Origin of the sequence: Microbacterium dauci (assembly GCF_030065535.1) — a bacterium.
Classification (GTDB): Bacteria; Actinomycetota; Actinomycetes; order Actinomycetales; family Microbacteriaceae; genus Microbacterium; species Microbacterium dauci.
On record NZ_JASJND010000008.1, the window covers coordinates 1 to 102,108 of the forward strand.

At 70.0% G+C, this 102,108-nt stretch carries 88 protein-coding genes and 3 pseudogenes; 48 read left to right on the forward strand and 43 right to left on the reverse strand.

Annotated features, from left to right (window positions below):
- Nucleotides 1-133: 133 nt before the first annotated feature.
- Nucleotides 134-592, forward strand: coding sequence for a GNAT family N-acetyltransferase (locus tag QNI14_RS13425; RefSeq protein ID WP_283717134.1), 459 nt, complete (start codon nt 134-136; stop codon nt 590-592).
- Between the two features lie 4 nt (nt 593-596).
- Here the strand turns inward: QNI14_RS13425 and QNI14_RS13430 are convergent, their stop codons facing one another.
- The 3 genes from QNI14_RS13430 to QNI14_RS13440 are packed head-to-tail and all read right to left on the reverse strand — an operon-like array spanning nt 597 to nt 3,430.
- Nucleotides 597-2,828 carry a heavy metal translocating P-type ATPase gene (locus tag QNI14_RS13430; protein ID WP_283717135.1) on the reverse strand — a complete coding sequence of 744 codons (2,232 nt, stop codon included), beginning with the start codon at nt 2,826-2,828 and terminating at the stop codon, nt 597-599.
- A 1-nt stretch (nt 2,829) separates the two neighbouring features.
- Nucleotides 2,830-3,117: a heavy-metal-associated domain-containing protein gene (locus QNI14_RS13435; protein ID WP_283717136.1), complete on the reverse strand. Its 288-nt coding sequence runs from the start codon at nt 3,115-3,117 to the stop codon at nt 2,830-2,832.
- Nucleotides 3,118-3,148: 31 nt separating this feature from the next.
- Entirely contained in the window at nt 3,149-3,430 is a 282-nt protein-coding gene (locus tag QNI14_RS13440) for a metal-sensitive transcriptional regulator (RefSeq protein WP_283717137.1), read from the reverse strand.
- Nucleotides 3,431-3,625: 195 nt separating this feature from the next.
- On the opposite strand from QNI14_RS13440, the gene QNI14_RS13445 reads away from it, so the two are divergent.
- Both QNI14_RS13445 and QNI14_RS13450 read left to right on the forward strand, forming a co-directional pair.
- A complete protein-coding gene (locus tag QNI14_RS13445) occupies nt 3,626-3,928 on the forward strand; it encodes a DUF1540 domain-containing protein (RefSeq protein ID WP_283717138.1) in 303 nt (100 codons plus the stop codon).
- Between the two features lie 114 nt (nt 3,929-4,042).
- Nucleotides 4,043-5,209: a MalY/PatB family protein gene (locus tag QNI14_RS13450; protein WP_283717139.1), complete on the forward strand. Its 1,167-nt coding sequence runs from the start codon at nt 4,043-4,045 to the stop codon at nt 5,207-5,209.
- A gap of 21 nt (nt 5,210-5,230) precedes the next feature.
- Here the strand turns inward: QNI14_RS13450 and QNI14_RS13455 are convergent, their stop codons facing one another.
- On the reverse strand, nt 5,231-5,929 hold the full coding sequence (locus tag QNI14_RS13455) for a response regulator (protein ID WP_283717140.1): 699 nt from the start codon (nt 5,927-5,929) through the stop codon (nt 5,231-5,233).
- On the reverse strand, nt 5,926-7,173 hold the full coding sequence (locus QNI14_RS13460) for a sensor histidine kinase (protein WP_283717141.1): 1,248 nt from the start codon (nt 7,171-7,173) through the stop codon (nt 5,926-5,928). The genes QNI14_RS13455 and QNI14_RS13460 overlap by 4 nt, the downstream gene beginning before the upstream one ends.
- A 188-nt stretch (nt 7,174-7,361) precedes the next feature.
- On the opposite strand from QNI14_RS13460, the gene QNI14_RS13465 reads away from it, so the two are divergent.
- Genes QNI14_RS13465 through QNI14_RS13475 form a run of 3 tightly spaced genes read left to right on the forward strand, consistent with a single transcriptional unit; the run spans nt 7,362 to nt 10,509 of the window.
- Nucleotides 7,362-8,366 (forward strand): Bug family tripartite tricarboxylate transporter substrate binding protein, encoded by a 1,005-nt coding sequence (locus QNI14_RS13465; RefSeq protein WP_283717142.1) that lies wholly within the window; start codon nt 7,362-7,364, stop codon nt 8,364-8,366.
- Nucleotides 8,363-9,013, forward strand: coding sequence for a tripartite tricarboxylate transporter TctB family protein (locus QNI14_RS13470; RefSeq protein ID WP_283717143.1), 651 nt, complete (start codon nt 8,363-8,365; stop codon nt 9,011-9,013). Before QNI14_RS13465 ends, QNI14_RS13470 begins: the two co-directional genes overlap by 4 nt.
- Nucleotides 9,001-10,509: a tripartite tricarboxylate transporter permease gene (locus tag QNI14_RS13475; RefSeq protein ID WP_283717144.1), complete on the forward strand. Its 1,509-nt coding sequence runs from the start codon at nt 9,001-9,003 to the stop codon at nt 10,507-10,509. Before QNI14_RS13470 ends, QNI14_RS13475 begins: the two co-directional genes overlap by 13 nt.
- 20 nt (nt 10,510-10,529) lie before the next feature.
- Here the strand turns inward: QNI14_RS13475 and QNI14_RS13480 are convergent, their stop codons facing one another.
- The 3 genes from QNI14_RS13480 to QNI14_RS13490 form a co-directional block, all read right to left on the reverse strand.
- Nucleotides 10,530-11,330: a hypothetical protein gene (locus tag QNI14_RS13480; protein WP_283717145.1), complete on the reverse strand. Its 801-nt coding sequence runs from the start codon at nt 11,328-11,330 to the stop codon at nt 10,530-10,532.
- 34 nt (nt 11,331-11,364) lie between these two features.
- Entirely contained in the window at nt 11,365-11,724 is a 360-nt protein-coding gene (locus tag QNI14_RS13485) for a hypothetical protein (RefSeq protein ID WP_283717146.1), read from the reverse strand.
- 123 nt (nt 11,725-11,847) lie between these two features.
- Nucleotides 11,848-12,591 carry a GntR family transcriptional regulator gene (locus tag QNI14_RS13490; protein ID WP_283717147.1) on the reverse strand — a complete coding sequence of 248 codons (744 nt, stop codon included), beginning with the start codon at nt 12,589-12,591 and terminating at the stop codon, nt 11,848-11,850.
- A 74-nt stretch (nt 12,592-12,665) separates the two neighbouring features.
- On the opposite strand from QNI14_RS13490, the gene QNI14_RS13495 reads away from it, so the two are divergent.
- Both QNI14_RS13495 and QNI14_RS13500 read left to right on the forward strand, forming a co-directional pair.
- On the forward strand, nt 12,666-13,205 hold the full coding sequence (locus QNI14_RS13495) for a YaeQ family protein (protein WP_283717148.1): 540 nt from the start codon (nt 12,666-12,668) through the stop codon (nt 13,203-13,205).
- Between the two features lie 135 nt (nt 13,206-13,340).
- On the forward strand, nt 13,341-14,465 hold the full coding sequence (locus tag QNI14_RS13500; protein WP_347177838.1) for a fatty acid desaturase family protein: 1,125 nt from the start codon (nt 13,341-13,343) through the stop codon (nt 14,463-14,465).
- Nucleotides 14,466-14,478: 13 nt separating this feature from the next.
- Here the strand turns inward: QNI14_RS13500 and QNI14_RS13505 are convergent, their stop codons facing one another.
- Complete coding sequence (locus tag QNI14_RS13505) at nt 14,479-15,054, reverse strand: nitroreductase family protein (protein ID WP_283717150.1); 576 nt, start codon at nt 15,052-15,054, stop codon at nt 14,479-14,481.
- 81 nt (nt 15,055-15,135) lie between these two features.
- On the opposite strand from QNI14_RS13505, the gene QNI14_RS13510 reads away from it, so the two are divergent.
- From QNI14_RS13510 to QNI14_RS13550, 9 genes are all read left to right on the forward strand, one after another.
- Entirely contained in the window at nt 15,136-15,642 is a 507-nt protein-coding gene (locus QNI14_RS13510) for a gluconokinase (RefSeq protein ID WP_283717151.1), read from the forward strand.
- Nucleotides 15,639-16,694: a LacI family DNA-binding transcriptional regulator gene (locus QNI14_RS13515; RefSeq protein WP_283717152.1), complete on the forward strand. Its 1,056-nt coding sequence runs from the start codon at nt 15,639-15,641 to the stop codon at nt 16,692-16,694. The genes QNI14_RS13510 and QNI14_RS13515 overlap by 4 nt, the downstream gene beginning before the upstream one ends.
- Before the next feature lie 40 nt (nt 16,695-16,734).
- Complete coding sequence (gene gndA, locus QNI14_RS13520; RefSeq protein WP_430539287.1) at nt 16,735-18,204, forward strand: NADP-dependent phosphogluconate dehydrogenase; 1,470 nt, start codon at nt 16,735-16,737, stop codon at nt 18,202-18,204.
- A 159-nt stretch (nt 18,205-18,363) separates the two neighbouring features.
- A complete protein-coding gene (locus QNI14_RS13525; RefSeq protein ID WP_283717154.1) occupies nt 18,364-19,923 on the forward strand; it encodes a carboxyl transferase domain-containing protein in 1,560 nt (519 codons plus the stop codon).
- A 6-nt stretch (nt 19,924-19,929) separates the two neighbouring features.
- Entirely contained in the window at nt 19,930-21,903 is a 1,974-nt protein-coding gene (locus QNI14_RS13530) for an ATP-binding protein (RefSeq protein ID WP_283717155.1), read from the forward strand.
- A complete protein-coding gene (locus QNI14_RS13535; protein ID WP_283717156.1) occupies nt 21,900-22,382 on the forward strand; it encodes a MaoC family dehydratase in 483 nt (160 codons plus the stop codon). The genes QNI14_RS13530 and QNI14_RS13535 overlap by 4 nt, the downstream gene beginning before the upstream one ends.
- Nucleotides 22,382-23,182: an HpcH/HpaI aldolase/citrate lyase family protein gene (locus QNI14_RS13540; protein ID WP_283717157.1), complete on the forward strand. Its 801-nt coding sequence runs from the start codon at nt 22,382-22,384 to the stop codon at nt 23,180-23,182. Before QNI14_RS13535 ends, QNI14_RS13540 begins: the two co-directional genes overlap by 1 nt.
- A gap of 52 nt (nt 23,183-23,234) precedes the next feature.
- The gene (locus QNI14_RS13545; protein WP_430539291.1) at nt 23,235-23,759 is read left to right on the forward strand and encodes a TetR/AcrR family transcriptional regulator; all 525 of its coding nucleotides are present in this window, start codon (nt 23,235-23,237) and stop codon (nt 23,757-23,759) included.
- A 37-nt stretch (nt 23,760-23,796) separates the two neighbouring features.
- On the forward strand, nt 23,797-24,492 hold the full coding sequence (locus QNI14_RS13550; RefSeq protein ID WP_283717159.1) for an SDR family oxidoreductase: 696 nt from the start codon (nt 23,797-23,799) through the stop codon (nt 24,490-24,492).
- Nucleotides 24,493-24,508: 16 nt separating this feature from the next.
- Here the strand turns inward: QNI14_RS13550 and QNI14_RS13555 are convergent, their stop codons facing one another.
- From QNI14_RS13555 to QNI14_RS13565, 3 genes are all read right to left on the reverse strand, one after another.
- A complete protein-coding gene (locus QNI14_RS13555; protein WP_283717160.1) occupies nt 24,509-25,678 on the reverse strand; it encodes an ROK family transcriptional regulator in 1,170 nt (389 codons plus the stop codon).
- 108 nt (nt 25,679-25,786) lie between these two features.
- Nucleotides 25,787-30,097 carry an endo-1,4-beta-xylanase gene (locus QNI14_RS13560; RefSeq protein WP_283717161.1) on the reverse strand — a complete coding sequence of 1,437 codons (4,311 nt, stop codon included), beginning with the start codon at nt 30,095-30,097 and terminating at the stop codon, nt 25,787-25,789.
- Between the two features lie 132 nt (nt 30,098-30,229).
- Nucleotides 30,230-31,237, reverse strand: a complete 1,008-nt coding sequence (locus QNI14_RS13565) for a LacI family DNA-binding transcriptional regulator (protein WP_283717162.1) — start codon at nt 31,235-31,237, stop codon at nt 30,230-30,232.
- Between the two features lie 133 nt (nt 31,238-31,370).
- Between QNI14_RS13565 and xylA the strand changes: the two genes are divergently transcribed.
- The 4 genes and pseudogenes from xylA (at nt 31,371) to arfA (ending at nt 35,618) form a co-directional block, all read left to right on the forward strand.
- Nucleotides 31,371-32,558, forward strand: coding sequence for a xylose isomerase (gene xylA / locus QNI14_RS13570; RefSeq protein WP_283717163.1), 1,188 nt, complete (start codon nt 31,371-31,373; stop codon nt 32,556-32,558).
- A 29-nt stretch (nt 32,559-32,587) separates the two neighbouring features.
- Nucleotides 32,588-33,988 carry a xylulokinase gene (locus QNI14_RS13575; RefSeq protein WP_283717164.1) on the forward strand — a complete coding sequence of 467 codons (1,401 nt, stop codon included), beginning with the start codon at nt 32,588-32,590 and terminating at the stop codon, nt 33,986-33,988.
- Nucleotides 33,985-34,077: pseudogene (locus QNI14_RS14135) on the forward strand (ThuA domain-containing protein); the annotation flags it as partial. The gene QNI14_RS13575 and the pseudogene QNI14_RS14135, both read left to right, overlap by 4 nt.
- Before the next feature lie 29 nt (nt 34,078-34,106).
- Nucleotides 34,107-35,618 (forward strand): arabinosylfuranosidase ArfA, encoded by a 1,512-nt coding sequence (gene arfA / locus QNI14_RS13580; RefSeq protein ID WP_283717165.1) that lies wholly within the window; start codon nt 34,107-34,109, stop codon nt 35,616-35,618.
- A 67-nt stretch (nt 35,619-35,685) separates the two neighbouring features.
- Here arfA and QNI14_RS13585 read toward each other — a convergent pair whose 3' ends face one another.
- From QNI14_RS13585 to QNI14_RS13600, 4 genes are read right to left on the reverse strand one after another with little or no spacing between them, the layout of a single operon-like run.
- The gene (locus QNI14_RS13585) at nt 35,686-37,986 is read right to left on the reverse strand and encodes a beta-xylosidase/alpha-l-arabinosidase (RefSeq protein ID WP_283717166.1); all 2,301 of its coding nucleotides are present in this window, start codon (nt 37,984-37,986) and stop codon (nt 35,686-35,688) included.
- A gap of 1 nt (nt 37,987) precedes the next feature.
- Nucleotides 37,988-38,863: a carbohydrate ABC transporter permease gene (locus QNI14_RS13590; RefSeq protein ID WP_283717167.1), complete on the reverse strand. Its 876-nt coding sequence runs from the start codon at nt 38,861-38,863 to the stop codon at nt 37,988-37,990.
- 8 nt (nt 38,864-38,871) lie between these two features.
- Nucleotides 38,872-39,888 carry a carbohydrate ABC transporter permease gene (locus QNI14_RS13595; protein ID WP_430539288.1) on the reverse strand — a complete coding sequence of 339 codons (1,017 nt, stop codon included), beginning with the start codon at nt 39,886-39,888 and terminating at the stop codon, nt 38,872-38,874.
- 2 nt (nt 39,889-39,890) lie between these two features.
- Nucleotides 39,891-41,177: an ABC transporter substrate-binding protein gene (locus QNI14_RS13600; RefSeq protein ID WP_283717168.1), complete on the reverse strand. Its 1,287-nt coding sequence runs from the start codon at nt 41,175-41,177 to the stop codon at nt 39,891-39,893.
- Nucleotides 41,178-41,329: 152 nt separating this feature from the next.
- Between QNI14_RS13600 and QNI14_RS13605 the strand changes: the two genes are divergently transcribed.
- The 7 genes from QNI14_RS13605 to QNI14_RS13635 all read left to right on the forward strand — a co-directional run bounded on the left by QNI14_RS13605 (nt 41,330) and on the right by QNI14_RS13635 (nt 50,758).
- Nucleotides 41,330-42,343, forward strand: coding sequence for a LacI family DNA-binding transcriptional regulator (locus QNI14_RS13605; protein ID WP_283717169.1), 1,014 nt, complete (start codon nt 41,330-41,332; stop codon nt 42,341-42,343).
- 23 nt (nt 42,344-42,366) lie between these two features.
- The gene (locus QNI14_RS13610) at nt 42,367-43,071 is read left to right on the forward strand and encodes a GTP pyrophosphokinase (RefSeq protein ID WP_283717170.1); all 705 of its coding nucleotides are present in this window, start codon (nt 42,367-42,369) and stop codon (nt 43,069-43,071) included.
- Entirely contained in the window at nt 43,068-43,577 is a 510-nt protein-coding gene (locus QNI14_RS13615; protein WP_430539289.1) for a glutaminase, read from the forward strand. The genes QNI14_RS13610 and QNI14_RS13615 overlap by 4 nt, the downstream gene beginning before the upstream one ends.
- Before the next feature lie 95 nt (nt 43,578-43,672).
- The gene (glgX, locus tag QNI14_RS13620; protein ID WP_283717171.1) at nt 43,673-45,883 is read left to right on the forward strand and encodes a glycogen debranching protein GlgX; all 2,211 of its coding nucleotides are present in this window, start codon (nt 43,673-43,675) and stop codon (nt 45,881-45,883) included.
- A gap of 17 nt (nt 45,884-45,900) precedes the next feature.
- Nucleotides 45,901-48,249: a malto-oligosyltrehalose synthase gene (gene treY, locus QNI14_RS13625; protein ID WP_283717172.1), complete on the forward strand. Its 2,349-nt coding sequence runs from the start codon at nt 45,901-45,903 to the stop codon at nt 48,247-48,249.
- Entirely contained in the window at nt 48,246-49,958 is a 1,713-nt protein-coding gene (treZ, locus tag QNI14_RS13630; protein WP_283717173.1) for a malto-oligosyltrehalose trehalohydrolase, read from the forward strand. The genes treY and treZ overlap by 4 nt, the downstream gene beginning before the upstream one ends.
- Nucleotides 49,955-50,758 (forward strand): tryptophan-rich sensory protein, encoded by an 804-nt coding sequence (locus QNI14_RS13635; RefSeq protein ID WP_283717174.1) that lies wholly within the window; start codon nt 49,955-49,957, stop codon nt 50,756-50,758. Before treZ ends, QNI14_RS13635 begins: the two co-directional genes overlap by 4 nt.
- 4 nt (nt 50,759-50,762) lie before the next feature.
- On the opposite strand, the gene QNI14_RS13640 is transcribed toward QNI14_RS13635, so the two are convergent.
- Genes QNI14_RS13640 through QNI14_RS13655 form a run of 4 tightly spaced genes read right to left on the reverse strand, consistent with a single transcriptional unit; the run spans nt 50,763 to nt 53,272 of the window.
- Nucleotides 50,763-51,488 (reverse strand): glutamine amidotransferase-related protein, encoded by a 726-nt coding sequence (locus QNI14_RS13640; RefSeq protein ID WP_283717175.1) that lies wholly within the window; start codon nt 51,486-51,488, stop codon nt 50,763-50,765.
- 55 nt (nt 51,489-51,543) lie between these two features.
- Nucleotides 51,544-52,284 (reverse strand): LysR family substrate-binding domain-containing protein, encoded by a 741-nt coding sequence (locus QNI14_RS13645; protein ID WP_283717176.1) that lies wholly within the window; start codon nt 52,282-52,284, stop codon nt 51,544-51,546.
- 20 nt (nt 52,285-52,304) lie between these two features.
- Entirely contained in the window at nt 52,305-52,835 is a 531-nt protein-coding gene (locus tag QNI14_RS13650; protein ID WP_283717177.1) for a thermonuclease family protein, read from the reverse strand.
- Between the two features lie 29 nt (nt 52,836-52,864).
- On the reverse strand, nt 52,865-53,272 hold the full coding sequence (locus tag QNI14_RS13655; RefSeq protein WP_283717178.1) for a transferase: 408 nt from the start codon (nt 53,270-53,272) through the stop codon (nt 52,865-52,867).
- Between the two features lie 100 nt (nt 53,273-53,372).
- Between QNI14_RS13655 and QNI14_RS13660 the strand changes: the two genes are divergently transcribed.
- Both QNI14_RS13660 and QNI14_RS13665 read left to right on the forward strand, forming a co-directional pair.
- Nucleotides 53,373-53,984, forward strand: a complete 612-nt coding sequence (locus QNI14_RS13660; protein ID WP_283717179.1) for a YitT family protein — start codon at nt 53,373-53,375, stop codon at nt 53,982-53,984.
- Nucleotides 53,984-54,280, forward strand: a complete 297-nt coding sequence (locus QNI14_RS13665; RefSeq protein ID WP_283717180.1) for a putative quinol monooxygenase — start codon at nt 53,984-53,986, stop codon at nt 54,278-54,280. Before QNI14_RS13660 ends, QNI14_RS13665 begins: the two co-directional genes overlap by 1 nt.
- A gap of 7 nt (nt 54,281-54,287) precedes the next feature.
- Here QNI14_RS13665 and QNI14_RS13670 read toward each other — a convergent pair whose 3' ends face one another.
- Together QNI14_RS13670 and QNI14_RS13675 are read right to left on the reverse strand one after the other, a co-directional pair.
- A complete protein-coding gene (locus QNI14_RS13670; RefSeq protein ID WP_283717181.1) occupies nt 54,288-55,061 on the reverse strand; it encodes a DNA-formamidopyrimidine glycosylase family protein in 774 nt (257 codons plus the stop codon).
- 59 nt (nt 55,062-55,120) lie between these two features.
- Nucleotides 55,121-59,824, reverse strand: coding sequence for an ATP-dependent helicase (locus tag QNI14_RS13675; RefSeq protein ID WP_283717182.1), 4,704 nt, complete (start codon nt 59,822-59,824; stop codon nt 55,121-55,123).
- A 143-nt stretch (nt 59,825-59,967) separates the two neighbouring features.
- On the opposite strand from QNI14_RS13675, the gene QNI14_RS13680 reads away from it, so the two are divergent.
- A complete protein-coding gene (locus tag QNI14_RS13680) occupies nt 59,968-61,467 on the forward strand; it encodes a hypothetical protein (RefSeq protein WP_283717183.1) in 1,500 nt (499 codons plus the stop codon).
- 66 nt (nt 61,468-61,533) lie between these two features.
- On the opposite strand, the gene QNI14_RS13685 is transcribed toward QNI14_RS13680, so the two are convergent.
- From QNI14_RS13685 to QNI14_RS13695, 3 genes are all read right to left on the reverse strand, one after another.
- Complete coding sequence (locus QNI14_RS13685; protein WP_283717184.1) at nt 61,534-62,004, reverse strand: hypothetical protein; 471 nt, start codon at nt 62,002-62,004, stop codon at nt 61,534-61,536.
- Between the two features lie 32 nt (nt 62,005-62,036).
- A complete protein-coding gene (locus QNI14_RS13690) occupies nt 62,037-63,722 on the reverse strand; it encodes an ABC-F family ATP-binding cassette domain-containing protein (RefSeq protein WP_283717185.1) in 1,686 nt (561 codons plus the stop codon).
- Between the two features lie 313 nt (nt 63,723-64,035).
- The gene (locus tag QNI14_RS13695) at nt 64,036-64,677 is read right to left on the reverse strand and encodes an alpha/beta hydrolase (RefSeq protein ID WP_283717186.1); all 642 of its coding nucleotides are present in this window, start codon (nt 64,675-64,677) and stop codon (nt 64,036-64,038) included.
- 77 nt (nt 64,678-64,754) lie between these two features.
- Between QNI14_RS13695 and QNI14_RS13700 the strand changes: the two genes are divergently transcribed.
- A complete protein-coding gene (locus QNI14_RS13700; protein WP_283717187.1) occupies nt 64,755-65,381 on the forward strand; it encodes an NUDIX hydrolase family protein in 627 nt (208 codons plus the stop codon).
- 10 nt (nt 65,382-65,391) lie between these two features.
- Here QNI14_RS13700 and QNI14_RS13705 read toward each other — a convergent pair whose 3' ends face one another.
- Entirely contained in the window at nt 65,392-66,459 is a 1,068-nt protein-coding gene (locus QNI14_RS13705; RefSeq protein WP_283717188.1) for a threonine aldolase family protein, read from the reverse strand.
- A gap of 177 nt (nt 66,460-66,636) precedes the next feature.
- On the opposite strand from QNI14_RS13705, the gene QNI14_RS13710 reads away from it, so the two are divergent.
- Complete coding sequence (locus QNI14_RS13710; protein ID WP_283717217.1) at nt 66,637-68,097, forward strand: MFS transporter; 1,461 nt, start codon at nt 66,637-66,639, stop codon at nt 68,095-68,097.
- Between the two features lie 3 nt (nt 68,098-68,100).
- Here QNI14_RS13710 and QNI14_RS13715 read toward each other — a convergent pair whose 3' ends face one another.
- Complete coding sequence (locus QNI14_RS13715; protein WP_283717189.1) at nt 68,101-69,498, reverse strand: DUF6421 family protein; 1,398 nt, start codon at nt 69,496-69,498, stop codon at nt 68,101-68,103.
- Between the two features lie 117 nt (nt 69,499-69,615).
- Here QNI14_RS13715 and QNI14_RS13720 point away from each other — a divergent pair, with 117 nt between their 5' ends.
- The 5 genes from QNI14_RS13720 to QNI14_RS13740 all read left to right on the forward strand — a co-directional run bounded on the left by QNI14_RS13720 (nt 69,616) and on the right by QNI14_RS13740 (nt 74,285).
- A complete protein-coding gene (locus tag QNI14_RS13720; RefSeq protein ID WP_283717190.1) occupies nt 69,616-70,095 on the forward strand; it encodes an Lrp/AsnC family transcriptional regulator in 480 nt (159 codons plus the stop codon).
- A 56-nt stretch (nt 70,096-70,151) separates the two neighbouring features.
- Nucleotides 70,152-71,342: a sensor histidine kinase gene (locus QNI14_RS13725; RefSeq protein WP_283717191.1), complete on the forward strand. Its 1,191-nt coding sequence runs from the start codon at nt 70,152-70,154 to the stop codon at nt 71,340-71,342.
- A complete protein-coding gene (locus tag QNI14_RS13730; RefSeq protein WP_283717192.1) occupies nt 71,339-71,974 on the forward strand; it encodes a response regulator in 636 nt (211 codons plus the stop codon). Before QNI14_RS13725 ends, QNI14_RS13730 begins: the two co-directional genes overlap by 4 nt.
- A 92-nt stretch (nt 71,975-72,066) precedes the next feature.
- On the forward strand, nt 72,067-72,828 hold the full coding sequence (locus QNI14_RS13735; RefSeq protein ID WP_283717193.1) for an ABC transporter ATP-binding protein: 762 nt from the start codon (nt 72,067-72,069) through the stop codon (nt 72,826-72,828).
- Entirely contained in the window at nt 72,825-74,285 is a 1,461-nt protein-coding gene (locus QNI14_RS13740) for an ABC transporter permease (protein WP_283717194.1), read from the forward strand. The genes QNI14_RS13735 and QNI14_RS13740 overlap by 4 nt, the downstream gene beginning before the upstream one ends.
- A 79-nt stretch (nt 74,286-74,364) precedes the next feature.
- Here the strand turns inward: QNI14_RS13740 and QNI14_RS13745 are convergent, their stop codons facing one another.
- On the reverse strand, nt 74,365-74,859 hold the full coding sequence (locus QNI14_RS13745) for a hypothetical protein (RefSeq protein WP_283717195.1): 495 nt from the start codon (nt 74,857-74,859) through the stop codon (nt 74,365-74,367).
- 37 nt (nt 74,860-74,896) lie between these two features.
- Here QNI14_RS13745 and QNI14_RS13750 point away from each other — a divergent pair, with 37 nt between their 5' ends.
- The gene (locus QNI14_RS13750; RefSeq protein WP_283717196.1) at nt 74,897-75,526 is read left to right on the forward strand and encodes a 2-phosphosulfolactate phosphatase; all 630 of its coding nucleotides are present in this window, start codon (nt 74,897-74,899) and stop codon (nt 75,524-75,526) included.
- A gap of 3 nt (nt 75,527-75,529) precedes the next feature.
- Here the strand turns inward: QNI14_RS13750 and QNI14_RS13755 are convergent, their stop codons facing one another.
- From QNI14_RS13755 to QNI14_RS13765, 3 genes are all read right to left on the reverse strand, one after another.
- Nucleotides 75,530-76,018, reverse strand: coding sequence for a SprT-like domain-containing protein (locus QNI14_RS13755; protein WP_283717197.1), 489 nt, complete (start codon nt 76,016-76,018; stop codon nt 75,530-75,532).
- A 29-nt stretch (nt 76,019-76,047) separates the two neighbouring features.
- The gene (locus tag QNI14_RS13760) at nt 76,048-76,575 is read right to left on the reverse strand and encodes a hypothetical protein (protein WP_283717198.1); all 528 of its coding nucleotides are present in this window, start codon (nt 76,573-76,575) and stop codon (nt 76,048-76,050) included.
- A gap of 84 nt (nt 76,576-76,659) precedes the next feature.
- On the reverse strand, nt 76,660-77,523 hold the full coding sequence (locus QNI14_RS13765; protein WP_283717199.1) for a spermidine synthase: 864 nt from the start codon (nt 77,521-77,523) through the stop codon (nt 76,660-76,662).
- 216 nt (nt 77,524-77,739) lie between these two features.
- On the opposite strand from QNI14_RS13765, the gene QNI14_RS13770 reads away from it, so the two are divergent.
- From QNI14_RS13770 to QNI14_RS13780, 3 genes are all read left to right on the forward strand, one after another.
- Nucleotides 77,740-79,413: an ABC transporter substrate-binding protein gene (locus QNI14_RS13770; protein ID WP_283717200.1), complete on the forward strand. Its 1,674-nt coding sequence runs from the start codon at nt 77,740-77,742 to the stop codon at nt 79,411-79,413.
- An 83-nt stretch (nt 79,414-79,496) separates the two neighbouring features.
- Complete coding sequence (locus QNI14_RS13775; RefSeq protein WP_283717201.1) at nt 79,497-80,501, forward strand: ABC transporter permease; 1,005 nt, start codon at nt 79,497-79,499, stop codon at nt 80,499-80,501.
- Entirely contained in the window at nt 80,498-81,451 is a 954-nt protein-coding gene (locus tag QNI14_RS13780; RefSeq protein WP_283717202.1) for an ABC transporter permease, read from the forward strand. The genes QNI14_RS13775 and QNI14_RS13780 overlap by 4 nt, the downstream gene beginning before the upstream one ends.
- A gap of 172 nt (nt 81,452-81,623) precedes the next feature.
- On the opposite strand, the gene QNI14_RS13785 is transcribed toward QNI14_RS13780, so the two are convergent.
- The 4 genes from QNI14_RS13785 to galT all read right to left on the reverse strand — a co-directional run bounded on the left by QNI14_RS13785 (nt 81,624) and on the right by galT (nt 86,968).
- Nucleotides 81,624-82,694, reverse strand: coding sequence for an FUSC family protein (locus QNI14_RS13785; protein ID WP_283717203.1), 1,071 nt, complete (start codon nt 82,692-82,694; stop codon nt 81,624-81,626).
- Nucleotides 82,695-82,761: 67 nt separating this feature from the next.
- Entirely contained in the window at nt 82,762-84,450 is a 1,689-nt protein-coding gene (locus QNI14_RS13790) for an ABC transporter ATP-binding protein (RefSeq protein ID WP_283717204.1), read from the reverse strand.
- Between the two features lie 158 nt (nt 84,451-84,608).
- The gene (galK, locus tag QNI14_RS13795) at nt 84,609-85,787 is read right to left on the reverse strand and encodes a galactokinase (RefSeq protein WP_283717209.1); all 1,179 of its coding nucleotides are present in this window, start codon (nt 85,785-85,787) and stop codon (nt 84,609-84,611) included.
- On the reverse strand, nt 85,784-86,968 hold the full coding sequence (gene galT / locus QNI14_RS13800) for a galactose-1-phosphate uridylyltransferase (RefSeq protein ID WP_283717210.1): 1,185 nt from the start codon (nt 86,966-86,968) through the stop codon (nt 85,784-85,786). Before galT ends, galK begins: the two co-directional genes overlap by 4 nt.
- Nucleotides 86,969-87,090: 122 nt before the next feature.
- Here galT and QNI14_RS13805 point away from each other — a divergent pair, with 122 nt between their 5' ends.
- Nucleotides 87,091-88,023, forward strand: coding sequence for a LacI family DNA-binding transcriptional regulator (locus QNI14_RS13805; RefSeq protein ID WP_283717218.1), 933 nt, complete (start codon nt 87,091-87,093; stop codon nt 88,021-88,023).
- 7 nt (nt 88,024-88,030) lie between these two features.
- Here QNI14_RS13805 and galE read toward each other — a convergent pair whose 3' ends face one another.
- From galE to QNI14_RS13820, 3 genes are all read right to left on the reverse strand, one after another.
- Nucleotides 88,031-89,008 carry a UDP-glucose 4-epimerase GalE gene (gene galE / locus QNI14_RS13810; protein ID WP_283717211.1) on the reverse strand — a complete coding sequence of 326 codons (978 nt, stop codon included), beginning with the start codon at nt 89,006-89,008 and terminating at the stop codon, nt 88,031-88,033.
- Nucleotides 89,009-89,096: 88 nt separating this feature from the next.
- The gene (gene pgm, locus QNI14_RS13815) at nt 89,097-90,737 is read right to left on the reverse strand and encodes a phosphoglucomutase (alpha-D-glucose-1,6-bisphosphate-dependent) (RefSeq protein ID WP_283717212.1); all 1,641 of its coding nucleotides are present in this window, start codon (nt 90,735-90,737) and stop codon (nt 89,097-89,099) included.
- A gap of 74 nt (nt 90,738-90,811) precedes the next feature.
- Nucleotides 90,812-91,729 (reverse strand): LysR family transcriptional regulator, encoded by a 918-nt coding sequence (locus tag QNI14_RS13820; RefSeq protein ID WP_283717213.1) that lies wholly within the window; start codon nt 91,727-91,729, stop codon nt 90,812-90,814.
- A 149-nt stretch (nt 91,730-91,878) separates the two neighbouring features.
- Here QNI14_RS13820 and QNI14_RS13825 point away from each other — a divergent pair, with 149 nt between their 5' ends.
- Nucleotides 91,879-92,814: an aminoglycoside phosphotransferase family protein gene (locus QNI14_RS13825; protein ID WP_179559142.1), complete on the forward strand. Its 936-nt coding sequence runs from the start codon at nt 91,879-91,881 to the stop codon at nt 92,812-92,814.
- 26 nt (nt 92,815-92,840) lie between these two features.
- Nucleotides 92,841-93,735, forward strand: a protein-coding gene (locus QNI14_RS13830) for an IS5 family transposase (protein ID WP_179559560.1) whose coding sequence is annotated in 2 segments (ribosomal slippage) — nt 92,841-93,191 and nt 93,193-93,735 — 894 coding nt in all. Because the reading frame shifts where the segments join, the coding sequence is not laid out codon by codon here.
- On the opposite strand, the pseudogene QNI14_RS13835 reads toward QNI14_RS13830, so the two are convergent.
- A pseudogene (locus QNI14_RS13835) lies at nt 93,724-94,062 on the reverse strand (helix-turn-helix domain-containing protein); the annotation flags it as partial. The gene QNI14_RS13830 and the pseudogene QNI14_RS13835 overlap by 12 nt on opposite strands.
- Nucleotides 94,059-95,234: a Cmx/CmrA family chloramphenicol efflux MFS transporter gene (locus QNI14_RS13840; protein ID WP_005882743.1), complete on the reverse strand. Its 1,176-nt coding sequence runs from the start codon at nt 95,232-95,234 to the stop codon at nt 94,059-94,061. The pseudogene QNI14_RS13835 and the gene QNI14_RS13840, both read right to left, overlap by 4 nt.
- Before the next feature lie 567 nt (nt 95,235-95,801).
- Here QNI14_RS13840 and QNI14_RS13845 point away from each other — a divergent pair.
- Together QNI14_RS13845 and QNI14_RS13850 are read left to right on the forward strand one after the other, a co-directional pair.
- Nucleotides 95,802-97,442, forward strand: coding sequence for an ABC-F family ATP-binding cassette domain-containing protein (locus QNI14_RS13845; RefSeq protein WP_184219691.1), 1,641 nt, complete (start codon nt 95,802-95,804; stop codon nt 97,440-97,442).
- Complete coding sequence (locus QNI14_RS13850; RefSeq protein ID WP_071329986.1) at nt 97,439-98,704, forward strand: MFS transporter; 1,266 nt, start codon at nt 97,439-97,441, stop codon at nt 98,702-98,704. Before QNI14_RS13845 ends, QNI14_RS13850 begins: the two co-directional genes overlap by 4 nt.
- Before the next feature lie 101 nt (nt 98,705-98,805).
- Here the strand turns inward: QNI14_RS13850 and QNI14_RS13855 are convergent, their stop codons facing one another.
- The 3 genes from QNI14_RS13855 to QNI14_RS13865 all read right to left on the reverse strand — a co-directional run bounded on the left by QNI14_RS13855 (nt 98,806) and on the right by QNI14_RS13865 (nt 102,007).
- Nucleotides 98,806-99,888: a hypothetical protein gene (locus tag QNI14_RS13855; protein WP_143049337.1), complete on the reverse strand. Its 1,083-nt coding sequence runs from the start codon at nt 99,886-99,888 to the stop codon at nt 98,806-98,808.
- 755 nt (nt 99,889-100,643) lie between these two features.
- Nucleotides 100,644-100,964 carry a helix-turn-helix domain-containing protein gene (locus tag QNI14_RS13860; RefSeq protein ID WP_071330018.1) on the reverse strand — a complete coding sequence of 107 codons (321 nt, stop codon included), beginning with the start codon at nt 100,962-100,964 and terminating at the stop codon, nt 100,644-100,646.
- A gap of 5 nt (nt 100,965-100,969) precedes the next feature.
- Nucleotides 100,970-102,007 carry a tyrosine-type recombinase/integrase gene (locus tag QNI14_RS13865; RefSeq protein WP_430539290.1) on the reverse strand — a complete coding sequence of 346 codons (1,038 nt, stop codon included), beginning with the start codon at nt 102,005-102,007 and terminating at the stop codon, nt 100,970-100,972.
- A gap of 24 nt (nt 102,008-102,031) precedes the next feature.
- On the opposite strand from QNI14_RS13865, the pseudogene QNI14_RS14140 reads away from it, so the two are divergent.
- Nucleotides 102,032-102,108, forward strand: a pseudogene (locus tag QNI14_RS14140) (transposase); the annotation flags it as partial.

Genomic DNA, 102,108 nt, shown 5'->3' on the forward strand with positions numbered 1-102,108 from the left:
CCTGTGGGAGAGTAGGACACCGCCGGACTTCTTTCAGGAAATGGCCACCCAACGCAGGGTGGCCATTTCCAGTTAACGCGACGATTCTCCACGTCGGGTTGCGTGACATTCCTATCCCGGAGCTGGAGGAACGATGACCGAGACATCTCGAGACGTCATGTTCCACCAGGCCGCGGTCGCGGACATCGCTCCGGCCGACCTGTACCGGATCCTCTGGCTCCGCGTACAGGTCTTCGTCGTCGAGCAGGCGGCTGCCTACGAGGAGCTGGACGGTCGCGACATCGAGACCGGTGCCGTGTTGCTCTGGTGCACCGACGGCGACGACGTGCTGGCCACGCTGCGTCTCCTCGACGACGGTGACGCGTGGCGCATCGGTCGGGTGGCCACTGCGGCATCCGCTCGGGGACGAGGGCTCGCCGCGCAGTTGATGGATGCCGCCATCGCGACGGCGGCCGCGAAGGACGCGGGACGCCCGTTCGTCCTCGACGCGCAACTGCACCTCGCCGACTGGTACGGCCGATTCGGATTCGTCGTCGATGGCCCGGAGTTCGTCGAGGACAACATTCCGCACGTCCCGATGCGACGAGGCTGACGCTTCAGTCGGTCGGGAGCGCCTTGAAGCCGCGCAGTCGCAGGCTGTTGGTGACCACGAAGATCGAAGAGAGCGCCATCGCGGCTGCGGCGACTACCGGGTTGAGCAGGCCTGCCATCGCGACGGGGATCGCTGCGACGTTGTAGGCGAAGGCCCAGAAGAGGTTCGCCTTGATGATGCCGAGCGTGCGGCGGGCGAGGCGAACGGCGTCCGCGACGACGAGGAGATCTCCGGAGACCACCGTGATGTCGCTCGCCGCGATCGCGGCATCCGTTCCACCGCCCATCGCGAGGCCGAGGTCGGCAGCGGCGAGTGCGGCTGCGTCGTTGACGCCGTCGCCGACGACGGCGACCACACGTCCCTCGCCGCGAAGGCGCTGGACGAGCGCGAGCTTGTCGGCCGGCGTGACCTCGGCGTGCACGGTCGTGATGCCGACCTCGTTCGCGACGCGCTCTGCGGTGCGTGCATTGTCACCGGTGAGGAGCATCGGCTCGAGTCCCAGTTCGCGGAACCGCGCCACGGCGCGGGCGCTCGTCGGCTTGACCGTGTCGGCGACACCGATCGCGCCGAGGTAGACGCCGTCACGCGCGACCGCGATGACCGTGGCGGATGCCTCGAGTTCTGCGACGCGAGTGCGGTCGTCCTCGGGAACCGCGATGCTCCACTGGTCCCGTACCCAGCTGAGACGTCCAGCGACGACGGCGGAACCCCCGACGACGCCCTCGACGCCGTAACCCGCGTGTGCCCGGAACGACTCGACCGTCGCGACCGATGGCGCGGCTTCGACGACCGCGCGTGCGACCGGGTGCTCCGAGGCGGCTTCGACTGCCGCCGCGGCGCGCAGGAGGTCGTCCGCGTCGACGCCCGAGCCAGGCAGGACGGCCGTGACGGCCATCGTTCCGGTCGTGACGGTGCCGGTCTTGTCGAGGACGATCGTGTCGACGCGTCGGGTCTGCTCGAGCACCTGCGGGCCGCGGATGAGGATGCCGAGCTGCGAACCGCGCCCGGTGCCCACGAGCAGCGCCGTCGGCGTCGCAAGGCCGAGCGCGCAGGGGCACGCGATGATGAGGGTCGCGACGGCGGCGGTGAACGCGATCTCGATGCCATTCCCCGAGAGCATCCAGCCCACGAACGCGGCCACCGCGAGGGCGATGACGATCGGGACGAAGACGGCGGACACGCGGTCGGCGAGTCGTTGCACCTGCGCCTTCCCGGTCTGCGCCTCTTCCATGAGGCGGCCCATCCGGGCGAGTTCGGTGTCCGCGCCGACGCGGGTCAGTTCGACGATGAGTCGGCCACTCGCGTTGACCGTGGCCCCGACGACGCGCGAGCCCACCGTCACTTCGACGGGCGAGGACTCACCCGTCAGCATGCTTTCGTCGACCGCCGAGGCGCCATCGAGGACGATGCCGTCCGACGGGATCTTCTCTCCGGGGCGGACGACGACCGTGTCGCCGACGGCGAGCGAGTCGACGGGCACCGAGCGCTCGACGCCGTCGACGAGCGTGGTCGCCGAGGTTGCGCCCATCTCCAACAGGGCACGCAGCGCTTCGGCCGACGAACGCTTGGCACGCGCCTCGGCGTAGCGTCCCGCGAGCAGGAAGACGGTGACCAGCGCGGCGACCTCGAGGTAGACCTCGTGCGCGCCGGCTTCGGGTGTGCCGAACAGCTGGAAGGTCATGGTCATACCGGGCATGCCGGCCCCGCCGAAGAAGAGCGCGTACAGCGACCATCCGAACGCGGCGATGACGCCGAGGCTGATGAGCGTGTCCATCGTCGCGGCGCCGTGCCGTGCGTTGATGGCCGCCGCGCGGTGGAACGGCCATGCGCCCCATACCGCGATCGGTGCGGTCAGGGTGAGTGCGAGCCACTGCCAGTACTCGAACTGCAGGGCCGGGATCATCGACAGCACCGCGACCGGCAGTGCGAGTGCCGCGCTGACGAGCAGGCGGCGACGGATGCCGGCGACGTCGTCCTCCATCGCCATGTGGTCGTGCGCGCCGTGCTCGGTGTGCGTCACGCGCGGCGCCGGCACCGAGGCCTTGTAGCCCGCGGCCTCGACGGCGGCGATCAGGTCGGCGGGGTCGACGTCGGAGCCCTGCACGCGCGCCTTCTCGGTGGCGTAGTTCACCGTGGCCGCCACACCGGGCAGCTTGTTCAGCTTGCGTTCGATCCGGGTGGCGCACGAGGCGCACGTCATCCCGGTGATCTCGAGCTCGACGTCGGTGGTGCGCATGTCAGGCGTTCGCCACCTGGTATCCGGCCTCGGCGACGGCGGCTTCGACGGCCGACTGGTCGAGGGGGGCGGCGCTGTGGACGGTGACACGCGACGTGCCGCCGGGGGTCAGGTCGATCGCGACGGATGCCACGCCGTCCAGAGCGGACAGCTCTTCGCGCACGCTCGAGGCGCAGTGGCCGCAGGTCATGCCGGTCACAAGGACCTCTTGCGAGACGGCACCCTCGGGGGCGGTGGTCGGCTGGGGTGCGGCATCCGGACGGCGGCCGAACGGGATGTGCTGGGTCATGACGATGCTCCTCATATCAGTGGGTGTGTGCTCAAGAACGGACGAGACGGGCGATCGCGTCGTTCGCCTCGCGGATCTTCTCGGCGGCGACGGGGCCGCCCTGCGCGCTCGCTTCAGCGACGCAGTGGCTGAGATGGTCGCCGAGCAGCGAGAGCGCGACGGTCTCGAGTGCCTTCGTCGCCGCGGAGACCTGGGTCAGGATGTCGATGCAGTACTTGTCCTCGTCGACCATGCGCGCGATGCCGCGCACCTGACCCTCGATGCGACGCAGCCGCTTCTGCAGGTCGTCTTTGTGTCCGTCGTATCCGTGCATATCTCGATGATACCCCCTGGGGGTATGCAACGGGCCGGGCCGCGCGGTATTCCCGCGCAGCCCGATCGCGCTCAGGTGAGGCTATCCTTCCTCGGAAAAGGCCACTGATCTGGCAGAAAGTTCGCGACTTAGGCTGTCCAACCTGTGGGGGTCGGTGTTTACAGTCAAGATACGACCACTCCAAGGAGGCCCCCCATGAGCATGACGCTCGACGATCTGCCCCGTGTCACCGAGTGCTCGGCACTCGGCTGCTCCTACAACGACCACTCGCACTGCCATGCCGCAGCCGTCACCATCGGTGGTGCCGTCGGCGATGCCGAGTGCGCGACGTTCATCCCGCTCGGCACGAAGGGCGGGCTCGACAAGATCGTGAGCCACGTCGGCGCATGCAAGCGCGCCGAGTGCGTCTTCAATGAGTCCCTCGAGTGCACCGCCGCAGCCGTGCGGATCGGCCCCGGCGCCGAATCCGCGGACTGCCTCACCTACGAGGCCGCCTGACCCGAACACCACGAAGGCCGTCGAGCATCGCGCTCGGCGGCCTTCGTCGTGTCGGCCTTCGTCATGCCCTGGCCGCGTAGGCTCGCGACGGATGCCACGAGAGGAAGCGCGACCATGACGCACATCGACTTCGACGCGATCACCGAAGCAGACCTGCGCGCGGGCGGCAGCATGAAGTGGTCGATGTTCCCCGACACCATCGGGGCGTTCGTCGCCGAGATGGATTTCGGACTCGCGTCCGCCGTGAGCGGCGCGATCAAGGACGCGGTCGACCAGGGAGTCACCGGGTACCTCCCGACGGCGCTCGTGACCGAGCTGTCGGCGGCAACGGCCTCCTGGTACGCCCGTCAGTACGGCTGGGATGTTCCCGCCGAGCGGGTGCAGCACGTCCCCGATGTGATCGCCGCTTTCGAGCTCGCGATCGAGAAGTTCACCGCTCCGGGGAGCGCGGTCATCGTGCCGACGCCGGCGTACATGCCGTTCCTCCTGGTCCCGCCGATGCTCGGGCGCGAAGTCATCGAAGTGCCGAGCATCGAGATCGACGGGCGCATGACGATGGACCTCGAAGCCGTCGGTCGCGCGTTCGACGACGGCGCCGGGATGGTCGTGCTCTGCAACCCCCACAATCCGCTCGGCACCGTGTCGACCCGCGACGAGCTCGTCGCCCTGTCGGAGGTCGTTGCCGCGAAGGGCGGCCGGGTGTTCTCGGACGAGATCCACGCGCCGATCGTCTACGGGCCCGCGCGCCACGTGCCGTACGCCTCGGTGAACGAGGCCGCCGCGTCGCACACCATCACCGCGGCATCCGCGTCGAAAGCCTGGAACCTCGCCGGTCTCAAGTGTGCGCAGGTGATCCTCTCGAACGACGCGGATGCCGCGGTGTGGGAGTCGTTCGGTTTCTGGGCGGGCCACGGCACGGCCACCCTCGGCGTCATCGCGAACACCGCCGCGTACACCGCCGGCGGCCAGTGGCTGGACTCCGTCGTCGACTACCTGGACGGCAACCGTCGGACGCTCGCCGACCTCGTCGCAACGCACCTGCCGCGCGCGAGGATGACCCTGCCGGAGGGCAGCTACATCGCACTGATCGACTTCCGCGAGTACGGGCTCGACGGTGACCTCGCGGCATGGTTCCGGGAGCACGCCGGTGTCGCCATGACCGACGGCGCCGCGTGCGGTGAGGCCGGCATCGGGCACACGCGGTTCGTGTTCGCGATGCCGCGGCACCTGATCATCACCGCGATCGAGCGGATGGGGGCAGCGCTCGCCGCGCTGAACTGATTCCTCAGCCGGCGAGGCTCCTCAGCCGACAGCGCGACGGTACAACACGACTGGGCGCCCGCGTGCGCCGAAGCGGTGCGAGACCGTCGCATCGCCGGTGCGGGCGAGGTGGTCGAGGTATCGCCGCACGGTCGGCAGCGATGCGCCGCAGCGGGCCGCGATGTCGGTCGCGCTCTGCGCGGTCGTCGGGTCGAGGCTGCCGGCGACGAGCGCCAGCGTCGACTCGGACAGCCCCTTCGGGAGCGGCAGCGGATCGTGTCGTGGCCCCGCGGTGTCGCGACCGCGACTGAGCGCGTCGATCTCGCCCTGTGCGAGTGAGACGTGCGACTCCGCGGCCCGCTCGCTCCGCGTGCCGCGGTACTCCTCGAGACGCGCGCGCAGCGCCGCCTCGGTGAACGGCTTCACGAGGTACCCCACGATGTGCGCCGAGAGCGCCTGCCGCACGGTCGTGGCATCCCGAGCGGAACTCACCACGAGCACGTCGACATCCCAGTCCCGGACGATGCGCAGCCGGTGGAGGACCTCGATGCCGCTGAAGTCCGGCAGCTGCATGTCCAGCAGGACGAAATCGACATCGTCGTGCAGTGCGAGGGCAGTCGCGGCCGCACCGGACCGCGCGGTACCCACGACCTCGAAGCCCGGTGCGGCGGCGACGTACCCCGAATGGAGCCGGACGGCGGCCGGGTCGTCGTCGACGATGAGGGTGCGGATGCCGCTCATCGTCGGGCCGCCCAGCTCTCAGCAGGCATCTCGACGCTGAAGAGCGCACCGCCGTCGGTGGAGGTGCCGACCTCGATCGTGCCGCCGCGTGCACCGACGGCTCGGCGTACGAGGTCGAGGCCGATGCCGCGGCCGTCGCCCTTCTCGGAGTACCCGCGGTCGAAGACGCGGACGGCCTGGTCGGGGCTGAGCCCGGGGCCGTCGTCGCCGACGTCGATCGCCACGTGCGTCGCATCGGCGTGGATCGCGACGTGCACGCGTCGGGTCGCCGCGTCGACGGCATTCCGGACGAGGTTGGAGAGGACGAGCACGTCGGCTTCGGTGAGCGCATCTTCGGCGGCGGCGCTCGTGGGGGCGACGACCAGCGCGCCGCCGCGGGCGTCGAGCGCGGACGCGGCCGAATCGAGCACGGCGCGCGCCCCGACGTGGGCGATGGTCGGCGGGGTGTCGCTCGCGTGCGTCACCGGCGCGAGAGTCTCGATGTAGTCGAGCGCGGCCACCTGGTCACCGGCATCCACGAGTCCGCGAACGACGTGCAGTCGCGTGTGGAACTCGTGCGCCTGATCGCGGAGGGCCTGCGTCACGACGCGCTCCGCCTCCGCCTCGCGGTTCGCGGCCTCGAGGCGCGTGACACGTCGGCGGATCAGGCCGGTGAGTGCGGCGCTCACGCCGCACGCCGCGATGACCGACGCGATGACCCAGGGGAGCAGCCCCCACATGCCGGCCTCGGTGTCGCCGGCGATGCGGTCTTCGAGAATGCCGACCGACACCGCCCCGATGACGACGTCACCATCTCGCACCGGCACTTTCGCCCGGAGCGTCGGGCCGAGCGTGCCGTCCTCGGTGCCGAGATACTCCTCGCCGGCGAGCACCCCGGTCGGGTCGGTCGACACCCGTTCGCCGCGCGCATCGGGATCGGGATGCGTGACGCGGATGCCGCTCGTGTCCATGACCACGACGTAGTCGACGCCGGACGCCCGCTGCACGATGTCGGCGAGCGGCTGCAGCCGTGCGGTCGCCGCCTCCCGATCCTCGGCCAGTGCGTTCCGCACCTCGTCGAGGGCGGCGAGGCTCTCGGCGACGTCGGTCACGCGGACGATCGTCGCCTCGCGGATGCCGCGCTGCTGCACGCCGATCGCGACCACGGTCGCCACCGTGACGACGGCGAGGATGACGACGCACTGCAGCGCGAGCAGCAGGAGCACGCGCCCGCCGAGGCTGGGCGCCGAGCGGGTGGCATCCATCGGCGCTCCTTTCGTGACGCTCCTCCATGACGCTGCATTCACGGCGAGGCCGTCGTCGTGATCAACAAAGAGCGAAAGTGCGGCTGCGACGTCTTCGTGCGCCGGCGCCCTGTCATTCTACTGAGCGCGTCTGCGGCGCTGCCGACGGGAACCTCCCGCGACCCCGCACGTACAGGGAGGTGCTCAGGATGAGCCGTTCGGAAACTCGTCGACCCGGTCGCCGGGTCGCGGGAACCATCGTCGGTATCGTCGCCGTCGGACTGTTCGCGGTCGCCGCGGTGAACGCGGCGTCGTCCGGCAGCGGGGCGAGCCCTCGCACCAACCTCAGCATCATCGCGCCCGCGGCACCCGGCGGCGGGTGGGACGGCTTCGGTCGTGAGGCCCAGCGTGTCATGCGCGACGACGACATCGCCGGCGGCATCCAGGTCAAGAACATCCCGGGCGCCTCCGGCACCATCGGTCTCGGAGCGCTCGCCGAGATGGGCGACCGCCACGACGTGATGATGGTGACCGGCGGCGTGATGGTCGGCGGCATCCTCATCAACAGTTCCGCCGTCGATCTCGAGGACGTGACGCCGATCGCGCGACTGGCCGATGACTTCAACGTGCTCGTCGTGCCCGGCGACTCCCCGTACGACACCCTCGAGGAGTTCGCCGACGCGCTCGCCGCCGACCCGGGTGGCACCGCGATCGCCGGTGGTTCGCTCGGCGGCATCGATCACCTGCTCGCCGGCATGCTCGCGCAGGAGGTCGACATCGACCCGAGCACCGTCAACTACCTGGCATACCCGGGCGGCGGCGAGGTGGTCACGTCGATGTTGTCGCACACCGCCGAGGCCGGACTCTCGGGGTACAACGAGTTCCGCGACCAGATCGAGTCGGGAAACCTCAAGGCGCTCGCCGTCAGCGCGCCCGAGCCGATCGACGGCATCGACGTACCGACGTTCGTCGAGCAGGGGTACGACGTCGCCATGTCGAACTGGCGCGGGTTCGTCGCGCCGCCGGACATCTCGGACGAGGTGCGCAACGAGCTCACCGCGATGGTGACCGAGATGCACGACTCGAGCGGGTGGACCGACGCGCTCGAACGCAACGACTGGGTCGACAGCTTCATGGTCGGCGACGAGTTCGCCGCATTCATCCGCGAAGAGACCGAGCGCACCGAAGCGATCGTGAAGGAGCTGGGACTGTGAGCCTCATCGACAACGCCGACGACACGGCGGCGATCCGTGTCCAGCGGATGCCGCGATGGACGACCGGCCGCAGCGAACTCATCGTCGCCGCGGGCGTGATCGGCCTCGCCGTCGCGCTGACCATCGGCATCGTCACGATGGAGATCCCGGAGGGCACCGCGCCTCCCGGCCCGCAGTTCTTCCCGATCATCGTCGCGGTCTTCCTCTACGCCGTCGGTACGGCGCTTGCGATCACCGTCATCGTCTCGCCGGCACGTGCGCACGTCGTCGGCGACCCGACCGAGCTCTCGACGCAGATGCTCGGCGATCTCGGCGCGCTGGACCGCACCTCGGAGATCCGCGTCGTCGCGCCCGAGGCGATCGCGGTGAAGACGGTGTCGACGAGGCCCGGCGTCGATTGGCGCACCGTCGGGATCACGGTGGCCGCGATCGCGGTGTTCATCGTCATCCTCCCGATCGTCGGGTGGCTGCTGTCGGCCGCGGCACTGTTCTGGGTCCTCTCGTGGAACTTCGGGAGCAAGCGGCCGCTGCTCGACATCGGCACCGCCGTCATCATCTCGTCCCTCATCCAGCTCGCATTCGGTGCCGGCCTCGGGCTCATCCTGCCCGCCGGCATCCTGGAAGGAGCACTGTCGTGGATCAGCTGACCCTCCTGCTCGAGGGGTTCGCCGTCGCGTTCACCCCGCAGAACCTCCTCTTCCTCGTCATCGGCGCGATCCTCGGCACCGCCGTCGGCGTGCTCCCCGGCCTCGGGTCGGCCATGGCCGTGGCGCTGCTGCTGCCAGTGACGTTCAGCCTCGACCCGACCGGCGCGTTCATCATGTTCGCGAGCATCTACTTCGGCGGGCTGTTCGGCGACTCGACCACCGGCATCCTGCTGAACACCCCCGGCAACTCCTCGGCGATCGCGACGACGTTCGAGGGCCATCGCATGGCGAAGGACGGCCGGGCGGCGAAGGCCCTCGGTACCGCGGCCATCGGTGCGTTCATCGGCGGCATGATCGCCTGCTCGCTCGTCGTGTTCTTCGCGCCCTACATTGTGGAGCTCGCGAAACTGTTCGGCCCGGCGGAGTACTTCGCGCTCGCCGTGTTCGCGTTCGTCGCGATCTCGGCCGTCGTCGCCGATTCGGTCGTCCGCGGCCTCGTCGCTCTCGGGATCGGCTTCGCGCTCGCCCTCGTCGGTATCGACGGGATGAGCGGTGCGGAGCGGTTCACGTTCGGCAGCCCCGTACTCTTCGACGGCATCTCGATCGTCGTCATCACCGTGGGGCTCCTCGCGATCGGCGAGGTGCTGCACGTGGCATCCCACATCCGCTCCGGTGGGCGGGAGTCGTTCCTCGCACCGCACGGGACACCGTTCCTCTCGAAGTCCGAGTGGCGACAGGTGCTCCCGGCATATCTGCGCGGCACGGCGTTCGGTGTGCCGTTCGGGGCGATCCCGGTCGGCGGGTCGGAAGTGCCGACCTTCCTCGCCTACGGCACCGAGAAGCGCCTCGCCGCGCGTCGCCGTGACGCCGAGTTCGGCACGGTCGGATCGATCCGCGGTGTCGCGGCGCCCGAGGCCGCCGGCAACGCCACGGCGGGCTCGGCGATGGGGGCGCTGCTCGGCCTCGGACTGCCGACGTCGGCGACCGCGGCGATGATGATCGCGGCATTCCAGCAGTACGGCATGCAGCCGGGGCCGCTGCTGTTCGAGCGCAGCGGCGACCTGGTGTGGCCGCTGCTGGCGAGCCTCTTCCTCGGGCTCGTGATCCTGCTGATCATCAACCTGCCGTTCGCGGCGATCTGGGCGAAACTGCTGCTCATCCCGCGGCACTACCTCTACGCGACGATCACCGTGCTCGCCGTCCTCGGCGTCTACGCACTCGGCTCGCGTACCGCCGACCTCTGGATGGCGCTCGGCATCGGCGTCGTCGGGTTCGCGATGCGGTACTACTCGATCCCCCTCGCGCCCGTGCTCATCGCGGCGATCCTCGGTCCGATGGCGGAGACCCAGCTGCGCCGTGCGCTCGCCGTCTCGGAGGGCGACGTCGGCACGCTGGTCGCGTCACCGCTGACGATCACGCTGTATCTGCTGCTCGCGGTCGTCGTGGTGTTCAGCCTCGTGCAGCACCTCCGCGGCCGGTCGCGAGCGCACCGCTGACCGGTCGTGCGCGTCGGCCGTCAGGCGACGGTCGGCGCGGGGTCTGCGGCGAACACCTCGACCTCGCCGCCGTGGTGGACGAACTGGAGCGATGAGCCGACCGCGAAGCGTTCCCGGAGCGCGGCGGGCGCCTGATCGGTGACGACCATCGACGCGGCGGCCGGGAACGCGCCGGCCGAGCAGCTCTGCGTGAGCGGGCCGAAGATCTGGCCGGAATCGTCGTCGGAGGACGGTTGTCTCGGTGCGTTCACATCGCGCTCCGGAACGACCGCGATGCAGAGCGACTCGGCCTCGCCGCCCGGGTACTCGTAAGTGAAGGTGAATGCGGTCACGCCAGCGAAGGACTCGTGCACCGTCGCGTCGATATCGCCCCCAAAGTACTGCGACGTGACGGTCGAGTCGGGGTCGACAGCGAGGCTCGCGACGCGGGTCACGCCGGCATCGGCGTATCCGGTCGCGGGCCACGCGAACTGGGCGGATGCCGCGGCCGTGACGGCGACGGCGACGGTGGCGACGGCGGCCAGCGAACCCGCCCACGTCGCTGCCCAGAGTCGCTTCCTCGCGGGCATGGGCTGCGCGGCGGTGCTCGTCGGCGTCACGGCGATGGTCGACGCGGTGGTGGTCGTCGGGGTGGCCGGTGCCGGGAGCGGCGGAGCCGGACGGGGCGCCACTGTGGGCGCCGGAGGTCGACGCGCTGCCCGCGCGTTCGCCTCGAGTGCCTCGAGTCGTGCCCGCGCGGCCGGGTCGCCGTCGATGTCCGCGTCGGGGCCGTACGCCCGCGCTCGCAACGCGGTCAGTTCGTTCGCGCCGTCGTCGTCCACCTCTGCATCGTGGCACACGGTCGGTGCGGGGCGGTCAGACGTGAAGGATGTCGGGGTCGGCGGCATCCACCATCGCCTGCGACTTGGTCTGCAGGAACGTGCACAGTGCGGAGACCATCGCGAGCTCCGCGGAAAGCTCGAGGGCGCGACCCGCGCTCATCTTGATGTCGTACTCGCGCGCCTCGAAGGTGATGCCCCAGTGCACGGACCCGAGCGGTTCCGGCTGGATGTAGGTGAGCGTGAGCGCATCGAGCAGGTTCATGGCGATGAGGCCGGTGTCGGCACCGTCGGTCCCGTCCTGGGGGACCACCTTCACTCGCGAGCTGATCGAGTAGCCGAGGTCGGCGAACTCGTCGAGCCAGCTCTCCAGCATCTCTTTGCTGTGGAACGGCATCTCGCGATCACCCCGTCTCGGTCGTCGGGGGCACGCGCCCCCGACGACCATTATGTGGCCGGGTGGTCGAGATGCCCTCGTCCGACCGGAAATCTTGAGGTTCAAGTCGCGCCGTGCCTACGCTCATCGGGTCGCTGAGACGGTCACCTCGAGCGGGGTGACGTCGGTGAGGACCCACGTCTCTGTGTAGTCGAAGCGCAGATCCGCGGCATCCCACGAGAGCGATCGCACCCGGAGCACGGGCTGGTCCGGTCCGATCTGCAGGTGCGCGGCGGTCGCCTCGGGGGCGCGGAGCGCGCGCATGATCCGGTGGGCGCCGCTCGTGATGTACCCCGCGCCGCGGAGGGCGGCGTTCACCGAGCCGGTGCCGTCGAGCACTTCGGGCGTCGCGATCGAGGTGGCCACCGCGCTGGGGAACCAGCTCGTGCTGAACATCGCGACGCGGCCGTCGAGCGAGCGGACGCGCTCGATCGCGAAGACCTCTCCACCCTCCGCGATGCGCAGCGCTTCGGCAGCGTGCTGCGGCGGGACCACCGAGGAGGCGTCGACGACCGTCGTGACGATGCCGGTGCGGCCGTGGCGGATCTGTGACTCGAGGAAGCCCTCCTCGACGGTCCACCCGGTCGGTTCATCGGGGGAGGAGGCGAAGACGCCACGTCGGGCGACGCGGCGTGCGAAGCCTTCGCTCTCGAGCTTCGAAAGCGTCTGGCGGACCGTCGCGCGCGACAGGCCGAACTCGCGGCACAGCTCGAGCTCGCTGGGAAGGCGCTCCTCGGGCGAGATCTCGCCGCTGAGGATGCGGTCGCGCAAGATGCCGAACAACTGCTCGTAGTAGGGGACGGGCGAGACCCGTTCGATCGTCTGCACTTCGTTCAGCCTCCTTTGCGGCGCAATGGTATCGCCCGGCCGATTCGGTCCCGCCCGCGCCGTAAGCTCGAGGGATGGCGATCGGCGCGGTGATGCACACCTTCACGGTGCAGCTCGCCGACGTCGACCGCGGCGTCTACGACGAGCTCTCGCTGCGGATCGCGCAGCATCCGTCCGAGACCTCCGCCTACCTCCTCACGCGCGTGCTCGCGTACGCGCTCGAATACGAGGAGGGCATCGCCTTCAGCGAGGGCATCTCGGCGACCGACGAACCCGCCGTCGTGGTGCGCGACCTCACCGGGCGCATGACCGCCTGGATCGAAGTTGGGGCACCGGATGCCGCGCGCCTGCACACCGGCAGCAAGCTCGCCGGCCGCGTCGCCGTCTACACGCACCGCGACCCCGCGCGGCTCGCGCCGACGTGGGTGGGGAAGACGATCCACCGCGCCGCGGAGATCCCGCTCTACAGCTTCGACCGGGGCTTCGTAGAGGCGGCATCCGCCGTCATCGAGCGCCGGAACAGTGTCACGATCTCGGTGACCGAGCGCCAGCTCTACCTCGAGGTGAACGGCCACACGTTCAGCTCGGCGATCACCGAACAGCCCGTCGCCTGACCGCCGGCTGGCAAGGTCATCTGCATCGTCCACGCATACCGTCGTGGCCATGCGAAGCGGCGTAACGTGGCGCACAGTTGACGGCACCCGCCTTTGGCTTTCCGATCCGCCGGGCGTCGTCGTCTCCGGGTCCCGATCCGGAGCAGGTGCCTCATCGCTTCCACCGCACTCGAGTCAAGGCTCGGCCCCGTCCGACAGACCTACGCCGGGACCACCGAGTTCCCGCCGATGGCACGCGCCTATTCCGAGGTCTCGAGTGTCGTGAAGGAGACCGGGCTCCTCCGTCGGACGCCCTGGTTCTACACTCTGGTGGGGCTCGTCCTGTTGCTCGGGTTCGGCGGCGCGGTAGCTGGGTTCATCCTCCTGGGGGACAGCTGGTTCCAGCTCTTGATCGCCGCTGCGCTCGGAGTGATCTTCACGCAGGTCGCCTTCCTCGGGCACGAGGCCGCGCACCGGCAGATCCTCTCGTCGGGGCCGGGGAACGACCGGCTCGCGCGGGCCCTGGCGAGCGGCGTCGTCGGCATCAGTTACGCCTGGTGGACCGGGAAGCACACGCGTCACCACGCGAACCCGAACCGGGTCGGCAAGGACCCGGACATCGAGATCGACACCATTTCATTCCTCAACGCGGATGCCGCATCGGCACGCGGCCTCCGACGATGGATCACGAAGCGCCAGGGGTGGGCGTTCTTCCCGCTCCTCACCTTGGAAGGCATCAACCTGCACTACCTCGGAATCAAGCACCTGATGACGGAGAAGGACGTCAAGGCGCGGTGGCTCGAGCTCAGCCTCATCCTGGTCCGACTCGCCGCAATCGCGGTGCCGGTGTTCCTCGTCCTTCCGCTCGGGATGGCGTTCGCCTTCGTCGGGGTGCAGCTCGCCGTGTTCGGCGTCTACATGGGCGCCGCGTTCGCGCCGAACCACAAGGGCATGCCGATCATCGCGCCCGACGCGAAGCTCGACTTCTTCAGCAAGCAGGTCCGCACGTCTCGCAACATCCGCGGCGGCTGGTGGGCGACGTGGCTGATGGGCGGGCTGAACTACCAGGTCGAGCACCACCTCTTCCCGAACATGCCCCGCCCGCACCTGTCGCGTGCGCGGGACATCGTGCGCGAGCAGTGCCGCACGCTCGGCGTGCCATACACCGAGACGAGCCTCGCGCGGTCGTACGCGATCGTGGTCGAGTACCTCAATCGCGTCGGCCTCGCCGCACGCGACCCGTTCGACTGCCCGGTCGTCGCGACCTACCGCCGAGGCTGAGCCCGGGCGGCCGTCAGGCCGGGAGCCCGCCGAGGAACGGCGTCGGGTCGAGGACCGGGCGCGGCGACTCCTCGATGCGCGCGCGGAGGTCGGCGTCGATGCTGCCCACGTAGAGCCATCCCATGAGCAGCTCGTGGTCTGCGAGGCCGTGCAGCGCGCGCACCTCGGGTGCATTCACCTGCAGCCCGGTGCGCCACATGACGCCCCAGCCGGCGCGCCAGAGCGCGAGCTCGAGCAAGTGGCCGGCACCGGCCGCCGTTGCGTGCTGCTCCCACACAGGTGCGCCGGGGTGCTCACGCGGGCTCGCCACGACGGCGATGAGGAGGTCGGCGCGGAACGGCTTCGGGTTCACTTCGCCGGGCTCGCGGTGCGTGCCGGCCGCGGCGTCGAGCGCTTCGCCGAGTCGGGCACGATCGTCGCCGCGGAGGGTGAGGAGTCGCCACGGCCGCAGCGCCTTGTGATCGGCGACCGGGGTGACCGCGGCGAGCAGGTCGCGGAGTTCATCGTCGGTGGGGGCACCGGGTCCGACCTTGGCGAGGGAGCGGCGGGTCGCCATGGCATCCAGCACGGGATCGGTGAAACGCGGCATCCCGCCATTCTGACACCGCGCGGCAATCGGTTGACCGTAGGGTGAGACTGACTCCTCTCAACCTCCTCGACGGGACCGTGCATGACTGGTGACCCCACGCGCCCACCACGGGTCGTCGTCATGGGCGTCTCCGCTTCGGGGAAGTCGTCGGTGGGCCGTGCGCTCGCCGACCGCCTCGGGGTGGCGTTTGCAGATGCCGACGACCTGCACCCTGCCGCGAACATCGAGAAGATGTCGGCCGGCATTCCGCTGAACGACGACGACCGGTGGCCGTGGCTCGACCTCACGGTGGCGCGCCTCGGGTCGGAGCCCGGCGGGATGGTGATCGCCTGCTCGGCGCTGCGACGCGCATATCGCGACCGCATCGTGGCGTCGGCGCCGGACGTAGTCTTCGTGCATCTCACGGGCTCGGTCGAGCTGCTCGCGCAACGTGCGAAAGAGCGACTCGACCATTTCATGCCCGCGGCGTTGCTGACGTCCCAGCTCGAGACGCTCGAGGACCTCGAAGACGACGAGCCGGGCTTCGCCCTGGACTTCTCACGTCCCGTGGCAGAGTTGGTCGAGGAGGCGGCAGGAAGGATCCCATGAGCGAGGGGGCGGTGACTCCGGCGCCGGCATCGGATCGCGCCGACGAGATCCGTGCCCGGATCCGCGCCCGTGGCGGCGCGGCGACGATCTACGACATCGCCGAACTGGCAGGCGTCAATCCGTCGACCGTGTCACGTGCCCTCGGCAAACCCGGCCGCATCAGCGTGGCGACCGCGGAACGGGTGCAGGCTGCGGCATCCGAGCTGGATTTCCGCATCAATCCCGCCGCCCGCGCCCTCCAGACCGGCAAGACGGGGATGCTCGGGCTCGTCGTCGCTGACATCACGAACCCCGTCGTCTTCGACGTGGTCCGTGGCGCCGAGCACGAAGCTGCGGACGCCGGGTACACCCTCGTCATCGCGGAGTCGCAGGAGTCGGGTGAGAACGAGTCCGAGGTGATCGAGCGGTTGCTGCCCAGCGTCGACGCCCTCGTGCTTGCCACGACCCGTCTCGCGCCGGAGCGGCTCCTCGACATCGCCGGCCGCAAGCCCGTCGTGCTGATCAACGAGGCGGTCGACGAGGTGCCGAGCGTCGTCGCCGACGTCGAGACCGGCGTGAACGAGGTCATCGACCATCTGGTCGCGCTCGGGCACACCTCGCTCGTCTACCTCGCCGGGCCATCCACGTCGTGGATCAGTCGTCGCCGGTGGGAGGCGATCTTCGCCGCTGCCGAGCGCGCCGACGTCGCGATCGTCGAAGCGGGTCCGAATGTGCCGACCATCGACGGTGGCCGTGATGCGGCGAGGCGCGTGCTCGCCTTGCGCGCAACCGCGGTCATCGCCTACAACGACCTCATGGCGATCGGTCTCATGCAGGCGCTCGCCGCCGAGGGCATCGCGGTGCCCTCGCAGCTGAGCATCACCGGCTTCGACGACATCTTCGGCAGCGATCTGATCGTCCCGGCGCTCACGACGGTGCGGACCGACCTCGAGGCCGCCGGCCGTCGGGCGGTCGCCATGACGTTGCAGGATCAGTCGCAGCCCCAGACGCCCGTCGCCCCACTGCTCACCGGTCTGATCGTCCGCGGTTCGACCGGCCCTGCTCCGCGCTGAGCGCGGCGCCTGTTTCCGCCGCCTCTCGCGGCACCCCTGAATGAAGCTCGAGGAGTCGTGCGTGTCCGCTGAAGCGAATATCGGTGTTGTTGGTCTTGCGGTGATGGGGTCGAACCTGGCCCGGAATCTCGCGTCTCGTGAGGGGAACACGGTTGCCGTGTTCAACCGGTCGCGTTCGAAGACCGATGAGCTCGTCGCTGCGCATCCGGAGGCGGAGTTCGTTCCCGCGTTCTCCTACGAGGAGTTCGCGGCGTCGCTGACGGTCCCGCGGACGGCGATCATCATGGTCAAGGCCGGGAAGCCCACCGACGCGGTCATCGAGTCCCTCATGGCCGTGTTCGAGTCGGGTGACATCATCATCGATGGTGGCAACGCGTTGTTCACCGACACGATCCGCCGTGAGAACGCCGTCTCGGATGCGGGCTTCAACTTCGTCGGGATGGGTGTCTCGGGCGGTGAGGAAGGCGCCCTGCTGGGTCCGTCGCTGATGCCGGGTGGGCCGGATGCCGCGTGGGTCACGCTCGGCCCGATCCTGAAGGGCATCGCCGCGGTCGCCGAAGGCGAACCCTGCGTCACGCACGTCGGCCACGACGGTGCCGGTCACTTCGTGAAGATGGTCCACAACGGCATCGAGTACGCCGACATGCAGCTCATCGCCGAGGCCTACGACCTGATCCGCCGCGGCACCGGCAAGTCGCCGGCTGAGATCGCGGACATCTTCGCGGAATGGAACCGCGGCGAACTCGAGTCGTACCTGATCGAGATCACCGCGGAGGTGCTCCGCCAGGTCGACGCGACGACGGGCAAGCCGCTCGTCGACGTGATCGTGGATGAGGCCGGGGCGAAGGGTACGGGGGCGTGGACGGTGCAGACCGCCCTCGACCTCGGCGTCCCCGTCTCCGGGATCGCAGAAGCCACCTTCGCCCGCTCCCTCTCCAGCCACCGGGAACAGCGCGACGTTTCCGGGTCCCTTCCCGGCCCGTCCCCGGAAGCGTTCACGGTTGCGGACGCGGACGCGTTCATCGAACAGGTCCGTCTCGCTCTGTACGCGTCGAAGATCGTCGCGTACTCGCAGGGGTTCGATGAGATCCGTGCCGGTGCCGCGCAGTACGGGTGGAACATCGACCTCGGCGCCGTGTCGAAGATCTGGCGCGGCGGGTGCATCATCCGCGCCCAGTTCCTCAACCGCATCGCCGACGCCTACGACGCCGACGCAGAACTCCCCGTCCTGCTGACCGCGCCGTACTTCGTCGAAGCCCTCGGCCGCGCACAGGACGCGTGGCGCGAGGTCGTCCGCATCAGCGCGGCATCCGGGATCCCGGCCCCCGCGTTCTCGTCGTCGCTCGCGTACTACGACGGGCTCCGCGCCGACCGGCTGCCCGCCGCCCTCATCCAAGGCCAGCGCGACTTCTTCGGTGCGCACACCTACCGCCGCACCGACAAGCCCGGCACCTTCCACACGCTGTGGTCGGCGGATCGCACCGAGATCGAAGCAGAAGACACCCACTGACCGCGCGCATCACCGCCGACCTCGAAGAGCTCGACGCGATTCTGACGCGCTGACGGCGGGCCCTACCGGCGCCGCGGGCGCAATGTTATCGTGCTTTCAGTTATCGACTGATAACCGGAACGAGCCACGAGCTCACGCACCACGGAGGTGCCGTCGACGATGACAGCCCCCACCTATACCGATCTGGTCGACGACCTGCACGAACGACGCCGGGTCGCCGCGCTCGGCGGCCCCGAACGCGCGCGCGAGCGTCACATCGCCCGCGGCAAGCTGCTCCCGCGGGACCGCATCGACGCGCTGCTCGACGTCGGCAGCCCGTTCCTCGAGGTCGGTGCGCTCGCGGGGACGGGGCTCTACGACGAGGACTGGCCTGCTGCCGGCGTCGTCGCGGGGATCGGTCTCGTCGAGGGGCGCCACGTGATGGTTGTCGCGAACGACGCGACCGTCAAGGGCGGCACGTACGCGCCGATCACCGTGAAGAAGCACCTGCGGGCGCAGGAGATCGCCGCCGAGAACCGGCTCCCGTGCGTGTACCTCGTCGATTCGGGCGGCGCGTTCCTGCCGATGCAGGACGAGGTGTTCCCCGACCGCGATCACTTCGGCCGCATCTTCTACAACCAGGCGCGGATGTCGCGGGACGGCATCCCGCAGATCGCCGCCGTGCTCGGGTCGTCGACCGCAGGCGGGGCGTACGTACCGGCGATGAGCGACGAGACCGTCATCGTCCGGAACCAGGGCACGATCTTCCTCGGCGGTCCACCGCTCGTGAAGGCAGCGACCGGGGAGGTCGTCTCGGCAGAGGACCTCGGCGGCGGCGAGGTTCACACCCGCGTCTCTGGGGTCGTCGACCACCTCGCCGAGTCCGACGAGCACGCGCTCGAGATCGTCCGGCGGATCGTCGCGACCCTGCCCCAGCCGACGCCGTTGCCCGAGCCGCCCGAACCCGTCCGTGCGCCCGACCACGACCCGACCACCCTCGCCGACGTCGTCCCGGTCGAGCTCACCACGCCCTACGACGCCCGTGACGTCATCGCGCGTGTCGTCGACGGCGGCTCGTTCGCCGAGTTCAAGCGCGAGTACGGCGACACCCTCATCACCGGGTTCGCGCGCCTCCACGGTCATCGGGTCGGCGTCATCGCGAACAACGGCGTGCTGTTCGGCGAGTCGGCACTCAAGGGCGCCCACTTCATCGAGCTCTGCGACCAGCGCGGCATCCCGCTCCTGTTCCTGCAGAACATCACCGGCTTCATGGTCGGTCGCGAGTACGAGGCGGGTGGCATCGCGAAGCACGGCGCGAAGATGGTGAACGCCGTCGCGTGCGCGCGGGTGCCGAAGCTCACCGTCGTCGTGGGCGGCTCGTTCGGCGCCGGCACCTACTCGATGTGCGGGCGCGCGTACTCGCCGCGGTTCTTGTGGCTCTGGCCGGGCGCACGCGTCTCGGTGATGGGCGGTCCGCAGGCGGCATCCGTCCTCTCGACCGTCCGCCGCGACCAGATCGAGTCGGGCGGCGGCGAGTGGTCTGCCGACGACGAGGCGGCGTTCCAGGCACCCATCCGCGACCAGTATGAGCGCCAGGGGAGCCCGTATTACTCGTCGGCGCGGCTCTGGGACGACGGCGTCCTCGACCCCGCCGAGACCCGGGACGTGCTGGGCCTCGCCCTCGACGTCTGCCTCCGTGCCCCCTTCGACGCGCCGGGCTACGGCGTCTTCCGGATGTGAGCTGGGATGTTCACGACAGTTCTCATCGCCAATCGTGGCGAGATCGCGTGCCGCATCATCGGCACGCTCCGATCGCTCGGCATCCGCTCGGTCGCCGTCTACAGCGACGCGGATGCCGGTGCCCGGCACGTCGCGCTCGCCGATACGGCCGTGCGACTCGGCCCCGCTCCCGCGGCGCAGAGTTACCTCGATATCGACGCCGTCATCGGCGCGGCACGGGCGACCGGCGCCGAGGCGATCCACCCCGGGTACGGGTTCCTGTCCGAGAACACCGCGTTCGCGGCCGCCTGCGAGGCGGCGGGCATCGTCTTCATCGGGCCGTCCGCCGCCGCGATCCGCACGATGGGCGACAAGATCACCGCGAAGCACGCCGTCGAGGCGCGCGGTGTGCCGACCGTACCGGGTGTCGCGCGTGGCGGGCTGACCGACGACGAGTTGATCGCCGCCGCGCCCGAGGTGGGGTATCCGCTGCTCATCAAGCCGTCTGCGGGCGGCGGCGGCAAAGGGATGCACGTGGTGACGGATGCCGCGGACCTGCCCGCCGCGCTGGCCGCGGCGCGCCGCGAGGCGGCGGCGAGCTTCGGCGATGACACGCTCTTCCTCGAGCGCTACCTGCAACGCCCGCGCCACATCGAGGTGCAGGTCCTCGCCGACGCGCACGGCGCCGTCGTGCACCTCGGGGAGCGGGAGTGCTCGCTGCAGCGTCGGCACCAGAAGGTGATCGAAGAGGCGCCCTCGCCGCTGCTCGACCCGGCGACGCGGGCTCGGATCGGCGAGGCGGCGTGCGAGACGGCGCGGAGCGTCGACTACCGGGGTGCCGGAACGGTGGAGTTCATCGTCGCGGCCGATCGGCCGGACGAGTTCTTCTTCATGGAGATGAACACGCGGCTGCAGGTCGAGCACCCGGTCACCGAAGAGGTCACCGGCGTCGATCTCGTCGCCGAGCAGCTGCGGATTGCGGCGGGCGAGCCGCTCGGATTCACCCAGGAGGACGTCGTCCTGCGGGGGCACAGCATCGAGGCGCGTGTGTACGCCGAAGATCCGGCCGCAGGGTTCCTCCCGACGGGCGGGCATGTCGTGCACGTGCGGCATCCGAGCGGCGACGGCATCCGCGTCGACTCGGCGCTCGCCGACGGGCTCCACGTGTCGGTCGACTACGACCCGATGCTCGCCAAGCTCATCGCGACCGCGCCGACGCGCGACGAGGCGCGGCGCCGGCTCGTCGCCGCGCTCGGCGACACCGCGGTGCTCGGCTTCGAGACGAACGTCGGCTTCCTGCGTGCACTGCTCGAGCTTCCTGCCGTCGCCCGAGGCGACCTCGACACCGGCCTCATCGCCCGCGAGCTCGACGACCTGGTCGCGGGTCGAGCCGACGAGCAGGTGTTCGCGCACGCCGCGTTGCTCCTCGATGCTGCAGTGCCTCGTGGATCCGACCCGTGGCACCGGCGCGACGGCTGGCGGCTCGGACCCGCCGCACCCCGCCGGTACGACCTCGAGGCCGGCGGCGAGCGGCGCCTCGTCGAGGTGCGCGGTGCCGGCGATGACCTGCGTGTGGACGACGAGGTCGCAGGCGTCGATGCGCAGGGCGATGGCCGGTTCGCGGTGCGCGTCGGCGCGGCGTCCGTCGTGCTGACGGCGGCCGTCGAGCCCGACCGCGTCTGGCTCGTCCGCGACGGGATCGCACACGAGGTGCGGCGGGTGCGCGTCGATCGCTCGTCGACCGGCGCCGCGGCCGCTGCGCCCGAACTGGTGTCGCCGATGCCCGGCATCGTCGTGCTCGTCCACGCCGCAGCGGGTGATGTCGTCGCACCCGGTGACCCGATCGCGGTCGTCGAGGCCATGAAGATGGAACACGTGGTGCGGGCCGAGGCCGCCGGCACCGTCTCGCTGCGAGTCGCCGTGGGCGACGCCGTCACCCGCGGACAAACGCTCGCGGTGATCGCCGCGGCATCCGCCACCGAAGAGGAGAAGCGCACATGACCGACCGCCGCATCGTGCAGCGGGGGCTGTACTTCGATGAGCTCGAGGAGGGTGCCGTGTACGTGCACAGCCCCGGGCGCACCGTCACCGAGGCCGACAACGTGCTGTTCACGACCCTCACCATGAACACGCAGGCGCTGCACCTGGATGCCGCGTGGTCGGCCGACACCGAGTTCGGCGAGCGACTCGTGAACAGCATGTTCACGCTCTCGACTCTGGTGGGGCTCTCGGTCGCGCAGCTCACGCAAGGCACGATCGTCGCGAACCTCGGGTTCGGGGAGGTCACGTTCCCGGCACCGGTGCGCCACGGTGACACCCTGTCGGCCGAGACCCTCGTCGCCTCGAAGCGGCCGTCGTCGTCCAGGCCCGGTCAGGGGATCGTCGAGTTCGCGCACACCATGCGCAATCAGGACGGTGTCGTCGTCGCGACCGCACGCCGATCCACGCTCATGCGGATGTCCCCGGAGGTGAACCTGTGATGCTCGGTCCTGCGCTGCTGTTCTGCCCGGCGGACCGCCCGGAGCGGTACGCGAAGGCGCTCGCCGCGGCGGACGCCGTGATCCTCGACCTGGAGGACGCGGTCGCGCCGGCCAACAAAGTGGCCGCGCGGGCACACCTCGCCGCAGCCGACGTCGATCCCGAGCGGGTCATCGTGCGGGTGAACCCGATCGGCACCGCCGACTTCGCCCTCGACCTCGACGCTCTCGTCCCCACGCCGTTCCGCCGTGTGATGGTCGCGAAGGCCGAGGGCCCGGCGAGCCTCGACGCGCTCGACGGGTACCGCGTGATCGCGCTGTGCGAGACGCCGCTCGGCGTCGAGCAGGCGGGCGCGCTTGCCCGGCATCCGTCGGTCGACGCGCTCATGTGGGGAGCCGAAGACCTCGTCGCGGGCATCGGCGGACGGTCCAGCCGGTCCGGCGACGGGCGCTACCGTGACGTCGCCCGGTACGCGCGGTCGCGGGTGCTCATCGCGGCCGCGGCGGCGGGGAAGGACGCGATCGACGCGGTGCACCTCGACATCGCCGACGTGGCCGGGCTCGCCGAGGAGGCGACGGATGCCGCGGCATCCGGGTTCGCCGCGACAGCGTGCATCCACCCGACCCAGGTCGCGGTGATCCGCGAGGCGTACGCGCCCGACCCCGCGGACGTCGCGTGGGCCGAGGCCGTGCTCGCCGAAGCTGCGTCGCAGCCCGGGGTGTTCCGGTTCCAGGGGCGGATGATCGATGAGCCGGTGCTCCGGCAGGCGCGGCGGACGCTCGACTGGGGGAGCGGTGGCTGACGAGCCGACCACGTGGCGCGCCACCCAGAAGGCGAACCGGCGTGCGGAGCTGATGACCGCGGCCGCACGGCTGTTCGCCGAGCGCGGCTTCGGCGCCGTGTCGACGGCCGATCTCGGTGAGGCCGTCGGCATGACGGGGCCGGCGCTGTACCGCCACTTCGCGAGCAAGGACGCGCTCCTGGCGGCGCTGCTCGTCGACGCCAGCGAGCGGCTGCTCGAGGGTGGTCGGGCGCTCGTGGGCGCGGCATCCGATCCGGCGGTCGCGCTCGAGGCGCTCATCGGCTTCCACGTCGACTTCGCGACGAGTGACGCAGACGTCATCCGTGTGCAGGACCGCGAGCTCGCGAACCTTCCGGGCGACGCCGGGCGACAGGTGCGCCGCCTGCAGCGCGCGTACGTCCAGGAGTGGGACGCGCTCCTCGCGGCGCTTCGACCGGAGCTCTCCGACGCGGAGCGGCAGGTGCGGCTGCTCGGCGTCTTCGGACTGTTGAACTCCACCCCGCATTCCGCGCCGCCCGGCGTCGCCGGGGTGGGCGACGTCCTCGGCGCGATGGCCAGGCGCGCGCTCCTCGGCTGAGCCCTTGCCGTTCACCCGGGAATGGGAGGATGGGCGGATGCCGCACACCATCGTCCTCACCGGTGCCGGATCGGGCATCGGGCAGCTCCTCGCCCAGCGCCTCCACGAGCGGGGCGACCGCCTCGTGCTGGTGGCCCGTGATGCACCGCGCGCCGAGGACTTCACGGCGGCGTTCCCCGGTTCGACGGCCATCGTCGCCGACCTCGCGCACCCCGAGACGCTCGCGGACGCCGTCGCCGCGGCGGATCTTCCGGTGCAGGTGGATGCCCTCGTGCACGCGGCCGGCATCGTCGACCTCGGTCACGTCGCCGACCTGCCGGTCACCTCGTGGAACGAGCAGCTCGCCGTCAACCTCGTCGCGCCCGCCGAGCTCACCCGGATCCTGCTGCCCCGCGTCCGTGCTGCGCGCGGACAGGTGCTGTTCGTGAACTCCGGCGCCGGGCTCACCGCGCATCCCGAGTGGGCGGCGTACGCGGCATCCAAGCACGGGTTGAAGGCGCTCGCCGACGCGCTTCGCGGCGAAGAGGCGCCGCACGGCGTGCGCGTCACGACGATCTACCCGGGCCGCACCGCCACCCCGATGCAGGCGAAGGTGCACGAGCAGGAAGGCGCCGCCTACGACGCGAGCGCCTGGATCGACCCGGCATCCGTCGTCACGGCCACCCTCACCGCCCTCGACCTGCCGCGTGACGCGGTGATCAGCGATCTCACCGTCCGCCCCGGCCCGCGTTGATCCGAGCGAGACTCCGTCAGGCCGGCGCGGGGTTCGCGAGCACCTCGGCGAAGACCGACTCGGCGGCACCGATGAGCAGTCGGTGCTCGGCGAGCGCCGCAGGGAGAATGCGCAGGTCCTCGCCGCACGCGGGCATCGCCTGAGCTCGCACGGCCTGAACCAGCGCGTCGTTGTCGAGCTCGGCGAGCACCGACAGGAATCCGCCCAGCACGATGGCGGACGGGTTGAGCACGTTCACCGCGTTCGACAGCGCGGTCGCGATGATCCGCCGTTGCCGATCGATCTCGCCGGCGACCGACGGTGTGTCCGCCGCTGATGTCAGAGCGGATGCCAGTTCTCGGTCGTCCGCACGGGTGAGCCCGACGACGGCGAGGAGTCGGGCGCGGCTCACCTCGTCCTCGAGGACGCCGTCGCGGGCACGCCGATCGGTGAGGGTGGCGATGCCGGGACGGTTCTGGCCGAACTCGCCGGCGTAGCCGCCGGCGCCGAGCACCGGCATCCCGTTCACGATGATGCCGCCGCCGATACCGCTCGCGCCGCCGTTGAGGTAGACGACCTGGTCGATGCCGCGCGCGGCGCCGAACAGGTGCTCGGCGAACGTGCCGAGGGTCGCGTCATTGCCGACGACGACAGGGAGCCCGGTCGCCTCGGCGACGATGTCGCGGAGCGGCGTGTCAACCCAGCCGAGGTGCGGAGCGTCGCGGACGAGTCCGTCGTCGCTGCGGACCAGGCCCGGCACGGCGAGTCCGATGCCGAGGATGCGGGCGTCGGCCAGTTCGCCCGCACGCCAGGTGTCGACCTGCTCGGCGACGAGGCGAGCGGTGTCATCCGGGCTCAGCACGGCGTCCTGCGGCAGGACGACGACAGCGCGGATCTCGCGGTCGAGGCCGACGGCGGCGATCTCGAGGGCGTCCACTTCGGGGTTCACCGCGATCGCGACGACCCGCGGATGCACGGCGACCATGGGGGAGGGGCGGCCGACGCGGTGCGACGGATCCGGCGCGCGCTCCTCGACGAGGCCGAAGGTCACGAGCGTGCCCACCAGGTCGGCGATCGTCGACCGGTTGAGGCCGGTCGCTTCGGTCAGCGCAGCACGCGACTGAGGACCCTCGCGGTGCACGATGCCGAGGATGCCGCCCAGGTTCGCTCGCCGCACGGACTCGATCGTTCGACCCTGCTCGCTCACGTGATCACCATAGCCAAGCGCTCCGCCCGCACCGCGGTTTGTTGCCCTCCGCGGCAAAATCGCGGAGGGAGCCCCGGCGTCCGGGACCCCCTCCGCGACGATCCGCGGTCAGGCGACGCGGCGCTTACGGACCACCGCCAGCAGACCGCCCGACGCCACGAGAAGCGCGCCCAGCAGCGCGACACCCCAGGGCAGCTGACTGCCGGTGGCGCCGAGCGCCCGCCCCGCCACCACCGTGATCGGAACGCTGATGTCCGCCAGCCCCGCGGAGGTCACGACGAGCGTGTGCGCGCCGAGCTCGAAGTCAGCCGGAATGGCCACCGTGAAGGCGATCTCGCCGTCCTCGTCTGCGGCGGGGATGCCGCGAACGACGATCGGGTCGCTGAACAGGGTCGCGCCGATCCGCTGCCCGGGCTCCAGGCCGCTCACGCGGACCTCGAGCTCGTCGCCGCGGGAGACCCGACCCGAGCCGACGTCGATCTGCGCCCACTCCTCGTCGACCCCTGGTTCCTCCGGCTGACCGGGTTCGCTCGGCTCACCGGGCTCGCCAGGTTCGCCGGGCTCGCCAGGTTCGCCGGGTTCGCCGGGTTCGCCGGGCTCATCGGACGCCGTCACGAGGTGCGCGACGCCCCAGCGGGCCGTGGTCTGGTAGCCCGTTCCGGTCGGCTCCGCCCAGGTGTGCACGGCGAAGCGGGAGCCGCCGCGTCCGTCGTTGACCTGGAAGTCGATGCCGTGGAACGTGTCTTCGCCACCGAGCGGCACGTCGCTCTGACCGCCGGACTGCCCGACGAGCGCGACCGCCGCCTCCACCACGTAGCCGTCGGCCGACCGGGCCGTCGCGCTGTCGAGCAGGCGCGCCTGCTGCAGCGCGGCATCACCCGTGCCGAAAGAGACATCGTTGTCGGCTGTGATGCGGATCTGCGTGTCGTTCGGCCCGTAGGGGCCGTTCTTCGCGTTGCCGAGATCGAGGAAGAGCTCCACGCCGTCGCGGTTCCACGGGTCGCTGTTGGACCCGTCGATCTCCGCGTCCGTCACCTCGAACAGGGCGTACAGCGTGTTGCCCCGCCACATCGTGCGCACGTCCGCCTGGGCGCCGTCGGCGCTGCCCTCGACGCGCGTCGCGGTGCGAGCGGTCGCGGCGTCCGCCCACGCGGCATCCACCTCGCCGTCGAACTCGACCTCGCCGCCCTGGGGAATCTCCAGGAACGACAGCGGCTCCAGGTAAGTGAGTCGGCCGGTCGCGCCCGCCTCGTTCCACGAGCCGACGACGTCGCCGCCGGCCACGATCCGCAGATCGAAGGCGGCCGTGGCACCGACCGTCGGTGCGGTGTGCGGCAGGTGGATGACCGAAAGGAACTCCCCGTCGATCTCGGTCGTGCGTCCCTCGAGCGTGCCGTTCCCGCCGTAGCGGACCTCCTCATTGCCGTACGTGAAGTCGATGCGGTCGGGCTCGACCTCGCTCCGCAACAACACCGTGAGGTGATCGTCGTTCCAGCGGGTCTGGAAGCCGCCGCCGGCCGCGCCGATCAGCGTCTTCTCGGGCAGGTTCCGCCACGCGATCGACTCGGTGAAGTCGTCGTCGAGCGGGACGTCGCCGCCGAACACGTCCGCCGTCGTGACGAGGGCGGGGATGCCGTCGCCGTCATCGATGGCGCCGTAGTACGCCGGCTTCGCCGCGAGGTCGCCCGTGAACAGCAGGGGCGCCTGCTCTGCGCGCCACGACCGAGTGTCCGTGAGGCCCCAGACGGTGATGGCGAACAGCTTCTCGGCGGCGGGGGCCGCAGCGTGGTAACTGCGGAAAAGCCGGAACGCGTCGCGGTAGTAATAGCCCTGCCGGATGATGTTCGGTTCGGTCGCCGGGTTGACGGTGACGTCGAGTTCGGTGACCTCCTGCGCGAGGCCCAGGCCCGCGAAGCGGTCGAGCGCACCCGCGAGTGCCGAGACGGGCGTGTTCACGGAGACATGGAACTGGTGCCCCACGCCGTCGATCGGCACGCCGTCATCCACCAGCCGGTTCACGAGCGCCGCGTACTGCGTGCCCTTTCGGTCCTGCTCGGTGTTGTAGTCGTTGATGAACAGCTTCACCGGACGGTCCGCGCCGGGCGCGGCGTACCGACCGTTGAACGCCTCGTCGGCGATCCGGAAGGCCAGACCGATGTACTCCTCGCCGAGCACATCGTGCCAGCGACTCGTGCGCAGGCCGTCCGGGGTCGCCTGGTCGGAGATGACCTCGTTCACGACGTCCCACGCCACAAGCGGGTTCGTCGGCGAGCCGAACAGTCCGTAGTCGTCCGCGATGGAAGCGGCGACATCATCGATGTGCGTCGCGAGACGGTCCCGCAGCAGCTCCTTGTCGGCGGCGGATGCCGTCAGCTCGCGCCCGTCGACATCCTGGAAGAACCAGGCCGGAGTCTGCGAGTGCCACAGCAGGACGTGCCCGTACAGCCGGAGGTCGTTCTGCTGTGCGTAGTCGAGCAGCGCGGTGGCCTGCGAGTGCCGCGTGAAGCGGCGATCCTCGTCGTACCAGGCCTCCACCTTCATGTGGTTCTCGGGGCTGATCTGGTCGAAGTGGTGCTCCAGGAGGTCAGCCGCCGCCCCGGTCGTCTCGCGCTCGTCGATCGCGACGCCCACCGGGAAGTCGACGGTGTCCTTCAGAGGGATGAGGCTGAGGTCGACGTCGTTCTCCTCGGGCACCGCGACCGTGATCTGGTCGACGAGGAAGGTCGACGTGTTGCCGGAGTTGTAGCGCGCTTCGACGTACAGCTCGGCCGCGCTGTCGTATCCGGGGATCGTGATGTCACCGCTTACGGTGGTCCATTCACCGGCGGAGGCGCTGTCGGCCTGCAGCAGGTTCGTGAACGACACGGACCCGCCGTCGACGGTGCGCATCGAGACGGTGAGGCCCTGTCCGCGGTCGGCACCCGGCGCGAAGCGCACCTGAGCGGAGAAGCGGTAGGTCTGGCCGGGGAGCAGCGTGTCGACGACGTCGAGCTGCATGCCGTCGCCCTCGTGCGTGCGGTCGGAGACCTGTGCCGCGTAGGCCGTGCCCGCGGCGCCGCCCGCCACCGCCGAGACCTTCGGGTTCGAGTCGCCCGAGCCCGCGCGTGCGGTCCAGGCGCCGACGGTGCCGTCGTCGAAGTCGTCGTCCACGAGGACGGTGCCGGGCGCCGGCGTGCCGGGCTCGGTCGGGTCCGTGGGGTCGGTCGGGTCGGTGGGGGCGTCCGCACCGGGGGTCCCGGTGGGGAGCGTGAACTGCCATTCGGCGGCGAGACGCTCGTCGACGACGGTCCGGACGGCCTGCAGCGACGGCTCGCGGTCGCCGCCGCCGTCGTGGACGAGGACGACCTGTCCCGACTTCATCGCGGTCCGCAGGTTGGCGGTGAGGACGTCCGCGTCGGTCTCCTCCCAGTCCGAGATCGTGTTCACGACGGCGAGGGGCTGCATGCCGAGCGAGACGGCGACGCCGGGCGTCGCGCCCCAGCTGCCGTTGGGAGCGCGGAAGAACGGCACGGCTGCGGTGGGGTCGCCCAGCGCGTCGCGGATGATGCGCAGGTTCTCGATGAGATCGGCGCGGATGCGGTCCGCAGACCAGGAGCCCATGTCGGCGTATCCGGTCGTGTGGTTGCAGAGCGTGTGCCCCTCGGCGACCATGCGCTTCAGCAGAGCGGCGCCTCCCTCGGCCTGGATGTTCTGGCCGATGACGCAGAAGACGGCCGAGATGTCCTTCTCGCCGAGATAGTCGAGCAGGGCCGCGGTCGTCGCGCCGTTCGGGCCGTCGTCGAAGGTGAGCGCGGCGACGTCTCCGGTGCCGAGAGCCGTCGTGACGGGAGTGGTGGTGGGATTCACCGCGCCGCCGGGGACGACGTCGGGATCGGGCCCGGGTTCGGAGGCAGCGGGGCCGGTGATCAGCACGTCGTCCACGAGAAAGGTATAGCCGCTCGTCCCGGCGATGTCGCCCGTGCCGAGGTAGATCTTCGTCTCGTCGGCGGCTGCCGCAGGGCTGGTCCAGGTGCCCGCGATCGTCGTCCAGGCATCCGCCGTCACGGCGCTGTTGCCAATCCAGCTGTAGCCGGGAAAGCCGACCCAGCGGGCGGACGTCGCCGGCGTGCCCGGCGCGAGCCGGACCTTCGCGCTGACGGTGTACTGCGTCTCCGGCTCGAGGACGCCGGGAGCGGTCTGGATGCCGACGTAGTCAGCTGTCCGATCGTTGACGACGAGCGCACCGTCGGCGAACGTGAGTGTCCCGGCGCCTCCGCCGCTCTGGGCGAGGCCGGCGCCGAGGGTGCCGTCGTCGAACGAGGCGGACACGATCGGTGGGGGTGGCTCGGCGGCCGCCGCGGCCGGGGCCAGGGGGGCGGCGACGAGGGCTGCCGCCGCGAGGACGGCGGAAACGGTCAGGCGTCGGGGGCGGGGGTTCACGAGCGCTCCTTTGCGCGGGTTATTTGTCGGCGTCGCAAACATATGCAGGTCCGCCGCCCGCAGGACCTGCCGAGACGGAACCGTTACGAAACCTGAGCCCCGAGTTTCGGACGGCTCGCGCGATCCGGTGCGTCAGGCGGCCGCGGGCGCCGAACTGCCTCGGACGACCAGACGCGCGGGCAGCTCGATGCGCCGGGAATCGGCGACCCCGCCTTCTGCGAGATGGAGCACGATGCGCGTCGCCTCGGCCCCCATGCGAGCGAGTGGCTGGTGCACGGTGGTGAGCTGCGGGCTCATCCACCGCGACAGCGCGATGTCGTCGTAGCCCACCACGGAGAGATCCGTCGGCACGGCCAGCCCTGTCGCGGTGGCGGCGGCGATCACCCCCAGCGCTTGCAGGTCGCTGCCGGCGAAGACGGCGGTGGGTCGGTCCCGCCGCGCCAGGAGCTCGCGCGCGTGCACCTCGCCGCCTGCCGGGAGGAAGGTGCCGAAACGCACCCACTCCGGGTCCACGGGAAGACGGGCGGCGGCCATCGCCTCCCGGTAGCCCTCGAGACGGGCGATGGAGCACATCATGTCGCGCGGACCGGTGATCGCGGCGATCCGACGATGCCCCAGCTCGATGAGGTGACGTGTCGCCGCGAACGCGCCGTCGCGATTCGCTGAGCCTACCGAGGGGACCCCGGGCGAGGGATCGCCTGACGGGGCGACGATGACGAATGGCATCCCCCGTGCCCGCAGCTTCTCTCGCTGCTCCCGCGGAAGGTCGGCGAACATGAGCACGACGCCCGCCGGGCGGCGCAGCAGCGCGCCGTCGAGCCATCCGTCCGCGGGGGCATGACGATCTCCGCTCACGGTGAGGATTACGGAGAAACCCGCCTTGTGCGCGGTGCGCTCGATCCCGCCGATGACCTCGAGCGACCAGCCCGCATCGAGATCGGACAGGACCACTTCGATCGTGCGGGAGGGGGATGCCGCGGGGCGGCGCCGGTAGCCGTGGGTCTGCAGCAGCCTCTCGAGGCGCGATCGCGTGCCTGCCGAGACATCGGTGCGGCCGTTGAGGACCTTCGACACGGTGGCTTTCGAGACGCCTGCTTCGGCGGCGATCATCGCGAGCGTGACGCGGGGGTGATCGGACATCGGCTTCCTCACGTCGACGGGAGATGGCGGACCCGATCTTGCCACCTCGTGCCGGAGGAATGGAGGGTTGGCGCGCCGCCAGGGATGGGATACGTTGTTATCAGCAACATTTACCGGCTCGCGAAGGAGCGTCATGCCCACCCCCACCCCCGCCGACAAGTTCAGCTTCGGTCTGTGGACCGTCGGTTACAACGGCGCCGACCCGTTCGGTGGCCCGACCCGCGCAGCTCTCGACGTCGTGCACGCGGTCGAGAAGCTCGCCGAGCTCGGCGCGTACGGCCTGACCTTCCACGACGACGACCTGTTCGCCTTCGGGTCCACCGACGCCGAACGTCAGACGCAGATCGACCGCCTCAAGGGTGCGCTCGAAGCGACCGGCCTCATCGTGCCGATGGTCACGACCAACCTGTTCAGCGCCCCCGTCTTCAAGGACGGCGGTTTCACCGCGAACGACCGCGACGTGCGCCGGTACGCCCTTCGCAAGGTGTTCCGTCAGCTCGACCTCGGTGCCGAGCTGGGCGCCAAGACGTTCGTGATGTGGGGTGGCCGCGAGGGCGCCGAGTACGACTCCGCGAAGGACATCCGGCAGGCGCTCGAGCGCTACCGTGAGGCCGTGAACCTGCTCGGCGATTACGTCACCGACAAGGGTTACGACATCAAGTTCGCCATCGAGCCGAAGCCGAACGAGCCGCGCGGCGACATCCTGCTGCCCACGCTCGGTCACGCCATCGCCTTCATCGACTCGCTCGAGCGTCCCGAGCTCGTCGGCCTCAACCCTGAGGTCGGCCACGAACAGATGGCGGGCCTGAACTTCGCCGCCGGCATCGCGCAGGCGCTCTACCACGGCAAGCTCTTCCACATCGACCTCAACGGTCAGCGCGGCATCAAGTACGACCAGGACCTCGTGTTCGGTCACGGCGACCTGCACAATGCGTTCGCGCTCGTCGATCTGCTCGAGAACGGCGGCCCCGGCGGCATCCCCGCGTACGAGGGCCCCCGCCACTTCGATTACAAGCCGAGCCGCACCGAGGACGAGAACGGCGTCTGGGAGTCTGCGGCTGCGAACATGCGCACCTATCTGCTGCTCAAGGAGCGGGCGGCGGCGTTCCGCGCCGACCTCGAGGTGCAGGAGGCGCTCGCCGCGGCCAAGGTGGACGAGCTGTCGACACCGACCCTGAACCCGGGCGAGAGCTACGACGACTTCCTCGCCGACCGTTCGGCTTACGAGGACTTCGACCCGGCCGCCTACTTCGGCGGCAAGGGCGGCGGGTTCGTCCGACTGCAGCAGCTCGCGACCGAGCACCTGCTCGGCGCTCGCTGACCCGCCCCGCCCCGTCGGAGCGTGAACTGATGGTCCTGGTGATGGGCGTCGATTCGTCGACGCAGTCGTGCAAGGTCGTGATCGCGGATGCCGCGACGGGCGCCATTCTCCGGACGGGGCGGGCCACACACCCGGACGGCACGTCTGTCGATCCCGAGGCGTGGTGGATCGCGCTTCAGGCGGCGATCGCGGACGCCGGCGGAATGGCGGACGTCGCCGCCTGGTCGATCGGCGGCCAGCAGCACGGCATGGTCGCGCTCGACAACGCGGGCCGCGTCGTGCGCGACGCGCTGCTGTGGAACGACACCCGTTCGGCGGGCGCGGCATCCGACCTCACGACCGAGCTCGGCGCCGAGCAGCTCGCGCAACGCAGCGGGCTCGTGCCCGTGGCATCCTTCACGATCACGAAGCTGCGCTGGCTGCGGGATGCCGAACCGGACAATGCCGCGCGGGTGGCGGCCGTCGCGCTCCCGCACGATTGGCTCACATGGCGGCTGCGGGGCTTCGGGCCCGACCGCCCTGACCTCGCCGAGCTGATCACCGACCGCTCGGACGCGTCGGGGACGGGGTATTGGGATCCGTCCAGCGGCGACTACGACCGGGATCTGCTCGTCGCCGCCCTCGGTCATGACGTGATCCTGCCGCGGGTGCTGCCGGCCCTCGGCCACGTGTCCGAGCCCGACGGTCGCCGGGTCGCGCCCGGCGCCGGCGACAACGCTGGTGCGGCGCTCGGCGTGGGCGCCCGCGCCGGCGACGTGGTCGTCTCGATCGGCACGTCGGGGACCGTCTTCGCCGTCAGCGAGACGCGCACCGTCGACCCGACCGGAACGGTCGCCGGCTTCGCGGACGCGTCGGGTCGCTTCCTGCCGCTGGTCGCGACCCTCAACGCGGCGCGGGTCCTCGATGCGACCGCGCGTCTGCTGGGGGTCGATCACGACGGCCTCACCGACCTGGCCGCCGCCGCCGAGCCCGGCGCCGGGGGCGTCGTCCTCGTGCCGTGGTTCGAGGGCGAGCGGACGCCGAACCTGCCGCAGGCGCGCGCGTCACTGTCGGGCCTCTCGCTGGAGAACACGACCCGCGAGAACCTGGCCCGCGCCGCCGTCGAGGGCATGCTCGCCGGCCTCGCAACCGGCCTCGACGCGATCCGATCGCTCGGCGTCACCGCAGAGCGCGTCCTCCTCGTCGGCGGCGCCGCGCGCAATCCCGCCGTCGCGGCCGCGGCCGCGCAGGTCTTCGACGTCCCCGTTGCCGTCCCCGCCCCCGGCGAGTACGTCGCCCGCGGTGCCGCGCTGCAGGCCGCGGCCGTCCTCGCCGGCGCCTGGCCGGAATGGTCTGTCGAGATGGATCGGGATGCCGCATCCGACCCTCGCCCGCTCGTGCGCGAGCAATACGATCGCGTCGCGCTGCGCCGCGCGGAGGAGGCCCGCTGACCGGGCGGCACGCGCTCGTCGTCCGCGGCGGGTGGGACGGGCACCACCCCGTCGAGGCGACCGAGCTGTTCCTGCCGTTCCTGCGGGAGCCCCGATCCCGTCCGAACGGAAGACCGGAATGACCACTGCACGCGTGACCCTCGACCCTCGCCTGTCCGTAGGGGAGGTGGACCGCCGACTCTTCGGCTCCTTCGTGGAGCACCTGGGACGCTGCGTGTACGACGGGCTGTACGAGCCCTCGAATCCCTCCGCCGACGAGGACGGCTTCCGCACCGACGTCATGGCCCTCGTGCGCGAGCTCGGCGTCACCACCGTGCGGTACCCGGGCGGCAACTTTGTCTCGGGCTACCGCTGGGAGGACGGTGTCGGTCCCCGAGAGAAGCGTCCCCGTCGCCTCGACCTCGCCTGGCACTCCACCGAGACGAACGAGATCGGCCTCGATGAGTTCGCTCGCTGGGCGCGCAAGACCGACACCGAGCTCATGTACGCCGTGAACCTCGGGACGCGTGGCGTGCTCGAGGCGCTCGACGTGCTCGAATACGCGAACGTCCCCGGCGGTTCGTTCTGGTCGGACCGCCGCGCCGCGAACGGCACGCCCCAGCCGCACGGTATCCGGATGTGGTGTCTCGGAAACGAGATGGACGGCCCCTGGCAGCTCGGTGCGAGCACACCGGCCGAGTACGCCGAGATCGCATCGAAGACGGCGAAGGCGATGCGACAGGTCGACCCCGGCGTCGAGCTCGTGGTCTGCGGCAGCTCGGGCGCGCAGATGCCCACGTTCGGCGAGTGGGAGCGTGTCGTCCTCGAGCGCACGTACGAGGACGTCGACTTCATCTCGTGCCACGCGTACTACGAGCCGAAAGACGGCGATGACGGCAGCTTCCTGGCATCCGCGACCGACATGGACCGCTTCATCGAGAGCGTCGTCGCGACCGCCGACGCCGTGGGGGCGGCCCGCGGCAGCGACAAGAAGATCAACATCTCGTTCGACGAATGGAACGTCTGGTATCAGTCGCGGTTCACCGAGGTCGACAAGATCACCGAGATCGACCAGTGGCCCGTTGCACCGCGCCTGCTGGAGGACAGCTATCGGGTGATGGATGCCGTCGTTGTGGGCAACCTGCTGATCTCCCTCCTGCGTCACGCCGACCGGGTCAAGGCGGCGAGCCTCGCCCAGCTCGTGAATGTGATCGCGCCGATCATGACCGAGCCCGGCGGTCCCGCCTGGCGTCAGACCACGTTCTTCCCCTTCGCGGAGTCCGCCCGTCTCGCGCGCGGCCGCGCACTCGACGTCCGGCTCGACTCGCCCGAGTACGACACGGCGCAGTACGGCAGCGTGCCGACCGTCGATGCGGTCGCCACGCACGACCCCGCCACGGGGTCGACGGCACTGTTCGCCGTCAACCGCAGTCTCGAGGAAGAGGTGACGCTCGAGATCGACCTCACGCTGCTCGGTGACGTGGCCACGGTGACGGCACAGGTGCTCGCCGACCACGACATGCACGCGCGGAACACGCTCGAGGATCCGGAGCGCGTCGCGCTCCGCGACCTTCCCCTCGACCGGAGCGCCGACGGCGTCATGAGGGCTGTGCTGCCGCCCGTGTCGTGGGTCGTGGTCACGCTGCGGTGATCTGGTCCCCAGAAGCCAGGAGGGCCCCCGCCGTGCGAACGGCGGGGGCCCTTGTGGTTCTCGAGGACTATGCGGACGTCGCGCCCACGAGCGTCACCACGTCGGCCGTCGCGATGCGGGGCTCGTCCCGATCGATGACATGCACGGGGCCGGTGAACTCCACCGACGCGACCGTCTCGCGGTCCGCGCTGGACGGCCCGACCCACAGGTCGACGCGTCCCGGCTCGACGGCGCGGCGGGCGTCGCGCCCGGCGTAGGCGAATCGGGATGCCGGGACCTCGAACCGCACACGCGCGGATTCGCCGGCGCCGAGCGTGATGCGGTGGTACGCGAGGAGCTGCGCGACGGGCCGCGTCGTGCTGCCGACCACGTCGTGGCCGTAGAGCTGCACGACGTCGGCGCCGGCCACGCGGCCGGTGTTGCGCACCGTGACCGACACGGTGAGAGCGTCGGTCGTGGCGGACTGCTCTGCCACCTCGATGTCTTCGTGCGAGAACGTCGTGTAGCTGAGACCGAAGCCGAACGAACGGACCGGGGTCGGGTCGGCGCTCGTGATGTCGCTGCGACCGCCCAGCTTCGGGTGGAGGTAGGTGAAGGGCTGGGCGCCGGCGGACCGCGGGAGGGATACCGGGAGGCGGCCTGAGGGGACGGTCCGGCCGGACACGATGCCGGCGATGGCGTCGGCGCCCTCTTCGCCGGGGAAGAAGGCCTGGAGCACGGCGGCCGGGCGCTCCACGCCGTCGAGAGCCCACCCGATGGCGTACGGGCGACCGGAGAGGACGACCATAACGACAGGCGTACCCGTTGCGATGACCTCCTGGACGAGCTGTCGCTGCACGCCGGGCAGCTCGAGGTCGTCGACGTCGTTGCCCTCGCCGACCGTGCCTCGGCCGAACAGGCCTGCGCGGTCGCCGACGACGACGACGGTCAGCTCAGCGCCCCGGGCAGCGGCGACGGCCTCGGCGATGCCGGATGGGTCATCGCCTTCGACGTCGCAGCCGGCGACGGTCTCGACAGCGGCATCCGGGTACTCCGCGCGCAGCGCGTCCTTCAGGGTCGGGATCTCGATGCCCGCGGGCGTGCCGGGGTGATGGGCGAGCACGTGGTTCACGAAGGAATAGCAGCCCATGAGCGCGTCCGACGAGTCGGCGTTCGGCCCGATGAGCGCGATGCGGCGGACGGGCGCAGCGGGCAGGACCCCGTCGTTCGACAGCAGCACGACCGACTCCGCCGCGAGCCGCCGGGCGAGGTCGCGGTGGCGCGGCGCGTCGAGGTCGATCTCCGTCGGCGCCGTGTCGAAGGTCTCATCCAGCAACCCGAGCCGCTCCTTCTGCTCCAGGACGCGCAGCACTGCGAGGTCCAGAACGGACTCGTCGAGGATGCCGTCGCGGACGCGCTGCAGCAGCGGCGCGGCGTAGGCGTCTCCCGTGGGCAGCTCGACGTCGATGCCGGCGCGCAGCGCCAGCTCCGCCGCCTCGCCGAGATCTGCGGCGACACCGTGGGTGGACTGCAGGAATGCGACGGAGAAGTAGTCCGAGACGACGGGGCCGGCGAACCCGAGCGAGCCCCGCAGGACGTCACCGAGGTAGTGGCCGCTCGCGGCGACTGGCTCGCCGTCGATCTCGGCGTAGGAGTTCATGACCGAGCGGGCTCCGCCGTCACGCAGCGCCATCTCGAACGGCGGCAGGAAGACGTCGGCGAGCTCGCGCGGACCGGCGTGGATGGGCGCGTGGTTGCGCGCCGCCTGCGACGCCGAATACCCGACGAAGTGCTTCAGCGTGGCATCCACCCCGCTCGACTGCAGGCCGCGGACATAGGCCGTGCCGACGGTGCCGACGAGGTACGGGTCCTCACCGATGCACTCGTCGACGCGTCCCCACCGTGGATCGCGGATGACGTCGAGCACGGGGGCGAGGCCCTGGTGCACACCGAGCTCGCGCATGGACGCGCCGATCGCCTCGGCCATCTCGGCGACCAGTTCGGGGTCGAATGACGCCCCCCATGCGAGTGGGGTGGGGAAAGTCGCCGCCTTCCACGCGGCGAGTCCGGTCAGGCACTCCTCGTGCACGATTGCGGGGATGCCGAGACGGGTCTCCGCCTTGAGGCGACGCTGCTCCTGCCAGAGCCAGCCGGCGCGCTCGACGGGGTCCACCGCGCGGGTGCCGTAGACGCGGGTGAGGTGCCCCAACCCGTGGGCGGTGGCATCGGCGTAACGGGTGGTCGTGACCATCTCATCGGCGAGTGGGGCGACGACCTCGCCGCCCTGGTCGACCCAGTAGCCGACGAGCTGCGCGGCCTTCTCGTCGAGCGTCATCTGTGCGAGCAGGTCGCGCACGCGCGCGGAGCCCTGCGTCAGGGAATCGGTCATGTCAGCCCTTCACTGCGCCGGTGAGACCGCCGACGATGCGCCGCTCGAACAGGCTGAAGAAGACCAGAGCGGGGAGCATGGACAGCGACGTGAACGCCAACACGCGAGCGGTGTCGACGGAGTATTGCGAGGAGAACGCCTGCACACCCAGGGGGAGGGTGAACTGCGCCTCGTTGTTGAGGATGAACAGCGGCAGGAGGTAGGCGTTCCAGCTGCCGATGAAGGCGAGGATGCCCACCGTGATGACACCCGGGACGGCCAACGGCAGCACCATGCGCCAGAAGAACGACAGGCGTCCGCAGCCGTCGAGATACGCGGCCTCCTGGATCTCGTCGGGGATTGCGCGCAGGAACGGCACCAAAATGATGATCGTCGTCGGCAGTGCGAACGCGATCTGCGGCAGGATGACACCCGGAAGGGTGTTCATGAGTCCGAGCGAGCGCACCACGATGTACAGCGGCGTGATCGCGACGGTGATGGGGAACATCAGGCCGGCGGCGAAGAGCGCGTAGAGGACGCCCCGGCCTCGGAAGCTGTACCGCGCGATGACGTAGCTGGCGGCCAGTCCAAGCGCCACGGCGCCGACGGTCGTCGCGAGGGCGACGAGCGTCGAGTTGCCGACCTGGCCCCAGAACTGTCCGCTGGTGATGACGCCGACGTAGTTGTCGATGTTCCACGGGTCGGGGAACCCGGCCGGGTCCACAGTGATCGCGGAGTTCGAGCGGAAGCCGCCGATGATGATGTAGATCACCGGTCCGAGCATGAGCGCGATGACGACGAGCGCGACGAAGTAGACGGCGGGGGAGCCCCACGGCAGCTTCTGCCGCGGTGCGCGGCGCGGGGCGGCGCCTGCCGGTGGGGCCGTGGTCAAGGTCATGGTGGCGCTCACTGAACGCCCCTCTCTGTGATGGCACCGGCGGTGTCGCGGCGGAGGACGGAGCGCTGGTAGATCAGCGCGACGATGAGGGAGATCACGAAGATCACGACGGCGACGGCGTTTCCGTAGCCGAAGTTGCCGGCATTGCGGCCGGTCACGACCATGTAGATCGCCATCGTGTTGGTGCCGGCGACGGAGGAGACGTACTGCCCCCAGATGATGTAGACGAGGTCGAACAGCTGGAGTGCGCCGATGATCGACAGGAACGCCCAGATCCGCAGGGTCGGGGCGAGCAGCGGCAACGCGATGCGGCGCTGGATCTGCCAGTAGGAGGCGCCGTCGATGGCGGCCGCCTCGTAGAGCTCCTCGGGGATGCCCTGGAGCCCGGCGAGGAAGAGGATGACGGCGAACCCGACGTACTTCCACGTCAGGATCGCCATGAGGGTCCAGATAGCGATCGACGGGTCGGCGAGCCAGTCCTGCGCGAGGCCGCCCAGGCCCAGCTTGTCGAGCATCCCGTTGGCGGCGCCGTTGGTCGACAGCAGGAGGCTGAACCCGGTGCCGACGACGACCTCGGCGATGACGTAGGGGACGAAGATCAGGACGCGGATGACCGACTGGCCACGCATCTTTCGGTTCAGCAGCAGCGCCAGGAGGATGGCGATCGGTCCCTGCAGGACGATCGACATCAGGACGATGAAGCCGTTGTGGGCGAGCGCGCTCTGGAAGTTCGGGTCGCTGAAGATCGTGATGTAGTTCTGCAGACCGACGAATTCCGTCGCCGGGCCGAACCCGGACCAGCGGAAGAACCCGTAGTAGGCCGCCATGGCGACCGGCAGGATGACGAAGCCCAGGAAGAACACCACGGCGGGTCCGGCCAGCAGCAGCACCTCGAGGCGCCCCGCCCAGCCGAGACCGCGCGGCTTGCGGCGTACTCGCGGCACGGACGGGGGCGGCGTGATGCCGCCCCCGTCGTGCTGCGCGAGATGGGATGCGTCCGTGTCGGACATCTCGCGGGTGTCCATACTCAGCCTTGCGCGCCTGCCGCGGTCACGGCTTCGATGAACTTGCCCGAGTCGCTGTTGCCTGCGAGCAGGTCGACGACCGCGACGTTGAGCGCGTTGCCCACGTTCTGGCCGAGGACCGTGTCGAGCCACTGCGACACGAATGGAGCGTTGTTGTACGCCTCGAGGATCTGCTGCAGGTAGGGCTCGGTGACGTCCTCCTGTGCAACGGAGTTGACCGGCGGCGACTGGAAGGCCTGGTAGTACGCCTTCTGCTGCTCGGAGCTCGCGATGAAGTTGAGGAAGTCGGCGCACTCCTTCGGCGCCTGCGCGGCGCAGGAGTAGCCGTCGACGCCACCCATGATCGAGCCGGGCTCGCCGTCACCGCCGTCGATCTCGGGGAACGGGAACCAGGCGAGGTCCGGGAGCGGCTTCTCGTCCGGGGTCAGCGATGCGATCACACCGGGGTTCCAGGCGCCCATGAGCTCCATCGCGGCTTTGCGGTTGGCGATGAGGCCGGCCGAGCTGCCGGCTCCCTGCTGGGCGGCGGTGGTGAGGAAGCCCTCGTTGAAGGGCTCCGTCTCCGCGAAGTCGATGAGGTCGTCCGCGGCACGCGTCCAGCACTCGTCGCTGAAGTCCTTCGAGTCGCCGGTCTCCTCGATCACCGCGGGGCTGCACTCGCGGATGGCGAAGAAGTAGTACCAGTGCGCCGCCGGCCATGCGTCCTTCGCGCCGAGGGCGATGGGTGCGATGCCGCTGCCCTTCAGTTCACCGACCGCGTCCTTGAGGTCGTCGATCGTGGCGGGGTTCTCGGTGATGCCCGCCGCGTCGAAGGCGTCCTGGCTGTAGAAGAAGCCGCCGGGCAGAACCGACAGGGGCATCGCCCACACCTTGTCCTGATACGTCTCTGCGGCGAACGAACCCTCGGAGATCTCGCCCCGGATGTCATCCGAAATGAGGTCCGTGAGGTCCATCAGCTGGCCGGCGTTGACCATCGCGGTCATCTTGCCGCCGCCGCGCTGCAGGAAGATGTCGGGCGGATCGCCCGCGTTGAGCGCCGTCTGGAGCTTGCCGTCCATGTCTTCGTTCTGGACGGACTGCATCTTGATCGTGACGCCGTCGTTCTCCTCTTCGAACGCTGCGATGGCGTCCTTCCAGAACTGCTGGCCGGGCCCGGTCGTCGAGTTCTGCCACAGCGTCATCTCCACGTCGCCGCCGGCCGTGCTCTCTCCGCCCGGGGCGCACCCGCTCAGCACGAGTGCTGCGGCTGCGAAGGCGGCTGCCCCCGCTGCGAACCGTTTGGTCCTCATGTGATCACCAATCTCCTCATTGAGTGCACGGCTCCTCCGTTGAGCGTGCGATGGTCCCGACAGTGCGCGTCGGGTCGGTCCCAGTGTCGGAATTGTTGCCGCCGACGTCAAACGTTTTCGAAAAGGTTTTCCATCGCGCTACGCTTCACGCCATGCGACAGCGCGCGACCATCCACGACGTCGCCGCCGCGGCGGGCGTCTCGGTGGCGACGGTCTCCAAGGCGGTCAACGGTCGATACGGCGTGGCGCCCGCGACGGTGCAGCGCGTCCTGGCCGCCGTCGAGGAGCTCGGCTACGAGTCCAGCCTCGTCGCCAGCAGCATGCGCGCGCGACAGACAGGCGTCGTCGGTGTGCTCGTGGCCGATTTCGAGCCCTTCTCGGCGGAGGTCCTCAAAGGCGTCGGCGCCGCCCTCCGCGACTCGCGCCTCGATCTGCTCGCCTACAGCGGGTCGCGACAGGTCTCCAGCGAGGGGTGGGAACGCCGCTCGCTCAGCCGCCTGAGCGGCACGCTCGTGGACGGGGTCATCATGGTCACTCCCACGGTGGTGAACGTGTCCGCCGATGTGCCGGTCGTCGCGATCGACCCGCACACCGGGCCGGCCGATCTGCCGACGGTCGAGTCCGATAGCTTCGCCGGAGCGCGGCACGCGGTCGCCTACCTGATCTCGCTCGGCCACCGCCGCATCGGGTTCGTCGCCGGCCGTCCCGACCTGCGGTCGTCGATGCTTCGCGAAGGCGGGTATCGCCGTGCCCTCGACGACGCCCGCATCCCGTTCGACAGCACCCTGGTGGGCGTCGGGAGCTACGACCAAGACATCTCCCGCGAAGCGGCGACACGGCTGCTGCGTCGCCACGACCGCCCCACTGCGGTGTTCGCCGCAAACGACGTGTCGGCCCTCACCGTCGTCCGCGTCGCGCACGAACACGGGCTGTCCGTCCCTCGCGACCTCTCCGTGGTCGGCTTCGACGATGTCCCCGACGCGTCGCAGGCGACCCCGGCCCTCACCACGGTGCGCCAGCCGATGCAGCGTCTCGGCGCCGAGGCCGTCACTCTGCTCCTCGAACTGATGGGCGGCGGCACGCCGGAGCAGACCCACTTCCGCCTGCCCACGGCGCTCGTTCCGCGCGCCACGACCGCCCCACCGCTGCTCACAGCACCCTCGTAGGCCGCCCCCGTACCGTCGGAGCCATGCCCACCCCGCTCGACGAGCAGCAGATCACCGTGTCGGCGGCATCCCTCCGGGCGATGCGCGACGAGTTCCAGCGTTTCCTCATGGAGTACCGCTTCGGGCTTCAGGAGGTGGAGACCAAGATCTCGATCCTCCGCGAAGAGTTCCACGAGATGCACGACTACAACCCGATCGAGCACGTCTCGAGTCGGGTGAAGACTCCCGACAGCCTCGTCGAGAAGATCCAGCGCAAGGGCATCGACCCCGACTTCGAGTCGATCCGCTCCGGCATCACCGACATCGCGGGCATCCGCATCACCTGCAGCTTCGTGACCGACGCCTACCGGCTGTTCGACCTCCTCACCGCGCAGGACGACATCCGTGTGCGCGAGGTCAAGGACTACATCGCGGTGCCGAAGGAGAACGGCTACAAGAGTCTGCACGTCATCGTCGAGGTGCCGGTGTTCCTCTCGACCGGTCGAGTGGACGTTCCGGTCGAGGTGCAGTTCCGCACGATCGCGATGGATTTCTGGGCGAGCCTCGAGCACAAGATCTACTACAAGTACGAACGGCAGGTCCCGGCCGATCTTCTGGCGGGGTTGAAGGATGCCGCGGACACCGCCGCCGAGCTGGATGCGCGGATGGAGCGGCTCCACCGTGAGATCCGCGGCGGGCAGCCCCCGCAGCACGATGGCGAGGGTGCGGGCGCGACGATCCTCGTATGACGCTGCGGCTCACACGGGTCGACAATGGAACGATGACGGATGCCACGACCGACGCGATCCTGAGCGTTGCACGCGAGCGGCTGGTCGGATCGCCACGGGAGCGACTGGGCGACTGGGCGGCATCCCGGCGCCTGCTCGGACTGGGTCGGGCCCCGCGCATCGTGCCAGTCACCGACGCCTGGCATGTGGGCGTGCTGCTCATCGGCGATGACCGGGTGTTCGCGACGGGGGAGATCCTGCGCGCACGGCACGACGCGGTACGCGGGTACACCGCCGAATCGCAGCGTGCCCGCTCCGACCGCGCGGCTGCAGCCCACCGGGGTGGTTTCGCGGAAGGGGAGGTCGTCCATCTGGGGTGGGAGGAGCTGGACCCCGCGGCCGTCGACCGTGGTGAGCGTTCCGGCATCCTGTCCCTCGTCGCGGGCGTCCCGCACGTCCGCTGGAGCGCGGCGGGCGCGACGCGTCCGCTCGCGGACTACCTCGACGATCTGCTGTCGTTGCGCTGAGCCGATCCCCTGCCGCGCGAGGACGCCGTGTCAAGGGCCCCGGCCCGGAAACGCGGCCTGGATAGTGTGGCTATTCACCGAACTGGGGAGCACGTATGCAGGTATGGCCCGGATCCGCGTATCCGCTGGGCGCAACGTTCGACGGCAACGGCACGAACTTCGCCCTGTTCAGCGAAGGGGCCGAGCGCGTCGAGCTGTGCCTCTTCGACGCCGACGGCACCGAGACGCGCGTCGAGCTGATCGACGTCGACGCGTTCGTCTGGCACGCCTTCCTCCCCTCGGTCCAGCCGGGGCAGCGCTACGGCTACCGCGTCCACGGTCCATACGACCCCGAGAACGGTCAGCGGTTCAACCCGAACAAGCTCCTCCTCGACCCGTACGCGAAGGCCGTCGACGGCCAGATCGAGTGGGATCAGTCGGTGTTCAGCTACACCTTCGGCGACCCCGACTCGACGAACGACGACGACTCCGCCGCAGCGATGATGAAGGGCGTCGTCATCAACCCGTACTTCGACTGGGCGGGCGACCGGCAGCCGAAGACCCCGTACGCCGAGACCGTCATCTACGAAGCCCACGTCAAGGGCCTCACGATGACGCACCCCGACATCCCCGAGGACATCCGCGGCACGTACAGTGCGATCGCCCACCCCGTGGTCATCGACCACCTCAAGAAGATCGGCGTCACCGCGCTCGAACTCATGCCGGTGCACCAGTTCGTCAACGACTCGACCCTGCAGGACAAGGGCCTCTCGAACTACTGGGGCTACAACACAATCGCATTCTTCGCACCGCAGAACACCTACTCGTCCGCGGGCGGCGTCGGCCAGCAGGTGCAGGAGTTCAAGGCGATGGTGCGCGCCCTGCACGCTGCCGGCATCGAGGTCATCCTCGACGTGGTCTACAACCACACCGCAGAGGGCAATCACCTCGGCCCGACGCTCTCGATGCGCGGCATCGACAACACGGCCTACTACCGGCTCGAAGACGACGACAAGCGGTACTACACCGACTACACCGGCACCGGCAACAGCATGAACGTCGGCAACCCGCACACGCTGCAGCTGATCATGGACTCGCTGCGGTACTGGGTGCTCGAGATGCACGTCGACGGCTTCCGGTTCGACCTGGCCTCGACGCTCGCCCGTGAGTTCTACGACGTCGACCGGCTGTCGGCGTTCTTCGAGCTCGTGCAACAGGATCCGGTGGTCAGCCAGGTGAAGCTCATCGCCGAGCCGTGGGACATCGGCCCCGGCGGCTACCAGGTCGGCAACTTCCCGCCCCAGTGGACGGAGTGGAACGGCAAGTACCGCGACACCGTCCGCGACTTCTGGCGCGGTGAGCCGTCGACCCTCGGCGAGTTCGCGCTCCGCCTCACCGGCTCGGCCGATCTCTACGAGCAGGACGGACGGTGGCCGGTGGCATCCATCAACTTCGTCACCGCGCACGACGGCTTCACGCTCCGCGACCTCGTCTCGTACAACGAGAAGCACAACGACGCCAACGGCGAAGACGGCAATGACGGGGAGTCGCACAACCGGTCGTACAACCACGGCGTGGAGGGCCCGACCGACGATCCCGACATCCTCCGGGTGCGGGCGCGCCAGCAGCGGAACTTCCTCGCGACGATGCTGCTCAGCCAGGGTGTGCCGATGATCTCGCACGGCGACGAACTCGGCCGCACACAGCACGGCAACAACAACGGCTACGCGCAGGACAACAAGCTCACCTGGATCGACTGGTCGGCGATCGATCAGCCGCTCATCGAGTTCACCTCGGTGCTCGCGCGTCTGCGTCGCGACCACCCGACGTTCCGGCGGCGGCGCTTCTTCGACGGTCGCCCGGTGCGGCGCGAAGAGGGCTCGCCGCTCCCCGACATCGCGTGGATCCGGCCCGACGGCTCGGAGATGCAGCCCGAGGACTGGGACTCGGGCTTCGGGCGCGCCGTCGGCGTGTTCCTCAACGGCGACGGCATCCGCGAGCGCGACCGCCGCGGCGAGGAGATACACGACCGCCACTTCTTCGTGTTCTTCAACGCGGGCGACGACGCGGTCGACTTCACGATCCCGAAGGCGACCGCGAGCCCCCGCTGGGAGCTCATCGTCGACACGGCGGGCCGCGCCGCGGACGCGCCGGTCATCGACCCGGGCGGAACCGTGACGGTCGGCGGCAAGGCGCTCGTCGTGCTGCGCGACCACGAAGAGGAAGTGGTCGAGGCCGACCCGTCGGTCGCCGCCTCGCTCGCGGCGCTCACCGGAGCCATCGACGTCCCGCCCGCGCAGGCACCGCCGGCTGAGCTGCCGCACTGACCATCGAGGGAGATCGCGTGACCGAACCGAAGGCTGCCCCGCGCTCGACTTACCGGCTGCAGATCCGTCCGTCGTTCGACCTCGACGACGCTGCCGCGCTCGTCGACTACCTGCGCGACCTCGGCGTCGACTGGGCGTACCTGTCGCCGCTGCTGCAGGCGACGAGCGGGTCGGACCACGGCTACGACGTCGTCGACCCGACGCGAGTCGACCCCGCGCGCGGCGGGGCAGCGGGCCTCGACCGGTTCGTCGCCGCGGCGCGGGCCGAAGGGCTCGGCATCCTCGTCGACATCGTCCCGAATCATCAGGGCGTCGCCGTGCCGCGTGAGAACCCATGGTGGTGGGACGTGCTTCGGCAGGGGCAGGCGTCGCCGCACGCTGCCGCCTTCGACATCAACTGGGCGCTCGGGGGCCGAGTGCGACTGCCGATCCTCGGCGCCGAGCTCGACGAGGTGCTCGCCGCCGGCGAGATCACGATCGACGCGGATGCCGGTGTCGTGAGGTACTACGACCACGAACTCCCGCTCGCCGACGGCACGGGCGACGGCTCCGTCGCCGACGTGCTCGCGCGCCAGCACTACGAGTTGCTGCACTGGCGCCGCGGCGATGCGGAACTCAACTACCGGCGCTTCTTCGCGGTGACGACCCTCGCCGGCGTCCGCGTGGAAGACCCGGCCGTGTTCGACGCCTCGCACGTCGAGATCCTCCGCTGGATCCGCGAGGGCTTTATCGACGGACTGCGCATCGACCACCCGGACGGCCTCGCCGATCCCGGCGGATACCTCGAACGGCTCGCGGATGCCTCGGGCGACGCATACGTGCTCGTCGAGAAGATCCTCGAACACGGCGAGGAGCTGCCCGCGTGGTGGGCGACCGACGGCACGACCGGGTACGACGCGATGGCGGCGCTCGACTGGGTGCTGCACGACGAGCGCGGCGAAGATGCGCTCGCACGGCTCGACGTCGAGCTGCGCGGCGGCGAGGAGCCGGACTACGACGACATCGTCGAGACGGCGAAGCGCAGCTGGGCGCGGGGCGGACTCCGAGCCGAACTGCTGCGACTGCTGCCGCTCGTTCCGGTCGCCGACCGCGACGGCACGCCGGAGGTGGAGTTGGAAGAGGCCCTCGCCGAGCTGCTCACTGCGTTCCCGGTGTACCGTGCGTACCTCCCGGCTGGTGTGGATCACGTCGACGAGGCGGTACTCGAGGCGTCCGAACGTCGCCCCGACCTCGCGCCGGTCTTCCGCACGATCGCCGCCCGTCTCACGGGCGATCCGGCCGGCGAATTTACCCGCCGCTTCATGCAGCTCACCGGTCCGGTGATGGCGAAGGGCGTGGAGGACACCACGTTCTACCGCTGGACCCGCCTCACCTCGCTCACCGAGGTCGGCGGCGACCCGCAGCACTGGACCGCAGGGGTCGACGCGTTCCACGTGGCATCCGCTCATCGGCAGGCGGCATGGCCGCAGGCGATGACCGCACTGTCGACGCACGACACGAAGCGCAGCGAAGACGTGCGCGCCCGGCTCGCGGTGCTCTCGGAGCTGCCCGAGCGTTGGGCCGAGACGCTCCGCGAGCTGCGGGCGGTCGCCTCGACCGACGACGGCCCGCTCGACACCCTGCTGTGGCAGGCGATCGTCGGTGCGTGGCCGGCGAGCCCCGAGCGGCTGCACGCGTACGCCGAGAAGGCTGCGCGCGAAGCCGGACTCAGCACGTCGTGGACATCGCCCGACGAGGCGTTCGAGGCGCAGATGCACGCGATGGTGGATGCCGCCTTCGGCGACGCCCGCGACATCGTCGAGCGCTTCGTGGCCGAGATCGCCCCCGCGGGACGGTCGAACTCGCTGGCGCTCAAGCTGCTGCAGCTCGCCGGTCCCGGCGTTCCGGACGTGTACCAGGGCACCGAGCTCTGGGACCACTCGCTCGTCGACCCCGACAACCGTCGGCCGGTCGACTTCGCCGAGCGCCGGTCGCTCCTCACGCGGATCGACGGGGGCTGGGTGCCGCCGATCGACGACAGCGGCGCCGCGAAGCTGCTCGTCACGTTGCGCGCGCTGCGCCTGCGCCGTGACCGTCCCGAGCTGTTCACGCGGTACACGCCGATGACGATCGTGGGCGAAGCCGCCAACCACGCGGTCGCGTTCGACCGGGGCGGGGTCGTCGCCGTCGCGACGCGCCTGCCCGTGGGCCTCGTAGCCCGCGGCGGCTGGGGCGACACGGCGTTGCTGCGTCACCACGGCGAGACGGTCGACCTGCTCACGGGGCGACGCTTCACCGGTGACGCGGTGCCGCTGACGGAACTGTTGGCCGACTACCCGGTGGCGCTGCTCGCGCCGGTCGATGCACTCGGAGGAGACGCAGCATGATCGAGGTCTGGGCACCGAACGTCGAGCGGGTGCGGCTGCGCCGCCCCGGCCACGACGACGTCGAACTGACGGCGACGGACGGCTGGTGGCGATCCGACCTCGAGCTCGCGGACGGTGACGAGTACGGCTTCGTCCTCGGCGACAGCGACGACCTGCGACCCGACCCGCGCTCGCGACGCCAACCGCGCGGCGTGCACGAGGCGTCGGCCTGGTACGACCCGGCATCCTTCGCCTGGACCGACGACGAGTGGACCGGGCGCCAGCTCGCCGGCGGCCTCATCTACGAGCTCCACGTCGGCACGTTCACCCCCGAGGGCACCTTGGATGCCGCGATCGCGAAGTTCCCACACCTGCTCGACGTCGGCGTCACCCACATCGAGCTGCTGCCGGTCAACGGCTTCAACGGCACCCACAACTGGGGCTACGACGGCGTGCTCTGGTACACCGTCCACGAGGCCTACGGCGGTCCCGAGGCGTATCAGCGCTTCGTGGATGCCGCGCACGCGGCGGGCCTCGCCGTCATTCAGGACGTCGTCTACAACCACCTCGGCCCGAGCGGCAACTACCTGCCCGAGTTCGGTCCGTACCTGCGGACCGGGTCGCGGAACACGTGGGGTGACAGCCTCAACCTCGACGAGCAGCCGGTGCGCGACTACATCGTCGAGAACGCGCTCATGTGGTTGCGTGACCACCACGTCGACGGGCTGCGGCTCGACGCCGTGCACGCGTTGCACGAGTCGGGGTCGCACCCGACGCACATCCTGCAGGAGCTCGCCGAACGCGCCGACGCGCTCAGCGCGCACGTCGGCCGGCCGCTGACGCTCATCGCCGAGAGCGACATGAACGACCCGGTCATGTTCCTGCCGCGTGAAGCAGGCGGGTACGGCCTCGCCGCGCAGTGGTCCGATGACTGGCACCACGCGGTCCACGTGGCACTCACGGACGAGACGGTCGGCTACTACGAGGACTTCGCCGACCCGCAGGCGCTACCGAAGGTCTGGACGCACGGCTTCTTCCACGACGGCACCTACTCGTCGTTCCGCGAGCGGGACCACGGCAAGCCGGTACCGGATGCCGCGGCATCATGGCGCCTCGTGACCTACGCGCAGGATCACGATCAAATCGGCAACCGCGCCGCCGGCGACCGGCTCACCGCGACGCTGTCGCCGGAGCGGCTCGCGATCGCCGCGGTGCTGACGCTGACCGCGCCGGGCACGCCGATGCTGTTCATGGGGGAGGAGTGGGGTGCGAGCACGCCGTGGCAGTTCTTCACGTCGCACCCCGAGCCCGAGCTCGCCGAGGCGACCGCGAAAGGTCGCAAGGCAGAGTTCGTGAAGATGGGCTGGGACGAGTCGATCGTGCCGCACCCGAACGACCCCGAGACGTTCCTGCGCTCGAAGCTCGACTGGTCGGAGCCGACGGCCGGCGACCACGCGACGCTGCTCGATCTCTACCGGCGACTCGCGCAACTGCGCCGCGAGCGGCCCGAGCTGACCGATCCCGGCCCCGGCGGTCGCGACGCCGAGGTCGTCGACGGTCCGGGTCGGAGGTACGTGCTGCACCGCGGTGACGCCCGCGTGTTCGTCAACCTGTCGGCCGAGCCGTGGACGGTGCCCGGCGGCGACGTCTGGATCGCGACGACCGAGCCGACCGTCGACGGCACCTCACTGGTGCTCGCCCCCGAGTCCGCCGCGGTGGTGGGGCCATGAGCGCGGCCCGATCCGACATCCTTCGCCAGAGCCTTGTGATCTCGGCGGTCGTCTTCATGGTGATCGCCGCGATGTTCGGCGCTGGCGTGTTCGGTGGCACCCCGGTGCAGGACCTGCAGAACGGCGCCCTCGCTGCGGATGCCACGATCCTCGCGCCCGCCAGTCGGGCGTTCTCGATCTGGAGCCTCATCTACCTCTTCATGCTCGCGTACACCGTGTGGCAGGCGTTGCCCGCGCAGCGTGCGAGCGACCGCCAGCGCCGGATCGGCTACCCGATCGCCGTGACAGCGGTGCTCAATGGTGCGTGGCTGCTCGCGGCGCAGTTCACGACGCTGCCGCTCACAGTGCTGACGATCGTGCTGCTCCTCGTGGCGCTCGGCGCGACCATGCGCCTGCTGGTGCGGCATCCGCCCCGTACTGCCACGGAGTCGATCTTCACCGACGTGACGGTCGGCCTGCATCTCGGCTGGGTGACGCTCGCGACCGTCGCGAACATCACGGCATGGCTCACCGCCGAGGTCGCGCCGGAGTCGTGGTCGGTCGTCGCCGATGTGTGGGGCATCGCCGTGCTGGTCGCGGTCGTGCTCATCGCCGCCGCGACGGCGATCGGCACCCGCGGCCGACTCGCCCCGGCGCTCGCGTCAGCGTGGGGCCTGATCTGGATCGGCGTCGGCCGCTTCAGCGGCGAGCCCGAGTCGACGCCGGTCGCGATCACCGCGTGGATCGCCGCCGCGATCGTCGTCGCAGTCCCCCTCGCGCTGTGGGCGACCGGGCGACGCGGCGAGCTGCCCCGCCGCTGACCTTTCAGAAGCGCTGCGCGAAGGTGTGCAGCAGCCGCTGCGGTTCATCGAGGTCGGCCGCGAGCACGCGGGCGGCGACCGCGTCGTACTCGCTCGCCTCGAAGTAGCCGTGGTTACGGTAGATCGTCATCCGCTCGGTGAATGCCGCGCCGGTCGGCTCGGGGTGGAACTGGGTCGCGTACAGGCGGTCACCCACGCGGTAGGCCTGCACCGGGCAGTCGTCGTTCGTCGCGAGCAGCACCGCACCGTCGGGCAGGTGAGCGGTGCCCTCCTTGTGCGCGGTGAGCGCCGTGAACCCCTCGGTGAGCGCGCCGAAGAGACGGTCGGTGCGGCCGGCATCGGTCAGACGGATGCCGGTGGGCCCGGTGTCCTCCGGGAAATCGCGCGTCACCTCGCCGCCGAGCGTGCGGGTCGCGACGCCGATGCCGAAGCAGGTGAACAGCGCGGTCGTCTCGCCCGCGGCGGCGGCACGCGCGACCTCGCCGAGCCCGCGCTCGATGCGGTGCTGCGCGTCGGGCTTCGCGGCATCCGCTTCGGTGGTGTTGAACGGGCTGCCGCCGACGACGAAACCGCGCCAGCGGGTGAACGCATCGGCGGGGAGGTCGTCGTCGACGAGGTTCCAGCGCTCGAGTCCGGTCTCGTCGAGCTGCATGGCCGCGAGGAACGACGCGTACTCGCCGTCCGCTGCGTCGATCTGCGGGCGCACGCAGAGGTAGACGAGCGGAGCCATGCCGAGATTCTAGGTCGGGGCACGCACCGCGGCCGAGTCCGTGTGACGCCCCGCGTCAGGCGCGTGAGGAGTTCGCGGTGCGACCTCGGACAATGCCGATGAACGCGTCGACGAGCGGCGTCTGTCCGTCGACCGGCCAGGCCAGCGCCACGGCGGATGCCGGTGCCCCGACCAGCGGGCGGTACTCGACGTCCTTGCGGTGGTGCAGGCGCGCGAGCGACATCGGGACGACGACGATGCCGACACCGGATGCCACGGTCGCGACCGCGTCGGCGGTCGTCGCGGGCGCCGCGAAGCGGGGCGCCTCGGTGCCGGCGATCTCGAGGTCGAGGACGTCGTCGAGCGGGACGATGCGCACTTCGCCGGCAAGGTCGGCGTCGGTCAACTCGTCAGCGGCGGTGAGGTGCGAGTCGACGGAGCAGATGACCACGGTCACCTCTTCGTAGAGGGGGATCGCGTGCAGGCCGTCGCGGTCGAGCGGCAACCGCACGATCGCGGCATCCACCTCGCCTGCGACAAGCGCATCGCGCTGGGTCGCCATCTCGAGGGGGACGAGATCGAGCGGGGCGAGCGGCATCCGCTGCTTCCACGTGTCGATCCACTTGCCGGGCGTCGCTCCGGGGATCGCGCCGAGCCGGAACGTGCCTGTCAGCGCGGGCTCCGGTGCAGGCGCGGGCTTCGCCGGGCGCTTCGGCGCGGGCTTGCTCGCGGGCTTTCGCGCGGCGCCGCCCTTCGCGGGGCGCGGCTTGCCGCCCCGCTGTGCCTTGCCGCCCGCTGCCATGCCACCAGCTGCCATTCCACCAGCCTAGGGCCGCGTCAGCACGCGCCCCATTGCCCGACGCCCGCGGCACGGGCTTCGGCCTCGAGTCGGTCGAACTCGCCGGCGTGCGCGACGTTCGGCTCGACGCGGAGCGCTTCGGCGTGCCCCTCGGCGACGAGCGTCGCGTTCACGAACGCGCCGTCGGCGTCCCACAGGTAGAGCAACAGACGGTCGTATCGGTCGCGAGGTTCCCGATCGGATGCCGCGCTCACGCGGCTCCCCTCCGGGAGCAACTCCACCAGGCGCTCGCGTGCGGCATCTGCTCCGCACTCGGGTTCGGGTGTGCCCTCGGGGGTGTCGATGCCGATGAGGCGGATGCGGACCGGATCTTCCGTGCCGGCGAGGGCTCGCGCCGCGGCATCCGCTGGTTCGGCCTCGATGGTGTCGCCGTCGAAGACGTACGTCACGGTGAATGCCGCCCGGTCAGCGGGAGCATCGCGCGGCGCGTTCGCTGCGACCGCGCCGATCCAGAGGAGCGCGATCAGCAGCGCGCCGGCCGCGCCGAACAGGAGCCGTCTCGTGCGCACGCCCCGATGCTAGCGAGGGGTGCGGACGGTCAGGCCGCGAGGCGCAGGCCGCGGCGGTCGGTCGCGATGGATTCGCCGTCGCCGACGTTCACGTCGTCGCCGATGAGCGACTCCGCTGCGACACGGGCACCCGCGCCGATGAAGGTGCGGACGCCGATCTTGGCGCCTGCGCCGATCGCGGCGCCGGGGCCGATGTGCGCGTGCGGCGCGATCTCGGCGTTCATGGCGATGACCGCGTCCGGTTCGATCCACACGCCGCGCCCGATGCGCGCGCCGGGGCCGATCTGGACGCCGGGTTCGATGTAGGCGCCCGCCTCGACCAGCGCGCTCGGGTGCACCTTGGCGCCGTTCGCGATCAAGCCTCGCCCGTTTGCGTGCTTGCGGTAGCGCAGCGTCTCGCCTCGGTCGTTCTCGATGTCGATGTAGTTCTTACCCACGGAACCTCCTCGATGACTACAACGCCTGGTATTCGGATCCATTCCCCTCAATGGATGGCATTCCCGCCGACCGGTGCCGAACATCGACGAAGATGGTTCGGTGACCGACGAACAGCCCGCAGCGCCGCATTCGCTGCTCGACGATGTCACCGGCCTGGTGACCGGTACCTTCACGGTGTCGCTGGGCCTGTTCCTGCTCGACACCAGCGTTGCCGTCACCGGCGGCACCGCGGGACTGTCGCTTTTGCTCGGCCACGCGGTCGGGTGGCCGTTCTGGGTGCTCTTCCTCGTCGTGAACGCGCCGTTCGGGATTCTGGCGGTCTGGAAGAAAGGGTGGAACTTCACCCTGCGGACGCTCGCGTGCATCGTCCTCGTCTCGGGCTTCTCGATCGTGATCGAGCAGTTGCTCGTCATCGACCGACTCGAGCCCATCTTCGGCACCCTGGCCGGCAACCTGTTGGCGGGCATCGGTCTGCTGATCCTCTTCCGGCACCGTGCGAGCCTCGGCGGGATCAACATCATCGCCCTGGTGATCCAGGATGCGACCGGGTTCCGCGCGGGCTGGACCCAGATGGCCTTCGACGTCGTCATCGTGCTCTGCGCACTGCTGGTCGTGCCGTGGCCGAACGTCGTCATGAGCGCCGCAGGAGCCGTGATCCTCAACCTCGTTCTCGCCCTCAATCACCGACCCGGTCGGTACATCGGTCACTGATGATCGACATCGGAGGAGTCCGCCTCAGCGGCCGCATGATCTGTCGGAACGACGACGAGGCCGCGGCGATCCGCGCGCACCTCGACGGCCACATCGCGGCGACCCGCGCCGAACCCGGCTGTCTGCTCTTCGAGGTCACACCCATCGGTGGCGGCCGCATCTGGTCGGTGGAGGAGATCTTCGTCGATGCGGACTCGTTCCGAGCGCACCAGGCGCGCACCGCCGCGAGCGAGTGGGGCCGCGCGACCGTCGGCATCGAGCGCGCCTATCGCATCGAGGGGATGCCGCGGGACTGAGCGTTCGTCACGGTTGGCAGACGGGACACCAGAAGATGATCCGTTCGCTCGTCGCGCGGGCGCCGAGATCGTCCTTCCGGATGAGTGCGCCGCACCGGCGACACGGCTTGCCTTCGCGGCGGTAGACCCATGTCTGCTGCCCGGGTCGGGCGTCACCGGTGAAGGTGCGCCCCTGCCGGTCGCGGTTCGCCTGAATCATGCGCGCGCCGGTCTCGATCAGCCCGACGGTGTCGACATCTGCGGCGAGGGCAGTGGGACGGATGCCGCGCACGAACAGCAACTCGTTCGCGTACTCGTTGCCGAACCCGGCGACGTTGCGCTGGTCGAGGAGCGCGACGTGGATCGCGCGGTCGTCGGCTGCGACGCGGCGTGCGGCTTCGGCGGCATCCCATTCGGCCGACAGCGGGTCGGGCCCGAGATGGCCGACGACCCGCGCCTCGTCGGCGGTGGGGAGCACCTCGACCATCGCGAGCTCGAACCCGACCGCGAGCGCGGGGGCCGTCCCGACGATCGCACGGGCCTGGAACGCGGGCGCGCGCCACTTCTGGCCGGGGCGGTAGACGTGCCAGCGACCCTCCATCTTGAGGTGGGAGTGCAGTGTGTGTTCGCCGATGCGCATGAGGAGGTGTTTGCCGGCGGGGACGACCTCGCGGACCGTCTCACCGCGCAGGTCGGCGACGGCACTGCGCGGCACCCGCACCTCGAATCGCGTCACCTCGCGCCCCGCGAGGCCCTCATGCAGGCGTCGCGCGGCCCGGAAGACGGTGTCGCCCTCAGGCATCTGTCACCGCCTGATCGACGCGCTCCGCGAGCATGTCCGTCGCCCGGGCACGCGCGTGCTCAGGCACGCTGCGGCTCCCGAGACCCGCGCCGCAGCGTGAGGCCGCGCGGCGACTCGACGAACCCGGCATCGCGCAGCGCCCGCCCCGCCGGCGTCGTGTAGACGAAGGCGCCGCTCACCTGCTCGATCGTGAGGGTGTCGAGGCGTCGCGCTCGGGCCGTGTCGACGAGGTCCTTCGCGGCGGCCGACAGCACGTCCTCGTCGTCGGTGAACGCGAGCGCGGTGCGGCCGCCGCGCTCGAGATACAGCACGAGTGCGCCGTCTACGAGCACGACGAGTCCGCCCGCTTTGCGGCCCGGGCGGTGGTTCACGCCCTCGAGCGCCGGCCAGTTCAGCGCGGCGCCGTACGGATTGGCGGGATCGGTGGCCGCGAGGGTGCGTGCGTGCCGCGGCGCAGGCTCGGGCACCGACGCGAACTCGCGGATGCGGTCCACGGTCGCCGACGTCGCGAACTGCGCGGCGCCGAGCTTCTCGATGAAGTAGCCGCGGCGGCAGTGCCCGGCATCCTCGAACCCGGCGAGCACGCGGTAGGTCTGCGCGAAGCCGCCGGGGACGCCCTCGGCCTGCACCGAGCCGCGGGTGACGACGCCGTACCGCTCCAGCAGCAGGCTCGCTGTGGCGGTCGCGCGGAGCGCGGCGTCCGCTTCGGGTTCGGGGAGAAGCGACCAGCGGCCCCCCACGAGCGGCGGACGCTGCGGTGCCGTGCGGCCGGCGGCGGCGAGCGGGGTGCCGCGGAACATGCGGGTGCGCGGTGTGCGGCGGGTGACGCGGTGCGCCTGCGATCCGCCGCCGAGGAGGCTCCGGATCGGGGCGAAGGTGTCGTTGGTGACGCGACCCGACCAGGCGAGATTCCACAGGGCCTCGACGACGGACTGCTCGTTCTCGGCACCCGAGAGACCGACGAGCTGCCCCGCGAAGTAGGCGCCGCCGGCGGCGAGGGCGTCGAGGAGGGACTGTTCGAACGCGGTCGGCTCGACGTCGGACACCTGCAGGGTGAGCGACGCCGTGTCGGCGGGGTGCAGCGCGACCCATCCGTCGCGACCCGGGAGCGAGCCGTGCCCCGACCAGAGCACCTCGCCGGTCGCCGTCAGTTCGTCGAGGAACGCGGGGGAGTAGTCGCGCACGCGCGCCGGCAGGATGAGTGACTCCCAGGCGCTCGCGGGCAGCGGCACGCCCGCGAGCTGCTCGATCACGGCGAGGACGCCGTCGATGCCCTCGAGTGGCCGCGTCAGGTGCTGCCATGCGGGGAGGAAGCGTGCGAGCGCCGTGGGTTCGACGGGCTCGACGCTGCCGCGGATCGCTGCGAGCGAGCGCATCCGAAGGCGCCGGAGCACCTCGCTATCGCACCACTCCAGGTCATCGGAGCGGGAGCCGTCCGAGGGGAGGAAGAAGCCGCTCGACAGGCGCCCCTGCGATTCGAGTCGCTGGAGCGTCTGGCGAGCGACCGCCGTGCCGACGCCGAGGCGCGTCGCGACGTCGGAGGTGCGGAACGGCCCGTGGCTGCGGGCGTGCCGTGCGACGAGGTCGGCGAGCGGATCGGCGACGGGCTCGAGAAACGCCGTCGGGATGCCGACGGGCAGTGCCGCGCCGAGTGCGTCGCGCAGGCGCCCTGCGTCCTCGATGGCAGCGACGCGCGAGACACCGCCGACGGTGACGCGGATCGCGCGTCGCGCGTCGATCAGCGCCTCGAGGTGTCCTGCGGCGGTGGCTTCGGTCGCAGGCGGCGCCGGGGTCGCGGTGCCTTCCTCAGCTGATGCCGCGTTGTCATCGACCTCACCCTCGAGCCGTTCGGCGACCTCGGCGGCATCCAATGGTCCGAGCAGGCGGAGCAGGTCGGCGACGCCTTCGAGGCCGCGCACCCGCCGCGACGGATCGAGTCGCTGCACCTCGCGTTCGTACTGCGCGATGACCTCGGGGTCGAGGAGTTCGCGCATCTCGACCTTGCCGAGGAGTTCACTCAGCAGGGCCGGGTCGACCGAGAGCGCGGCGGCGCGGCGTTCGGCGAGCGGCGAGTCGCCCTCGTACATGAACGCGCCGACGTACCCGAAGAGCAGATCGCGCGCGTACGGTGACGGCGAGGTCGTCGTGGTCTCGACGAGGCGGACGCGGCGGTCGCCGATCGAGCGGGTGAGACGTAGGAGCGCGGGCAGGTCGTAGACGTCTTGGAGCACCTCGCGGAGCGTCTCGAGGATGATCGGGAAGGTCGGGTGCTCTTTCGCGACCTCGAGCAGCTGCGCCGACTTCTGCCGTTGCTGCCACAGCGGCGACCGCTTGTTCGGGTTGAGTCTCGGCAGCAGGAGCGCGCGGGCCGCGCACTCGCGGAAGCGCGAGGCGAAGAGCGCGGAGCCGCCGACTTCGTCGGTGACGATCTGCTCGAGCTCGTCGGGCTCGAACACGAAGAGCTCGGCGCCGGGTGGTTCGGCGTCGGTGTCGGGTACGCGGGCGATGATCCCGTCGTCGCTCGCGACCGCCGCGCCCTCGACCCCGAGGCGCTCCCGGATCCGTGCGTTGACGGCCAATGCCCACGGCGCGTGGACGTGCATGCCGTACGGGGAATGCAGGATGACGCGCCAGTCGCCGACCTCGTCGCGCGAGCGTTCGACGGTCAGGGTCTTGTCGGTCGGCAGGCTGCCGGTCGCCTCGCGCTGTTCGCCGAGATACGCGAGCAGGTTGCCGATCGCGTTGTCGTCGAGTCCGGATTCGCGGAGCCGTTCGACGGCCTTCTCGGGCTTCGCCCCCGACAGCTCACGCGAGAACTTGCCGAGCGCCTCACCCAGCTCTGCCGGACGGCCGAGGCCGTCGCCGTGCCAGAACGGGAGCTTGCCGGGCTGCCCGTAGGCGGGCAGCACGTTGACGCGGTCGTGCGTGATCTCGACGATGCGCCAGCTCGTCGTACCGAGCGTGAAGACATCGCCCACGCGCGACTCGTAGACCATCTCCTCGTCGAGTTCACCGACGCGGGCGTTGCGGGTCTCGCCCGAGATGAAGACGCCGAACAGGCCGCGGTCGGGGATCGTGCCACCACTCGTGACCGCGACGCGCTGCGCGCCGGGGCGGCCGGTGACGGTCCCGGCATCCCGATCCCACACCACTCGCGGGCGGAGTTCGGCGAAAGCGTCGGAGGGGTATCGGCCCGCGAGCAGGTCGAGGGTCGCTTCGAAGGCGGAGCGCGGCAGGGTGCGGAACGGTGCGGAGCGCTTGACCGTCTCGAACCAGCCCTCGACGTCGAGGGTGTCGACGGCCGAGGCCGCGATGGTCTGCTGCGCGAGGATGTCGAGCGGGTTCTGCGGCACGGCGATCGCTTCGATCTGCCCGGCGAGCATCCGCTCGGTGACGACCGCGGTGTGCAGGACGTCGCCGCGGTGCTTCGGGAACAGGGCGGCGCGGCTGACCTCGCCGACCTGGTGGCCTGCTCGTCCGACGCGCTGGAGCCCGGATGCCGCCGACGGCGGGGCTTCGACCTGGATGACGAGGTCGACGGCGCCCATGTCGATGCCGAGCTCGAGGCTGCTCGTCGCGACGACGCAGCGGAGGACGCCCGACTTCAGTTCGTCCTCGACCTGTGCGCGCTGCTCCTTCGACACCGACCCGTGGTGCGCTTTCGCGAGGATCGCCTCGACGCCCGACGAGGTTCCGGCCTGCGCCATCGTGTGTGCGGGTACGGTCTGCTCCGGTACATCGACGCCGACCCGTTCGGCGTAGATCTCGTTCAGCCGCCCGGTGAGCCGCTCGGCCAGGCGACGCGAATTCGAGAACACGATCGTGGAGCGGTGCGCGAGGATCCGGTCGACGATCGCCTCTTCGACGTGCGGCCAGACCGACCCGGTCATCTCGGTCGACTGCGGCGGCGTGTACCAGTCGCCGTCACCGTCGTCGTCCTCCTCCGCTGCCGGCTCCTCTTCGGGCGCACCCGGCGGGGGCGGGGGATTGGTCATGTCGTCCATCGGCACGACGACCGACAGGTCGAACGCCTTGCTCGCCTTCGGCGCGACGATCTCGACCGGCGCCGCGCCGCCCAGGAACCGGGCGACCTCGTCGATCGGCCGGACCGTCGCCGAAAGCCCGATGCGCTGCGCCGGTGTCTCCAGCAGCGCATCGAGGCGCTCGAGGCTGACCGCCAGATGCGCGCCGCGCTTCGTCGCGGCGACCGCGTGCACCTCGTCGACGATGACGGTGTGGATGCCGCGCAGCGTTTCGGAGGCCTGCGACGTGAGCATCAGGTACAGCGACTCGGGCGTCGTGATGAGGATGTCCGGCGGGTCGGCGACGAGCTTGCGCCGGTCGGCGGAGGGGGTGTCGCCCGAACGGACGCCGACGGTGATGTCGGGCACGGGCAGCCCGAGCCGGCGGGCGGACTGTCCGATACCGACGAGCGGGGAACGGAGGTTCCGCTCGACGTCGACGCCGAGCGCCTTGAGCGGCGAGATGTAGAGGACGCGGGTGCGCGGGCCGGCGGCATCCGATCGCTGCTTTTTGGCGTTTGCGGGAGGTGCGGGCTCGGCGCTGCGGTCGTGGAAGATGCGGTCGAGCGCCCAGAGGAAGGCCGACAGGGTCTTGCCGGAGCCGGTGGGCGCGACCACGAGTGCGTGCTTGCCGGCCGAGATCGTCTGCCAGGCGCCGGCCTGCGCGTTCGTCGGTGCCGCGAAGGCGCTACGGAACCAGTCCTGCGTCGCAGGACCGAACCGCTCGAGCACGTCCGACATCACCCCATCTTCGCGCGGACCTCCGACATCGCGGCGGGGGTTGCGCTCTGCGCTGGGAGCGCGGAACGGTTCGATACGAAGTCGTGACCCTCGACGCGTGATGGATGCGCGCGGACGCATGCGGTCTCTCTTACTGTTCGAGCATGCATGCACTGGGGGACAACGACGCGGCATCACCGAAGGCACCGAGATCGCGTCTGCCGTGGATCGTCGCGGGAGGCGTCGGTGCCGTCGCGCTCGCGGCCGGCGTGGCCATCGCGTTGCCACAGCTGTTGCCGGGCACACCGACCGCGGCCGAAACGCCGACCGAGACGCCGACGAGTGTCGCCCCGTCTCCCACCCCGTCGGACGATCCCACCCCGGCACCTGTGACCTGCGACCCATCGACCGCTGCGCGCATTCCCTCCTACGAACTCGATCTTTCGGCCACGGGTGAGTTGACGCGGCAGACCGTCGTCGAGTTCGAGGCAGAGGCGCCGTCGTGGGGCGACCCCGGCAACAACGCCGAGCCGTTGGGCGAGGACCTCGTGGCGATCGTGGCCTCGGCCGGAGACGACGACGCGAGGCGGACGAACCTCGCCGTCATCGACGGCGGATCCGGCGAGCACAGGTGGGACATCACCGTCGACGGTGGGCTCTTCATCGTCGGGACACCGCTCTCCAGCGGCGTCTCCGACAGGCTGCTCGTCAACCATGTGATCGATGGCGAGTACCGCCTCGTCGCACTCGCACTGGACGACGGTGGCGAGCTCGCGGAGCGACCGGCGACGGGATGGGTGTCTTCGGTCGTGGGTCACGCCCCCCAAGGCTGGACCGCGTGGGACGTGGCCTCCCAAGCGCCGGGCGCGTATGTCCTCAGAGACGACGACACCGTGACGCGCCTCGACCCAGATTCCCTCGAGCCCGAATGGACGATCGACGCGAACGCGATCGACGCGCAGCGGTACGAAGGCAATCACTTCATCGCTCAGCACTTCGACGAGACGGTGTTCGTCAGTGGTCACCCGTTCGACGCGGAATCCGGTGAAGCGCTCGACTGGTTCCGAGAGGGTGACTTCATCGCAGCAGCGGGTGTCGTCCTGCACCACGAGTATCGCTTCGATCGCTACGACAGCTACCCCCTGTCTGCGATCGACCCGCGGACCGGGGAGCTCTGCTGGACGGTCGAGGTGCTCGACGTCGCCGGGGACGACGAGTCACTGTGGGTCATCGGCGTCGACCGTGACGTGCTCAGGCTGGACCCCATCTCGGGTGAGGTCGTCGAACAGCGCGGCACGATCGAGTCGATCGAGCTCGAGGCGGACGAGGCTGAGTCCTTCAGCCTGTCGCTCGTGGGCGCTACCGTCGTCACGCAGGTTCAGCCCTTGGGTGGGATGGAACCCGGAGCGACCGCTGTATGGACTTCGGCCGGGCCGTTGTCGCTTCCGATCGATGACTACGCTGCGTTCAATGCCTCATCCGGTGACCAGCTCATCGTCCAGGTCGGGTCGACCGTCGACACCCCCGCCCGTCTCGTGGCGTACGCCCTCGACGGCTCGACGGCGTGGGACGTCGAGATCGGCGATCTCACCGTCGATAGCGGCCTCATCACGGAGGCACGGGTCACCGATCCCGGCATCATCCAGGTCGACATCCTCCGCTGACGCACCTCAGCGCCGGGCTCCCCCTCGGTCATCACCCCATTCCGAAGCGTGAGCGTGAGGTCGTTCTCAGGGTCGCCTTCCGAACCGCGCGATCACCCACGACCGCAGGCGGAGCGCGCACGCGGTCAGCAGCGCCGCGGTCGCGCATGCCAGCGCGACCGCGGGGAGATCCCAGTTACCGGTGTCCTCGATCCGGGCGGCCAACGTCCACCCCGACGCGCTTCCGAGCGCGAGCGTCATCGCGACGCCGATCAGGGCGTCGCGGGCCGCTGTCGTCGGCTCAGATCGCAGCTCGTCGTCGATGACGCCCCTCGCCCACTCGGCCGCGGAACCGAACGCGTGCTCGGCACGGACGCCCGCGACGGCGAGCGGCGCGAGGAGCAGGCGCAGGCGCGCGCTGGCTTGCGCGTCCGGCATCCCGTCCATCATCAACAACGACCCAGCGGTCGCGGCCCACATGCCGTCAGCCGAATCGCCCCGCACCGCAGTGAATGCGGCCGCCACCGCGCTGAGATCGCCTGCATCGTTCGTCGTCATCCCTGCCCCCAAAGAGCACCGTATCGCTCGGACTACATCTCGGTCATCACCCCGTCCCGCAGCTCGAGGGTGAGGGCAGGGTCGATGCGCTCGAGGAAGCCGTCGTCGTGGCTGACGACGAGCACCGCGCCGCGATAGGCGCCGACGGCGGCGACGAGCTGGTCGATCGTGTCGAGATCGAGGTTGTTCGTCGGCTCGTCGAGCACCAGCAGGTGCGGCGCCGGCTCGGCCAGCAGCACCCGCGCCAGCGCGACGCGGAACCGCTCGCCGCCCGACAGCGCCGACACCGGCCGCAGCACGGTGTCGCCCCGCACCAGGAACCGCGCGAGGCGGTTCCGCAGCTCGACATCGCCGACGCCCGGCGCAGCCGTGCGGATGTTCTCGAGCACGGATGCCGCCTCGTCGAGCCCGTCCACCCGCTGCGAGAGGTAGCCCACGCGGTCGGTATGCGCGGTCGCGTGTGCACAACGTCTCCATTCCGCTGCGGAATCGTCGGATTCGGCGGTTTCCGGCCTCGCATCGCCCGGATTGGCGTCGTTGTGCACGGCGGCCTCCGCTGACCCCGCTGACGCCGACGCGACGAGCCGCTCCAGCAGCGTCGTCTTCCCGGCGCCGTTCGGGCCGATCAGCGCGACCCGCTCCGGACCCTGCAGCACCCACGAGCGCTCGCCGTCGCCGATCGTCGCGATGCGGCGGCCCGACCCGACGCGGGGGTCGGGCAGGTCGATGCGCACCGAGGCGTCGTCACGCACGCGGCGACCGGCGAGGTCGGCCGCGGCGCGCGCGGCATCCACCTTCTCGTTCGCCTCGACGCGAAGGCGCCCGGCCGTGACCTGCGCGGCGCGCTTCTTCGCGCCGAGCACAATGCGCGGCGCACTGCGCTCGGCGGCCGCCTTCTTGCCCATCGCGCTCCGTGTCGCGATCGCGGATTCGACCTGCTGCCGATCGCGCTTCTCGCGCCGCACCGCCTGCCGCGCCGCGGTCTCGGCCTGCTGCGCCGCGGCCTGCTCGGTGTCGAGCCACGCCTTCCACTCCGCGTACGGCCCGCCGAACACCGACAGCTCGTGGTCGTAGAGCTCCGCAGTGTCGTCGAGCTGGTCGAGCAGCGTGGTGTCGTGACTGACCACGATAAGCGTGCCGCGCCACGTGCGGACCAGCTCGTGCACGCGGCGGCGGGCGTCACGGTCGAGGTTGTTCGTCGGTTCGTCGAGCAGCGCGATGTCGGCGCCGCGCAGGCGCAGTCCCACGAGCCCCGCGATGACGGCTTCTCCACCGGAGAGCTCGCCGACGCGGCGGTCGAGCGCGCCCGCGGGCAGGCCGACCTCGTCGAGCGCCGCGACGGCGCGCGCCTCGACGTCCCAGTCGTCGCCGATCGTGTCGAAGTGGCGTTCGTCGACGTCGCCGCGCTCGACCGCCCGGACCGCATCGAGCGCACCGGCGATGCCGAGCACGTCGGCGACACGACGGCCGGTGTCGAGCGTCAGCCGCTGCGGCAGGACGTCGACCCGCCCGAACCTGCTGATGGTGCCGGATGCCGGTTCGAGGGCACCCGCGATGAGTCGCAGCAGGGTCGTCTTGCCGGAGCCGTTGCGGCCGACGAGGCCGGTGCGGCCGGTGCCGAACGCGCCCGACACGTCGCGGAGCGCGGCGGTGCCGTCGGGCCAGGAGAAGGTCACGCCGTCGAGCGTGACGGCAGAGGTGAGTGTGGTGCTGGGCATGAGCGCCTCCCTGTCATCGGGATGCGCGGACGCGTGCGTGATCCGGTCCGGTCCGCAGCGATCGGGTGCGGCCGGGCAGCGGCATCCGGAAAGGAACACCACTGCGGTGGAGGCGACGGTCCGCGCTGGTCGGTGGGTGACACCGGGCGGACCGTCAGATCTTCCTCGAGGAGGCTCGACGGGTCAGCGCGGAATCACAGCGCGATCGCGTCGATGAGCTTCAACGGCTCTTCCTCACACTCGGGAACAGGACTCGGCCATGCTAGCCACCCCGGCGAGCGGATGCCACCCCTCAGGCTTCGACTTGCTTCGCTCAGGCTTCAAGTTGCTTCGCAAGAAAGACGTGGACGTCGTGCAGTTCCTCCGCCGACACCGCGTGCGCGAGGCCGGGATAGACGCGGCCGCTGAGGTCGACGTGCTCGGGCAGCCACTGCGCCGTGTGCTCGATGAAGGGCTGTGGGATCACCGGGTCGAGCGCGCCGCGACCCCAGAACACCGGCGGCTTCACGTCGGCGAGCTCGACGTCGGACGGCACCGGCTCGGGGAACGCGTACCCGGCGAGGTTGACCGCGAACGCGATGCCGTGCGGGCGCGTGCGCAGCGCCTGCAGCGAGATGACGCCGCCCTGCGAGAATCCGAGCAGCCCGACGAGCGGGGCATCCCCGCCCACCTCGTCGATGAACGCGAGCACGGCATCGGCAGACGCCTGCACCTCGTCGGGGTCGCGGCCCTCGACGCCGTCGATCGTGAACCACGAGTACCCGGGCATCGGGAATCGCGGCGAGAGCGGCGCGCGGACGGATGCCACAACGAACGCCTCCGGCAGGTGCGGCACGAGCCCGAAGAGGTCCTCCTCGTTCGAGCCGTAGCCGTGCAGCAGGACGAGCAGCGGCCGACCCGCGCGCTCGGCAGGCGGCACGGACCAGAGCACGGCATTCGGGTCGAGGGTCGTCATGGCTCCATCCTGCACCAGGGTGCGGCCGCACGGCCGGGCGCCCGCGGGGCGGCATCCGCTCGGGTATACATGAGGGCATGGCCGTCCGTACTCCCGATCCCGACCCGAACGAGCGCGACGACGACGGCGCGCGGAACGATCCGCTGCGTGGACTCGGGTCGCCGCTGACCGGCGGCGGCGTTGCCGGGAACCCGGCGTGGCTGAGCGACATCGAGCTCACAGAGGCACGTCGCCGACTGCCGATGCTCTACGTCGAGGCGGTGCCGGTGCGCACCGACGGGATGGGGGCGGTCACCGAAGTCGGCATCCTGCTGCGGGCGACGCCGATCGGCGAGATCACCCGCACGATCGTCTCGGGCCGCGTGCGCTACGGCGAGACGGTGCGCGATGCGCTGTTCCGCCACCTCGAGAACGACCTCGGACCGATGGCGTTCCCGCTGCTCCCGCCGCAGCCGGTGCCGTTCACGGTCGCCGAGTACTTCCCGATCCCGGGCGTGAGCGCGTACCACGACGACCGGCAACATGCCGTGTCGCTCGCGTTCGTCGTGCCGGTGACGGGGACGTGCGAACCGCGTCAGGACGCGCTCGAGGTCACCTGGATGTCGCCCGAAGAGGCGGCATCCGAATCCCTCGCCGCCGAGATGGAGGGCGGCCGCTCGACGCTCGTGCGCCTCGCTCTCGCCTCCGTCGGCGCCTTGCGCTGAACCTCGGCGTTCAGCCCCGGGTCAACCGCGACAGCTCAGCGACGAACGCGTCGACGTCGGTCTCGCTCGTGTCGAACGAGCACATCCAGCGCACCTCGTTCTTCGCGGCATCCCAGTCGTAGAACCGGAAGCTCTCGCGCAGCCGGTCGGCGACGCCGTCGGGCAGCACCGCGAAGACGCCGTTCGACTGCGTCGGCTGGCTGAACGAGACGCCCGAGATCGACCCATCGGCGATGCCGGCCTCGACCGCACCGCGTAGGCGTGCGGCCATGCCGTTCGCGTGGCGCGCGTTGCGCAGGTACAGGTCGCCCTCGTAGAGCGCGACGAGCTGCGCCGACAAGAAGCGCATCTTCGACGCCAGCTGCATGTTGAGCTTGCGGAGATACGGCAGTCCCTCGGATGCCGCAGGGTCGAGCACCGCGATCGCCTCGGCCGCGAGCGCGCCGTTCTTCGTGCCGCCGACGCTCACGACGTCGACGCCCGCGTCGGTCGTGAACGCGCGCAGCGGCAGATCGAGGGCGGCCGCAGCGTTCGAGAGGCGGGCGCCGTCGAGGTGCAGACGCATGCCGCGCTCGTGCGCGTGGTCGGCCAGCGCGCGGATCTCCTCGGGGGTGTACAGGGTGCCGAGTTCGGTCGACTGCGTGATCGACACGACGAGCGGCTGCGAGCGGTGCTCGTCGCCCCAGCCCCACGCCTCGCGGTCGACGAGCTCGGGGGTGAGCTTGCCGTCGTCGGTCGGCACGTTCAGGATCTTGATCCCGCCGACCTTCTCGGGCGCGCCGCCCTCATCGACGTTGATGTGCGCAGTGGATGCCGCCACGACGGCGCCCCACCGCGGGAGCATCGACTGCAGGCCGGTGACGTTCGCGCCCGTGCCGTTGAAGACGGGGAAGGCCTGGACGCCCTCGCCGAAGTGGTGGGCGAACACCTCCTGAAGGCGGGCGGTGTAGACGTCTTCGCCGTACGCGACCTGGTGGCCGTCATTGGCCGCGGTGATGGCCGCGAGCACCTCGGGGTGGACCCCGGAATAGTTGTCGCTGGCGAAAGAACGGACCGTCGGATCGTGGAGCGTCGTCACCGTTCCAGCCTAGATCGCCGTCGAGCGCGGATCTTCGCCGTATCCAGGCGAATGCGTGCATAGGCGCGTGTCGGTGGCCCGCCCTACGCTGGCCCCATGTCAGACGACCTGACGCCCCACTCCGCACCATCCGCTGCGGCCGAGGCCGCCACGCCGCGCACCGTTCCGCCGAACGGCATGCGGACATTCCTTCACGTGCTGGTGAACACTGCCGTGGCCAACATCACGACGAGCTTTCTGTGGTTCGCCCTCACGTTCTGGGTGTACCTGCGGACCGAATCGGTGCTGGCCACCGGCATCATCGGCGGCGCGTACATGCTGTTCCTCGCGATCTTCGGCATGGTCTTCGGCACCCTCGTCGACCGGTTCCGCAAGCACTCGGTGATGGTCTTCTCCGGCCTCGCGACCCTCGCCGCATTCCTGCTCGCGGGGGCGATCTACCTGTCGCAGCCAGAGGCCGCGCTGCTCGATCTCGGGCAACCGTGGTTCTGGCTGTTCTCGGCGATCATCCTCGCCGGCGCGGTCATCGAGAACCTCCGGAACATCGCGCTCTCGACGACCGTGACCCTCCTCGTACCGACCGAGCGCCACGCGAACGCGAACGGCATGGTCGGCACGGTCCAGGGCCTCGCCTTCATCGTCACGAGCGTGCTGTCGGGTCTCGCGATCGGGCTGCTCGGCATGGGGTGGACGCTCGTCATCGCGATCGTGCTGACCGCCGTGCCCGTCGTCCACCTCCTGGTGCTGCGGATCCCCGAAGACAAGCCGGTGCCCGAACCGGGCTCGAAGCTCCTCGACATCCGCGGTGCCGCCGCGGCGATCCGGGCAGTCCCCGGACTCTTCGCCCTCATCCTCTTCTCGACGTTCAACAACCTCATCGGCGGCCTCTACATGGCGCTCATGGACCCGTACGGACTGACGCTGTTCCCGGTCGAGATCTGGGGGCTCGTGCTCGCGGTCACCGCGACCGGCTTCATGATCGGTGGCGGCATCGTCGCGGCGAAGGGACTCGGGCGCAACCCGATCCGCACCCTGCTGCTCGTCGTGGTGGCCATGGGACTGTTGGGCGCCGTGTTCACGCTGCGCGAGTGGTGGTGGCTCTACGGCATCGGCGTCTGGATCTACATGATGCTCGTGCCGGTCGTCGAGTCCGCCGAGCAGACCGTCATCCAGCGCGTCGTGCCGTTCGAGCGGCAGGGGCGTGTGTTCGGTGCGGCGACGGCGCTCGAGGTGTCGGCGGCGCCGATCACGTCCTTCGCGATCGCACCGCTCGCAGAGTTCTGGGTCATCCCGTACCTGCGCTCCGATGAAGGCGAGGCGGCGTGGTCGTGGTTGCTTGGCGAGGGCGAGATGCGCGGCATCGCGCTCATCTTCCTCATCGGCGGTCTCGTCATGGTCGCAGTCGCCCTCGCCGCCTTCGTGACGAAGTCGTATCGGACGCTGTCGGCGGCGTACACGACCGCGCCCGAGACGACGGCCGAAGACCCGATGATCGCCGAAATGGATGCCGCCCTCACGCCGTACCCGGCACCTGATGCGCATCGCACGGCGCCGGCCTCGTCTGCGCAGGCGCGCGGTGGCGTCGCCGATCAGACCGACTCTCGGCCGGGGCTGATGCCGCCGCCTGCGAAGGGCTGATCGTCAGTCGTCGGTACCGCGGATGCCGGCCGTCGACGCGATGACGGGACGCATCTTCTTCTCGAGCGCCTCGAAGAACATCGACAGCGGGAACTCGTCGTCGAGCACGGCGTCGGTGTAGCCCTTCGGCAACCCAGCGAGGATCTCGTCGGGTAACCCGCGCGCCCAGCGCGAGGCGGGGTGGGGCGTCACGGTCTCGCGCACAAGCTCGTACGCGGCAAGCCAGTGCGCCACCTTCGGCCGGTCGATCGACTCCCAATAGAGCCGGTCGATCGAGTCCGCGAGGGCGATGACGGCATCCGCGACGCGGTCCCATTCGAACGCGAGCGACGTGTCGGTCCAGTGGAGTACGCCGCGGCGGTGCAGCCACGCGAACAGCAGCTGCCCGCCGAGCCCGTCGTAGTTGCGCTCCCGGGTCCCGGTGATCGCGAAGCGGAAGATCCGGTCGAAGATCACGGCGTACTGCACGAGGCCGGCGTGCTCGAGCATCTCGGCATCCGTCTCCGACAGCGACGACTCGGACGACAGGCGACGCTCGATCGCGACGCACTCGCGGAACGCGGTGAGGTCGCAGCGCAGCTCCTCGAGGGTGTACAGGAAGTACGGCATCCGCTGCTTGATCATGAACGGGTCGAACGGCAGGTCGCCGCGCATGTGCGTTCGGTCGTGGATGAGATCCCACATCACGAAGGTCTTCTCGGCGAGCTGCTGGTCGTCGAGCAGACGTGCGGCCGCCTCGGGCAGCTCGAGTCGGGTGATCTCGGATGCCGCGCGCACGACGCGTCGGTACCTGGCCGCTTCGCGGTCCTGGAAGATCGCGCCCCACGTGAACGTCGGGATCTCGCGCATCGCCACGGTCTCGGGGAAGAGCACCGCAGAGTTCGTGTCGTACCCGGGCGTGAAGTCGAGCAGGCGCAGCGACACGAACAGCCGGTTCGTGTACGTCGTCTCGACCTCGGCGATGAACTCGGGCCAGATCACCTCGACGAGGACGGCCTCGACCTTGCGCTCGCGCGACCCGTTCTGCGTGTACATCGGGAACACGACGAGGTGGCGCAGGCCGTCGGTGCGGTGCTGCTGCGGCTGGAACGCGACGAGCGAGTCGAGGAAGTCGGGCGCGCCGAAGCCGCCGTCGGCCCACCGCTCGAAGTCGGCGACGCTCGCGGCGAGGTAGGCCTCGTCGTGCGGGAACGCCGGTGCGAGGGCGTGGATACCGGCCGTGATCGCGTCGACGTGCGCACGAGCGGCGTCGTGATCGGCGGCATCCGGCACCGAACCGTCGGCGGTCTGGAGGGCCTGCAGCGCCGTCGCGGCGGTCTTGAGCGACCGCCAGGCGGCCGAGGTCTCGGCGGTGGCGGGGTCGTGGACGGTGTCGACGTCGATCGTCATCGTGGCGCGCATGGTGGCCTCCTCACGTGCCTTGGTCGGTATGGCGGCAATTCTACCGGAACAATTCCTGCTCAAGACAAGCGCAACCGGAAGAATCGCGATCCGGTTTCGGTGCGATACGGTCAGTCCGTGGCAGCAGACGGAACCGCATCCTCCCTTCGCCTCGGTGACCCCATCGATGCGTCGATCGTCGCGGAGCTGTCGGTCAACGCACGGGCCACGCTCGCCGACCTCGCCGCGATCACCGGGCTGTCGGTCTCGGCGACCCAGGCGCGCGTCCGCCGCCTCGAGACCCGCGGCATCATCACCGGCTATCGCGCCGTCGTCGACGCCGAAGCGGTCGGCAAGCCGCTCGCGGCGTTCGTCGAGATCACGCCGCTCGATCCGGCGCAGCCCGACAACGCGCCCGACCTCATCGCACACCTCGACGAAATCGAAGCGTGCCACTCGATCGCGGGCGACGCCGCGTACATGCTCTTCGTCCGGGTCGCCTCGCCCCGCGACCTCGAGCGCCTCATCCGGCAGATCCGCGCCGCGGCATCCGTGAACACCCGCACGACGATCGTGCTGCAGTCCTTCTTCGAGCAGCGTCCCATCAGTCCGGCCTGAGCGGATACATCTGCAGACGGATGCCGCGCGGCATCCGCTCGCGTAGCGTCGGGGGCGTGTTCCGCTCGCTCCGCCGATACCAACTGCTCACCGACATCGGTGTAGGGGCGGTGTTCGCGCTCGTCGCGCTGCCGCTCTCGGTCTCGATGATCACCTCGGTATCGCAACTCGACGGTCGCATCGCGGTGCTGGCGGCGGCGCTCCTCACGCTCGTGTTCAGCGGCGCCCTCGCGATCCGCAGGCTCTCGCCGCCGCTCGCACTCGGCATTGCCTGGGTTGCGGCGATCATCCAGATGGCGCTCGGCTTCCCGCCGTTGTTCGCGAACGTCGCGATCCTCGGGGTGCTCTACGTGACCGCCGCCTACGGCAGTCGACTGGTGTTCTGGCTCGGGTTCGCATCCAGCCTCGTCGGTGCCCTCGCCATCACGGTGTATCTGATCCTCCCGCCGGTGCTCGCGGGCGGCTGGAGCGTCGAGAGCGCGCTTCGCAACTTCCTCGTCTCGGGTGTGATGCTGTTCACCGCATCGGTGTTCGGGCTCCTCCTCGCGTGGACGGTCGGCGCGCTCAGACGCACCGGGCTGCGCGCCCGTGAGACCCGCGCCGCGCAGGAGCGGGCCGAAGCCGAGACCGCCGCCGAGCAGGAGCGCACGCGCATCGCCCGCGACATGCACGACATCGTCGCGCACTCGCTCGCCGTCGTGATCGCGCAGGCCGACGGGGCGCGGTACACGAAGGACGCGGATGCCACGGATGCCGCGCTCCAGACCATCTCGACCACCGCGCGCTCCGCGCTCTCAGACGTGCGCTTGCTGCTGACCCAGTTGCGGCACTCGCAGTCCGACGGCCCGCAGCCGACGCTCGCCGATCTCGAGCAGTTGTACGCGCAGGTGCGCGCCGCGGGGGTGCCGCTCCGCGTCGACGTCTACCCTGCGCCACGGGGCGAGGTGGCGGCATCCGTCGAGCTCTCGGTGTACCGCATCCTGCAGGAGGCGCTGACGAACGCGCTGCGGCACGGCGGGGGAGGCCCGGTTGATGTGTCGCTCGCGTGGCATGACGATCGGGTTGAGCTCGCGGTTCGCAATGCCGTGTCGGCGGATGCTGCGCCGGGCTCCCGTCCGCCGGGACACGGGCTCATCGGTATGCGTGAGCGGGCGCAGCTGATCGGGGGCACGCTCGAGGCCGGTGCCGACGAGGGCGTGTTCACCGTCTCGGCCGTGCTGCCCACCGGTGCGGAGGCGGTGCGATGATCCGCGTCGTGCTCGTCGACGACCAGGCGCTGTTCCGCGCCGGCATCCGCATGGTGATCTCCTCGCAGCCCGACCTCGAGGTCGTCGGTGAGGCGTCCGACGGTGCGCAGGCCATCGACGTCGTGCGGCAGACGCGCCCCGACGTCGTGCTCATGGACATCCGGATGCCGGTGATGGACGGGCTCACCGCGACCGCAGCCCTGCTCGAAGACCCCGAGCCGCCCCGCATCGTCATGCTGACGACGTTCGATCTCGACGAAGCTGCGGCGCGCGCCATCCAGCAGGGTGCGAGCGGCTTTCTGCTGAAGGACGCTGACCCGGAGTTCCTGCTCGCCGCGATCCGCACCGTGCACGCCGGCTCGTCGGTGATCGCCGCCGCGGCGACCAGGCAGCTGTTCGCCGCATTGAACGAACCGACCCGCGCCGCGCCGTCCGCGTACGGCGAGCTCACCGAGCGCGAGCGCGAGATCTTCGCGCTCGCCGCCCGCGGGCTGTCGAATGCGGAGATCGCCGCGCGCGAGTTCCTCTCCGAGGCGACCGTGAAGACCCACGTGTCGCGCATCCTCGCCAAGCTCGCGTTGCGCGACCGGGTGCAGCTCGTCGTCTTCGCCTTCGAGCACGGCCTCGCCTGACGCGCGGCTGGCTGCGGATCATCCTCGAGATGTACGCGGCCGCGACTTCGGGCCGACGCGGCGGCACCCCGCTCATTCGTAGCGTCGAAGACATGCAGATCACGACCTCCGACATGGGCCTTGCCGCCCGCGTCCAGAACCTCACCAAAACCTACGGCGCCGGCGAATCCGCCGTGCGTGCGCTCGACGACGTCACCGTGGGCATCCGCCGCGGTGAGTTCACCGCGATCATGGGCCCCTCCGGCTCGGGCAAGTCGACGCTCATGCACATCATGGCGGGGCTCGACGCACCGGCATCCGGCAAGGTCTGGATCGGCGACACCGACATCACCGATCTTTCCGACATCGACCTGACGATCCTGCGTCGCCGCCGGGTGGGGTTCATCTTCCAGGCGTTCAACCTCGTGCCGACGCTCGACGCGATCGGCAACATCCTGCTGCCGTTCGACCTCGACGGCCGGCGCCCGAGCGCACTCGAGCGGTCCCGCATCGACGGGCTCGTCGAGTCGCTGGGACTCACTGCGCGGCTGCGGCACCGGCCGCACGAGCTCTCGGGCGGGCAGCAGCAGCGCGTCGCGATCGCCCGCGCGCTCGCGACCGCACCCGACCTGGTCTTCGCCGACGAGCCCACCGGCAACCTCGACTCCCGGTCGAGCCGTGAAGTGCTCACGCTCCTGCGCACCGCCAGCCGCGAGCGCGGCCAGTCCATCGCCATGGTGACGCACGACCCGGTCGCCGCCTCGTACGCCGACCGCGTGCTGTTCCTCGGCGACGGGCGCATCGTCGCCGACAAACCCGCGCAGACCGCAGAGCAGGTGTCGGCGTTCATGCTCGCCGCGGAGGTGTCGGCATGACCGCCGTGACCCTCGAACAACGGATGCCGGCGGTCGTCGCACCGCGGTCGACGTTCGCCTGGCTGCGCGAGCGGGGTATGGGCGCGACCATCCTCGTCGCGGCGATCTCGACGGCCTTCGGCGTCGTGCTGCTCTCGGCCACCGGCTACCTGTCGGCGAGTTTCCGTGCGAACGAAACGTACGGTTCCTCGGACACGATGACCGTGGTCCTGGCGATCCTGAGCTTCATCCTGCTCGCCGTCGCGATCTACGTCGCGGCGATCGTGACCGCGAACACCTTCTCGACGATCATCGCGGGGCGCACGCGACGCATCGCGCTCATGCGACTGATCGGCGCGACCGCTCTCTCGCAGCGCACCGAGGTCGCGGGGCAGGGTCTCGCCGTCGGCGCGATCGGCGCCGTCCTCGGTCTCGTCGGGGCGACCGCCGCCGTCGCGGCGGCGCTGCCGCTGCTCGACCGGGCGCTCGGCATCGAGGTCGACTACGCAGTCGTCCAGCCGGCGCTACTCCTCCCTGCCGTCGCCGTCGCGCTCACCACGTGGGCTGCAGCCTGGGCCGGCTCACGTCGCGTGCTTACCGTCACGCCGTTGCAGGCGCTCGGCGGCGCGGTCGAGCAGACGACCGAAGCGCTCGCCGGCCGTCGCGGTCGCAACATCGGCTCGTGGATCCTCGGGATCGGCGGCGCGGGCCTCCTGGTCCTCGGCATCCTCGCCGGCATGATCACCCCCGCAGGCGTGATCGTGTCGTTCATCGGCGGGCTGCTCTCGTTCACGGCGCTCACCCTGTCGGCGACGGCGATCATGCCGCGGCTGCTCCGCGCGACCGGCCGGCTCTTCGGCGGCTCGGTCACGGCACGTCTCGCGGCCGAGAACGCGGTGCGGTACCCGGAGCGCTCGAGCCGCATGGCCATCGGCGTCGTCATGGGTGTCGCGCTCGTTGTGATGTTCGCGGTCGCTGCAGAGTCTGCGAAGGCGCTCGTCGCGGCATCCGGCGGCGGCACGCCCGACGCGGCGTTCGAGCAGATGGTCGACTCGTTCTCGACCGTCATGATGAGCCTCGTCGCCGTCAGCGCCGTGATCGCGGCCGTCGGCCTCGTAAACCTGTTGACGATCGGCGTCGTGCAGCGCCGCCGCGAGCTCGGGCTGCTGCGCGCGCTCGGCCTCACCGCGCCGCAGATCCGCCGGATGGTGCTCATCGAAGCTGCGCACGTCACGATCACGGCGCTCGCCTTCGGGCTCGTGCTCGGTGTCGCCTACGGCTGGATCGCGGCGCAGTCGCTGCTCGGCTCGGTCGCCGTGCCGCCGCTGTGGCTGTCGCCGACGTTCGTCGCGCCGGCCATCCCGTGGCTCCCGGTCGTCGTGGTGGTGGTCGCGACCGCCGTGCTCACTCTCGTCGCCGCCGTCGCCCCGACGCGCATCGCCACCCGCACCGCACCGGTCGAGGCGCTCGCCGACTGAACCTCCGTCCGTTTACGCACGACTCTCGGCGTTATGAACCCCGCCAAAGCACCACAAACCGTGCGTAAACGGGTCGGGGTCAGGGAGCGGGGTCGTAGGCCCAGGTCGGCGCGAGCGCCCGCAAGCGGGCGGCCCGGTACTGCCACGTCGCCCAGAGCACCGGCCACAGCGGCAGTGCCGCGGCGCCGCCGATCACGAGCCGATCGCGCCAGAGCGTCTTCCCCGGATGACTGGGGGAGGCGCTCACGGCCATCTGGTGGTCCCAGACGTCGAGCCGCGACAGTGGGCCGGTCAACGGGATGCCGCTGTCGCGCAGGATCCGCACCGGTCCGTGCGCATCTTCGAGCGCGCGATCCTCCACGTGGATGAGCTGCCGTCCCACGTTCAGGGCGCCGAGCGCCCGCAGCTGCACCGGCACATCCGCGCCGTGCTCGAGCGACGTCGCGGGCTGCGTCTCGAGCGGGACCATCTCGATGAGCGGACCGTACAACTCGGCGATCGCGCGCGGCGAGTGAAGCGCCCGCCACGCGGCATCCGGTGTGCAGTCGAGTTCGAGCTTGAGGAGGATCCGCATGGCTCGAGTCTGTCACCCGCGCTCGTACGCTGGGGAGATGACCGCGAGCACGTTCGACCAGTCCCGCTACCAGCTGCGCTTCGACTGGGGCGTCGAAGGACTCGAGCGGCTCGCACCCGCCGACGTCGTCGTGGTCGTCGACGTGCTGCGGTTCTCGTCCACGGTCGCCGCACGCGTCGCTGCGGGCGAGGAGGTGCCGCACGACGACGCCGCCCACGCGGTCTCGCGCAACGGCGCCGCGGTCGCGACAGCCGCGGCATCCGCTCCAGTCGTCTTCCTCGGCTGCCTGCAGAACGCGTCGGCGGTCGCCTCGGCCGTCCTCGCCGAGCAGGCGCGGCGCGGTGCGCGCACGAGCGTCAATATCGTCGCCGCGGGAGAGCTGACCGACGTCGGATCACTGCGCTTTGCAGTCGAAGACCAGCTGGGCGCCGGCGCCGTCCTCGCAGCGCTCGAAGCGCTCGGCGTCGACCACACGTCCCCCGAAGCCGCCGCGGCGTCCGAGGCGTTCCGTGGCCTTCGCGGCGCCGTGAAGCACCTGCTCACCGCGAGCGGGTCGGGGCAGGAGCTGCTCGACGCAGGTCGCCGCGATGAGGTGCTCGCCGCGGCCGTGCACGACAGCGTGGCATCCGTCCCCGTCCTGCGCGACGGGGTGTGGGTCGCCGCCTGAACATCAGCGGGCGACGAGTGCTGCGCGCCGCGTCGCCGCAGTGATCTCGCGACGCTCCCACGTGAACAGGTGGCGGGCGTCGAACGAGGGGGCGCAGATCGCGCACGAGGTTGCCCGGGTGGCGCGCCGGTGACGGTACGCGACGTGCCCCGCGGGACACGTGCCCACCCACGGGGCGAGCTCGGTCGCGGTCTCGCCGCGGTGAGTGACGCCGCCGGTGTAGCCGAGCGCCCGCGCGATGCGCTTCCACTCGGCACCGTGGCCCGCCGACGGGCCCGCGAGCGCGTGGGCGATCTCGTGGAGGATCGTCTGCCGGTTCGTGGTGTCGTCGTACCGGGCCGACAGGTAGCGCGACAGCGTGATGCGCTTGCGGTGGTAATCGCATGCGCCCGCGCGACGCTTCGCGTTGTCGAAGGCGAAGCTCCACGACGCGTCGAGGTGTGCCGCGAGGAGTTCCTCCGCCTCGCGGCGGACGTCGATCAGGTCGGTCATGCGCAGACGATACGAGGGGCCGGCGACACTCAGCTGGCGACGGACGCCCCGGCCCGACGCCGGTCGGCCGCGTCGATCGCGAGCAGCGACGACTCGAGCTGGTCTTCGGGTGCGCCCGCTTCCTGGCGCAGGAACAGGGCCTTCTTGAAGTCGGCGCGCGCCGCGGTGTAATCGCCGGCGTCGTACGAGACCTTTCCGCGGTGCTGGTAGGCGAACGCCGCGAGCGCGGGCCAGCGCTGGCCTTCGGCCTCTTCGACGCACATGTTCAGCTCGTGGATCGCTGCCGCGTACGCACCGCGGAACTGCTGCACGGTCGCGTGGAGCACCCGGGCGCGGAGCAGGTCCTTCCGGGTGCCTGCCATGCGTGCAAGCCGCACCGACTGCTCCGCGACGACGAGGGCGTCGTCGAGTCGATCGAGCACCTTCAGCAGCCAGACGCGCTCGAGGATCGCGGCGAGGCTGCGCTGCTCGCCGAGCTCGTCCAACCGGTCGCGGCACTCGCCGAGGTCGACGATTTCGCGCAGGGTCTCCGGGTCGTATCCCTTGATGTAGCTCACGGCGACTCCTCCCGAGACCGTCCCGACGTGTGCATCCAGTGTCGCCCGATCACGTGCGGATCGCGGGCAGCGCGGCGCGCGTGTTCACCGTTCGAAGACGGATGCCGCGGGTTTCGGCGACGGCTCTGCGTCGGCATCGGTGACGACGCGGGCGCCGCGCGCGAAGACGTCGAGCTCGTCGCCGTGCGCGACCTTCGCCGGGTGCGGGCCCGCAGCCATGAGTCGGGGGAGCCACTCCATCGGGAGGGCCGATGCGGATGCCGCGATGACGATGTTCCCGAAGCGGCCGCTCTTGAGCGTCGCGACCTCGGCGAGTGCGACGACGTCCGAGAGCACCTCGCGGACGGTTGCGACCTGCCGGCGCGCGAACTGCAGTCCGCTCCCGTCGGCGATGTTCACGAGCAGGATGCCGCCCGGCGCGAGGAGCTCGGCGAGGACGCGGTAGTACTCGACCGTGGTGAGGTGCGCCGGCGTCTGTGCACCGGCGAAGACGTCCGACACCACGAGGTCGACGTTGCCGACGAGGCCCGCCGGCAGTCGCGAGGCGACGTCGCGCGCGTCGCCGATGCGTACCCGGAGCTGCCCGGTGCGCGGCAGCGGGAGGTGGTCGCGGACGAGGTCGACGATGCCCTGCTCCAGCTCGATGACCTGCTGCCGCGAGCCGGGGCGGGTGTGCTCGACGTAGCGGGGGAGCGTCATGGCACCGGCGCCGAGGTGGACCGCCGTGATCGGCTGGCGCGGCTCGCCCAGCTGGTCGATGACCGCGCCCATCCGCGCGACGTACTCGAAGTGCAGGTGCGAGGGGTCGTCGAGGTCGACGTGGGACTGCGGCGTCGTCTCGACGACGAGCTCCCACCCGCCGGCGAAGCGGCTCGGGATGATGCGCGCCGGTCGCCCGTCGGAGAGCCGGACGCTCGGGGCATCCTCGTCTCCGCGTGACCTGGCCATGCGTCAACGCTATCCGCTCGAACGCATGAGAATCCCCTCATCCGGATGCCACGATTTCTGCGCCAGCGCCGACCGTGATGGGGTTCCCTCGAGGCGAAACACGATCGAGATGCAGATGTAACTGCGGCGCAGTGCGTGCCGGGGTAGCGTCGAGCGCATCCCTCGGCGGTCGTACAGTCGCGCCCGTCGACGAGTCACACGGAAGGTGCACAGCACATGCTCTCCACTCACAGGAAGCGGGTGATCGCGGCTGCCGCGACGCTCGTGATCGGTGCCCTCGCGCTCAGCGCGTGCGGCAGCCAGCGAGGCGACGACGGCGACACCGCCGCGCCCGGCGACGTCGACGGCACGTTCGTCTTCGCCGCGGCATCCGACCCGGCCAGCCTCGACCCGGCCTTCGCGCAGGACGGCGAGACGTTCCGCGTCTCGCGGCAGATCTTCGAAGGCCTCGTCGGCACGGAGCCCGGCACCGCCGACCCCGCGCCGCTGCTCGCCGAGTCGTGGGAGTCCAGCGAGGACGGCCTCTCGCACACCTTCGCGCTGAAGGAAGGCGTCACGTTCCACGACGGCACCCCGTTCAACGCCGAAGCGGTCTGCGCCAACTTCGACCGCTGGTTCAACTGGGAGGGTCTGGCAGCCAGCGAGGCGCTCGGCTACTACTACAACAAGCTCTTCAAGGGGTACGCCTCGAACGCCGAGGACGCCGTCTACAAGTCGTGCACCCCCGACGGCGACACGTCGGTCACGATCGAGCTGAACAAGGCGTTCGCCGGATTCATCCCGGCGCTCTCGCTTCCCGCGTTCGCGATGCAGTCGCCGACCGCCCTCGAGGAGTACGGCGCTGACGAGGTCGGCGGCACGGCCGAAGCGCCCGTGCTGAGCGAGTACGCGACCGGTCACCCCGTGGGCACCGGCCCGTACGTCTTCGACGAGTGGGCTCCGGGCGAGCAGCTGACGCTGAGCTCGTACGAGGACTACTGGGGCGACGCGGGACAGATCGACGAGATCATCTTCCGTGTCATCGGCGACCCGACCGCGCGTCGCCAGGCGCTCGAGGCCGGCTCGATCGACGGCTACGACCTCGTCGGCCCGGCAGACACCACCGCCCTCGAAGAGGACGGCTACACGATGGTCTCGCGGCCGCCGTTCACGATCCTCTACCTCGCCTTCAACCAGGCCGTCGAGGAGCTGCAGGACCCGAAGGTCCGTGAGGCGCTGTCGTACGCGATCGACAAGGACGCGCTCATCTCGCAGGTCCTCCCCGAGGGCACCGAGAAGGCGACGCAGTTCATGCCCGACAGCGTGAACGGCTACAACCCCGACGTCACCACGTACGAGTACGACCCCGAGAAGGCCATGGAGCTGCTCGCCGAGGCCGGTTACGACGAGTCGAACCCGCTCACGCTCGACTTCAACTACCCGGTCGACGTCTCGCGCCCCTACATGCCGGACCCGGAGCAGATCTTTACCGTGCTCTCGAGCCAGCTCGAGGCCGTCGGCGTCGTCACCGAGCCGGTCACGGACGTGTGGAACCCGGACTACCTCGACAAGATCACGGCGGGAACCGACCACGGCATCCACCTGCTCGGGTGGACCGGTGACTACAACGACACCGACAACTTCGTCGGCGTGTTCTTCGGCGCGAAGTCGGCGGAGTGGGGCTTCGACAACCCCGAGCTCTTCGCCGCACTCGACGAAGCACGTGGCATCCCGGATCTCGAAGAGCAGTCCGCGCTGTACCAGGACATCAACGAGATGGTGGCGACCTTCATCCCGGGTGTGCCGCTCGCGCACCCCGCGCCGACGCTCGCGTTCGACCCCCGGGTCGAGAGCTACCCGGCGAGCCCGGTGAACGACGAGGTGTTCAGCCAGATCGTCCTCACCGAGTAAGTTCCACCAGGCGGCATCCGTCGCCTGACCGGCGCGGGGCGGGGGCTTCCCCGTCCCGCGCCGCCCACTGTGAAAGCGACATCGTGCTCCGAACCATCGGCAAGCGGCTCCTGCTGCTGATCCCCACCCTGCTCGGCATGAGCATCCTGCTGTTCTGGTGGGTCCGCTCCCTGAACGGCGGCCCCGCCGTCGCGCTCCTCGGCGAGAAGGCGACGCCCGAAGCCGTCGAGCGGATCAACGCGCTCTACGGCTTCGACCGGCCCATCGTCGAGCAGTACTTCACCTGGATGGGTCGCCTGCTCTCGGGCGACTTCGGCAACTCCATCGACACCGGGCGCCCCGTGCTCGAGGAATTCCTCCGCCGCTTCCCGGCGACGATCGAACTGTCCGTCGCGGCGCTCATCATCGCCGTCGGCGTCGGTGTGCCGCTCGGCTACTGGGCCGCACGACGGCACGGCAAGGCGGCCGACCACGCCGCCGTCGTGTTCAGCCTTGTCGGTATCACGATCCCGGTGTTCTTCCTCGCGTTCATCCTGAAGTACGTCTTCGCCGTGCAGCTGGGCTGGCTCCCCTCCGACGGGCGGCAGAACCCGCGCATCGATGCGACGCACTACACGAACTTCTACGTGCTCGACGGGCTCATCACCGGGGAGTTCGACGCCGCCTGGGATGCGATCCTCCACCTGATCCTCCCCGCGATCGCACTCGGCACCATCCCGCTCGCCATCATCGTCCGCATCACGCGCGCGTCGGTGCTCGAGGTACAGAACGCCGACTACGTCCGCACCGGCAAAGCGAAGGGCGTCCCCGGCGCGCTGCTGCGCAACCGCTTCATCCTCCGAAACTCCATGCTCCCGGTCGTCACGACGATCGGCCTGCAGGCGGGCCTCCTGCTGTCGGGCGCGATCCTCACCGAGACCGTGTTCGCGTTCCCGGGCATCGGCTCGTTCCTCGCGAACGCGATCTTCAACCGCGACTTCCCCGTGCTCCAGGGCTTCATCATCTTCATCGCGATCGCCTACGCACTGATCAACCTGCTCGTCGATGTGTCGTACAGCCTCATCGACCCGAGAGTGAGGGTCTCATGAGCGCCGTTCTTCCTCCCGCTGCCGACGGCAGCGCCGCGGCATCCGCCGTCGACCTCGCCCCCGCCAGTGGTGGTGCGCCCCGCGGCGGCTTCTGGCACGACGTCTTCCGGCGCCTGCGCCGCAACCCCACCGCGTGGGTGGGTGCAGTCATCGTGCTGCTGTTCGTGGTGGTGTCGCTGTTGGCGCCCATCCTCGCGCCGTACCCCGAGACGGCGCTGCCCGGTGCTCGCGAGATCACCCCGACGTTCATCCCCGGACCGGGCGAGGTCGCGGCGTTCCCGCTCGGTCTCGACCGCTTCGGCGGCGACGTGCTGTCGAAGCTCATCTGGGGCGCGCAGGCGTCGCTGCAGATCGGTGTCATCTCGACCGCGTACGGCCTCGTCGGCGGCATGCTGCTCGGGCTCATCGCCGGCACGTTCGGCGGCTGGGTCGACAACGTCATCATGCGAATCGTCGACATCCTGCTGTCGGTGCCGAGCCTGCTACTCGCCGTCTCGATCGCCGCGATCCTCGGGCAGAACCAGAACTCGGTGATGATCGCGATCGGTGTCGCGCAGGTGCCGATCTTCGCCCGCCTGCTGCGCGCGTCGATGCTGCAGCAGCGCTCGGCCGACTACGTCCTGTCGGCGCAGACCCTCGGCCTCGGCCGCGGGCGCATCACGATGAGCCACGTCCTGCCGAACGCGGTCGGACCGGTCATCGTGCAGGGCACCCTGTCACTCGCGACGGCGGTCATCGACGCCGCCGCGCTGTCGTTCCTCGGCCTCGGCGGCGGTCGCCCCGAGACCGCGGAATGGGGTCGCATGCTCACCTACGCGCAGGCCGAGCTCGCGATCGCCCCGTGGCTCGCGTTCCTGCCCGGCATCTGCATCGCCGTCACGGCGCTCGGCTTCACCCTGCTGGGTGAGGCGCTGCGCGAGGCCATGGATCCGCGGACGCGCGGGCGCTGAATTCTCCCCGCTGGTTCCGCTTCGCGATCCCGGCGGGTCGGACAACAGGGCCCCTTCCCCGACTGTCCGGCCCACCGGGATCGCTTCGCTGAACAGACGGCGATGGGTGTGCGCGCGCCCGTGAGCGCGGGGGCTGAGGTCGGAGAGTGGATGCCGCGCACGCGGCATCCGCTCAGGTGAACGGACGCGACGCGTCGATGATGCGTCGGAGACAGACGGCCGCGGTGGCCTGTTCGGCGACGGACTCAACGGGTGTCGCGTCGGCGCCGAGTGACTCGAGGTATGCCTCGACCGCTTGCGACGCCCGGGTGATCTCACCCGATTCGGCCAACCGAGCGGCGTCCGTGGCGACCATGGCGCCACACGCACGGATCGCGTCCGCGAGCCGATCGCGCGACGCTCCCGCGAGGGCCGGCGCGTCCGGGGGGAGCCGCATGAGGACGTCGGCGAGATCGCGCGTGAAGAAGACCGTTCGCTCGAGTGCACGGAGCCGCGTGGCATTGCGGGCGTTGTCGTCGGCGTGATGCCGACGGCCCCGCGGATTTCCGCGGCGGCTGAGGTCGGCCTCGCGGACGTCCTCGGTGACAACGGCGAGCGTGCCGGAGAGGCGCTCCATCGCGGCGGCGAGCGACTCGTCGTCGATCGTGCCGCCGGCGGTGGCATCCGCCATCTGGCCGAGCTGTTCGGCGAGCTCGTCGCGCAGGGATGAGAGCCGCTCCTCGGCCCGGCCGAGGTAGAGCGGCGGTGCGATCGCGACGTTGACGATCACCCCGACGAGGACGCCGAAGGCCATCGTGACGAGGTACGAGACCGAGAAGGTCTCGGCGTCGCTGCGCCCACCGATGAGGAGCACGAACATCGCCGCCATCGTGATCCACTCACGACCGGGGCCGAGCTGGCGCAGTCCACCGAGCAGGATGCCGATCGCGACGACGAGCGCGAGGGGCACGACCGCGGGCACGCCTGCGAGATCGACGGCGACCGCGCCGAGACCCAGGCCGATCCCCGCGGCGAGGCCGATGAGGGTCTGCAGGCCGGAACGGGCCGAGTCTGCGAGCGTCGGGTACATCGTCACGACGACGCCGAGCGGTGCGTAGTACGAGTACTCGGCCGCGCTGAACGGGACGAGGGGCGCGAGCAGCCACGCCGCGACGGCAGCACCCGACGCCTTCGCGGCGAGGAGCAGGCGCGATCGGTTGGTCGCGGAGCGGAGGGCGCCCGAGATCAGGTTGGGCTGAGACACCCGAGGGACATTACGCGCCCGCGGTGATCACCCCGAGGGGGTGGACATCGCGTCACGCGGCATCCACTCAGACGGCGATGTCGAGCTCGTTGCCGGGGATCGAGGCGAGGAGGTTCCGCGTGTACGGGTCGCGCGGGTTGGTGAAGATCTCTTCGCTCGATGCCGCCTCGACCAGCTGCCCGTCCTTCATGACGCAGACGTAGTCGCTGATCAGTCGGACGACGGCGAGGTCGTGCGAGATGAAGAGGTAGCTCAGGCCGTACTCGTTCTGCAGGTCGCGCAGGAGCGTGAGGATCTGGTCCTGCACCAGCACGTCGAGCGCCGAGACCGGCTCATCGCAGACGATGAGCTCGGGGGAGAGGGCGAGCGCGCGGGCGATCGCGACGCGCTGGCGCTGACCGCCCGACAGCTCCGACGGGTAGCGGCGCAGCGTCGATTCGGGCAGGGCGACGTCGTCGAGCAGCTTCCGCACGCGCGCGGCGCGCTCTTTCGCGGAGCCGCGCTTGTAGAACTCGAGCGGCTCGGCGATGATCCGCTCGATCGTGAACATGGGGTTCAGCGACGAGTACGGGTCCTGGAAGATCGGCTGCACCTTCTGGCGGAACTCGCGGAGCTCCCGGCCCTTCAGCGACGCGACGTCGACGCCGTCGAACCGGATGACGCCGGTCGTCGGCTCGACGACCTTCAGCATCATGCGGGCGGTCGTGGTCTTGCCCGAGCCGGATTCGCCCACGATCGCGACCGTCTTGCCGCGCGGGATCGCGAACGAGACGTCCTTCACCGCGGCGAAGGGCTCCTTCTGCCCGCGGACGTTGTAGAGCTTGGAGAGGTCTTCGACCTCGACGATGTTGTCGGTGGATGCCGAGGTGCCGGATGCCGCGGTGTCGGATACCTGGTGCGGGGCATCCGTCGTCTCGAACGCCTCGGGGCGAAGCCGGGCGACGGCAACCGACGGAGCAGCCTTCACGAGCGACTGCGTGTACGGATGCTGCGGGTGCTCGAGGATCTGGCGGGCGGGGCCCTGCTCGACGATCTTGCCGCGGTGCATGACGACCACGCGCTCCGCGCGCTCGGCAGCGAGCCCGAGGTCGTGGGTGATGAGCAGGACCGACGTGCCGAGCTCGGTGGTCATGCGGCCGAGCTGGTCGAGGATCGTCTTCTGCACCGTCACGTCGAGGGCGCTCGTGGGCTCGTCGGCGATGAGCAGGCGCGGGTTGCAGGCCAGGCCGATCGCGATGAGCGCGCGCTGGCGCATGCCGCCCGAGAACTCGTGCGGGTACTGCTTCGCGCGGTCGGCGGCGTTCGGCAGGCCCGCGGCGGCGAGCGTCTCGACGACCTTCGCGTCGACGTCCTTCTTCGTGGCGAGGCCGTGCGCCAGGAGGGTCTCGGCGACCTGCGTGCCGATCTTCGACGTCGGGTTGAGGTTCGACATCGGGTCTTGCGGGACGAGGCCGATCTTCGCGCCCCGGACGGTGCGCATGGTCGCCTCGGAGGCACCGACGAGGTCTTCGCCGTCGAGCAGGATGCTGCCCTTCGAGACGCGACCGTTGCCCGCGAGCAGCCCGATGATCGCCATCGCGGTGGTCGACTTGCCCGAGCCCGATTCGCCGACGATCGCGACGGTCTCACCCGCGGCGATGTCGAGGTCGACGCCCTCGACGGCGTGCACCGTCCCGTCGATGGTCTCGAAGTCGACGGCCATGTCGCGCACCTGCAGGAGCGGGGCGCCGGGAGCGGGGTGGGTCTCGATCGGCATGCCTTCCATCCTGCCTCGCGAGGCCCGATCCCGCACCGCCGCGCCCGGTGCCGTCACGAAGTCGTAACGCCGGTGGGGGTCACAACCCAGGCAAATCCGGTGCAGGCGAGGTGGATGCCGCCGCAGCCCGCGGTTCTGCCTGAGTTGTGCGCCGCCGGTCAGCCGTCGCGACGCGCGCCCTCCGAGGGGGAGACGGTGAAGATGTGGGGCGCCGCGTAACCGGCATCCGCGAACGCCTGCGTCACGGCCTCGGTGACGGCGGCGACCTTCGCGTGCTCGACGAGCGCGATCGCGGCGCCGCCGAAGCCGCCGCCGGTCATGCGGGAGCCGATCGCGCCGGTGGCGCGCGAAACGTCGACGGCGAGATCGAGCTCGGGCACCGAGATCTCGAAGTCGTCGCGCATCGACACGTGCGACGCGTCGAGCAGCGCGCCGATCGCGCGCGGCCCCTGCGCCCGGAGCGTCTCGACGGTGTCGAGCACACGCTGGTTCTCGGTGACGATGTGTCGCACGCGGCGGAACGTCACCTCGTCGACGCGCTCCGCGACGGTCGGGAGGTCGGCGATCGTCACGTCGCGCAGCGCCGGTACGCCCATCGCGGCGGCACCGCGCTCGCACGCCGCGCGGCGCTCGCCGTAGCCGCCGGTCGAGTGCGCGTGGGTGACGCGGGTGTCCATCACGACGAGGTCGAGCCCGGCCCGCGCGAATCCGAGGTCGACGACCTCGGCCACGAGGCTGCGGCAGTCGAGGAAGGTGCCGGCGTCGGTCTCGCCGAGCATCGACGCCATCTGGTCCATGATGCCGGTCGGGGCGCCGACGGCCTCGTTCTCGGCCGTGCGGCCGGCGCGGGCGAGCGCGACGCGGTCGAGTCCGAGGCCCCACACGTCGTTCAGCGCCGACGCCGTCGATCCTTCGATCGCGGCCGACGACGACAGGCCTGCACCCACGGGGACGTCGGACGCGAAGGCGAGGTCGACCCCCGCAACGGATGCCGTGTCGCGACCGGTCGCCTGCAGCAGCGCCCACGCGACGCCGAGCGGGTAGCGCGCCCACTCCACGACCTCGTCGCGACGGGCCGGGAACAGCGCGTCGAGGTCGGCGAGGGCGACCTCGACCGGGATCGGGTCGAACGTCGAGACGACGCGGATGCGGCCGTCGGTGCGGTGCCCGAGCGCGACGTGGGTGCGGTGCGGGGTCGCGAACGGGAAGACGAACCCGTCGTTGTAGTCGGTGTGCTCGCCGATGAGGTTGACGCGGCCGGGAGCCGACCAGCGTCCGGCCGGCTCGGTGCCGGTGAGTTCGGTGAAGAGGGCGTAGGCCTCGCCGGCAGCGGTCACAGCGTGACTCCTTCGATTGCGGTGCGGAGACGCGCGGCGGCGTCCTCGGGCGGGATGTCGCCGATCCAGGCGCCCATGGCGGCCTCGGATCCGGCGAGGAACTTCAGCTTGTCGGCGGCGCGGCGTGGGCTCGTCAGCTGCAGGTTCAGGCGAACCGCGTCGCGGCCGACGTGCACGGGCGCCTGGTGCCACGCCGCGATGTACGGCGTCGGCGAGTCGTAGAGCGCGTCGACGCCGCGCAGCAGTCGCAGGTAGAGCGGCGCGAGCTCGTCCTTCTCCTCGGCGTTCAGCGCCGCGAAGTCGGCCACATGCCGGTGGGGGAGCATGTGGATCTCGAGCGGCCAGCGCGCGGCGAACGGCACGAACGCGGTCCAGTGCTCGCCCTGGAGCAGCACGCGCGGTCCCGCCTGCTCGAATTCGAGGATGCGCGCGAACAGGTCGGGAGCGGTCCGGTCGATCGAGTCGAGGAGCCGCGTCGTGCGCGGCGTGATGTACGGGTACGCGTAGATCTGGCCGTGCGGATGCTGCAGCGTCACACCGATCTCTTCGCCGCGGTTCTCGAACGGGAAGACCTGCTCGATGCCGGGCAGGGCCGACAGTGCGGCGGTGCGGTCTGCCCACGCCTCGATGACGGTTCGGGCCCGCGTGACGGTTTGGGTGCCGAACGATCCGGTGCGCTCGGGAGAGAAGCAGACGACCTCGGTGCGGCCGACGCTCGTACGCGTGCGGCCGAGGCCCAGGTGGGCAAGGTCGTCGAGACCGCGAGGGGGATCGGATGCCGCGGGCGCGGAGTCCGTGGCATCCGTCAACGCCGGCCCGAACGAGGGCGACTTGTTCTCGAAGACGGCGACGTCGTAGACGGAGGGGATCTCGGACGGGTTGGTCGCCGTCTGCGGCGCGAGCGGATCGAGCTCGGCCGGTGGCAGGAACGCGCGGTGCTGGCGCGCGGCTGCGACCGAGACCCAGTCGCCGGTGAGGATGTCCTGCCGCATGGTCGCGGTGTCGGGGCGGGCGGCGAGGTCGCGGGTGTCGACGGCGCGCTCGGGGCCGAGGGTGGTGCCGGGGTCGTCGAAGTAGATGAGCTCGCGGCCGTCGGCGAGGCGCGTGCTGCGCTTGACGACGCCGGCGCCGAGAGCGTCGACGTCGGCGGGGGTGGCGGGCTGCAACTCCGGAGTGTTCACGTCAACACGGTAGCCGAGGCGCTATGTTATCGTCAACATCACCCGGATCTCCGGAGTTGTGAACGGGCGGGCCCGGCCGGCCGAGATGGCGCGAGGAGGATGCCGTGGAACGACGAGTCGCGATGGCCGATGTCGCCGCAGCGGCGGGCGTCTCGGGGCAGACGGTCTCGCGCGTCGTGAACGCCAGTCCTCGGGTCGACCCCGAGACACGCGCCCGCGTCGAAGCCGCGATGGCGCAGCTGGGCTACCGCCCGCATCGCGCCGCCCGCGCACTTCGCACCGGTCGCACCGACACGATCGGACTCGTCGTCTCGACCCTGGCCACCGTCGGCAACTCCCGCATGCTCGAGGCCGTCGCCGCCGCGGCGTCGCGTCGGGGTCTCTCGGTCACCCTCATCGCGCTCACCGAGCGCCGCGACGTCGCGGACGCGTTCGAGCGGCTGCACGAGCTGGGCGTCGACGGTGCCGTCGTACTCAACGAGGCATCCGCGATCGCCGAGGGCGTGACGCCGCCGACGGGGCTCGCGCTCGTCGCCGTCGACTCGCCCGGCGGCTCGTACGCCACTGTGCAGTCCGACCACGCCGGCGGCGCCGAAGCCGCGACGCGGCGGCTGCTCGATGCGGGGCATCGCTCGGTCGCGCACCTCGCCGGGCCGGCGTCGTCGTTCGCCGCGGCCGAGCGCGAGCGCGGGTGGCGAGCCGCGCACCTCGACGCGGCGACCGCACCGCTCGTGCGGGGCGACTGGACCGCGGCATCCGGCTACCGCGCCGGCACAGAACTCGGTGCCGATGTCAGCGCCGTTTTCGCCGCGAACGACCAGATGGCGCTGGGGCTCCTGCGCGCGCTCGCTGAAGCGGGCCGCGAGGACGTCGCGGTGATCGGGTTCGATGACGTGGCGGATGCCGCGGACTACCGCCCGCCGCTCACGACGATCCGGCAGGACTTCGACGCGCTCGGCGAAGCCGCGATCGCCGCACTCGCCGCGACGCTCGACGGTGCCGCCCCCACGCAGACGGTCGTCCCGACGACGCTCATCGCCCGCGCCTCCGGCTGACCCCAGCTCAGCGCGCGGCTTGGCGCGCTTCCCAGCCGGTGCGGACCATCTCGTCGAGCGTGTACCGCATCTGCCAGTCGAGGTCGCGCGCTGCGAGCTCGCCGGTGGCGACGATGCGGTCGGGGTCGCCCGCGCGGCGCGGGGCGATCTCGGGGGTGAAGTCGATCCCGGTGATGCGGGCGACGGCGTCCATGATTTCGCGGACCGACAGGCCGTTCTGTGACCCGAGGTTGTACGCCGGCTCGATCGACTGACCGCCGACGAGGCGCTGCGCTGCGACGACGTGCGCCGCGGCGATGTCGGCCACGTGGACGTAGTCGCGCACGTTCGTGCCGTCGGGGGTGTCGTAGTCATCGCCGTTGATGCGCGGCGTCTTGCCGCCCAGCAGCATCTCGAACACGATCGGGAACAGATTGTGCGGGCTGGTGTCGTACACCGTGGGGTCACCCGACCCGACGACGTTGAAGTAGCGCAGCGACGTGTGGCGCAGGGGACGATCGGATGCCGCCGTCGCGACGCCCTGCGCCGCGATCAGCCACTCGCCGATGAGCTTCGACTCGCCGTAGGGCGACGCGGGTCGCTTGGGGAGGTCCTCGGTCACGAGCGGGACGTCGGGCGTGCCGTACACGGCGGCGCTCGACGAGAAGACGATGTTCGCGACACCGGCATCCGCCATCGCTGCGAGGACGACGCGCGTGCCCTCGACGTTCTGCTCGTACGTGTGCAGGGGGCGCTGCACCGAGACGCCGGCGTACTTGAATCCGGCGACGTGGATGACGCCCTCGACGTCGTGGCTGCGGAGTGTGTCGACGAGCAGCTGCTGGTCGAGGATGCTGCCCTTCACGAACGGCACACCTTCGGGGATGAACGAGGTGTGCCCGCTCGAGACGTCGTCGAGGACGACGGGCGACAGCCCCGCGTCAGCGAGTGCGCGGACGATGTGCGCGCCGATGTACCCGGCGCCTCCGGTGACAAGCCAGCTCATGCTCCGAGCCTATCGGTGCACGAGCGGGCAGCCCGCAGCGGCGTCAGCCGCCCAGCGCCCGCGGCTGAAGACCCCAGCGCCCGCGGCGTCAGCCGCCCAGTGCCGCAGCCACCACCGCGCGCGCCTCGGCCTGCACCTGCGCGAGGTGCTCGGGGCCGCGCAGCGACTCGGCGTAGAGCTTGTAGACGTCCTCGGTGCCCGACGGGCGGGCGGCGAACCACGCGAACTCGGTCTGCACCTTGAGGCCGCCGATCGCGGCGCCGTTGCCCGGCGCGTGCGACAGCTTGGCGGTGATCGGGTCGCCGGCGAGTTCGGTCGCCGTCACGGCGTCGCCGGAGAGCTTCGACAGCGCGGCCTTCTGCGCAGTGGATGCCGGTGCGTCGACGCGGGCATATGCGGCGCCGCCGAACTCGGACTCGAGCTCCGCGTACCGCTGCGAGGGCGTCTTCCCGGTGACCGCGAGGATCTCGGCGGCGAGCAGGCAGAGCAGGATGCCGTCCTTGTCGGTCGTCCACACGGTGCCGTCCTTGCGGAGGAACGACGCGCCCGCCGACTCTTCGCCGCCGAACGCGACGGACCCGTCGATGAGGCCGGGCACGAACCACTTGAAGCCGACCGGCACTTCGATGAGCGTGCGGCCGAGCGACGACGCGACGCGGTCGATGATCATCGACGAGACGAGGGTCTTGCCGATCGCGGCATCCGCCGGCCATCCGGAACGGTGACGGTAGAGGTAATCGATCGCGACCGCGAGGAAGTGGTTCGGATTCATGAGCCCGGCGTCGGGGGTGACGATGCCGTGGCGGTCGGCGTCGGCGTCGTTGCCGGTGAGGATGTCGTACTCGTCGCGGCGGGCGACGAGGGCGGCCATCGCCGAGGGCGACGACGGATCCATGCGGATCTTCTCGTCCCAGTCGAGCGTCATGAAACGCCAGGTCGGGTCGACCTCGGGGTTCACGACGGTGAGGTCGAGGCCGTAGCGCTCGCCGATGAGGGCCCAGTACTCGACGGATGCACCGCCGAGCGGGTCGGCGCCGATGCGGACCCCTGCGCGGGCGATCGCCTCGACGTCGATGATCGACGCGAGGTCGGCCACGTAGTGCTCGCGGAAGTCGTACTCGCCGAGGGTGTCGGCGTCGATGTCGGCGTGACGGATGCGGCGGACGTCGGCGAGCCCGCCTTCGATGAGCGCGTTCGCGCGGTCGGCGATCCAGCCGGTGGCGTCGGTGTCGGCGGGGCCGCCGTGCGGCGGGTTGTACTTGAAGCCGCCGTCGCGCGGCGGGTTGTGCGAGGGGGTGACGACGATGCCGTCTGCGCGGCCGGGGTCGCTCTCGGCGCGGCCGCGGTTGTACGCGAGGATCGCGTGGCTGAGCGCGGGGGTCGGCACCCACGCGTCGCGCGAGTCGACACGGACGTCGACGCCGTTCGCGACGAGCACCTCGATCGCGGTGCGCTCGGCCGGCAGGGACAGGCCGTGGGTGTCGCGTCCGAGGAACAGGGGGCCGGTGATCCCCTGCGCGGCGCGGTACTCGACAATCGCCTGGGTGGTGGCAAGGATGTGGTCCTCGTTGAAGCTCGTGGACAGCGACGAGCCGCGGTGTCCGCTCGTGCCGAACGCGACGCGCTGCGCCGGGACTGCGGCATCCGGCTTGCGGTCGTAATAGGCGGCGATCAGCTCGTCGACATCGATCAGGTCAGAGGATTCGGCGGGAAGTCCAGCGCGGCTCATGGGGTCAGTCTGCCAGGTGGCGACCCGGCGCGGACGTTCGTGTCGGTGTTCTTGCGCGGATCGCCAGCCGGCGCTCAGCGTCGGAGCCCCGCGGCCCGCTCGACCACCGCGTCGAGCACGGCCCGAAGGGCGGGGGAGTCGGCCTGGGTACGGCGGTGCACGGCGAGGATGTCGCGCGCGGATGCCGGTGCCACTGTCGGGATCGCGACGAGGTCGGGGCTGAGCTCGCGCCGCCCGAGCCTGGGTACGAGCGCGACGACCGAGCCGGTGCGGGCGAGCTCGATGTGGTTTTCGAACTCCATGGATTCGTGGACGATGCGGGGTGCGCCCGACACGCCGTCGAACAGGCGCCGGAGCCACTGTCGGCAGATCGTCGCGTCGAAGGTGGCGACCCAGCGCTCGTCGCCGAGGTCTTCGGGGCGCAGTTCGGTGCGGGCCGCGAGCGGGTGATCCCGGTGCAGGATCACGTCTGCGACGTCGGTGAACAGCGGCGTCGCGACGAGCGGCTCGGGCAGCGACAGCGCGACGCCGCCCCACTGGTGCACGATGCCGAGGTCGCGCTGCCCCGACGCGACGAGCGCGACGGTCTCCCAGGGTTCGCTCTCGCGGAGCGGGAGCCGGAGGTCGGGATGCGCGTCGGCGAGCTCGGCGAGCAGCGGCACGACGAGCCCGCGCACGACCGTCGAGAACGCCGCCAGGCGGACCTCGCCCGAAAGCCGACCGTGCGCTTCGCCGGGCGACTGGAGGTCGGCGCGCACCCGCTCGAGGTCGGCGAGGATCGGCGTCGACGCGACGACGAGCCGTGTCGCGGCATCGGTGAGCACGACGCCGCGGCCCGCGCGCTCGAGGAGCGCAACGCCGGTGTCGCGTTCGAGGCGCTTCACCTGCTGCGAGACTGCCGAAGGCGTGTATCCCAGGACGGATGCCGCGGCCGCGACCGAGCCGCTCGTGGCGATCGTGCGGAGCGAGACGACGGCTTCCAGATCGATCATGCAGTGATGCTACCGAATCTACGGAAGAAAGCATCGCTTGTGCTTCATCGGCAGTCACTATGAACTAGGGCGTGTCTGACAAAGGGCCTGCTCATGGGCCATGGTGGCTGTTGGGGTAAGCGGTCGCTCGCTGTGGTGAACTGTTGAGTATGGGCGGGGATCAACAGTTCGTCGTTCCAGCTGGGGTTCTCAATGCTTTCGAGACCGGCAACGACGCGACCCGCGAATGGGCAAGTGTGTTGTCGTCGGTCGCTGGCGACTTTCTTCAAGATTGGGAGCTTCGACCGGAAGGTGTGGTCCGATCGGGGGAGGCGGGGATCGTCGTGCCGGTGCGTCGCACCGACGGGACGCAGGCAGCGCTGAAGTTGCAAGTGCCGCGCGCTGAAACAACGGCTGCGATCCTCGGCCTCGTCCGATGGGACGGCCGTGGGATAGTCCGCCTCCTAGACAGCGACCCCGACCGCGGCGGAATGCTGCTCGAGCGCCTCCATGGTGATCGCACCCTCGAAGCCGTCGAAGACGACGACAGCGCTGTTCGTGTGGTCGGCTCGCTCCTGGCGCGCTTGCACAGCACGCCTGCCCCCAACGGGCTTCCCCGTGTCGGAACGATCCTCTCTGGGATGCTGGACGACGCGCCCGCAGCGATGCACACACTTGAGGGCGAGGACCGGTCTCGGCTTCATCGATGGATGCGCAGAGTCACCGAGCTCGAAGCCGAGCCCGGGAATCACCTGCTGCACTGGGATTTGCACTATGGCAATGTCCTCGCAGCCGACCGTGAACCCTGGCTAGCAATCGATCCGGAGCCTCTCGTCGGCGATCCTGGGTTCGATCTTTGGCCTGCCCTGGACAGCGGGTGGAGCACCAATGACACCGTCACTGACGCGCCACGCATCGTGCGACGACGCTTCGATATCCTCACCGAGATGCTCGACCTCGACCGTGGTCGTGCAGCGGGGTGGACGGTTGCTCGCCTGCTGCAGAACACGCTGTGGGATATCGAGGACGGGCATACCGCCATCAGCACGTCCGCGAAAACGGTGGACGACGCTCTCGCCTCCTTCGGTGCGTTCGGCAAAGGTTGAGCGTGCGGCGCTGGGACACTCGACACATGTCGCGGTTTCAGATGCTGTCGGATGCCCAGTGGTCACTGATCGAGGGGATGCTGCCGCGTACAACGGGCCGGCCCGGTAGGAGGTTCTCGAACGCGAGGCTGATGGTCGAGGCGATCGTGTACCGCTATCGGTGCGGGATTGCATGGCGGGATCTCCCGGAGGTGTTCGGGCCGTGGCAGACGGTGTGGACATGGCATCACCGGATGGCGACCGACGGCACATGGGACAAGGTCCTCGCCAAGCTGACCGCTGCCGCCGACGCTGCGGGGTTGATCGACTGGTCGCTCTCGGTGGACTCGACCATCGCCCGCGCGCACCAGCACGCGACCAACACGACTCGCACCACGGGGGGCTGAGTCGAATTACACGAATCCGCTGATCGAGCCGCCTGATCACGGGATCGGCCGCTCCCGCGGCGGGCTTTCGACGAAGATCCACCAGCTCGTCGACGGCAACGGGCTCCCGCTTGTCACCCTGATCACGCCCGGGCAGGCCGGTGACTCGCCGATGTTCTTGCCGCTCATGGCGCAGCTGCGCGTCGCCCGCGACATCGGCAGGCCGCGGACCAGACCCGACGCCATCCGCGGCGACAAGGCGTACTCGTCCCGAGCGATCCGCGGGCACCTGCGCGCCCGCAGCATCAAGGCCGTGATACCTGAACCCGACGATCAGAAAGGGCATCGCAAACGGCGCGGTTCCCACGGCGGCCGCCCGGTCGGGCTCGATGCCGCCGACTACAGGAACCGCAACGTGATCGAACGCCACTACTGCCACACCAAGCAATGGCGCGGCCTCGCGACCCGCTTCGACAAGCACGCCGTCATCTACCGCGCCGCCGTCGTCCTCAACGCCGTCATTGCATGGACCCGCGCTTTGTCAGACACGCCCTAGGTGCCGAGTGACGGTGCGCCGACTGATCGCAACGCCATCTCCATGCAGTTCGAAGGTGATGCGGGATGCTGACCACTTGTGCTCGCGCCGTAGTTCCTCGATTCGCGCTAGCGTCTCGCCAGGTGTCGCGCTTGGCTGCCGGATTGGAGCAGATGAGCGGTCAAGCAGGCCGAGTTGACCGAACTTGCGGTACCGGGTTACCCACTTCGATGCGGTTGCGCGGGAGATGCCCATCTCTGCGGCGACATGCGCGAGGGGTCGAGAGCGGCAGCGCTCAATGAGTCGGCGACGGCCTTCGACTGTCAAGGGCGAGTTAGCGTGCGTCACTTGACCACTTCGCTCTCGGCGGGCGCGATCAGCCGGAGAAGGGGAATGGTGAGCAGCAATGCCGCTGCGGTCGTGGTGACGGCCACCCAAACGGGCCCGAGCGCACCGGGTATCACGCCGAGCGCGGCAGCGGCAAGTATGGGACCGACTGCTGCGCCGACGTTGAGTGCCGCGGTCGCGTACGAACCCGCCATGGTGGGTGCACCCGCCGCCGCATAGAGCACTCGCGTAATCAGCGTGCTGCCGACAGCGAACCCCAACACACCCTGAGCGAAAACGAGCCCGAGCAGGGCAACGGGGTTCGTCGCGAAGAGCGCCAAGGCGACCCAGCCGAGTACAAGGACGCTTCCACCGCCCATGATGACGACGCGAGGTCGGGCGTCAGCGAGCCGTCCCGCAACGGTGACGCCGATGAAGGAACCGACGCCGAAGAGCACAAGCGCCACCGACACCCACCACTGGCTCAGGTCGGCGGTTCCCGTAACGATCGGCGCAAGGAAGGTCAGCGTTGCGAAGGTGCCGGCATTCACCAGGGCAGCCAGCATCATCGTCAGAACGAGGCGCGGAGAGGCAAGCTGCGCCAACTCCATCCGCAGCGAGGACGAATCCTTCTCGGACGTGTCGCCAGCTTGAGTGGTGAAGCCCGCGGCAATGCCGATCGCAGCGGGGACGCAGAGGAGAGCGATCGCCCAGAACGTCGACTGCCAGCCAAGGGCCGTACCAAGTACGGCACCCGCGGGGACGCCGGCGACGGTTGCGACGGTGGTGCCCGCCAGCAGAATCGATACGGCCCGACCTTTGGCGTTGGGTGCCACGAGTTTCGTCGCCGCGCCCAGTGCGACCGCCAAGAAGCCTGCGTTGACAATCGCGGCGATCACGCGCGTGATGAACAGAACAGTGAAGTCGGGCGTCAGCGCCCCGACGACATGAGCCGCCGCGAATACAGTCACGCAACCCAAGAGTGTCGATTTCACGGGGAGGCGACGAGTGAGGGCGGCCATCGCAGGTGCGCCGATCACCATGCCCGCGGCGAATGCCGATGTCAGGAGACCAGCTGTCCCCACGGGAACGCCGAAGTATGTGGAAATGTCGGGCACGAGGCCGGCGAGCATGAACTCGGAAGTACCCATGGCGAAGACCACCAGGGCAAGAAGATAGAGAGCGAAAGGCATCGAGGTAGCTCCGAAGCGAGAGTGCGAACAAGAGAACGTCTCGTCACTACGGTCAGCGCCCAGAGGACACCCGAATGTCGTGCTGCACACAGCACAGGGCAGCAGAGAGCTGAGGGCTCAGCGAAGGTGAGGGGCTGACGGCGTGACCGAAAGCCCCTGAGTGTCCGATTCAGGGCTCGACATGCGTCCCAATCTACCCGTCTGTGCCGCTACCCCCAAGAAACGTCAACAACCTCATGGCCAGCAACAGCTAGCAGATCGTCGTCCGCCGAGTGTGGTGGGCTTGTACCTCTCCTCTGTTGCGGAGATCTCCGGGCAGGCGCGTCCCGCTGACGAGAGCCACAAACTCCAGGCGGAGTCTCTTCGGTGGTTGCTCTGATCACGTCGTTCGATACACTCGGAATGTGCATTTGTACTCCCTGTGACGGCTGAGTAAGGCCTACCGCGCTCGTTGAGTCATCCGAGCCTGCGGCGGCCGCTCGTTCTCGACCCTGCACGGGTCGCCGTCACCTTGCGCACCCTCGCACGCTTCATAGCCGTGCGGTGCGTCGTTTCCGAAGGATACGAATGCTCTCCCTCAACACCCCTCTACCAGCGCGCCATCGCGCGCAGCTCATCGCCTCCGACGTCTCCGTAACGCGCGGAGCCACCCCCGTCCTCAGCCACGTCGACCTCACGGTCACGGCCACCTCGCGAGTAGCGATCGTGGGCGAGAACGGCCGGGGGAAGTCGACGCTCCTGCACGTCCTCAGCGGCGCTCTCACCCCGGACAGCGGAGTAGTGCAGCGACTCGGGACGGTCGGCATAGCCGAACAAGAGATGCCGACCGGCGGCAACCGCACAGTGGGCCAGGCGGTCGCGGAAGCGATCGCGCAGCCGCTCGCCGCCGTTGCGGCCCTCGATTCGGCCGCGGTGTCACTCGCCGCAGGCGTCCCCGGCGCCGAAGAACGATACGCCGCCGCATTGGAACACGCCGAAGTCCTCGATGCGTGGGATGCCGAACGGCGGGTGCAGATCGCGTTGGAAGCACTCGACGCCGAAACGGAGCCATCCCGGCGCCTGGACGACCTCTCCGTCGGGCAGCGCTATCGAGTCCGTCTGGCGTGCCTGCTCGGCGCCGACGACGATTTCCTGCTCCTCGACGAACCCACAAATCACCTCGATCGAAGCGGCCTCGAGTTTCTGACCACGCAACTGCGGTCGCGAAACGGCGGCGTGGTCGTCGTCACCCATGATCGCGCGCTGCTCTCCGACGTCGCGGAGACGATCGTGGACCTCGACCCGACCCCGGATGACCGGGTGCGCGTGTACGGCAACGGTTATGCCGGCTACCGCGAGGGCCGGCGCGCCGAGCGCGAACGGTGGGAGCACGAATTCGAGCGACAGCAGACCGAGCTCGCGCGGCTGCAGGACAGTCTCAGCTCGGCGCAGAACCGACTCGTCTCGGGGTGGCGACCAGAGAAGGGAACCAACAAGCACGGACGGGCCACGCGCGCGGGCGGGCTCGTGCAGAGCGTGCATCGCCGGCAGGAGCAACTCGAAGCGCACGCGGTGACTGTTCCCGAGCCGCCGCAAGTGTTTCGCTTCCCGGAGCTTGCGACCCGAACCGGAGCGGTGCTGTTGAGCGTGGAGGACGTGACCGTGACCGGCAGGCTTACGCGCCCGGCGGCGTTCTCTCTGTCACACCGCGGGCGTCTCGTAGTGACCGGACCCAACGGGGCCGGCAAGTCCACACTGCTGAGCGTCGCAGCGGGAGACCTCCGCCCGGACACCGGCACCGTTCGTCGCCCGCAGAACGTGCGGCTCGCTTTTCTGCGCCAAGAGTCGGAGCTGCCGCTGGATCGTCGCGCGAGCGAGTTCTACGCAGCCCACGTCGACGCGCTCGTTCCATCGCGTGAGGCAGTCGGTCTCTCGCAGCTCGGGCTCCTGCGCGCCCGCGAATCGAGCAAGCGGATAGGTGAGCTGTCGATGGGCCAGCAACGGCGCCTCGAGCTGGCCCTGGTGCTCGCCACCAAGCCGCACGTGCTCTTGCTCGACGAACCGACCAACCACCTATCGATCGCGCTCGTCGACGAACTGACCGACGCGCTCAACGCCACCCAAGCGGCTGTTGTCGTATCCACCCACGACCGGCAGCTTCTCCGCGACGTCGAAGGCTGGCCGGCACTGCAACTGGAAGCTACGACCGAAAGCGAGGCGCTCGTATGACCCGCGAGACTCCCGACCGGCTGCGGGCGCTGCGCCCTCTCGCTACCCGCGACTACCGGCTGCTGTTCGCGGCCGTCGGTATCGAAGTCTTCGGCACCGGCATGTGGACCATCGTCATGGTGTTTCAGGTGCTCGCACTCGACGACAGCCCCCTTGCCCTGTCAGCCGTCGCTACCGGGCTCAGCCTCGGCCTCTTCGCTTTCTCGGTCCTCGGCGGGGTGGTAGCCGATCGCTTCTCGAAGCGGCGGATCATCATCACCGTGCAGGGACTCACCGCGGCGGTCATGGCCGCCGTCGCGGTGCTGTCCCTCACGGGCGCGATCGAGTTGTGGCATGTCGGGCTCGCCTCGTTCGCCATGGGCGCGGGTAGTGCGTTCTTCTACCCGGCCTACAGCGCCTACCTCCCCCAAGTACTACCGCCCGAACAACTGCTCGCCGCAAACGGGCTCGAAGGGGCTCTCCGGCCCTCGATGGGGCAGGGCCTCGGACCCGCCCTCGGAGGGATCATCGTCGGGGCGTTCTTCCCCGCCATCGGAGCGGTCATCGTCGCCGCGTCCTACGCAGTCGCGTTCGTCATCACACTGTTCCTCAGCCGCCGGGAGGAAACCACCGAACCGGAACAGTCGCAGCAACGCACGAGCGTGTGGGGCGACCTCAAAGCCGGGGTCCGCTACGTCGCCCGCACCCGCTGGCTGCTATGGACCCTGATCTTCGGATCATCCCTCGCGCTCATCATCCAGGGCCCAATCGAGGTACTTCTCCCCTTCCTCACCCGCGACCGATTCGACGACGCCGAAGCAACGTTCGGACTACTACTCGCCGCCTACGGAATCGGAGGCGCCATCGGATCGCTCATCGTGTCGTCACTCAAACTGCCCCGGCGATACCTGACACTGATGATCGGCCTCTGGGGCGGCGGAACCCTCCCGCTCGTGCTCATCGGCCTCGCCAACAACCTAATAGTGATGCTCGCCACACTGTTCGCGGTCGGAGCTGCCACAGGAGCCGGCGTGGTGATCTGGGGCACACTGCTTCAACGCCTCGTGCCACCCGAAATGATCGGCCGTGTCGCCAGTCTCGACTTCTTCGTCTCCATCGCGTTCATGCCCGTCTCGATCGCCATCGCCGGGCCCCTATCGCTGATCGTGCCGATACCAGCCATCTTCATCGTGGCCGGCGTCGCGCCGACGCTGCTCGCCATCGTCGCGCTTCTAGCCGGACGCATGCGGGACGTCGAGACGAGACACCCCCTGGACACTTGACCCAGCGCCGCACTGCGTCCCTGATTGTTAGCGTCCTGGAAGGAATTGACTCGGCTTGGAGTTCTCGGGCCGCGGCTGCCTGAACCCACTCCGATGTGCCCTCAGCGGGGGAGGAAATCTGCTCTCGCGGCGACGAACTCGGAATTGTCGCGTTGCGAGAACTGCGACCATCGGCTCGCTGTCTGCGGCGTGATTCCCATCTGAACGGCCACGATAGCGGCGGGGAGGTCGCTAGCGAGGGCGAGCATGGCGTAGTTCCGGGCGATCCGCGGGCTGACCCCGGCCCGCGCTATCCACCGTCCGAGGGTCGTGGGATGGATCGGCTCGTGGTGTCGTCGGGGAGATGGGAATAGATACGATCCCTCACCGGCTCGCCGAGTCGCCCCCGGATTCTGCTCAGCTTCTTTCACGAGCTGCGCGAAGAGTTGAGCGACCGAGTTCGGGATCTCGATGGGTTCTGTCGATAGCGCGAGATACGTTCGTCCTCCGGCTGTACTGGTGTCGACAGTGGTGAGCCGGTGGATGCGGTCGGTTCGAGCTCCGTAAAGGAGCACGAGCAGCGCGGCAACCCTGGTCGCGAGGCTCACCGTGTCGTCCGACCCGGCGATAAACGTGCGGACCAGAGCGTGATGCTCGTCCTCCCCGCTGACCTCGCTCGGCCTGGCCTGCTGTCCGCGCTCGACGCGGAGTCCCGGATACTGGCCGGTGGACCTGAGCCACGAGATGAACGGTGCGATGTCGCCGGTGCGGGCTGCGTTGCCGCCGACCCACCGGTCTAGGACCTCCTGTGTCAGCGCGGAGAAGCCCGCCCCTTCTTGCTCGACGTGCTGCAGGAGTCGCGCGGCCGCGCGGATCCGTTCACGCGCGGAATCTGCGACACCGACCGTGGTACGGCGGCGTCCTGCCCGCCGCCGCACAGTCCGCAGCACCTTCCATTGTGCATAGGGAGTGATCTCGGCGGCATGGTGTGAAGGAAGCTGGATCAGGTACTCGTCGACCCATGTTTCGAGCCGCTCAGTCTGCTCATCTCGTACCGGGAGAACGCCGACGTCGACCAGGAGCGCACGGAGATGATGTCGCGCCTGCCCAGGCGGACACGCGTCAACGCGCGCATGCGTGATCGACTCTTCCGACCCGATCGCTCGGAGCAGAGCTCTCGGGGTGGGCTTGAGCAGCCATCTCATGGTCGAGTCCACGCGACCTCGATAAACGAGCGCGTCCGGGAGCCCGGCCAAACGCCCGGGGATCACCCCCGTCGCGGACGCGAGGAGGTCGCCGGCGGCTCGAACGACGGAGCAGCGGATGCAGGTGTTCTCGAAGTGCTGCTCACCCGGGGCGCCACACGTGGCACAGACGTAGTCGCGCGTCGACCCTGCACACGGCCCGCAAACGCGCTCCCCTCGGTCATCGCGACCGATGAGCGCTTTCACCTGCCCACAAGACCCGCAGCCGTCGGGGTGGCGGAGCTCGCGTCGATAGCACACGCCGCATATAGACCCGAGGGGCCAGGTCGTATGAACCGCGCGCTTCTCACCGCAGATGGCGCACTCGGCGATGGGGGTGCGGTAGCAGCTGTGGCACAGATCTGCTACGCCATTCTGGTGGCGGGTTGCGACGCGTCGCTCCCGTCCGCATTGTCCGCACGCTCTGACCGGTGCGGAGTAGCAGCGCTGGCAGAGATCCTGACCGTCCACGATGGCGGTGACGTGATCGACACGGCCGCATCCCGCACACGCCCGCTTAGGGCGCGCGCAGTGCCCGCAGAGTGGTGCGCCGTCCTCGGCTCGAGCGCTGGGCGCACGGATGCGACCACAGCGCGAGCACTCCATACGTCGGCTGACGTTGTAGCACGGTCGGCAGAGCCCTCCACCGTCGGGGAGTCGTTTCACCCGCGGGGCGCGGCTTCCGCACTCGGAGCAAGGATGCTCCGGCACCACGGTCATTTCGAATGCCCGGGCCGATTGATCGTCGTTCGGCGGGCGGATACTCGGCTCTTCCGCGGGATGACTTCCCCGGAAGCCTTCCTGGCGGACGCCTCGACGATGCGGGGTTCGATGAGGTCGTTGGGTGTGCACTCAAGGATGTCGCACAGCGCGATCAGCGTAACCATGCTCAGGCGCTGCGGCTGACCCGTCACCAGCCGGTAGGTCTGCTCCCGGGAGAGCGCGACACCACGCTCAGCGAGCAGCGGCTGCAGGTCCGTCGTGGCGAACATTCCACGCTCCGCCATCTTCGCTCGCAGATGCCAGACGTAGTCCATCTCTTTCACCGTGCTGCCTCCTCGAAGTCGGCGCCGTAGCGGGTGTGAATAGCTTGGGTGAGCAGCCGGTTCCGGTACTCGTTAGAGACGCCGACGTAGATCGCGGTCGTCGAGGAAAACGAGTGCCCCACCTGCTCCTGAATGAACCGCTCCGGGTAGTCGAACTCCACCAGGTGCGTCACGTACGAGTGCCGCAACGAATGCAGATCCAACGAAGAGTCGATCCCCGCGGCATCACGAGCTGTACAGAACGCTTCGTTCGCCGCACGCCTGCTCAGCCTCGTGCCCCGTTCGGTCACCCACAGAGCAGGCGACGAACTCGACGATGACGACAACGCCGGCCGAACCTCATCGAGGTAGTGCGCCAGCGTCTCCGCGATCCAGCCCATCTCCGGAACGGTGAGCACCGTGCGCCGCTTCGACGGGCCCCCGCGGCTCGCTTTGCCATGGCGCACCGACAGTGCACCGAATCGGTCTAGGTGCGGCAGCTTCGCGTTGCGGCGGAGATCCACGAGATCAAGCATGACCGCCTCACGTCTTCGCAACCCGAACGCATAGACGCACTTGAGAAGCGCGGCGTCCCGCACGGCCTGAACCGCACCCTTTCGCCGTCGCGACAGGATCCGTGCGGCGAGCCCGTCGGCCGCATCGAACAGCGCCTGGACTTCGTCGAATGTCAACGGTCGCCGCGCGGCATCGCCCTCGTACTCGCTGACATGCACAATCGAGTTGTCCTCATGGAACACCTGTCTGGGTGCAGCGCCAAAACGCGCTTCACACTCGGACAGCCAGGGATATCGAGGATCAGTGATGTACTCGCAGAACATCTTGATGTCGATCTCGTATCCACGCAGCGTCGATAGCCGCAACGGCTTCACGCCCGAGCGCAGCTCACTGATCCACGCCTCCGCCTCCGCCGGCGTCCATTGCCACGGGTACATACCCGTGAAGTCCACGAACCGGCGCACGAGCCGCTCTCTCGCCGCAATCGTCGGAGCCTTCAAGAAGCGAGCAATCTGCTGGGCTCGCCACCCATTCAACATCCCGTCGAGCACGGCTCCCTCAGGGGGATCGCGTGGCGCGATCTTCCTGCAGTGTTCGGCCCGTGGCAGACCGTGTGGACCTGGCATCGCAGGCTCGCGAC

Bases quoted from the DNA above. Each gene is read 5' to 3' on its own strand.
- QNI14_RS13675 (WP_283717182.1), bottom strand. From the start codon at position 59,824: ATGTCGGACGTGCTCGAGCGGTTCGGTCCTGCGACGCAGGACTGGTTC.
- QNI14_RS13610 (WP_283717170.1), top strand. From the start codon at position 42,367: ATGCCCACCCCGCTCGACGAGCAGCAGATCACCGTGTCGGCGGCATCC.
- QNI14_RS13750 (WP_283717196.1), top strand. From the start codon at position 74,897: ATGACCGCGAGCACGTTCGACCAGTCCCGCTACCAGCTGCGCTTCGAC.
- QNI14_RS13435 (WP_283717136.1), bottom strand. From the start codon at position 3,117: ATGACCCAGCACATCCCGTTCGGCCGCCGTCCGGATGCCGCACCCCAG.
- xylA (WP_283717163.1), top strand. From the start codon at position 31,371: ATGCCCACCCCCACCCCCGCCGACAAGTTCAGCTTCGGTCTGTGGACC.
- QNI14_RS13640 (WP_283717175.1), bottom strand. From the start codon at position 51,488: ATGGCTCCGCTCGTCTACCTCTGCGTGCGCCCGCAGATCGACGCAGCG.
- QNI14_RS13765 (WP_283717199.1), bottom strand. From the start codon at position 77,523: ATGGCCAGGTCACGCGGAGACGAGGATGCCCCGAGCGTCCGGCTCTCC.
- QNI14_RS13825 (WP_179559142.1), top strand. From the start codon at position 91,879: ATGGGCGGGGATCAACAGTTCGTCGTTCCAGCTGGGGTTCTCAATGCT.
- QNI14_RS13790 (WP_283717204.1), bottom strand. From the start codon at position 84,450: ATGCCGATCGAGACCCACCCCGCTCCCGGCGCCCCGCTCCTGCAGGTG.
- QNI14_RS13715 (WP_283717189.1), bottom strand. From the start codon at position 69,498: ATGCGCGCCACGATGACGATCGACGTCGACACCGTCCACGACCCCGCC.
- QNI14_RS13505 (WP_283717150.1), bottom strand. From the start codon at position 15,054: ATGCCGCGTTTCACCGATCCCGTGCTGGATGCCATGGCGACCCGCCGC.
- QNI14_RS13425 (WP_283717134.1), top strand. From the start codon at position 134: ATGACCGAGACATCTCGAGACGTCATGTTCCACCAGGCCGCGGTCGCG.
- QNI14_RS13680 (WP_283717183.1), top strand. From the start codon at position 59,968: ATGCATGCACTGGGGGACAACGACGCGGCATCACCGAAGGCACCGAGA.
- QNI14_RS13515 (WP_283717152.1), top strand. From the start codon at position 15,639: ATGAGCGAGGGGGCGGTGACTCCGGCGCCGGCATCGGATCGCGCCGAC.
- QNI14_RS13525 (WP_283717154.1), top strand. From the start codon at position 18,364: ATGACAGCCCCCACCTATACCGATCTGGTCGACGACCTGCACGAACGA.
- QNI14_RS13445 (WP_283717138.1), top strand. From the start codon at position 3,626: ATGAGCATGACGCTCGACGATCTGCCCCGTGTCACCGAGTGCTCGGCA.
- QNI14_RS13740 (WP_283717194.1), top strand. From the start codon at position 72,825: ATGACCGCCGTGACCCTCGAACAACGGATGCCGGCGGTCGTCGCACCG.
- QNI14_RS13735 (WP_283717193.1), top strand. From the start codon at position 72,067: ATGCAGATCACGACCTCCGACATGGGCCTTGCCGCCCGCGTCCAGAAC.
- QNI14_RS13545 (WP_430539291.1), top strand. From the start codon at position 23,235: ATGACCGCGGCCGCACGGCTGTTCGCCGAGCGCGGCTTCGGCGCCGTG.
- galE (WP_283717211.1), bottom strand. From the start codon at position 89,008: ATGAGCTGGCTTGTCACCGGAGGCGCCGGGTACATCGGCGCGCACATC.
- QNI14_RS13535 (WP_283717156.1), top strand. From the start codon at position 21,900: ATGACCGACCGCCGCATCGTGCAGCGGGGGCTGTACTTCGATGAGCTC.
- QNI14_RS13600 (WP_283717168.1), bottom strand. From the start codon at position 41,177: ATGAGGACCAAACGGTTCGCAGCGGGGGCAGCCGCCTTCGCAGCCGCA.
- QNI14_RS13495 (WP_283717148.1), top strand. From the start codon at position 12,666: ATGGCGATCGGCGCGGTGATGCACACCTTCACGGTGCAGCTCGCCGAC.
- QNI14_RS13865 (WP_430539290.1), bottom strand. From the start codon at position 102,007: ATGTTGAATGGGTGGCGAGCCCAGCAGATTGCTCGCTTCTTGAAGGCT.
- QNI14_RS13700 (WP_283717187.1), top strand. From the start codon at position 64,755: ATGGCCGTCCGTACTCCCGATCCCGACCCGAACGAGCGCGACGACGAC.
- QNI14_RS13755 (WP_283717197.1), bottom strand. From the start codon at position 76,018: ATGACCGACCTGATCGACGTCCGCCGCGAGGCGGAGGAACTCCTCGCG.
- treZ (WP_283717173.1), top strand. From the start codon at position 48,246: ATGATCGAGGTCTGGGCACCGAACGTCGAGCGGGTGCGGCTGCGCCGC.
- QNI14_RS13670 (WP_283717181.1), bottom strand. From the start codon at position 55,061: ATGCCTGAGGGCGACACCGTCTTCCGGGCCGCGCGACGCCTGCATGAG.
- QNI14_RS13550 (WP_283717159.1), top strand. From the start codon at position 23,797: ATGCCGCACACCATCGTCCTCACCGGTGCCGGATCGGGCATCGGGCAG.
- QNI14_RS13860 (WP_071330018.1), bottom strand. From the start codon at position 100,964: ATGGACTACGTCTGGCATCTGCGAGCGAAGATGGCGGAGCGTGGAATG.
- QNI14_RS13635 (WP_283717174.1), top strand. From the start codon at position 49,955: ATGAGCGCGGCCCGATCCGACATCCTTCGCCAGAGCCTTGTGATCTCG.
- arfA (WP_283717165.1), top strand. From the start codon at position 34,107: ATGACCACTGCACGCGTGACCCTCGACCCTCGCCTGTCCGTAGGGGAG.
- QNI14_RS13665 (WP_283717180.1), top strand. From the start codon at position 53,984: ATGATCGACATCGGAGGAGTCCGCCTCAGCGGCCGCATGATCTGTCGG.
- QNI14_RS13585 (WP_283717166.1), bottom strand. From the start codon at position 37,986: ATGACCGATTCCCTGACGCAGGGCTCCGCGCGCGTGCGCGACCTGCTC.
- QNI14_RS13780 (WP_283717202.1), top strand. From the start codon at position 80,498: ATGAGCGCCGTTCTTCCTCCCGCTGCCGACGGCAGCGCCGCGGCATCC.
- QNI14_RS13855 (WP_143049337.1), bottom strand. From the start codon at position 99,888: ATGAGATGGCTGCTCAAGCCCACCCCGAGAGCTCTGCTCCGAGCGATC.
- QNI14_RS13710 (WP_283717217.1), top strand. From the start codon at position 66,637: ATGCGGACATTCCTTCACGTGCTGGTGAACACTGCCGTGGCCAACATC.
- QNI14_RS13595 (WP_430539288.1), bottom strand. From the start codon at position 39,888: ATGGACACCCGCGAGATGTCCGACACGGACGCATCCCATCTCGCGCAG.
- QNI14_RS13450 (WP_283717139.1), top strand. From the start codon at position 4,043: ATGACGCACATCGACTTCGACGCGATCACCGAAGCAGACCTGCGCGCG.
- QNI14_RS13745 (WP_283717195.1), bottom strand. From the start codon at position 74,859: ATGCGGATCCTCCTCAAGCTCGAACTCGACTGCACACCGGATGCCGCG.
- QNI14_RS13645 (WP_283717176.1), bottom strand. From the start codon at position 52,284: ATGGCAGCTGGTGGCATGGCAGCGGGCGGCAAGGCACAGCGGGGCGGC.
- QNI14_RS13540 (WP_283717157.1), top strand. From the start codon at position 22,382: ATGCTCGGTCCTGCGCTGCTGTTCTGCCCGGCGGACCGCCCGGAGCGG.
- QNI14_RS13850 (WP_071329986.1), top strand. From the start codon at position 97,439: ATGACCCGCGAGACTCCCGACCGGCTGCGGGCGCTGCGCCCTCTCGCT.
- QNI14_RS13605 (WP_283717169.1), top strand. From the start codon at position 41,330: ATGCGACAGCGCGCGACCATCCACGACGTCGCCGCCGCGGCGGGCGTC.
- gndA (WP_430539287.1), top strand. From the start codon at position 16,735: ATGAAGCTCGAGGAGTCGTGCGTGTCCGCTGAAGCGAATATCGGTGTT.
- QNI14_RS13730 (WP_283717192.1), top strand. From the start codon at position 71,339: ATGATCCGCGTCGTGCTCGTCGACGACCAGGCGCTGTTCCGCGCCGGC.
- QNI14_RS13510 (WP_283717151.1), top strand. From the start codon at position 15,136: ATGACTGGTGACCCCACGCGCCCACCACGGGTCGTCGTCATGGGCGTC.
- pgm (WP_283717212.1), bottom strand. From the start codon at position 90,737: ATGAGCCGCGCTGGACTTCCCGCCGAATCCTCTGACCTGATCGATGTC.
- QNI14_RS13690 (WP_283717185.1), bottom strand. From the start codon at position 63,722: ATGCCCAGCACCACACTCACCTCTGCCGTCACGCTCGACGGCGTGACC.
- QNI14_RS13575 (WP_283717164.1), top strand. From the start codon at position 32,588: ATGGTCCTGGTGATGGGCGTCGATTCGTCGACGCAGTCGTGCAAGGTC.
- QNI14_RS13845 (WP_184219691.1), top strand. From the start codon at position 95,802: ATGCTCTCCCTCAACACCCCTCTACCAGCGCGCCATCGCGCGCAGCTC.
- glgX (WP_283717171.1), top strand. From the start codon at position 43,673: ATGCAGGTATGGCCCGGATCCGCGTATCCGCTGGGCGCAACGTTCGAC.
- QNI14_RS13805 (WP_283717218.1), top strand. From the start codon at position 87,091: ATGGCCGATGTCGCCGCAGCGGCGGGCGTCTCGGGGCAGACGGTCTCG.
- QNI14_RS13485 (WP_283717146.1), bottom strand. From the start codon at position 11,724: ATGCCGTTCCACAGCAAAGAGATGCTGGAGAGCTGGCTCGACGAGTTC.
- QNI14_RS13615 (WP_430539289.1), top strand. From the start codon at position 43,068: ATGACGCTGCGGCTCACACGGGTCGACAATGGAACGATGACGGATGCC.
- QNI14_RS13430 (WP_283717135.1), bottom strand. From the start codon at position 2,828: ATGCGCACCACCGACGTCGAGCTCGAGATCACCGGGATGACGTGCGCC.
- QNI14_RS13455 (WP_283717140.1), bottom strand. From the start codon at position 5,929: ATGAGCGGCATCCGCACCCTCATCGTCGACGACGACCCGGCCGCCGTC.
- QNI14_RS13460 (WP_283717141.1), bottom strand. From the start codon at position 7,173: ATGGATGCCACCCGCTCGGCGCCCAGCCTCGGCGGGCGCGTGCTCCTG.
- QNI14_RS13820 (WP_283717213.1), bottom strand. From the start codon at position 91,729: ATGATCGATCTGGAAGCCGTCGTCTCGCTCCGCACGATCGCCACGAGC.
- QNI14_RS13530 (WP_283717155.1), top strand. From the start codon at position 19,930: ATGTTCACGACAGTTCTCATCGCCAATCGTGGCGAGATCGCGTGCCGC.
- QNI14_RS13465 (WP_283717142.1), top strand. From the start codon at position 7,362: ATGAGCCGTTCGGAAACTCGTCGACCCGGTCGCCGGGTCGCGGGAACC.
- QNI14_RS13770 (WP_283717200.1), top strand. From the start codon at position 77,740: ATGCTCTCCACTCACAGGAAGCGGGTGATCGCGGCTGCCGCGACGCTC.
- QNI14_RS13840 (WP_005882743.1), bottom strand. From the start codon at position 95,234: ATGCCTTTCGCTCTCTATCTTCTTGCCCTGGTGGTCTTCGCCATGGGT.
- QNI14_RS13440 (WP_283717137.1), bottom strand. From the start codon at position 3,430: ATGCACGGATACGACGGACACAAAGACGACCTGCAGAAGCGGCTGCGT.
- QNI14_RS13565 (WP_283717162.1), bottom strand. From the start codon at position 31,237: ATGTCCGATCACCCCCGCGTCACGCTCGCGATGATCGCCGCCGAAGCA.
- QNI14_RS13590 (WP_283717167.1), bottom strand. From the start codon at position 38,863: ATGACCTTGACCACGGCCCCACCGGCAGGCGCCGCCCCGCGCCGCGCA.
- QNI14_RS13685 (WP_283717184.1), bottom strand. From the start codon at position 62,004: ATGACGACGAACGATGCAGGCGATCTCAGCGCGGTGGCGGCCGCATTC.
- QNI14_RS13695 (WP_283717186.1), bottom strand. From the start codon at position 64,677: ATGACGACCCTCGACCCGAATGCCGTGCTCTGGTCCGTGCCGCCTGCC.